The organism is Zhenhengia yiwuensis (assembly GCF_014384995.1).
Taxonomy (GTDB): Bacteria; Bacillota; Clostridia; order Lachnospirales; family Cellulosilyticaceae; genus Zhenhengia; species Zhenhengia yiwuensis.
This window is the reverse complement of record NZ_JACRSY010000014.1, coordinates 1-94231: the sequence shown is the minus strand read 5'-3', so window position 1 is coordinate 94231 and position 94231 is coordinate 1. Positions and strand designations below refer to the sequence as shown.

Genomic DNA, 94231 nt, shown 5'->3' with positions numbered 1-94231 from the left:
ACGGACCGCTGGTGCATCTGTTAGGCTGCCAAGCCTATAGCAGAGTAGCCAAGTCTGGAACTGATAAACGCTGAAGGCATCTAAGCGTGAAACAGACCTCAAGATAAGACTTCCCATCCGAAAGGAGTAAGACCCCTTGTAGACTACGAGGTAGATAGGTTGGAGGTGTAAGCATGGTAACATGTGTAGCTGACCAATACTAACGGTTCGAGGGTTTGACCTAAAAACAAGGTTAACTTGTTGCAGTATTTGTTTTTGAGAGTATAAGTATTATACTTTTAGGAATACTAATTAAATACTCAAATATTTTTGGTGACGATGCGCTTTAGGGAAACACCCGTTCCCATACCGAACACGTAGGTTAAGACTAAAGCGGCCGATGGTACTTGGCTGGAGACGGCCTGGGAGAGTAGGTGGTTGCCAAATTTATGGAGGGGTTCCCGAGTGGCCAAAGGGGGCAGACTGTAAATCTGTTGGCACCGCCTTCGAAGGTTCGAATCCTTCTCCCTCCACTACCAAAGTGCAAGATGTAATCTTGCACTTTTTTTGTATTTTAAAATAGTGTATCATAATAAAAAGAATTTCAGGACATTAGTAAAAGGAATGAGGATAGGATATGTATTTTGATGAAATGGGTGATAGAAAGAATCATACTATTATTATGCTACATGGGGCAGGTCTTCCATTAGGATTTTCAAGACAATATAGTTTAGCTACAGAGTATCATCTAGTATTACCACATTTATATGGTAATGGAGAAGAAGCTAGTAAAGATTATACATTAGATAAGTGTGTAGAAGGTGTGTTAGATATTATAAAGTCTCTTGGAAAAGACAAGATAACGATTGTTGGTTTCTCTATAGGAGCACAGCTTATTATTCCTATACTTTGTAAAGGAGAAGCTTATTTTGATAAGGCTATTTTAATAAGTCCATGGGTATGTAAAAGTGAAAAAGCACTTAAATCAGTCGTAGAGAGTATGAATCAAATGGGAAGTTTAATGCATATAAAGTGGGTTGCTAAGTTACAAGCTCAGATGGTAGGAATGAATCAGAATGATAAAGAGCGTTTTATTACTTATTGTAAAAATACAACAAAAGAGAATCTTATTGCTATGGTGAAGCAAGGTGTTAACATTGAAGATTACAATGAATATAGAGACTTAAAGATTCCTATGTTAGTTTTAGCAGGAAGCAAAGAGAATGAGGAGATACATGCTTCAGTTAAGCTGCTTCAAAAGCTTAATCCAGAGTATTGTAAGATTCAGATATTAGAAAAACATGGGCATGATATTCCCTATAATAAATCACAACTATTTAACACTATCCTATTAGACTTTTTAAATCATAAATAGACAAAGATAGTCGACAGGAAATAATTGTAAAAAATTTACAGCTATGCTATACTGATACAACCTAATTTTAGGAGGGACAGAGGATGAAAAAGTATGGGGTATACGTTGTAATCAGTATAGTAGGTTTAGGAAGTATACTAGGAGTAAGCATGCTTAGAGAGAGAGAACGTAAAATTGATATTCAAGCTTATATAGGAAAATCTTATGAAGAAGAACTTCCTAAAGAATTAGAACAAAAAGGTATAGAAGTAAAATACGGAGACAATAATGAAATTTTAGCCTTACTCATTAACCGTAAAAACTATGAAGTAGATTCAATTGAAGTGGGAGATTCCGTAGATAAGATCGAAGAGATTTATCCAAAAGAGTGGATTAATAAGGGTGAACACACAGTTAAGATTTCTTATGGTAGGGAAAGTCATTATGGTGTTGCAACAGATTTTATTATCTATGTAATAGGTAATAACAATAAAATACAAAGTATTATTATAGGAAAGACAGCCGAATTTATAGATTCACCACTACCAGATTCTAATAGGCAAGCTAAAGAATTACTTCAAGGTAAGTGGCGATCTCAAGATGAAAGAGTATTAAGTTTTGAAGAAGATTTATTTAATGATACCTACATGGATGTATTATGGGATCAACAAACTTATAAAGTAATAGCACCTAACAGACTCATGCTATCTAGGCAAAAAGAAGAGCAAAGTGAAAAACTAACTTTGAATTTTTGGTTAGATGAGAGTATACTATATCTCTTTACAATTAATGAAAAAGGCATGCCTATTGAGGAAAGTATAGAAGTATTTTCAAAGTTTTAAAAAGTAGTTTAATAAAAAAATACGAATAATAATTTCACTTAAATTGACTATATTTGAGTCAAATTGTACAAAAAAATGAAGACAAATTCCTTGATTATTTATTATACATGTGTTATCCTAATCATGTAAGTTAAAATATTGGAATTAAACGATGGTAGGCCGCATGTTCTATAAAACACTGGACCGAAAGCGTTTTGTAGTACAGTGTTTTAGCAGTAACTTTTTTTTAAAATAAGGAGGCCTAGCACATGGTAGGTAAAGTTAAATGGTTTAACGCAGAAAAAGGTTTTGGATTCATTGAAAGAGAAGATGGAGATGACGTATTCGTACATTTCACAGCTATCCAATCAGAAGGATTCAAAACATTAGAAGAAGGTCAAACAGTTGAATTCGATATCGTTGAAGGCAACAGAGGACCTCAAGCTGCTAACGTTATTCGTAAATAATGAAATAATAAGCCTATAAGCATATGCTTATAGGCTATTTTTATGTATAAATTAGGTATATTTTTTATTGCTTCTTAATAAGTTTAATAGGGATTAATAAAATTAAGGAGGAGATAGAATGTTTACAAGGGAAGAAGTTAAAGCCGCAAGTAAGGAGCAGTTAAAAGGACGTTGGGGAATAGTAGGAGGCCTTTTTCTTGTTATTACAATTTTGCTTATAGGAATACAGTTTATTCCCTATATTGGTTTTTTAGGTAATTACATAATAAGTGGAGCTTGTACTTTGAGTTATATTATTATATGTTTTAAAGTTATTCAAAGAGAACCTCTAGGAATAGAGGATGCTTTCAGTGGCTTTAAAAACTTTGGTAAATCAATAGGACTTTTCTTTTGGCAATTACTATGGGTTTTTTTATGGACACTGTTATTTATCATTCCTGGTATTATTAAATCTTATAGTTATTGTATGAGCTTCTATATTTTAGCTGATCATCCTGAAATAACTGTACGAGAAGCTATGAATGAAAGTAAACGTATGACTCAAGGGCATAAAATGGATCTTTTCATTTTGCAGCTATCATTTATAGGATGGGGAATATTAGCAACATTAACTTTTGGAATAGGGTACTTTTGGCTTATACCTTATATGCAAGTGACAATGGCTAATACTTATAAGAAGCTTGCTAATCAATAGGAATTAAAAATAGGATACCTTATATAGGTATCCTATCTTAGTTTAAAGTACATAATTAAAAACACACCAGTAGTGGCATGCACTGCCTAGCATAACAAAAATATGGAATAATTCATGAAAGCCAAATATTTTAGAGATATTTGGCTTTTTTAGACCATAGATAATACCACCAATAGTATACATGATACCGCCTAATGCTAACCATGTAAGACCACCTGTATTAAGGGCTTTAGAAAGTGGACTTAATGCAAGAACAGCAACCCAGCCCATGCCAATATAAAAACCTGTTGAAATCCATCTAGGCATATTAATCCAGAAAACTTTAAGGGTAATACCTATAATAGCAAGAGACCAGATTATGGTAATAATACTAATTTGCCATGCACCTGTAAGAGCAAGTAAGCAAAATGGTGTATAAGACCCTGCAATAAGTATAAAAATCATAGAATGATCTAATTTCTTAAGTTTAAGTAAAACAGCTTGATTAGCTCTAACTGCATGGTAAATGCCACTAGCTGTATAAAGTGCTACAAGGCTTAAACCAAAAATAGTAATAGACACGATAGCTGTTGTAGTAAGTGGCGAACCTTTGCCACCATATATAAGTAATAATATAGTACCGATAAAAGAAAGACCGGCACCTATAAGATGAGTATAAGCGTTAATAGGTTCTCTAATGTATTGATTCATTGAAACATCCCCTAACCTTGACAAGTAGTTTTAAATACTACTTAATATTATAACTAAAATATATCATAATATACATATTGTAGTCAATATAGTTTCTATAATAATTTGGCTTGATTTTATAAAAGGGATTAGGTATGATAAAATCAAGAAACACAAGGAGGCTACGGACATGGAGAGTAAATGGTTAGAAGAAGAAGTTGCTAAATTAGGCCTTGAAGAATATATAGGACTTGGAGATATTCCAGACCTTGATTTATATATGGATCAGCTTATTACATTGTTTGAAAGCAAGCTTAGTCATACAAAGCGTTATGAGGGGGACAAGCTTTTGACTAAAACAATGATTAACAATTACACAAAAGATAAGGTATTAATGCCTGCACATAAAAAGAAATATACTAAAGATCATATTATTCTTATGATTCTTCTTTACCATCTTAAAGGTATTATTAGCATTGGAGACATAAAAGATTTATTTTCATCCTTAAAAATAGATGAGAACTTAGATAGTCATAAATTAGCAAATTTTTATGAGGCATATTTAGCATGCCGAGATAAGGAGTTATCTTATTTCAATTTTGGAATTGAAAAGCGTATAGAAATGGTCAATGAAGAAATGGAAAAAATGCAAATACACGATGAAAAGGTAGGGGCTATGTTGTTAGTATGTACTTTAATAGAGCAAGCTACTTACCATAAAAGGTTAGCAGAGCACATTATAGATAAATGTATTAAGGGAGAGGAGTAGTCATTAGGCTACTCTTTATTTATTGGATAAACTAGTATAAAAGTTGATAATTTATTATTAATGTCTGAAATTTGTGTTGACAAATATTGTAACAAATTAGATAATTAGATTTGGGAAAGGATTTTATTTTGAAGATTATTCCTAAATAGGCGTACAATTATTTTTTATAAACGAAGGAGGATTTCATAATGGCAACAAAATCTAGATTTCCAAGAACAGAAATTGGTGCGAATAACCCTATCTTTGGACAAATTCGTACAACAATTGAAACAGCATTTTATGGTAATAATGTAACACCTGTAACTTCATTAAAGGAAGCTTACAAACTTGCAAAAAATGCTCCGGGAACAATCGTGACAGATATTCCTGTTTATAGACCAGATTTACTTGGTTTAGATGATGATACAAAAATTCTTCTCTTCAATGACGGTGCAGTAAGTGGGCGCGCAGCAGCAGCTCGTAAAATTATGGGAGAACCTGGTGTAAATCAAGGTGAATATGCTCTTAAAATTAGCGAAGCAATTTACAAAGCTCGTACTAAAAAACTGTATCATGCACAAGCAATCGTAGGCCTTGATAAAGACTTCTCAGTAAAAGCGCATCTTTGTATCCCAGAAACTCAAGAAAATATTATGTACTCTTGGTTATTGAATTTCCAAGCTATTAATGAAGAAGTAGCTAAAATGTATGCAGAATCTAAAGAGTATCCAGAAGGAGATCTTTATATATTCTCAGATCCAGACTGGTCACATCCAGATCATCCAATGGGTCTTACATTCTTTGATCCAGAACATAACTGTGCTGCTATCTTAGGTATGAGATACTTTGGAGAACATAAAAAAGGTACATTAACCCTTGCGTGGGCTATGGCGAACCGTCATGGATATGCTTCATGCCATGGTGGACAAAAACGTTATAACCTTGGTGAAGGTAAATCATTCGTTGCTGGTGTATTCGGACTTTCAGGTTCAGGTAAATCAACTCTTACACATGCTCGCCATGGTGGTAAATACGATATTACAGTACTTCATGATGATGCTTTTGTTATTTCAACAGAAAATGGCTCATCAGTAGCTCTTGAACCAGCATATTTTGATAAAACTCAAGATTATCCACTTACATGTGAAGATAATAAATACCTTGTTACAATGCAAAACTGTGGTGCTACAGTAGATGAAGATGGTAAGATTGTACCAGTCACAGAAGATGTTCGTAATGGTAATGGTCGTGCTGTTAAATCTATTCTTTGGTCACCAAATCGTGTAAATAAATTTGAAGAACCAGTTAATGCAATCTTCTGGATTATGAAGGACCCTACAATTCCACCAATCGTTAAATTAAGTGGAGCAGAACTTGCTTCTGTAATGGGTGCTACACTTGCTACAAAACGTTCAAGTGCAGAAAGACTTGCTCCAGGGGTTGACCCTAATGCGTTAGTTGTTGAGCCATATGCTAACCCATTTAGAACATACCCACTTGTAAATGACTACGAAAAGTTCAAAGCATTAGTTGCTGAAAGAAACGTAGATTGCTATATCGTAAATACAGGGGACTTTATGGGTAAAAAAGTAACACCAAAAGATACACTTGGTGCACTTGAAGCAGTAGTAGAAGGAAGAGCTACATTTAAGCCATGGGGACCATTCTCTGATATTGAAATTATGGAACTTGAAGGTTTCATACCAAACCTTGAAGATGAAAATTACGTTGAACAATTACAAAAACGTATGCAAGATCGCGTAGATTTCATCAAATCTCGTGATACAGAAAAAGGTGGCTTTGATAAACTTCCAGCTGATGCTTTAGAGGCATTACAGAAAGTTGTGGATGAAGCACACACTATTTAATTTCATACATAATAAGAGATAAAAAAGGTAGTACTAGCTTTTAAGGCTAGTTACTACCTTTTTAATTTTATTAATAAATATGACAGAAAAAGTATAATTACTTGCAAATGTAGGAGGCTAGTAATTTTTCAACTTCTAAAATATCTGTTCCTCTACTAAATTCAATAGAAAAATGTGTTCCTTTAGTGTATAATTTAATTTCGTTATCAAATTCGAAAACTCCACCTTTTTCGACCCCGAAATAGTAGATGGAATGGTAAGGAAGTGAAATGAGTTGTTTTTTTGTAGACAAAGCTTCTTTATCAATAAAGATGATACGTTTGTTAGTAAAACAAATTTCATCTAATACAAGACGATAAACAGCCTCAATAACCTCACCTTCTATAAGGTATCGCTCAAATTGAGATGTATTATCTGTCTTACTACCACCAAATAATCCCATGTGTATAACCTCCTAAAAATTAGATAAACTTTATGAAAAGTATAATCTAATTTTTAGAATTAGTCTATGCACTTAGTAACTTATATAATGAAAGGATTTACACATAATAGGGATAAAAGTTTATTTTAGCAACTTAAGGAGACATCATGAAAAACAAAACACATTTAAAGCGTGAACTGGGTCTTGCCGCTGCAACGTCCATTGTTGTAGGAAACATGATTGGTTCAGGAATTTTCACATCGCCGCAGAGTCTCGCTCAAGTGGCAAATCCAATAGTTACTGTCTTAGCATGGGTAATTACCGGCCTAGGATCTATTTTATTAGCCCTATCTTTTGCTAACCTTGGGACAAAATATCCTGCAACAGGGGGGCCTATTGTTTATACCCATAAAGCTTTCGGTGAGTTTATGGCATTTCTTGTATCATGGACATTCTGGTTAGGATCTTGGATCGGAAATGCAGCTATTATTACAGCAGTTATACGCTATCTGACTACATTCTTCCCAGCACTTGGGACAAACGGTATTTTAGCTTTCGCTGTTTCTTCCTTATTATTATGGATATTTACTTATATTAATTATAAAGGTGTAAAAAATGCAGGCTATGTAAGCATTATTACAACAGTAATTAAAATAGGTGTTATTTTAGTTTTTATGGTTATTGCATGCATTGGATTTGATGCAGCAAATCTTACAACCTCTGTATCTGAAGAGGCAAACAGCTTAGGGGCACTTCCAGCAGCTATTGCTATTACACTATGGTCATTTGTAGGACTTGAAAGTGCGACTATATCAGGGGGAGAAATTAAAAATCCAGAGAAAAATATTAAAAGAAGTACAGTTATTGGAACGGGGTTAGCTGTACTCATTTATATTTTCTTATCTGTTCTTGCAATGGGAAGTATGCCACAGAATATGTTAGCAACTACACAAGCACCTCTAGCGGATATTATGAATTATGTAACAGGTGCTACATGGGGTGGTTACTTTATTTCTGGTGGTATTGTTATTGCCGCTGCAGGTGCATTAAGTGGATGGGTACTCACAACTGCAAGACTTGCTTATGCAGCAGGTGAAGATGGGCTTTTCCCTAAATTCTTTGCAAAAGTACATCCAAAATACAATACACCAGTTGTAGCATTAGTCATCACAAGTTTATGTACAAATGCATTATTACTTTTAAACTATGTATCTAACCTAACAGAAGCTTTTGACTTTATGATTAACTTAGCAACATTATCCTTCATTCCAGCTTATGCCTTAACAGCATGTGCAGAGATCATACTTACATTTAGAAAGGAACACAAATTAACCTTATTAAGTTTCCTTAAGCATGGGTTCCTTTCATTAATTGCTTTTGGTTATGCAATTTACATCATCTATGGTGCAGGCTCAGAAAGTGCTATGTGGATATTTATTCTTATGTTAGTAGGAATTCCTTTCTATGTTTATAAGAAGTTACAAGGTGAAGTAGGGCATTCTATAAAATAAAGCATGAAAAAACACCTTAAAGTAGGTTTGAAGTCTACTTTAAGGTGTTTTTCTATATTAAAGAAAAATATTAAGCAGTAAAGGTACGTTTAATATTTTCAAGTAATGCACTATCAGTTAATACCTTAAGCCCTGTTAAAGCAAGTGTTTTAGCTCCAAGGCTGATAGAAGCATCTGCTTTAGGTGAGATACAAGCTGATGCAAATTCTACTGTATGAGCAGGAATTGGCGTATCTGAAATACTAAGAGTAGGGTGAATAGTTGGTATAGCATGGCTAACATTGCCTGCATCTGTAGAACCCATTGCGCGGTCTACAGTAGAAACTGTTTCACCTAATTCTTCAAGCGTAGTTGCAAAAATATCATCTAATATAGCATTTGGAGAAAGGTTATCTAATACGTGTTGAATATGGGTGTATTTAGTAGTACAGCCTGTAGAAAGTGCGCTACCTTCTGCAATACTTTTAACCTTTCTAATAACTTCTTGTAAACCTTCACTTGTAGCAGCTCTAAGATAAAAACGTGCTCTAGTATAGTCAGGAATAATATTAGCTGCCTGACCGCCATCTAAAATAACCCCATGAATACGTACATCAGATGTAAGTTGTTGTCTTAAAGCAGCAATACCATTGTAAAAGAGCAGTAAAGCGTCTAAAGCATTAATACCATCTTCAGGGCAGCTAGCCGCATGGGCAGGCTTACCAAAGAATTCAAAGTCCATAGGTGCAATAGCAAGAGAAGATGGTGTTTTTTGATTGTGAGAACCTGGATGGATCATCATAGCTACATCTGTTCCTTCAAATAAGCCAGCTTTTACATAGCTTGCTTTAGCACTTCCATTTACGCCACCTTCTTCAGCAGGTGTGCCAAATACTTTAATAGTACCTCCAATATCATCAATAACTTTACTTAGTGCAATAGCGGCCCCAATGCTTGTTACACCAATAATGTTATGACCACATGCATGCCCAAGGCCAGGGAGTGCATCATATTCGGCTAGAAATCCAATAGTAGCCCCCGCTTTACTACTAGATTTGGTAGCGATAAATCCCGTTCTATGACCAGCAATATCTGTTATTACATCAAACCCATGTGATTGTAATTCTTTAGAGAGTATTTCACACGCAAACTCTTCTTCATTACTTATTTCAGGTCTAGCATGAATAGCATGGCTAATCTCTACTAAACGCTCATTAATTGCAGCAACTGTATCTAAAATTATTTCCCTAGCAATCATTTTCGTTACCTCCGTAAGTATTTTATTCATTTATATTTATAAAGACAAATTATTCCCTAACAAGTTATATACACACTCTGTATACCCATACAAGTATTTTAAAATACTGGAAGCATTGCTCCATCATAAACTTCATCAATAAGTGCTTTTACTTCGTCTGTTTGATAAATCTCTACTAAACGTTTAAGTGCTGCATTATCTTTATCACTTGTTCTAACAGCAAAGATATTATAGTAGTTGAAAGCGTTTTCTGATTCAGGATCTTCTATATAAATAGAGTCTTCAAGTGGTTTAAATCCAGCGTCAACAGCTACCCCATTGTTGATGAGCGCTAAATCTAAATCTGGAAGTGAACGTGGAATTTGGTTAGCAGCCATATCTTGAATTTTAAGATTCTTTGGATTGGCTGTTACATCTTTTAATGTAGGGATGAGACCAGCTGCATCATCTACTTCAATAAGACCAGCTTCTTCGAGGAGAAGAAGTGCACGGCCACCATTTGTAAGGTCGTTTGGAATAGCTACAAGCCCACCTTCTGCAATGTCAGTCGCATTTTCAAGTTTGTCAGAATAGATGCCCATTGGTGCAAATACAGTGTTGCCGAGTGCTGTAAGGTCTAATTTATGTTCTTCTTTGAACTGTTCAAAGTAGATGTTAGTTTGGAAAGAGTTAATGTCAATTTCACCTTGGTCTAAAGCCATATTTGGCTGAATGTAATCAGCAAAGCTAATCACTTCGAGTTCAATATTTTCTTTAGCAAGTTCTTCTTGGATATAATCCCAGATTCTAAAGTCTGTACCATTTACACCGAGTTTTATTTTAGTAGTATCTGAAGAGACATCTTCACTAGAACCACATCCTGTAAAAATAGAAGTTGCAGCCACAAGGCTTAAAGTTAAAAGAGCTAATTTTTTAAATTTCATTGTTCATCATCCTTTCAATCTATAAATAATCTAATTTAATTTAATTTAATGTGTAAGCTTCCTTGAGATGTAATCTCCAATGCTTTGCACAAGGGTAACGATAATAAGTAAGAGGATAACAGTCACAACCATAATGTCTGTTTTGAAGTATTGATAACCATATTGGATAGCGAAGTTTCCAAGACCACCACCACCAACGCTACCAGCCATTGCAGAGAAGCCAATAAGACTGATAAGTGAAATAGTTACAGCATGCACGATGTTGGGAAGGCCTTCAGGAATAATAACTTTAAAGATAATCTCTAAAGGACTACTCCCCATAGCTTTTGCAGCTTCAAGTACACCTTTATCTACTTTTTGAAGTGCTACTTCAACCTGTCTTGCAATAAAAGGTGTAACCCCTACAATAAGAGGAACAAGTGCCCCTTTGACACCGATAGTTGTGCCGACTACAAAGCGTGTAAAAGGTACGATAGCAGCAATCAAAATAACAAAAGGAATGGATCTAAAGACATTAATCACTTTAGAAAGTATGCTGTATACTACTTTGTTCTCCAAAATATGTTTAGGACTTGTAATGAGAAGGATAAGTCCTAAAGGAATACCGATAAGAGAAGCGATAAGACCAGAGATCCCCACAGTAACAAAAGTTTCGTTGAGGGCTTTAATCATTTCCGGGAAATACTCTATAACATTAGGCACTAGTTCTTGTAATAATGCGTTCATCATCTATAACCTCCACTTCAATATGTTGTCTAATATAATCAAGCGCTTTTTGTACTTCTTCTTCACTACCATGTAAATCAATAACGAGGTTCCCAACTAAGATATCTTGCAGTTTCTCAATATTACCGAAGGTAATATTAGCAGTTACTTTAAAGTGTTGAGATAAAGCAGAGATTAAAGGTGAACCTGTAGAACCTCCTATATATTTTAAGTGAAGCATCTTAGCTATTTCACCTTCATGAGGTAGGCTTAAACGTTCAAAGTGCATATCTTTTGCCAGAAAATCTTGAGTGATTTGACTTTGTGGTTGGGTATACACATCAATAAGCTGGCCAACTTCCAGAACACAGCCATGTTCCATAACGGCAATTTTGTTACAGATTTCTTTAATCACTTCCATCTGGTGTGTAATAAGTACAATAGTAATACCTAACTCTTTATTGATTTTTTTAAGTAGAGCTAGGATAGACTGTGTAGTCTGTGGGTCGAGTGCAGAAGTAGCCTCATCACAGAGTAGAATTTCTGGGTTAGTAGCTAAGGCACGGGCGATAGCTACTCTTTGCTTTTGACCACCACTTAGTTGTGAAGGATAGCTATTTACTTTATCTTCTAGGTCTACAAGCCTAAGGAGGTCTTTAACTCTATTGACTATAGTTGATTTACCAAGCTTTTGACTTTTAAGTGGATACGCAATGTTTTCAAAAACTGTTTTGCTATGCATTAAGTTAAAGTGTTGAAAAATCATGCCAATTTTTTTACGTATATGGCGAAGTTCTTTTTCTTTAAGCTGTGTAATGTCCTGGCCCAGGAGAAGTACTTCACCAGAAGTTGGCACTTCAAGTCCATTAATACAGCGGAGCAGTGTACTCTTGCCAGCACCGCTATAACCGATAATACCGAAGATATCACCTTTATCTATTGTAAGTGTTACATTTTTTAATGCATCTACATGAGCTTCTTTACTTTTGAATGTTTTACTAACGTTTTTAATTTCAATCATTTTCTAGGCCTCCCTATAAGTTTTTTAAGGCAATCAAAAAACCCCGTCTCTATAGCTTTTTAATGCTATAGAGACGGGGTATATATACACCGTGGTACCACTCTAATTCATCTATTCCTCACGAAATAGATCTCTTCAAGTACGTCACCTAATAAGATGAGTATACTCTATCGCTATAACAGGCGAATCCTGTTGCAGCCTAAACCCTATAAGGGCAGTCGGTGCACCACTCCAAGGCCATATTCAGTTTATTATTCTCTGCTTCTTTTCAGCTACCGAAGCTCTCTGGTAAGAGACATCCTAAACTTACTCTCCTTTTCAAGGCGTTTGTACGTTCATTTGATTAATGTGAAGTTTAGCATAAGACAAAAACCAATTGCAATATATTTTTTGAAAATAGGATAAGAATTGTGAATAATAACTATAAAATAAATTATACAATGGTGCAAAAATATTCTATTTTACCTATAAGAAAAATATTTTATAGGCCTGAAGAAGCTGTGGTACAATAAAAAGAAAATGGCACTTAGGAGTAAAAACATGGAAAAGTGGATGCAAGAAATAAGACAGTACAAGCCTTATAATGAACAAGAAGAAAAAGATAAAGCTTTAATTTTAACTTGTATGGATGCATATGATAATTTGCTTACAAGAGAAAATCCAGTAGCACATTTTTCAAGTTCAGGATTTATTGTTAATAAAACAAGAGACAAAGTACTAATGATTCATCATAATATTTACAATGCATGGTCATGGACTGGTGGTCATACAGATGGAGAAACAGATTTTTTAGGTGTAGCCATCAGAGAAGCGAAGGAAGAGACTGGCGTTCAAGAGGTAAAAGTTCTATCAGAAGGGATACTTTCTTTAGATGTACTACCTGTACCAGCGCATATTAAAAAAGGTGTGTATGTATCAGCTCATTTACACTTATCTATTGCATACCTTGTAGAGGTAGATGAAGAAGAATTACTTAGAGTTAAACCAGATGAAAATAGTGGTGTTAAATGGATTGCTATAGAGGAATTAGATAAGTATGTAGACAATGAGCCAGACATGCTTATTCTTTATAAAAAGTTTCTTGAAAAAATGAAAGTCTATAATTTATAGTTAGAAGTATGAAACCTGAAAAATTTAGTCACACTATAGTAAATGTAGGTAATATTTTCTGTAGTGGTGTTGTAAACAGATACAATTGTATCTATAATACTATAAGAGATAATGAAAACAAAACAAAGGAGGCGGGTAAGTAATGAGCAAACCAACTTTTTATATTACAACCCCTATTTACTATCCAAGTAATAAGCTTCACATCGGACATTCGTATACAACTGTGGCAGCAGATGCCATGTCAAGATATAAAAGACTTCGTGGATATGATGTAATGTTCCTTACAGGAACAGATGAACATGGTCAAAAGATTGAACGCCGTGCGGCAGAAGAAGGTGTAACACCTCAAGCATTCGTAGATGGCATTGTAGATTGGATCAAAGACCTTTGGAAAACAATGGACATTAGCTATGATAAATTTATCCGTACAACAGATCAAGACCATAAAGCTACTGTACAAAAAATCTTTAAGGCACTTTATGATAAAGGTGATATCTATAAGAGTGAATATGAAGGTATGTACTGTACACCATGTGAGACATTCTTCACAGAACATCAACTTGTAGATGGCAAATGCCCAGACTGTGGTAGACCAGTTGAGAAAGTAAAAGAAGAATCTTATTTCTTCAAGCTTTCAAAATACCAAGATCGTATTATTAAGCACATTGAAGATCACCCAGAATTTATCCAACCACAAACAAGACAAAACGAAATGCTGAATAACTTCCTTCGTCCAGGTCTTGAAGATCTTTGTGTATCTCGTACATCATTTAAATGGGGTATTCCAGTAGAGTTTGACACAGATCACGTAGTATATGTATGGCTTGATGCTTTATCAAACTACATCTCAGCACTTGGTTATGGTAGTGACAATGATGAGCTTTACAATAAGTTCTGGCCAGCAGATGTGCACCTTGTAGGTAAAGAGATTATCCGTTTCCATACAATCATTTGGCCAGCTATCCTTATGGCGCTTGACCTTCCACTTCCAAAACAAGTATTTGGTCACGGATGGCTTGTAATCGATGGTGGTAAAATGAGTAAATCTAAAGGTAACGTAGTAGATCCTAGTGCACTTGTAAGTCGCTATGGTAGTGATGCAATCCGTTACTTCCTTCTTCGTGAAATTGCATTCGGACAAGACGGTAACTTTACAAATGAAGCACTTATTTCACGTATCAACTCAGACCTTGCTAATGATCTTGGTAACCTTACATCACGTACAGTTGCTATGATTGAAAAATACTTTGAAGGAGGCGTACTTCCAGAAGTACATGAAGGTAATGAGTTTGATGCAGATGTACAAGAAGTTGTCCGTATTCAAACACAAAAAATGGAAGAAAATATGGAAAAACTCTTCTTTAACAATGCCCTTGAAGATATCTGGGTAATGATTAGAAGATTCAACAAATACATTGATGAAACAATGCCATGGGTACTTGCAAAAGATGAAGCAAACAAACCAAAACTTGCAGGTGTACTTTATACATTAGCAGAAGGATTACGTATTGTAAGTATTATGATTGAACCATTTATGCCTCGTACACCAGAGCTTATCTGGGAACAAATTGGCTTAAGTCGTGGGGAACTTACAGCTTGGGAGACAATCCATACATGGGGTACAATGCCAAATTCTGTTCATGCTAAAAAAGGCACAAATATGTTCCCTCGTATTGATAAAGATAAAGAGTTAGCAGAACTTGAAACAGCTATGGAAGCAGCAAAAGCTGCAGTAGCTCCAAAAGTAGAAGAAAAACCTGCTAAACCAGCTAAAGAAGAAATTACAATTGATGACTTTGCAAAAGTTGAACTTAAAATTGGTGAAGTAATTGAATGTGAACGCGTACCAAAAGCAGATAAATTACTTGTTTCTAAAATTAGAATTGGTGATGAAGTAAGACAAATCGTATCAGGTATTGCTAAATACTATGCTCCAGAAGAATTTGTAGGTAAAAAGGTAGTTGTAGTAACTAACCTTAAACCAGTTAAACTTCGTGGTATTCTTTCAGAAGGTATGGTACTTTGTGCATCAGATGATGAGGGTAACTTAGTAGCAGTGGGACCACTTGGTGAAATGGTTCATGGTGCAGATGTTAAATAATTTATAAATAAAAAGGTTGATGTAAATAATGTTTACATCAACCTTTTTTATATCATGATCTTTTAAAATGTTCAAATTCAGATACAAGTTTACTAACGCTATTTTTGTTTCAGAAGCTGCATGGCTACTTTATTGAATAATGTTTTCAATAGATATAGCTTCTTTCTTAACCTAAATATTCTTGTGCAAGGATTTCTTCTAATGTTCTTGGGTCATTAATAGCAAGATACATATCATTAGCTAATATATTTGCCTGGTCCATATTGGTTTGCCATGTAAAAAGGCCACCTAAACAATTATCAGCAACATATTGGCCTTTGAAGTAAATAGAAAGGCCGTTATCAAAGGCAAGGAAGAAGTTTCCGAATTGGTCAACGATATAAGGAGCTTTAGCAACATTATCCCATCTTACAGTATAACCATTTGTGTTAAGGTAAGACCTACGGATTTCATCGAAGGTCCTTGTAATTGTGGCACCATTTCTGCCGTAAAGAGGAAGACCAAGTAGAAGCTGTTCTGGAGGCATACCAGCATTAATAAGATTTTGAACATATAAATCAGCACTTATATTGTTAAAGGCAAGGTCTGATGGAAAAAGATTAGAATGATGTCTTGCACCTTGGGCGCCTGTTACACCAGCTGTAAAGTCATAGGCCATAATATTGAAATAGTTAATAATAGGGGCAATACCTGCAATATCTACATTACGAATATAAGATGCATCCCCAGTGCCAGCTACACTAATCCAGGCATCGGAACCTAATACATCACGTAATGCTTGGAGTAAGAGTGTAAAGTTTTCTCTATCTTGAGGTCTTGAAGTAATACCAGCGGCACTACTACCAGGATACTCCCAGTCAATATCTACCCCATCTAAGTCATATTCATCTACCCAGCTTCTAACTTCTCTAGCAAAATTGTAGCGAGACTGTGGTGTAAGAGCGGCGTCAGAGAAGCCATCATTACCCCAGCCACCAATACCTAATATAACTTTAAGATTAGGGTCTGAAAATCTAAGGTTAGCAAGTTCCTGAAGATATCTTCTAGAATATACATCTAGCGACCCATCAGGCTGAATAAGTGCAAAAGCATAAATAACAAAGTCTAAAAGAAATGGGTCTACATTTTGAGGGTCGCCAAGAACATATTCACCTACTACTTTTTGGATATTAGGACAGGCTGGGTTAGTAGGTTGGTTGGAAACACTTTGAATTTCAGGCCTATAACCTTTTTTAAGAGAATCTACAATAGTCACAACGTGGGAAGCAGTTAATGGAGAAGAGATATCATCATGAATGATAGCTCTGAGAATTTCACTAGGATCTATAATATAAAGAGTAGTATCTGTGGTTCGACTAGGGAGCTGTACGATTTGAATATCATTTTGATGAAGGATTTCATCCGGGCCCCTTAATAAACTAGTATGTTTAAGATAGGATGTAGGGGCATTACAAACAACTGTCCACTTATTATTACTACTCATTCCACGAAGTTGAGGAAATTTATAACCTATTTGAGGAATACGTGGCATGAATAAACAACTCCTTTTTTATGGTATATATTAATAATATTTCAAGATGTTTCCAATGTTGCTTGTTCAAAGCCAAAATAATTAAGTTTTGCAAAAAAAATAAGGAACAAGTAAAATAAAATGAAGAGAGAGAAAGTATTTTAAGGTAAAAGGAGCAAAAAAATGAGATTAGTAGAGCTAAATAAAGAAAAGGAGTTATATGAAAAACGTTTTATAGACTTAATGTGTTATTGCTTCAAAATGTGCACAGAAGAAGATTTTAGATTAGATTGGCTTCTATCAACTCCAGATAGAGAGACTATTCTTGGATTATTAGATGAAGAAGTATTAGCAAGTTGCATTACTATACCATATAAGACTATTTATATAGAAGGAAAACCAGTTTCTATGGCAGGTGTTGGAGGTGTAACAACAGCCAGTACGTATAGAAGTGGGGGCGTATGTAGTAGGCTCATTCAAGAAGGCCTTAAAGTCATGTATGAAAAAGGTGCCGTTTTTTCAATGCTTGCTCCATTTTCATATGAATTTTATCAGAAGTTAGGGTGGAAATGGTGTTATAATAACATGCAATATGTCTTCGAGGTTGACAGATTAAAACGTTTTAAAAATGAAGGACATATTTCTTATGTAACAGCAAAGAATGAGCAAGAGCTTAAAGATTTTTATGAAGCTTACATTAAGCAACTAAATGGTTCTTGTATACGTGATGATGTGCAATGGGGTAAGCGTACAAGTAAAAAATTAGACCATTACACTGTTCTTTATAGAAATGACCAAGGCCAAGTAGAAGGCTATATGATTTATAAAATTGTTCATGAAAAACTTCAATTGGAAGTTGTAGAGATGCAGTATACGAGTATGAAAGCTTTAAGAAGCTTCTTTAACTACATTTATGTTCATAATGCGCAGGTTACTACAGTGAGTATAGAAGCTAAAGAACATGATCTAATTTTAGATGTCTTACCTAATCCAAGATGTGAAGCAAAGCTTATAAGCTATATGATGGGGAGAATTGTTAATGTAGTTAAGGCCCTAGAATGCTACAATTTTATAAAAGAAGGTACTTTTATAATACAGGTAGAAGATGATATTTGTGAATGGAACAATGGCTATTTCAAGGTAACTATTAAGGCAAATCAGGTAGAGGTGCAGCAAGTACAGGAAAAGCCTGATTTTAAAATAGATGTAAGAGAATTAATGCAACTTATAATTGGATTTAAGACACTTAAAGACATAGATAAAGTAGAGGCAGTGGAATGGTATCAGAATAAAGAACATATTATGGAGTTATTTAAAGCAACTAGAAGTGAGGTAGCCTTATATGACTACTTCTAGATAAGGAGTGTGACATGGAGAAGGACATTAAAGAAGAACTTAAACTTATTAAACAAGAGCTTAAAGTACAAAGAGCATTACTGAACACGCTAGATATTCAGTTTAAAAATTCTCCTTATAATCAAAATCCAGAGTCTATTAAACGTAAGAAACAAGCTATTATGGACAGAATAGAAAAGTTAGAGCGATTAAGGAACGAAAAGGCTGGTTTTTAATAAAATAATAGTACCATACATTTTCAAATGACATAAAAGAGTAGACCGATATAAGAAAGAAGGTGAGGATTTTGCAAGCAAGAAAACCTATCTTGTTAGTAGATCAAGATGATGTGTTAGCAGAATATATTAAGGGAGTTATAGTAGAATTTAATAAAGAATATGATACAGATTTTACTATAGAAGATTGTGTAGACTGGGATTTAGTATCTATTTTTGGTGAGCAGATCCTAGATGTTATGCATAGGCCAAAGCTGTTTAGGGAATTAGAGCCTGTAGCCAATGCCATTGAAGTCTTTGAGAGACTATATAAAAGTAATCTATTTGAGATGTATATTGTAACAGCAGCACATCCTTCATCTGTGGAGCCAAAACATGAATGGATTAAGGAGTATATGCCATTTTTCCCACTTAATCATGTTATTGTATGTTCTAAAAAGCAAATGATTAAAGGGGATTACTTATTAGATGACGGTTTGCATAATATTAAGGATTTTGCAGAAGTAGGGGGAACACCTATTATATTTGATAGACCGCATAATAGAAAAGAAGGCATAGACTATACGCGTATTGGTAATTGGTTAGAGTTTGAAGAGTGGATTATGAATGAATGCTATCCAGGGCAGTATACACATTATTTTGAGAAAGAAGAAACTGCAATTTAAATTAAGAAAGGGCTGTGATGCAACGTATTTATGGGTTGTATCACAGCCCTTTTGTATAATTTCAAGCAAAACACCCATAATACTTATAAAGAGTGTCTCGAAAGGTATGTGCTTTTTGAAAGAGTCTAACAGCTTTAGCAAGCGCAGGTGTAGGCATTGCTATAGATTCTGAAAATATTGTACTTATGCATAGTGACCTTATGGATGTACCGTGAGCTATAGATTTAAGTAAGAAAATAATTAGGAATATTAAACAAAATTTATTCTAAACATTTGGGTATAATACGCTAGGGGTTCCTGTAACTATGGGCGTACTGCACATATTTGGAAGTCTTTTTTTGAACCCGATGTTTGCAGTAACAGCTATGAGTTTAAGTTCAGTTTCTGTAATGCTTAATGCATTAAATAAATAATCAAATATATAAGGAGGTATAAAGAGTGAAAGTTAATATTGATGGAATGAGTTGTGCACATTGTGTAGGACATATTGAGGAAGCGTTAGAAGGTTTAAGTGGTGTGACTAATATTGAGGTGAAGTTAGATGAAAAAGCTGCTTATGTAGAAGGAACGGTTTCTGATGAGTCTGTAAGAGTGGCTATTGAAGAAGCAGGTTATAATGTACTAAGTATTGAAGATTAGAAAACGGGCTACCATTATGGATAGCCTTTTATTTATAGAAGTGGTTTATTTTTGAGAGAATGTTGCTATAATACAAATTAGTGAGAATGAAACATTAAAAGGAGATTACTATGTATTTTGATTCACATGCACATTATAATGATGAACGTTTTGATGAAGATAGAGACGCACTTTTAAAAGATATACATGAAAAAGGTGTGGGTTATATTATAAATGTAGGGGCAGATATGCCTTCTTCTAGAGAAAGCATTGTATTAGCAGAAGAGTATCCATTTATCTATGCTGTAGTAGGAGTTCATCCTCATGAAGTAGATGAAATGACTCTAACGGACCTTGAAGAGTTAGAAGAAATGACTATGCATCCTAAAGTTGTAGGTATTGGAGAGATTGGTCTTGATTTTTACTATAATCATTCTACAGAAGAAAATCAGCTTAAATGGTTTAAAATGCAATTAGAATTAGCTAAGAAGTTAGACCTGCCAGTAAGTATACATAGCAGAGATGCTTGTCAGCTGACTTTTGATACCATTGTAGCAAGTGGAGTTAAAGAAGGTGTAATCCATTGCTTTTCAGGCAGCCATGAATTAGCTAAAGAATATGTAAAACGTGGATTTTACATTGGAATAGGTGGATCTCTTACTTTTAAAAATGCTAGAAAAGCAGTAGAAGTAGTAGAACATATTCCATTAGATAAAATTTTAATTGAAACAGACTGCCCTTATTTGACACCAGTTCCTCATAGAGGTAAACGTAATGATTCTTCCTACTTATCTTATGTCATTCAAAAAATAGCAGAAATTAAAGGTATTACAGAGGAAGAAGTAGCTAAAGTAACAATGGAAAATACAAAGAGGCTATTTAGAATAGAAAAATAGTCAGGCTGTAGAATATAGATAATATCAAGGATGGAGACAAAAGAGTCTCCATTTTTTTATGGGTAAAAATTAAGAGGAAGATAAAATTAAAAAAGTTAAAGAAAGTATAGTATAACTAAACTTAGTGTATATTTATATAAAGATGCAAAAATAGATAACAGGTGTATTAATTGTATAATTTTGGTAAATAATTTGGTTAGAGAGCTAAATTTTTAAATTTTAGTAATAGATTTTAAAAACGTGCATATAAATGTTATTAAGTAAATGTTACAAAGTTGTTAAATTGGAAAAAAGGAAAAAATTTTAAACTCTGACTAGAACCATTGAAAAATAAAGCATCCAGGGAAATGGAAAATGGCAAAAAACGTGCTGGTTAAGAGCAAGTATTACAAAAAGCTTGATTTAAAAGCCAATTTATATTACAATTTATATTGTAGCTTGTAAAAAATGAGCTATATTTTATTTCCAGTAAAGCGCCGATTAGCACGATTGAAGAAATGAGAGGGTGAAACCTTACTGCTTTGATAAATAAAAATAATACTAAACTTTAATATCAAAGTAGCAACCGAATTCAAGGAGGTAATCATGAAAAATCGAAGTAGGATAGCTTTATTGATTGTAGCGCTGTTTATGCTTGGAACAGGCACAATCACAGCGTATCAATCCCTATCGAAAACAGTTGCTATTGTAGAAGATGGGAAAGTAACACAATATGAGACATTAAACAATACTGTAGAAGATATATTAAAAGCACAAGAAATTGTATTAGGTGAAAAAGATGTGGTAGAACCTAGCCTAGACACAACAATAGAGGATGGTATGAAAATTGTTGTTGAGAGATGGAGACCTACAGTAAATGTAGACGTAAATGGTACTACAAGCACATTAAAGACAACAGCCTTAACAGTTGGTGAATTAATTGAGGATAGACATATTAAAATTGATGAACATAGTACTATAACACCAGCGTTAGATACACCTGTTGAAGATGGCCTTAATGTAGAAGTAAAGACAAGAGAAGTTTCAATTGAAATCGTTCAAGAAGAAATTCCTTTTGAAGTGAAAGTAGAAGAAACAGCAAATCTTGCACCGGGTGAACAAAAAGTCATCACAGAAGGCGTAAACGGCCTTGCAGAAAAAACAGTTGAAATCGTGCGTTTTGGTGGTGAAGTACAATCTGAAACCATCAAACAAGAAATTACTTTAACAGAGCCACAAACAAAAGTGGTTAAAGAAGGCAAAAAGAACGTTATTAAAGACTCTGCTACTGGAAAAACTTATGAGTATACAAAAGCACTTACTTTAGAAGCGACAGCTTATACAGACATTGATGGCGATAAATGGGCTGGTATTACAGCAAGTGGAAGACCTACATTTGTAGGAATGGTTGCTGTAGACCCTAAGGTTATCCCTCTTGGAACGATTCTATATGTAGAAGACTATGGCATCGCAATAGCAGGTGACACAGGCGGAGCGATTAAGGGTCATGATATTGACTTATTTATGAATACACGTAGTGAAGCAAGAAGCTTTGGAAGACGTGATAAGCAAGTTTATGTCTTAAAAGACCAGAATATTGACGTTCAGGCGGAACGTAAAAACTATTAAAATTAAATAATGGATATAATAAGGATGAGCGAAGGTTCATCCTTTTTTTCGCTTTAAAAAGACTAGGCTATGCAGAACTTTAAAATATATGATATGATAGAAAAAATAAAGGAGGAAGTATTATGACCCGAATAGCAACACCAGAAGGTACTAAGGCTGTACTTAATAGATATCCTTTTGTGTTTCAAAAGAAGTTTGGTCAGAACTTTTTAATTGATCCACACGTTTTAGATAAAATCATAAATGCTGCTGAAATTACTAAAGAGGATTGTGTAATTGAAATTGGACCTGGGATTGGGAGTGTAACACAAGCTTTAATTGATAATGCAGGTAAAGTTATTTCGATTGAAATTGATGATCAGCTTATCCCTATCCTTACAGAACAGTTTGGGGGATGTGAGAACTTTAGATTAATCCATAAGGATGTCTTAAAAGTAGACCTTCATAAACTTATTGCAGAAGAATCTCCAAATAGACGTATTAAGGTAGTAGCAAACTTACCTTATTACATTACAACTCCAATTATTATGATGCTCCTTGAACATAACTTACCAATTGAAAGTATTACAGTTATGGTTCAAAAAGAAGTAGCAGATCGTATGGCATCAGGTCCAGGAAGTAAACAATATGGTGCTATTACAGTGGCTATGAAATATTATTGTGATACTTATCTTGTAGCCAATGTACCACAAAATTGCTTTATGCCAAGACCAAATGTAGATTCAGCAGTTATTAAACTTACACTTCATCAAGAATCTATTGTAGACATCAATGATGAAGAACAACTACTTAAAATTATAAAAGCAGCGTTTTCGCAAAGACGTAAAACTCTTCTTAACACCCTTGCTTCAAATGGTAATTTAGGTCTTAGCAAAGAAGAAATTAAAAATATTTTAGATGAAAGTGGGATAGGTGCGAGCACTAGAGGAGAAACACTTTCATTAGATGATTACGCAATGCTCTCGAATTATATAGACAATTATAGAAAAAACTTAATTGACAAATAAAAAACAAGAGCATATAATAAACCTTAATTTAAATTAATGGAGGAAAAGAAATGAATTGTATAGCAATGTTTATTACAGCAAAATTTTATACATTCTTTTTTAGCTGGGGCTACTTTTATTTTAGCGCTGGTACTTTTTGCTGTGAAAAAAATAAACGTTCGCTATATACTGTATTAGGGTGATATCATTTCATATCCCGTTTCCTTAGATTATTCTAAGCTCTATGCATATAGCGTGCATGGAGCTTTTTTTATATATAAAATTAAACTAAAAGGGGCAATTCAGATGATTATTGTATTAAAAAGAGGCGTTAGGCAAAAAGATGTAACCAACTTAATAAGTGAACTTGTAGACAGTTATGAGGTACAGATTCATCCTATAGAGGGTAGTGAATGTACAGTTTTGGGTTTGGTTGGAGACACATCTAAGATTACACTAGAGGACATAGGTACAGATGAGCGTATTCATAAGGTAATGCGTGTAAAAGAACCTTTCAAAAAAGCAAATCGTGCATTCCATCCTGAAAATAGCATTATTAGAGTAGGTGAGAGTAGTATTGGTGGGGATGAATTTGCTATTATTGCAGGTCCTTGTTCGGTAGAAAGTGAAGATCAGATTACAGAAATAGCTAAGAGTGTACAAAGTGTAGGAGCAACTTTCCTTAGAGGTGGTGCTTATAAACCACGTACTTCTCCTTATGCATTCCAAGGTCTTGAAGAAGATGGTTTAGAGCTCCTTAAAAAAGCAAGAGCAGTTACAGGGCTTCCAATTGTAACAGAGATCATGTACCCTGAAACAATTGAAAAATTTGTGAAGGATGTAGATGTTATCCAAGTAGGAGCAAGAAACATGCAAAACTTTGCACTCCTTAAAGAGCTTGGTAAAACAGATAAACCAATCTTATTAAAGAGGGGGCTTTCTGCTACGATTGAAGAATGGTTAATGGCAGCTGAATACATTATGGCAGGGGGGAATGAAAATGTTATTCTCTGTGAAAGAGGGATTCGTACATTTGAAACTTATACAAGAAATACTTTAGACTTATCAGCAGTTCAAGCTGTAAAGAAAATGAGTCACCTTCCAGTTATTGTTGACCCAAGTCATGCAACTGGTCTTAATTATATGATTGAGCCAATGTGTATGGCAGCTATTGCAGCCGGAGCAGATGGTGTTATCATTGAAGTGCATAATAACCCGGCGAAAGCTTTATGTGATGGGCCACAATCTATCACACCAGATCGCTTTGCTAAAGCTGTAGATAAAATGAGAAAATATGTGGAGATAGAAGGTCGTACAATTAGAAGGGGACAATAATATGGAAGATGTAAATTATAAGGGGATAAAAAAACAGCTAGAAATATCTATAGAGAAACTTTATATAGACGACTTAGGTCTATTAGCAGGAATCGAAAAGGGACTAAATACGCAGAAGGTAGAAAAGCCTAAAGTAGGTTATCAAGGAGTAAGGGGATCTTTTAGTGAGGAAGCTGCTGAAAGTTATTTCAAGGAAAGTGAAGCATCATATAGCAGATATGACGAATTTGAAGATGTAATGGAGGCGCTTACAAAGGGAGACATAGATTATGGTGTATTGCCTATAGAAAATTCCTATACAGGAGAGGTAATAGATGTTTATGATCTTATTAGGAAGTATAACCTCTATATTATAGGTGAAGAGATAGTAAAGGTGACGCATCATCTAGTAGGGATAGAAGGTTCTACTCTAGATGATATTGGGGAAGTTTATACCCACCCACAGGCCCTAGGGCAGTGTCAAAAGTACCTAAAAAACCATCCAAAAATTATGCAGATTCCTTATGCTAACACAGCTATGGCAGCGAAGTATATAAGTGAACTTAATGATGTTTCTAAGGCGGCTATTTGTAGCCAGCGTGCGGCTAAACTTTATAATTTACACATTTTACAAGAAGAAATTAACACGAAATCTAATAATTTTACTAGATTCATTATTTTATCAAAAACCATGCAAATCACTCCTGAATGTGATAAAGTAAGTATAGTATTTACTACTAAACATACAAGTGGGGCGCTTTATAATATTTTGTCCCATTTTGCTTATAACGGACTCAACTTGCTTAAAATACAATCAAGGCCACTTAGAGAGAAGTCGTGGCATTACTTCTTCTTTGTAGACTTAGAAGGGCATCTTGAAGATGCAAACATGCTTATTGCACTTGGAAAAGTTAGCAAAGAAAGCGAGTATTTCAGCATATTGGGTAGTTACAAGCAGTATGCTAAATTATAGAAATCAATTTAGGAGGTAACTTTAAATGACTAAAAAAATCGTATCAACAGATAAAGCACCAAAAGCAATCGGACCATACTCACAAGCTGTAGTAGTAGGTGAAATGGTGTATACATCAGGTCAAATTGGCTTAAATCCAGAAACAATGGAAATGAGAGAAACACTTGAAGAGCAAGCTCATCAGGTATGTAAAAACCTTATGGCTGTATTAGAAGCAGCAGATTCATCTATTAATAATGTTATTAAAACAACAGTATTTTTAGATGACATCAATGATTTCGTAGCAGTAAATGAAATCTATGCACAGTACTTTACAGAACCTTTCCCAGCAAGAAGTGCTGTAGAAGTAGGCAAACTTCCTAAAAATGCGAAAGTAGAAATTGAAGTTATTGCACATACAAACAACTAATTAAAATGCATGTCCTAAAAGGTAGTATTAAAACACCTTTTAGGACATTTTTTTGTTCTAGGCAAAAAAATGTTCTAAGTATGTATTTTTATTCATATATATAGTATTAAGTTTGGACAAGAAAAGAGGGAGTACTATGTATTTGAATACTTTAATTTGTTTGGAGGAAAATGTAACAGGATACGGCAAGAATGGGGCGAGAGCAACAGGACATATTACTATTACATCACCTGGTATTGTAAAATGTTATGTTCAGAACCTACGCCAATTACCAAAAGAATACACAGTATACTTAATTAGTAAAGACCAAAATAAGGCAGTGCGCCTTGGATGCATTAATGTTTGTGATGGAAATAAGCAAGTAACTTGGAAAGTGGATTTAAACAATATTAAAGGAACAGGTTTAAAGGGGAAAGATATTGATAGTGCGGCAGTAATCGTAGAAGGTGATTCTATAGGGAATACCGATACAATACTTATAGGCTATACACAAGGAAAATACTTAATTACAAGTATGCTTGAAAGTGCATTGCCTAAAAAATCAGCACCAGCAACTAGTGAAACTGAAAAATGTGCACCCATACCTAAACCTATGCCAAAAGTAGAACATAAGAAAGAAGTTAAAGTAGAACCAAAGGTGGAGCCTAAGGAAGAAATTAAAGTAGAACCAAAGGTAGAGTATAAGAAAGAAATTAAAGTAGAACCAAAGGTGGAGCCTAAGGAAGAAATTAAAGTAGAACCAAAAGTAGAGCCTATAACAGAGATTGTTATGCCAGAAGGTGGACCAGGACCTGTGATTATGCCAGAACCAGAAGATGGACCAGGACCTGTAATTATACCAGAGCCAGAAGGTGGACCAGGACCTGTGATTATACCAGAACCAGAAGGTGGACCAGGGCCTGTGATTATACCAGAGCCAGAAGGTGGACTAGGACCTGCAATTATGCCAGAACCAGATCCCGTTATTATCCCACCCAAAAAGGAATGTAAATGTTATGTAATTACACCTATGAAGGATGAAGAGGGACCAGGACCTGTGACTATGCCTGAGCCAGAAAAATGCGAACCAAAACCTGCATGTGAAGCGAAACAAAAAGAAAAAGAGTGCCATGTGATGACGCCTATGAAAGAAGAGAGTAAGCCAGAATCTACTGTTACTTCTGATGAATGTGAGTGCAAAACTTATGTGCCAATTTCTGAAGATGGGGATGTAACAGAAATTGAGATTTTAAGGGGCTTACAAGAGGCATTTGCACGTGCAGCTAATAAAGAAGATCTGGCAAAAAAAGTAGAAAGTATTATTAATGAAAGTGTGAGTCCTATATATGTAGCACCTCAAATGAGACCTACTAATAATAGAGTAGATAAAGAAGAAGAAGAGTACCTTAGCCAGATAGAAAGTGTTCTTAAAAATATCCAAAATAATATAGGGGAAGAATTAAAGGAAAAAAAAACTCCATTAGAAAATGAAACAAGTGCGTATAAATGTGATATTGCGCGAGTAAGAGATATTTTTAATGATTCTTCGCCTATAGAGCCTTTTGAAGAAAAAGATTCGCATATAGAGTGGGTAAGAATTTCTATGGCAGAACTGATTTCTATGCCACAGTTTTCATATGAGTGGTGTACAAATCCTGTCATTACTTATTGCTACCATAAGTTTGGTTTCCTTATATTAGGTAGAGATAAAGATATTGAGCAATACTATATAGGCATTCCGGATATGTATGATACAAAGAGGAATTTTATCCTTTCTATAGATAAAATAGAAGCTTTCAGAGGGCGAACAGGGGATAATTTAAAACCTGGAGATTATGGCTATTGGATTGTAAGAATTTAGGTGGAAAGGAGGAGAGAGGAATACTCCTCCTTTTTGATTAAATAAAAATAAATTATAAAAAGATAGCGTAAAACTATAAAATACAAGGATAGAAAAAGGCTATAAATAATGGTATAATCTACAAGAAGATTTTTTCATAGAAAAAATATAAATATCTTATACTAAATAAAAAGAATAGGTGAGGTGGCATAATGAATTTAGCAGGCTATATTGATCATACAATTTTAAAACCAGAAGCAAAAAAAGAAGATGTACTTAGATTGTGTGAAGAAGCAAAACAATATCATTTTGCATCGGTATGTGTTAATGCATATTATACAAAATTAGTTGCAGATGCTCTTTCTGGTACAGATGTTAAAACATGTGTAGTAGTAGGCTTCCCATTAGGTGCAACTTTTAGCGAGATTAAAGCTAGAGAAACAGAAATTGCTATCCAAAATGGTGCACAAGAAGTAGATATGGTAATCAACATTGGTGCACTTAAAGATGGAGACTATGATATTGTAGAACAAGATATTAAAGCTGTAGTAGATGCTGCTAACGATAAAGCAATCGTTAAAGTAATTATCGAAACATGCCTTCTTACAGATGAAGAAAAAGTTAAAGCTTGTGAGCTTTCTGTAAAAGCTGGCGCAGACTTTGTAAAAACTTCAACAGGTTTTAGCACAGGTGGTGCTACAGCAGCTGACGTAGCACTTATGAGAAAAACAGTTGGAGACAAAGCTTTAGTTAAAGCATCAGGTGGTGTAAGAGATTTCAAAGGTGCAAAAGAAATGGTAGAAGCCGGTGCTGATAGAATTGGTGCTAGCTCTAGTATCAAAATTGTTATGCATCAAGATGAAGAAGCAGCTCCAGGTAGTATGTACTAAAAGAAAGCCAGGAGGGGATAAATATGCGTCTTAGAAGAGACCCAAGAGCAACTGAATACTTAGCACAAGATGAAAGAGTTGTTCAAGAGCCAACTGCTTATAAAGGCAAATGGCACACACTTTTTGGTAATGATAATCCAATCCATGTAGAATTTGGATGTGGAAAAGGGGGATTCATTACTGAACTTGCAAGAAGGAATCCAGATATTAACTATGTAGCAGCAGAAAGAGCTGAAACAGTTGTTTATAAAGCTTGTAAAAAAGCAAATCGTGAGGAAACGCCAGACAACTTAGTGTTTGTATTTGAAGATATGGCAAAGTGCTTAGATATATTTGAAGCAGGAGAAATTGATAGATTATATCTTAACTTCTCTGATCCGTGGCCTAAGAAAAGACATGCTAAAAAGCGTCTTACTTATAGAGACTTCCTTAAAAAATATGCCATTATTTTAGGTGAACAAGGTGAAATTCACTTTAAAACAGATAATAAAGGTTTATTTGCATCTTCTATAGAAGAGTTTTCACTTGAAGGTTGGTTAATGAAAAATGTAACTCTTGATCTTCATAATAGTGATATGGAGGATAATATCATGACAGAGTATGAGAAAAAATTCTCTGAAATGGGCTTTACAATTAATAGATTAGAGGCAGTGCCTCCTAAAAAATAATATCTACATTATAAACCTCATATACTGTAATGAATGGGTAAATGAGGTGGTAGGATGCGCTTTTTTGAAGAACTTCAATATAAAGCAAGAACCTTACTCTATGAAAAAGATAGGCAGCGGGCTATTAAAAAGCAAAAGCAGACATATAAGAGGCCGGATAAAGGACATAGCTTTAAGGAAAACAGTAAAGTCAAAGATCTCATGGATTCTTTAGATGAAATGGATGCCTATCTAGAAGAAAAAGTAGATGAATGGAATTTTAAAATTAAGAAATAATAATAAAGAAAACATTGCAAAATCAAAAACGCTATATTATGATATTTAAATATAGTCCCTACAGAGGAGGAATTAAAAATGTCATTTAAGTTTACAGATGCAAACTTCCAAGAGGAAGCATTAGAATCAAACATTCCTGTTATCGTAGATTTCTACGCAGATTGGTGTGGACCATGTAAAATGATGGCTCCAATTATTGACCAATTAGCTACAGAATACGAAGGAAAAGTTAAAATTGGTAAAGTAAATACTGATGAAAATCGTGCTATTGCTTCTAAATACAATATCATGAGTATTCCTACTATCATCTTCATCAAAGACGGTGAGGTAGTAGAAACAACAGTAGGTGCACTTCCAAAACAAGTATTAGAGCAAAAAATTGCAACTTTATTTTAAATATGAATGAGAAAGGCATCCTTTAACGAGGATGCCTTTTTTGTGTAATAAATTAAAAATGATTATTCCCCGGGATTATTGAAATGAGGTGGTGTGTGAGGAACGATTTCATCTGGAGAAAGCTTTGGTAGGTCGATACGCTTGGTGTTTAGGCGTTTATCAATCCATCTGTTTGTAATGGAGAGAATAACAGCTAATATTGGTGAAGCGAAGAACATACCTAATGGACCTGCTATAGCACCACCTACTGTGATAGCTGAGATAATCCAAAATGGTGTAATTCCGATAGATTCTCCTAATATTTTTGGTCCAAGATATAGGCCATCAAATTGTTGAAGGAGGAAGATGAAAATTGCTACACCGATAGCGGCCGGGATACCTTCAAATAGTGTTAAAATGACAGCTGGTACTGCTCCAATAAATGGTCCAAAATATGGGATCATATTAAAGAGACCCACGATAAAGGAGAGCAGTAGCGCATACGGATTTTTCATGATAGAAAGAACAATGAAACAAATGATTCCTATAATTAAAGAATCTAATGACTTACCTACAAAGAATCTAATAATAGTCGTATGTGACTCTGATGCGATACTAATAATTTTATTCGCTGTATTTTGTCTAAATAGTGCATAGATTAAACGTTTTGAACCGTTTGTGAATGTTTCTTTTTGCATAACAGCATAAGAAGCAATCATAATACCGATGATAAGGTTAAGAATAGTTCCGGTAAGATTCATAGTTCCTGAAATAACATGATCAAAGGCCTTAGAAAGTGAGGCGAAATCAACAAGATGGCTTACTTTACTTGGATTAATAATTTCGTTAACGAACTGCGTTACATCAGGGTAAGAAATATTTTGGTTAATTGTGTGTTGGAGCTGTGCAATTATATCTTTAAGTTCATCTAGATATGTTGGTAAGTTATTAAAGAGGACTTTAATATTATCTAAAATTTGAGGTACAAGGAAACGAATTGTTAAAAAAAGTGTACCAAATATACAGATATAAACAATGATAATAGATAAAAGACGAAGTCTCTTAAAATCTTTAAATGTAGTCGAATGTGTCCACTTAATTAGGTAGCGCTCAAAGAAGGCTACTGCAGGGTTAAGTAAGTAGGCAATGAGTAGGCCGTACAGAATAGGGGTAAATATAGCAATAATAGATTTAATATAAGCATACACATGTGGGATAATATTATCTGTATTAGAAGAAATACGATAAACTAAAATGGCAGCTACAATGACAAAAAGGGTATAAAGGGCAATTTTAACATAATAAGTGTCCCATATTTTCTTCAATGGTATTAACCTCCTAAAACAAGTTAACTTTATTTTATCATATATAATTAAAGAATAATAATTAAATTTCCCTTAAAAAAGCTTAATTTTATATAAGAAATAGAGATAAATATTTTTAAAAATAAAATTGAAATAAGTAGTTGACAAACGTCCTATTCTTAGATATAATTAATCATGTCTTCAAAAGGAATACGCGATTGTGGCGGAATTGGCATACGCGCTAGACTAAGGATCTAGTGCCTGTAACGGGCTTGGGGGTTCGAGTCCCCCCAATCGCATACTTAAGGTCTTACAGCAGTTGAGCTGTAAGACCTTTTTTGTATCGGTATGTGATTGAATATTTATAAAATAAAATAAATATATTTGTTAAAAATTATACTAGCTTACAAGAAGTGTAAGCTGTATAATATAGTCAGAAAGAAGACTTTTAAGTCGGTAAATAGAGAAAAATATTCAATAAAACGGTTTCGTTAACAATTAGTTTACAAATAGGTCGAATTATGTTCAAAAATGGCTGTTATTATATAAAACGAACGGACAAGTAATATAAAATATTACTTCGGGAGTAATTTTTTGTTGCTTTTATTCCCCTAAACCCTTGATTAGATAAATGTAAAGATTCCGTATTTGCATCATTTCTAAACTCCCCTAAACATATAATTACACATAAAAGTAACAAAGTTATATCCCGTAAATAGCAAACCCTTACAAAACTCTATTTTAAGGCACCATATTTCCCCAATATGGTGTCTCTTTTTTTATACTCATAAATAGTTAGATTTTTCTAAGTAGCTTGACAGTGAGAGATGCAAGTTATAGCATAAAGTTATAGTGTTATTTAAATAAGGAAGCAGGTGTTGCTTGTTGTTATTAGAGCGCATAGAAAAATGGTATGACCGAGTCGGTAAGAAGCTCATGAAAGCTATTTATATTTTACTTGGAGTGGTTGGAGTATATTTTTTCTTTAAATATATTTTTGAACTAGTTCTTCCCTTTATTATTGCTTGGATCTTAGCAAGTTTATTAAATCCAGTTGTAACATTTTTATCGAAACACTTTAAAATTCCTCGGGGAATTGGAACTTTGGTTTCTATGGTAACAGTACTAAGTGCTGTTTTTGGGATGATTGCTTTCCTTGTTAAGCAGCTATGGGATCAAATTGTAGGTTTTACCATAGCATTTCCGAACTATAAATTAGAAATGATGCTTGTACTAGATGATATTCAAGTTCAATTCCAAGGCATTATGGATAAGTTACCTTTGCCTGAGGCATTCCAATCTCTTGATGATGTAATCAATACAGTTTTAAATAATATCGGTGGTTTCTTAACTGGCCTGGTGGAAGGGACTTATAATGTAGTCATTAAAGTACCTAATGGATTATTTTTTGTTATTGTAGTGCTGATTGCAGTCTTTTTTATGACAAAAGATTATAGGATGATAGGACAATTTGTAAAAGCGCAGATTCCAGAGAAAGTAGTCAGTAAAGCTATTCTAATGAAGGATGGGCTTAAGGCGGCGTTAGGAGGATATGTAAAGACACAGCTTATTCTTATGTGTTTTACCTTTACTATCTGCCTTGTGGGATTATTTGTGTTGCAAAGACAGTATGCACTTCTTGTAGCTATAGGGATTGCTCTTTTTGATGCCTTGCCTATGTTTGGAAGTGGAGCTGTACTTATTCCTTGGGCTATTTTTCATTTGGTTTCAGGGAATATCGTTGTAGCTGTAGGATTATTAGCTATATATGGACTGATTGTGGTTGTAAGGCAGGTACTAGAACCTAAAGTGCTCTCAAGTCAGATAGGAGTATATGCTTTAGTAACACTTATGTCCATGTATATAGGATTTAAGTTAATTGGTGTGATTGGACTTATACTAGGTCCTGTTACAGTGGTGATGTTAAAGACACTTCAAGCTATTGGGCTGATTTCACCATTCAAAAAAGTAGAAGATTTTTATAATAAAGAAGAGATTAAGTAAGGAGGACAACATGAAGACAATACATGTAAACCAGATTGTAGAGATAGTTAGACAGATGTGTATAGATGCCAATTGTAACTTACCAAACGATATGCTAAAGGCTTTAGAACATAGTAGAACTGTAGAGGGGAATGCATTAGGGAAAGAAATTCTTAATGATATTTGTGAGAATGCATACCTTGCAAAGGATGAACAAATTCCAATTTGTCAAGATACAGGTACAGCTGTTGTGTTTGTAAGCTTAGGACAAGATGTTCGTATTGAAGGTGGCCTTTTGACAGATGCTATTAATGAAGGGGTAAGGCAAGGGTATAAAGATGGATACCTTAGAAAATCTATAGTAGAAAATCCTCTTTATCGTAAAAATACAGGAGATAATACACCTGCTGTTATTCATTATGATTTAGTAGAAGGAGATTCTCTAGAGATTACGCTTGCACCTAAAGGGGGCGGCAGTGAGAATATGAGTAAAGTTTACATGCTCACACCGTCACAGGGGATTCAAGGTGTAGAAAATGCTGTAATTGAAGCCGTTAAAATTGCAGGGCCTAATGCTTGTCTACCTATGGTAGTAGGGATTGGAATAGGTGGTAACTTTGAAAAGTGTACAGAGCTTGCAAAGAGGGCTCTTGTAAGAGAAGTAGGTTCGTCTAATGAAGATATACGTATGAAAGAGTTAGAGCATTCATTGCTTAAAAAAATCAATGAGTTAGGTATAGGACCACAAGGGTTAGGCGGAGATATTTCAGCTCTTGCGGTACATATTGAAACTTATCCATGTCACATTGCATCTATGCCGCTTGCGATTAATATTGGGTGCCATGTAAATAGACATATAAGTGCTTGTTTATAAGGGGGGAATAAAGGATGACGAAACATATTCATTTACCAATAACTCAGCAAGAAGCTAGGAATCTAAGGGCAGGAGAGCGTATTTTGCTTACTGGAACTATGTATACAGCAAGGGATGCAGCACATAAACGTTTACTAGAAGAAGCAAAAGAGGGTAAAGCTTTACCTGTGGATTTAAAACATATAGCTATTTACTATGCAGGCCCTGCACCTGCAAAACCTGGACAAGTTATAGGAAGTTGCGGTCCTACAACAAGTGGGCGTATGGATGCCTATGCGCCATGGATGATGCAACAAGGACAAACTGTTATGATAGGTAAAGGGCTTCGTAATGCTAATGTTATAGAAGCTATGAAAACTTATGGAAGTGTTTATTTAACCGCGATAGGTGGAGCTGGTGCTCTTTTATCCAAGTGTGTAACACAAATGGAATGTGTAGCATATGAGGAATTTGGTGCTGAAGCCATTTATAAATTAGAAGTAAAAGATTTTCCGGCAATTGTAACAATCGACAGCGAGGGACATAATTTATACATCAGAGAAGAAGCTTAAATTAATCATAAGATAAGGGGATAAGATGATGAAAAAAGCTAAAAAAATATTTGCTGTACTAAGTTTGATGAGTGCTGTGTTACTTGGAGGATGTGCGACTAAACCAGTAGAACCGCTAGAAGTAGCGGCTTTAAATGGGCCAACAGGAATTGGGATGGTTCAAATGCTTGAGGAGATGGAAGGTGCAGAAAATCCTAAATATAATATTGCACTTTATCAAAGTCCTGATGAAATCGTAGGTAAGGTTGTGAGTGGTGAATTAGATATTGCATGTGTACCTTCTAATTTAGGGGCTGTTTTATATAACAAGACAGAAGGTGGCATTAAACTTTTAGGTATGAATACATTAGGTGTTTTGTATATAGTCGAAAATGGACAAACTGTACAAAATATAGAGGATTTAAAGGGGAAAACAATTCTTTCAAGTGGTAAAGATAGTACGCCAGAATTTGTATTAAACTACATTTTAAATGAAGCAGGCCTAGTACCTGGTGAAGATGTAACAGTGGAGTTTATGGGTAATCACTCTGATATTGCTTCAAAGCTTATGGCGGAAGAAGGTACTATTGCTCTATTACCTCAGCCATTTGTAACAACAGTGCTTGCTAAGAATGAAAATATCCGCATGGCAATCGATGTTAATGAAGCTTGGAATAACCTTAATCAAATGGATTTGCCAATGGGGATTATCATTGCAAATGCTAATGTTGTCAAAGATAATGCCAAAGGAATAGAAGCTTTCCTTAAAGATTATGAGGCTTCTGTAAAATTTATAGATGAAAATTTAGAGGATGCAGCAGCGCTTGTAGAGAAATTTGGTATTGTGCCCAATGCAGCTCTTGCAAAAGTAGCTATTCCAAAGTGTAATATTGTTTATAGAGATAGCAGTGCTTCTAAAGATTCTTTAAATAAATTCTATGAAATTTTAGAGCAGGCTAATCCAAAAGCTGTAGGAGGCAAGTTGCCAGATGAAGCTTTCTACACACTGCAATAAAAAAATAATAACGAAATGCTGGGTCATTTTCTTTTGGATTATGACCTGGCAAGTTGTACATTACATAGTAGGGAAGGACATTTTAGTGCCTTCCTTTTATGCTACTATGGGGAAGGTTTTTGAGCTTTTGGGGCAAGCAAACTTTTATTATGATATAGGTATGACCTTTTATAGAGTTTTTATGGGAGTAGTGATCTCTTTTGTTTTAGGAAGTTTGAGTGCACTGATGGCTTATTTTTTACCTATTATAAAGGAACTTTTTACACCTTTTGTAACTACTTTGAAAAGTACGCCTGTAATGGCAGTAATTATATTGGCACTTTTATGGTTTACCAAAAATAATGTCCCTATCTTTGTTTGCTTTTTAATGTGTTACCCTGTTGTTTATACAAGTATTTTAAAGGGTCTTCAAGAGGTGAATAAAGATCTACTTGAAATGGCATATATCTTTAAGGTAAAGCAAAGATATATTTTAAAAGACCTTTACCTGCCGCAAGTTAGGCCTTATATAGAGTCTGCCTTGGGTATGATTATAGGTTTGTCTTGGAAGGTAGTCATCGCTGCAGAAGTATTAGCAGTACCCAAGTATTCTATGGGATATAATCTTTTGAGTGCTAAGTCTTATTTGGAGACAGAAACTTTATTTGCTTGGGTGGTTATCATTGTAATACTAAGTAGTTTGTGCGAGATGCTAGTAGCAAAACTTATAGGAAGGGGAGGGAATAAAATATGATAGAAATTAAAAATCTCTCCAAAATATATAAAGATGAATTTTTGTATAGAAACTTTAATTGTGCTTTTGAAGAAAATAAGGTGAATGTCATTCTTGGTAGTTCTGGGAGTGGTAAAACTACTTTGTTTCGCATGATGCTGGGGCTAGAAAAATATGAAGCAGGTCAAATTTTAGGGTTTAATCATAAAAAAATAGCTGTAGTATTTCAAGAAGATCGTCTTGTGGAATGGATGAATGTATATGACAATGTTGCTTTTGTTTTAAAATCATCTGTAGAAAAGCAAGAAATGGATAAGCTAATTAATAAAGCATTGGAACTTGTGGAATTAATAGATTATGTGAATTATTCTGTTAAAGATTTAAGTGGTGGGATGCAAAGGCGTGTGGTATTAGCTCGAGCTATTGTATGTAGGGATAGTATTCTTTTTATGGATGAGCCTTTTAAAGGATTAGATGATGAACTTAGATTGCGCATTATAACAAGGCTTAAGGTACATTGGAGGGAGAATAGGACAACGGTATTTCTTATTACGCATAGCCAACAAGAGGGGATGTTATTAGGTGATATTATCTACAAGCTTGCCGAAAAGCCTGTAAAATTTTACAAAATTTAAATATTATACAGATGAATGAAATCTCTTTAAGAGTATGATAAAATAGCATAATCATAAAGAAAAGGAAGACGAAAAAATGACTCGATTAAATGAACCTTATATACTTGTATTTGGGATGTCCATTTGTGATATTTTTGGATTCACCCATTCAAACTATAGAGCTTACGACTCCAATCCTGGCTCAGTAAAGATGTCTTATGGTGGAGTGTGCCGAAATATTGCTGAAAATATGGCTAGAGTAGGTGTAAATACAAAATTTATTTCTGTTCTAGGTGATGACGAAAGAGGCAAAGGCCTTAGAGAACATGCGAATAAACAAAATTTTGATATGAGTGATTCATTAATTGTAGAGGGTGCATCTACACCAACTTATATCGCGATTTTAGATGATAATGGTGAGATGGTTTCGGCTGTGGTAGATATTAGTATTGCGGATCTATTCACAGAGGAATTTGTAGATTCTAAAGCGGAGCTTATTAAAAATGCAGAGTATGTTATCTTAGATGCGGATAATCCAAAAATTGCAGAGTACATTGTAAAGAATTTTGCGCAGTATACTAATATTATTTTAGACCCTGTATCTGCTGCAAAAGCGGAAACAGTAAAACACCTTATTCCACATCTTCATACATTTAAGCCAAATCGTTATGAGGCAGAAATCTTATGTGGCTTCCCGCTTGATAATGAAGAATCTATAAGAGAAGCAGGAAGATACTTTATTGCACAAGGGCTTAAAAAGGTTTTTATTAGCCTTGATAGTGATGGGATTTATTATTTTGATGGTGAAAAAGAAGGTACTGTTAGAGTAATTAATCCAAAGGTTGTTAATGTAACAGGTGCTGGAGATGCCTTTGTTGCAGGAATTGGTTATGGATATATGAATGGCAAGAGTATGAAAGATACTGTTAAATTTGCTAATACTATGTCTGTCTTAACCATTGCACATGAAGAAACAATTGCCCCGGAAATGAGTGAGGAAGCTGTACTTCATCATAGAGAGCAGCTTGTATGGGTAGAAAAAAGCTATTAGAAAGGATCAATAGATGCTAGAAAAGTTAAAGGCTTATAAAAAGTATTTTTTGGTAGGGCTTACATCGGTTGTCATAGGAAGTATTTTGATTGTCATTTTTAAGACAGTAGATAATGCACCTAATTTAATCATGACAATTTGGGAAGCTATTAAGAATTTCTTTGGTGTTATTTCTCCGGTTATAAATGCTTTTGTAGCTGCATATTTACTGTATTATCCTGTTGTATATATTGAGAATTGGATAAATAAAGGACTTGATAAACTTGTACCTAAAAGAGATAGAGAAAAACGTAAAGCGAGTATTAGACTTATAAGTGTAACGCTTATTTTTCTAGCTGTAATAGGACTTATTGCAATGATTATCAACTTTATCATCCCACCATTGTTTGACAATATTAAAATTCTAATTCGTTCTATTCCTAAGTATGAAGCACAGTTTAATATATGGATGAAAGAAATAGGAAAAGTTTTAAATACCTTAAATGTGGATATAACCAATATTAATATCTTTAATTATGTTAAAGGCTTCCTTGTTGATGGAGGGCAGTTACTGATTAATAGTTTGGGTGGGCTGATTTCTTCTTTTAGTTCTTTTGTAATAGATTTAGTTGTATCGGTGATTTTAACGTTCTATTTCCTTAAAGATAAGGAAAAACTTTTTGCTATGATTAGTAAATTTGGAACTATTGTATGTACACCAAAGGTAAAAGATAATATAATTGATTTTGTCAAAACGTTAGATGATGTGGTTGGAAAGTATTTATTGGGTACAATACTGGATTCCTTTATTGTAGGGGTTGTATCGGTACTACTTATGATACTTATTAAACATCCATTTGCTATTTTAATAGGAGTTGCAGCGGGATTTACAAATGTTATTCCATATGTAGGACCTATTGTAGGTTCGGGACTTGCGTTTGTACTCGGAGCTTTTACAAATTTTGGATTAGGTATAACAGGAGCTGTACTTCTTTTACTTTATCAACAAATTGATGGTAATATTGTTCAACCTAAAATAGTAGGGGACAAGGTAGGACTTCTACCAGTGTGGATCTTAATAGCTGTTTTAATTGGAGGGAGTTATTTTGGAGGTATAGGAATGATAGCTTCCGTACCAACAGCTGCACTGATAGGTGTCTATATAGATCGTTTATATAAATGCAAAATAGGTAAAAAGTAAACAAGACAGTACTGCATCGCAGTAGGGGCGAGATATTTTAGTGGTTTAAAATATCTCGCCCCTAACTGTGCGGGTTGAAGCTGTTTTTGTATATATAATAATGAATGCTGACATCATGAAAACAAAAGTGGACGGCATGAATGAGGAGAGACAAAATGAAAAAAGAATCAATAGGGCAAAAGATTTATCGCAATTTGATGGATGGCATCACACATATGCTTCCGTTTGTCATTGGCGGGGGACTTCTGATTGCATTAGCATTTTTATTTGATGACTATGCAATAGATCCGTCTAACTTTGGTTCAAATACACCGTTATCTGCTTTTCTTAAGCAAATCGGGGATTTAACCTTTGGATTTATGCTACCTGTTTTTGCAGCTTACATTGCAGTAAGTATAGCAGGTCAACCAGGTATGGTAGTTGGTTTTATTGGCGGAGTATTGGCTCAGCAAAGTGGGGCAGGCTTCCTTGGAGCTTTACTTGCAGGTTTCATAGCAGGATACATAGTGGTTTTACTTGAAAAAGTGCTTTGCTTTATTCCTAAGTCTTTAGAGGGCTTAAAACCTATGTTGCTTTATCCTTTATTAGGACTTATATTAGTAGGTGCAGTTATGACGTTTGTGGTTAACCCGCCTGTTACAATGCTTAATACTATGATTACTGAAACTTTAACGGGTATGGGGGCATCAAGTCAGATTTTACTTGGTATCGTACTAGCAGCTATGATGGCAGTAGATATGGGAGGACCTTTAAATAAAGGGGCTTACATGTTTGCAGTTATCTGTTTTGATGCAGGCAACTATGCGGCTATGGCGGCAGTTATTATTGGTGGTATGGTGCCAGCTACAAGTATTGCACTTGCAACTACATTATTCAAAAATAAATTTACTAAAAAAGATAGAGAAGCAGGACTTACAAACTATATATTAGGTCTTTCATTTATTACAGAAGGAGCTATTTCCTTTGCGGCAGCAGATCCGTTTCGTGTATTACCTTCAGTAACGGTGGGTTCAGCAGTAGCAGGGGGACTTGCTATGTTCTTTGGATGTGCATCCAGAGCACCGCATGGTGGTATTTTTATCCTTCCAGTTATTGAAAATCCTATAGGATTTGTGATTGCTTTTTTAAGTGGTGTAGTGGTTGCAGCACTCATGATTGGATTCCTTAAAAAAACTGTAGTAGAGGAAGAAGTACAATAGATAAGAAATTTAAGATCAAGAAGTTAAAGGAATAAAAAGTAAGAAAGAAATTAGAGTAGAGGGGGGTTAGAAATGGGTAAATTACAAAAAGCGATTTTTGCAGGTGGATGTTTTTGGTGTATGATTAAGCCTTTTGATAAGTATGAAGGTGTAAAAAGTGTATTATCAGGTTATACGGGAGGATATGTAGAAAATCCTACTTATGAGCAAATTAAAACTCAGACTACAGGACATAGAGAAGCAGTAGAAATTACTTTTGATGAAGACAAGATAAGTTTTGAAATGCTAGTAGATATTTTCTTTAAGGTTATCGATCCGACAGATGAGGCAGGACAGTTTATTGATAGAGGTGAAAGTTATACAACAGCAGTATTCTATCAAGACGAAAACCAAAGAGACATTGTAGAGAGATACATTAAAGAGCTAGATGCGAGTGGTAAGTTTAGCAAACCTGTTGTCACAAAAGTACTACCTGCTATGCCTTTCTATTTAGCAGAAGAATATCATCAGGATTATTATAAAAAGAATCCTGATGCTTATCAAAAAGAATATATAGAATCTGGACGAGCTGATTTTATTAAACAAACTTGGACAGATTAAAATCTAAGAGCTTCGGCTCTTATTTTTTTATTCATAAATAAATAAAACAATATTGCGTAATTATATTGACAACGAAACAATGTTTCTTTGGTATTATTTTAGAATTCAAACAATTGAATCATATGAAGGGGGAGGATTAAATGAAAGAACTTTTACTTAATAAAAAGAAGCAGTTTGCAATTTATATCATTGCCTGTTTCTTACCAGTAGTAGATAGCCTTATACGTATGGGGCTATTTGGAATGATGTTTGAGGTTCTAGATAAAAAAGATATTATACTTTTTAGATGGATTGTCATCTTGGCTATAGGGGCATCTGTTTTAGCAGGTGGGTTACACATTGCAAGTAGATTAATTTTAATGGATTAGAGATTTTAAAGCTTAATAATATAGAAGATAAGTTCTTAGATAAGAGTTTAGAAGCTATTAATAAAGTTGAAAAGAGAAAAGTTGCTTTTAATATTTACAGTGAACAGCAACGTAGTTTAATGATGTTTGCAAGTTACATTATATTAGTAGGTGTTGTTGTTTATGTAGGTATTAAGATGGCTAATGGAGGGAACTTAGGGATACAAATGATAACCGTACAGCTTTGTAGCAGTTTGATATTCCCTCTTGTAGAGATACTACCACGTTTTAATGTAATTAAGTCTTCTAAGCGTATCTTTGATAAGATTACACGGAAGGAAGGCTGCTCTGTAAATGAAAATAAAGAAGGGTTAACATTTGACTTTAATCAGGTTATAGAAGTAAAGGATTTAAGCTTTAGTTATGAGGCAGGCAAAATTTTAGAGGAGGCACAGTTTACCATAGAAGCGGGTAAGAAGTATCTCATTAAAGGGGTAAGTGGTGCGGGCAAATCTACTTTGATGAAGCTATTATCTATGATTTATGATGACTATGAGGGAAGTATTGTGGTAGATGGAAAAGATTATAAGGCTATTGGGGAAAGTGATTTTAACAATCAGGTAGCCTTTGTGTACCAAGATGTATTTCTCTTTGAAGATACTATTCATAACAATATTAGCCTTTATAAAGATATACCTACCCAGAAGGTATTAGAAGCAGCCCATAAAGCGGGGCTTGATGACTTACTTGAAGGGAAGGATGGTCTTGAAACCATGCTTTTAGAAAATGGTAAGAATCTTTCAGGTGGACAAAGACAAAGAATTTCTATAGCAAGGGCCTTAGCGAAAAATGCAAAAATTCTTTTTGTAGATGAAGGAACTTCAGCTCTCAATGAAGAGATGGGGAGAAAAATTGAGCAGGAACTTCTTGGTTTAGATTGTACTGTAGTAGCCATTAGCCATCGCTACTATGAAGGGATAACACAAGAGTATGACTATGTATTAGAGCTTAAGAATCGAAAAGTTCATACGTACAGTGCAAAAGACTACTTTGGGGAGGTGGTTGTATGTTAAAGCAATTGTTTAAGGCACTGCCTATATTATGTATAGCACTAGTGAGTGCAGGAGTACTTGCCATAGTAGACTCTTATACTTTTATTAAAATGAAAGAGCTTATGGATATTGCGTTAAGTGGTGATATGACCCATTTTAAAGAAACAGCTGGCGTGTTGATTTTGATGGCTGTATGTCTTGTACCTTTATGTATTTTAACAGCAGTTACAAGAGCTTTATATAAGAGACGGGCGAACCTTAATATGAAGCGCTACTATGTAAAAGGTGTTTTCGGTAAAAATATTAGTGAATTTCATAAAGAGAATAACGCTAAATATATTTCTAGCTTAACAAATGACTTTAACCTGTTAGAGGTCAATCTAACTGATAGTATCTATGAAATTGGAGTATGTCTACTTAACTTTTTTGCAGGTATTTGGATGATTGCTACAGTTACACCTTGGGTGATTTTATTAGCATTAGGTGTTATGTGTTTAAGTATTATTTTCTCTATGGCGACTTCTAAACCTGTTTCTGGGCATATGAAGGAGCGCAGTAATTTATTCGAGGGTTATACTTCTTATACTAAAGAAGTGTTATCAGCTTTTCATATTATTAAGAGTAACAACTTACGTGAACGTGTACAAAATAGTTTTAATGAAAAGAGCGAAGAGGTTCAGCAAAAAGGATATGTTATAGATAAGATTCTTTCTTACATCCAAGCTTCAGAAAATGCTTTAATGAACTTAATGATGTATACAGTATGTGCCGTATGCGGATTTATGGCTATTAAAGGAACCATTACTATAGGTGGTGTATTCCTTGTCGTGCAAGGATTTCAAAAGGTTATGTGGCCTGTTATGAATATAACTGAGCAGTTGCCAAAGATTTTTACAGTTAAAGACTTAATGAAAAAGATTGAAGAAACCCTTAAAAATGAAGATAACTATAAAGAGACTGTAGCCTTTAAGGATTTTAAAGAAGGTATCATCCTTGAAAATGTAGACTTTGGTTATGAGGAGTCTGATAAGATACTTGAGAATGTACAGCTAGAACTTAAAAAAGGTGGGAAATATCTCATTGTAGGGCCAAGTGGAGGTGGGAAGTCTACACTACTTAAACTTCTTAGAAAGTACTTTAACCCTACAAAGGGTGAAATTCTAATTGATGGGCATAGCCTAAAGGATATTAAAAAACAAGACTTCTTTTCACAGGTAGCCAATGTAGAACAACAGGTATTCATCTTTGAAGATACCTTGAGAAATAACATTACCCTTTATAAGGATTATAGTGAAAAAGAGATTGAGGAGGCCCTTAAGAAGGCGGGGCTTACAGACTTTGTAGCAAGTTTGCCTGATGGATTAGATACTATGATTTATGATAATGGTAAGAACATATCAGGAGGGGAAAGAAGCAGAGTGGTTATTGCAAGAGGGCTTCTAGCACATGCAAGTATTATCTTCCTAGATGAAGCCTTTGCAGCACTTGATATGGAAAGGGCAAAGGAAATAGAACAAAGTATACTAGCCTTAGAAGGCGTAACAGTTATTAATGTAAGTCATGTACTTTTTAAAGATACGAAGCATCGCTATGATAAGGTGCTTAAAGTCAATCATCAACAAGTAGTGAGTATGTAGAAATATGAACTACCTAGGAGATTAGTTGTTTTAGTAAATGATATAGCACCTCTAAGCGTTAAGAGGTGCTATATGTATAGTTATATCTTAATTTATAATACATATGTCTTAGGTGGATTTCCTGAAAAATCAGCTATCACAGCATTTGCTTCATCAAGGTAGAAAATCTCGAAAATAGGATTTTCTGCTGTTTGATAGAGAGATTTTACAAGTGGGCTTGCTTCAATGATCGCTTTCTTAATTTCTAAATCATTAGAGAATGTTACCTTCCCACTTAATCGCATCCAAGCAAAAGTTGAGCTTGATGTTACTATTTCTACATAAGGAGTATTTTGCATTTCTTTATAAACTTCTTTTGTATTATTTGTGCAGAAGTATAGTTTGCCACCTTGCTCAAGCATAAATTGAAAAGGTCTTACTTTTGGTTTACCATCTAAACCTACTGTAGCAAAATATTGTACTGGATTTTCATTTAAGAATTGTATCACTTCATTCATTGTTAATACCTTCCTATTCATTTTATTGCCACCGGTTGCTTATGAATTTATAATAATATTAAAAGTATCGTTTGGAAAGTAAGCACTTTAAAGTGCTATAGGTACCTAAAAGAAACTATTGGAGGATGAGTGATGCAACGACTTTTACCACCTTGCCCTATTGAAACAACGCTATATCTTATTGGTGATAAATGGAAAGTTTTAATTTTAAGAGACTTACTTTCAGGAACTAAACGTTTTGGAGAGTTAAAAAGCTCCATAGGAAATATTAGTCAAAAGGTATTAACGCAGAATTTACGTGCTATGGAAGCTGATGGACTTGTGATACGCCAAGTTTACCCTGAGGTACCACCTAGAGTAGAATATTCATTAACTGAGTTAGGCTATAGCTTACAACCTGTTATGGATGCACTATGGAAATGGGGAGAACATTATCAGAGCATGTATAAGGATTAAAATCTGGGTCTTAAAAAGAGCCCCCTTCTATCGAAGGAGGCTCTTTTTAATGTTGAAATTTATGTGCAATAAATAGATCTATTTATATTTGAAGTTAAGAAGTAGTATGTATAAAATAATATATCTAAGATAATAGCTTAATTATTTTTGAATTGTATAAAGTCCAGGGACTAGTTCAAGTGTACGGTTCCACTCTGGAATGTGGAGCGTAACAGGTGTTTCTAAGCGAATAATGACTTCGTTTACAAGTGCTTCAGAAGGCATAATCGTAAGGTGGTTATCTGTAAGGGATATCTTACAGTTATAGTGAAGCAATTCGTCTTCTTCTTGGTGAATGTAGGATTTGGTGAGCGCAACTTCTTCAAGGCACTTAAAGTGCTCGTGGACATCATTATCACAGGCACCGCCTTGGTAGATACCATCTGTCATGTTTCTATCTGGGTAGGCGTAGCCCATGCTAACTATGGCTGGATCTGTATGCCACCAATCCGATACCATATCAATATATTGTTCACCTATAACTTGTTTAACCATTTTGCCTTTGCCAGGGCGCATTTCATCTGGAACGAATACGTCAGCTTCTATGTAAGGGTCTGTGGCAAAGGCCCATCTTAATTTACCTGTCTGATGGTCGATAACTTGCATGCAGGCACCAAGTGTATCCATAAGGTCAGTGAGGTAACATTTTTCACCTGTTAAGCGATATAAGTAGTAAGTTGCGTAGTTTTTCCAAGAAGTCCAGCCATGTGGGCTTGTCATTAGGCCTTGTAAAATCATAACGTCATACATGCTCTCCCAAAATCTAAGGGTAGCACCGCGCATACGGCAGTCAGGGATTTGGGTAAGTTCTAAGCAGCGGTGTTTATCTAACATATAGCGTGCAGCTTGGATATAAGGTGTAGGGTCTACGTGGTCATCTGGGACTTGCTCTTGCTGGATAAGAGCAAACATGCCAAGCTGCAGGCTACTACAAGAAATCATACCATCTTCAAAGGTCATCTCTCCTTCAGTTTGTATGTTATCTTTGAACTTCTCTAAATCATCTATAGCACATTTAGCACTTTCGTAGTGAATAAGAGCGCGTTCCTTATAAACAGGCTCCGCTCTAGAAATTTCTGCTAGATAAAGTTCAAGCATAGCCTTAGCAATGTAAATGACACAAGTATAATGTACACCGTAGCCACAGCGGTAAGCACCATCGTCACTTTGGTGTTTCATAACATGGCTTGCAAGTTTGTCCGCTCTATCTAGATAAAGAAGGTTACCGGTAGCTTCATAGGCATCTACAAGGAGCCCAATCATCTGGGCCCAGTTTTGGATGCGACCTGGAAGGGCAGCTTCGACAGGGATATCCTCATGGAGCATAACTTGATAAACCTCTTCAAATTTTTGCTCTAGAGCTTCATCAAGCTCAGGCTGTGGATGATACTTCCTAGCTAAGAAGGCAGAGAAAAAGCCATACCAGGATTCTGTATGCGTAGTAGCTTTCTGCTTATAAGTAAGGGCAGCTTTACGTGCCTCATCTAGATAATAAGACCAAGGCTGGCGTACATAAATCAGTGCCTCATTTATCTTATCTTGGTGAGAGGAAAGGACTTGCCATATACCGTATTCATCTAGTGTAACGCAAGTTGTATCTGTATAAACCTTTCCACTTGGGGCCTTAAAGGTGAGAGCGCCAAAGGAAGTTGCTGTAGCTTGTTCACCTAGTTCATAAGTGTATTTATCCATTTTAATGCTAGCCATACCTATGTAATGCTCTAAAGTAGGAAGTAATTCTTCCTCTGTTTCTACATGTGCAAGTAATATACGAAAGATTTTAGATTCTCTAGCAGGTATACAACTAAGAGATTGAGGGTGACGTATGGGGAGAGGTCCTTCATTTAGTAAATCCAAACTCGTTGTGTAAATACGATGCCCCGTATCACTGTATACTGGGTCATAGTAAGCACGCGAGTAACTATGATGCCAAGAAGCTATAGGGTCTTTGGATGCAAGAGCTAGTAGGCTTCCTTTTGGTGAACGCATGTATCCCCAAGCATGTGTGCTTTCACAACGTATCATAGTAGGGAAGAAGCGGTTATCCCAGTCAGGGAACTTTTCCATATAAGTATCAATACCTAACCTGAGTTCGAGCCTTTTAGGAGTAAAATCATGATCAGAGTGATTTTGCACAAATAATGTAAGTTCTAGTTGGTAGTTGCTTTCTTCATAATGCATATCAAAGAGTAGATTATTGTAGGTGCCTTTCAAACTTCCAATAGCTGGATGAAACTTAACTTTAATAGGCTCACTATCTTCTTTGGTCCATATAAAAACACTTGGGCCGCTGTACTCATCTTGCCTAAATTTAATTTCTAAATCATTTTCCCAAATTAATTTGTTGATGCTTCCATCTAAATTATAGGTAATCATCGGTTATAAATCCTCTCATAAGTGTTTAAATATAATAAATTTTAACATAAAATTATTAAATAAACAAAAAAATAACACCGAATAACAGTATACTTCTTAACAAAATATAAGAATTCTTAAAGAAAGCTTAAGAAAAATATACGGTCTTTTATAAGAACTGGCTTTTATAATAAGAGGTAAGAGATGTTATTTTTAATGAAAAGTAGGTGATAAAATGCCAAAAGGAACTTGGCTAAGCACTAAACTAGAAAAAGCTTACCAGAAACATAGCGTGAAAAAAGAGCAGCAATTTTATCAGAATATGTTACGTGGAAATGACTATAGAGGAACAGATATTATTTTTAATCAGAATACACTTGCATGGCTTGTAGTAATTGTAACAGTATTTTTACAGCTTATATCACTGGCCACTACTTATGAAGGGAGTAAAGTTTACTTTGGTGGGGTCAACTTACCATTTAAATTAAGTGCACCTCTTCTATTTGCATTAGCTATTCAGCTGATTGTATTTTGTATGAGTCATACGATTAGAAAGTACTTTAAGATATGGTTCATTATGATTTTGGTCATGGCCACAGCGTGTTCAACCTATTTTTCATACATAGGTATTTATAACCACATTAATTCACCAGTGGATTATTTAGAGGAACGTTACAAACAGATTTATGGCAATATGTCACAGAAGTATCAGCTTGTGAAAGACCAGTCAGAAAATGAAATGAAAGGCTATATATTTGATTTAGTAGGTGAAATTAATAAGTCGTACAGTAGCCTATCTAAACAAGTAGAAGAAAATAAGGTACTGGAAGAGAAGATTAATGGTATTAAGGTAAGTGGAGGGAAGATTAATGCTCAGACTAATGCCATTAAAAAGCCTAATATTAACAATTATGGAGATAATCTAGATAAGTATTATGAAGATATGGCTAAGTATAATGCTGCTGTAGGAACTATGATTACAGACACTACTAAGCAAGATGCTGATCTTAAAAATGAGCTTTATGAAAATGAGGTTAAGGCTATCTTAGGTGGGCAAAGCAAAGAGGAGTTCATTAATAAGAGTATAGAAGCAGAGACGAATAAAGAGCAGATTCAAAAGATTGTAGCATCCATGTATAAGCTTGTAGAACCTGAGGGAACAGAGACAGCCTTTGATAAACAGATGGATGCTATTCAAGATTATGCTCTTGGTTTCATGATGAGAGGAGAAGGGGATAGAAGTATTTTTTCTACATTATTAACCAATCTTTATACGGGTGTAAGTGGATTAGATGCAGAGGAATCTGCCAAGTTTAAAGAGAACCTTAATCATTTCTTAGCATTAAGAGCTGCAGATGAGGTGATTATGCAGCCTCTTGAAGTAGTTCAAAAGCAAGTTATGCCAGATGGTATTATAAGAGAAGAAGATGCTATGACACTCTATACCCAGATGCAGTCGGAGATTAAAAATGCAGCTTATCTCCTTAATCAAACAGGAAATTTAAAAGAGCAAATTAACTTAACAGATTCTGAATATGTTATGCATAACCTATATGTACTGCCTGTTAAGAACTTATTGGAGCCAGGTAGTTCAAAAGCAATGGCGTGGTTCTGTATTGCTTTTGCCGTACTTATTGATGGGCTTACTCTGCTCTTTGCACTGATGCAAGGGAGGGAGAAGACACCTCTTTTTGCTAAGAAGAATAGAGACATTGTAGGTAGGTCGAAAGAGGCTATAGAAGAGCTCCTTATTGCTACCATTATGGCAGGAGATACACAATGTAAGGAAGATGAGCGCCTAGGGCATACGCTTTTGGCGATTGAGAGCTTCCTTAAGCACTTTGAGATTATTCCAGAAGGCATTGAAAGTGGTTACTCCATGTGGTGTCCACTTGAAAAATTAGACAAGTATAATGCTTTTGTGGCTGTATTATGCCAATTTAACTTAGCAAGCATCCTTTCAGGTCAGGAGATGTATCTGACGGGAGAAGGGAATTATGATACAGATGAAAAGTATCTTCTCATTAAAACGAAGTTTATCATTTGGGCAAATCAAAAAATGTCGGATCTTGCTTTAAGACTTGAATACATTAAGAACCTTCATGAAATAGATCAAAACTATAGCGTAGAGGGGGATGTATCATGATTCTATTTGTAGAATTACTAGCGCTTTGCATGGGGCTTACTGTTTTTACGATGCAGCACAAATTCAGGCAGAAAATTAGCCTAGTAGGAAGTAAGGTAGTTTACTGGTGTACATTACTTTTTGTAAGTATCATCTTTAACAGTATCCTTTTTGCCATGTACCCAGAAAGTTATAACATTGCAAGTTACCTTAATTTTAGTACGCTTTTAGCACTATTAGGCACTACTGTAGGATGCTTGATGGTGCAAATAATTGCACCATCTAAACCTTTTAAAAGATGGATGAAGAAGTTTAATAAACAAAAAGGGAATGAGGAATCTACAGAAGAGGTCATTAAAATTAAGGAACAAAGTAACTATCTTAAGGAGCTTCATTTTGAAACCTTTTTAGAAACACTTTGTTGGCTAGCTATTGTTTTTACAGTAGCTTTAGAAATTTTTATGAACCTACTTAGAATGGTATTTCAGACTGAAGCTATTGATATAAGTCTTAGTAAAATGGTATGCCTCATGATGATGATGACAGTGCCTGTCATTGTAAGACAGATTGTATTTTATCTTTACTCCATAAGAGGCATGAAAGAAGAACAGGACTTATCAGAAGTAGAGGTTAAGTTTTATCATAAATTAAAGAAGAATAATAGCAAACTCTAGATTAAATTATCATAGAAAATTCTAGGCTAATAAATGCAATATACACATAATTAAAAATTAAAAAGGTTAATTTGAGAGAAAGAAACCATAATAAAAAAGAGAATGCTAGAAAGGAGGAGAGAAAATGGTTGTTATTGTGAGAAAACCTAGCCCAGAAGAAGAACAGGAAATGAAAAACTGTCCGACTTGGAGCTGTGAAGTTTCAGAATTTGAATGGGATTTTGAAGAAGAAGAGGTTTGTCTTATTTTAGAAGGTGAAGCAACGGTTACTTATAATGGTGAAGCTTATCAATTTGGAGCTGGAGATTATGTGATTTTCCCTAAAGGAATGAAATGTCATTGGAGTGTAACAAAACCTATTAAAAAACATTACAAACATAATGATTAAAAGAGAAAAAGGGTTCTAGAAAAAATCTAGAACCCTTTTTATTTGGAGGTTGACACTTGAGATTAGAAATAGATTTGTATAAGACTGAATGTAGTATATGGAGATAATCAAAATATTATGTAGGAGAGGGATTACTTTTATAATAACTTAAATATATATTTATAATAGAAGCAGACTGCGTTATAATTCGAATAAGAATATTATGAAAATTTTAATTAGGGGGGGATAATATGAAGCAGATAGGTTTGGTGATTATCAGTGCACTTCTTCTAACTCAAACATTACAAGCTTGCTGGATTTATAGTACACCACAGGAGAGAGTAAATAGGGCAGATATGATTGCTATTGTAGAGTTGGTGGGCCAGAGCGGTACTGTAGATAAAGGAGAGTACTTTGTAGGGCGTGACCAATCAAAGACATATATGAGAAAAGATACAGTATGGGAAGTAAAAGTGGATCAAGTCATTAAGGGATTTCATATAGGAGAATCATTACATATACTTACGGATGGTATGAGAGATAACAAGGTGAAGATGAGTACTGATTTTTATTTAGATGAAGAGATGGATCAGTATGCGATTGTATATTTAAACAGCCGTAAAGAAGGCTATTATGTAGAAGAACCTGCAGATGTGGTACCTCTTAAACAAATTATAGATGGTGACCTTGAGGCCACTTTGCAGCAAGAGAATTTATTAGATAAACCTCTTAGAAGTGAACAGACTCAAGAAGATTGGGTAACCTATCAGCAACTTCTGTTAGAACTTGAAGAAGAGAGACAAGGATTATTTTCCATTAAGATAAGAGAAGGGATAGACAACCTCTATCATTTCCTAGAACAGATTGGCTAATGCCTGTTATGTGGGAAGACAAAATTTTAGAAGTGTACTATAATTAATTTTAAAATTAAAAGTTAAGAGGGGAACTATACATGAATCTTAAGAAGCTTTTACAAGCCTCTTTTCTTATCAATCTCATTCAAATTATTTTAATTCTTATCATTATTTTTTTTATGACTTATACACCGAGTAAGGAGATGTATGTACTCCTTTATACAACGGGGATATTGACAGTATTTAATAGTACCTTATCTGTACTTGGTTATTACTTTATTTTGTATAAAAAGGAAAAGGAAGATGTATCAGAAACGATTAAAAATTTAGAGCGTTTTAATTCGACTTTAAGGGAGCAAAGGCATGACTACTTGAATCATATTCAGGTCATCTATGGACTTATGGAACTCGAAGAATATGAGGAAGCTAAAAAGTATATGGAACCTGTATATAAGGATATTCTAAAGGTCAGCAAAGCACTTAGAACAGCTCAGCCGGCAGTAAATGCCCTACTTCAGGCAAAGCTTCAAATGGCGGAAAAAGATGCTATAGATATGTATTTAGAGATTAAGTCAGACCTAAAATACATTCCGATGGAGGGGTGGGAGTTATGTAAGGTGCTTTCTAACTTAATTGATAATGGTATGACTGCGCTCAAACAGCTAGACTATGGACGTAATTTGTATATTGATATTACAGAAGATGAACTGTATTATACCTTTTACATTTATAATAATGGACCTGTTATAGAAGAAGAGGCTATACCTAAGATTTTCATAGAAGGCTACTCTACAAAGAAAGAAGAAGGGCATGGGATGGGTCTTTATATTACAAAGCGCATTGTAGAAGCGGTAAAAGGGACTATTCAAGTCGAGTCTAGAGAGGGAAAAACTTGTTTTAGCGTGAAGTTACCAAAGGATAGAGAGGAAAAACTGACAGTTTAGAGCTAAAAGTGTATAAATGGCAGCTTTCATATAGGCAGTAGGCCTTAAAAAACATAAGATAGAAGTATAAAATATAAAGGAGGAGGATAAGATGCTAATAAGTTTATTAGATGGACTTACACTTTTTAGTATTATTCTACTTATTGTAGGATTTGTTCTAATAGGCATCGAGCTGACGGCTCCAGGTATATCTGTACCAGGTGTAGCAGGTACTATTTGTCTTGGTATAAGTGTCATTTTAACAGCAGATACCATAGAAGAAGGTGTCATTATGACCCTGTGTATTTTAGCTGTTCTGGGACTTATGCTGGGTATTATGCTCTGGTTACTTGCAAAGGGCAAGCTTGTAAAACCTATTATTCTAACAGATGAACAGAAGAAGACAGAAGGTTATATTAGCTCATCAGACTTAGAGTACTTATTAGGGAAGGAAGGTATTGCACTAACTGACCTAAGGCCTTCTGGTGTAGGAAGTTTTGACGGTGTGAACTTTGATATTATATCTGAAGGACAATATGTACTAAAAGGTACTGAAATTGTAATTTGTAAAGTAGAAGGCTCAAAACTCGTTGTAAAAGTAAAATAATAAGATAAAGGGGAGAGATAAATGGATAGTGTTATTAGAAGTGTTATTATCATTGGTATTGTAGGTTTATTAATTATAGGTTTCTTCGTATTTGTACCAGTAGGGCTTTGGATTTCCTCACTGGCAGCGAATGTTAAAGTAAGTATTTTCAACTTAATTGGTATGAGACTTAGAAGAGTTATACCAAACCGTATCGTATTACCACTTATTAAATCTACTAAAGCAGGTATTGGTCTTAGCGTTAATCAGCTAGAAGCGCACTACTTAGCTGGTGGTAATGTAGACAGAGTGGTAGATGCACTGATTGCCGCAGAACGTGCTGGTATTGAGCTTCCTTTTGAAAAGGCAGCAGCTATTGACCTTGCGGGACGTGATGTACTTGAAGCTGTAAAAATGAGTGTTAACCCAAAAGTTATTGAAACACCAAATGTATCAGCAGTAGCTAAAGACGGTATTGAACTTCTTGTTAAAGCAAGGGTAACAGTAAGAGCTAACCTTGAAAGATTAGTAGGTGGTGCTGGTGAAGCAACAGTACTTGCTAGAATCGGTGAAGGTATTGTAACAACAGTAGGTTCTTCTGTATCACATAAAGAAGTATTAGAAAATCCAGATGGTATTTCAAAAATGGTATTAGGAAAAGGTTTAGATGCAGGAACAGCCTTTGAAATTCTTTCAATTGATATTGCAGATATTGATGTAGGTAGAAATATTGGTGCACACCTTCAAACTCTTCAAGCAGAAGCTGATAAAAATATTGCACAGGCTAAAGCAGAAGAAAGAAGAGCTATGGCTGTAGCTAAAGAGCAAGAAATGCGTGCTTACGTTGTAGAAGCAGAAGCTGAAGTACCAAAAGCATTAGCTTATGCTTTAAGAGAAGGTAAAATGGGTGTTATGGACTACTATGACCTCCAAAACATTAGTGCAGATACACAAATGCGTCAAACAATCTCAACAACGGGAACTGGAAAGATGCCACTAGGAGGTGGTAAGGATGGCCAAAAACAATCTTAATTTCAGTGCTATGAGTAACCTCGTCACGGGGGGAGAAATACAATTGATGGAGATGAATCAAAAACTATTAACAGGTATGAACAACATGCCTGTTAAATTCTCTAAAAAATCATCTGCTAAAAAGAAAAAGAAACATAAAAAGCAAGGGGCACATGATATTTATCATGGAGGGGAAGAAGAGTCTAAAAAAGCACAGCCTGTAGAGAAGCGTCCAAGACCAGCCTATGAAGAGCTCCCTAGAAATACTGCACAGGAGCCAGTAGAAGTTGAAAGAACTTATTGGCAGGAAGCTATGGTGTTATCTGAACTACTTGGAACCCCAGTATGTAAGAGAAGAAATAGAAGGAGATCAAGCTATAGATAATGAGTATAAAAGTCTTATTAATAGAAGATGAGGTTGGGATAAGAACACTGGTAAGAAAGATTATAGAAAAAAATGAAGGGTTCAGCATAGTAGGAGAGTGTGACAATAGTACAGAAGGTATTAAACTATTTAATAAGCTTAAACCTGATGTAGTCTTCTTAGATGTTCAGCTTAGAGAAGGTGATGGGTTAAGCTGTGCTAGCATTATGGCGGACATCAATCCTAAGGCAAAACTTATTTTTGCTACAGCTCATAGTGAGTATATGCCAGAAGCCTTTTTAGTATATGCTTTTGATTACCTTATTAAACCTTTCAATGTAGAACGTGTCAACCATACATTAGAGCGTATCAAAGACCTTCAAAAGCCAGATGAAAAACCGACTATGGATAAGATCGTCAGATATGAAAAAGGACTTGAAAAGCTTCTTGTAAAGAGTAAAGAGAGTATGAGCTTTGTTACGATCAATGATATCATACTCATTCAAAGAGAGGACAATAGTACAGTTATCTATACTCAAAAAGACAGTTTTACTACCTCAGCTAGCTTATCTGATATAGAAGAAAAGCTAGATAAAGATCAATTTATCAGAAGCCATAAATCTTATATTATTAACCTATCACAGATTACAAAAATCCTGCCTTACGGCAGATGGACTTATATTGTGAAGTTTAAAGATATCGACAAAGATGCACTCATTACAAGTGAAAAGTATGAGGAGATTAAAAAGATGTTTTCATAGGGGGAGTGTATGAAGCAGATGATTAAAGCATTGTTAGGGATTTTATTAAAGGGATTATTACTTGCATTAATAATAGGTATTGTTATTGGTATCGCCAGTTTCTTTATGACATTTAGTGTAACTACAGTACTTTTAGGGGCAGGGCTTATTGTCATGTGTATTGGCTTGTCAAGTCTGAGAGGCAATGTTTCAGGTAGGACAGATATGCGTTATCTCCATGCTAGAAGTTCTGGTAGTACCAGAGGCTATGAATATGCTAAAGAGAACTTAGAACGCTTTGAGGAAGGATCTAACTTTGCAGTGATTATGGGTATTGCAGGTATAGCACTTATTCTCGTAAGTGTCTTTCTAAGCTAGGTAGGTTAATTGACTTTAAAAGTTTAATTGTTTATAATGAAAATAGTTACTTCATGAGGGAGTAGTTTGCTTATTGATATAAGTGGCAAGTCAACATAATGATTACGTAGTAATCTGGCTTGTCTTAAAGAACAAGACTCATGTATGGTTTATTTGCCATACATGGGTCTTTTATTTTTTGTCTAAAATAAGCATAAATCTGTGGTAAAAAGGAGAGGAAAGAATGGGATTTATCGAAATTATTTTAATCGGACTTGGTCTTAGTATGGATGCTGTAGCAGTATCTATGGCGAATGGTATGGCTTATAAGAATACCACTAAAGCAAAAACACTAGCAATGCCAATTCTCTTTGGGGTGTTCCAGGGGCTTATGCCACTTATCGGTTACTTTGCAGGGGGATTATTTGCGGATGTGATTAGTAAGTATGCGAATATATTAGTCTTTGTGATTTTAGGTTTTATCGGAGGGAAAATGCTTAAGGATAATCTAGGACATAAAGATGAGGAAGAGGCAGAAACAGAAAAAGATGTAGAATCAGAAGGGAAAGTACTTACTTATAAAACGTTATTTATTCAAGCTATAGCAACAAGTATTGATGCTTTTGCAGTTGGTATAGGCTTTAGTGCTATGCAGGTGAGCATCATTCCAGCAGTAAGCATTATTATGCTAACAACAGCCATATGCTGTCTTATAGCTATTTTGGCAGGTAAAAAGGTAAGTAGTTTACTAGGTGGAAAGGCAGAGATACTAGGCGGTCTTATTTTAGTAATCATTGCAGTTAAAGCGTTATTTTAATAATAAAAGCCAAGCTAAATACAGTCTCCCCCTTAAAATAGACTGTATTTAGCTTGGCTTTTTGTGTGGCATAAGTTAGCCTGTAACGGATTAAGTAGAGAGGCTTAAGACCAGGAAGTGGAGGGCTTTTCTATAGGCTAGTCATAGGTCGTAGGTGGGTATTGTCCGTAACTATCGTTTATAGGGATGCCTATGCATGTATAAAGGTGAGTTAGGAGGTAGCACGTAGAACGTATGAGGTTGCTGGAAGATAGGCTGATAGCTTCTTAATCTGCTGCCAGATACTTAGTGTAGTTACTTAGCGTAGGTTCAACCATAAGCTTGCTGCCACAATTCATGCCTATGGTATGGTGTAAGCAGTAGTAGCTAGAGCTAGAAGGGGGGACTAGCATTAGAACTATCTTGCTTACAATGTGTAAGATGTATCTACTACCTAGGATGTGTTTGCATTTTACATATACTATATAGTCCTATGTACTAGAAATTCTTCGATTTTTTTATAATTTTTTAATGAGATTACTTAATACACAAACAGCTGTATCTGAAAAAATGATTACTTTAGAGCGTTATTTTAATTTTAGAGTCTATGCCAATAGCTCCATAGGGCTTGTAAATAAAATAGTTTTAAGTAAATAAGAGATAGAGTGAGTAAAGCTGAGCTAAAGGAAAGCAAGACTGAGTTTTATTCTGTTAATTATAGTGTTTTTATAACATTCTTACTATGTTATACTAAGTGCATTAAAAATATAGAGTAGAGAGGATGAAGCATATGGAATTAGATGAAAAAGTAATCAAGTATACTTATGGGCAGCCTATTGAAACAGATGCAGTTGTATTAGGTAATATAAAAGTAGGAGAGAATCTATCATATTTAGCTTTAGAAGGCAAAAGTTTTAAATATAAACTGAAAAAGGACATACCTGTATATGGTTTAGGAGAAAGCGTAAGGGGCATTAATAAAAGAGGATGGATTTATGAAAGTTTTTGCTCCGATGATGATATGCATACAGAGACTAAAAGGTCTTTATATGCTGCACATAACTTTATTATCATAGCAGAAGAGAAGCCTTTTGGACTCTTTATAGATTACCCTGGTAGGTTAACTTTTGATATAGGGTACAGTCAGTTAGATGAATTAGTGATTATACCAGAAACCATGGATTTAGACCTATATATTTTAGAAGGAGATACCCTTCTTGATATAGTGAAGACTTTTAGGCAGCTTACAGGAGTAAGTTACATACCGCCTAGATGGGCATTTGGTTATCAGCAAAGTAGATGGAGTTATAAAACGAATGAGGAAGTAAGGGCTGTAGCAAAAGGCTTTAGAGATAATGGTATTCCGTTAGATAGCATTTATTTAGATATTGATTACATGGAGAGGCTTAAGGATTTTACTATAGATCGTGAGAAATTTCCTGATTTTGAAGAGCTTGTAGCGGAGCTAAAAAGGGATGGTATTAGACTCATTCCTATTATTGATGCTGGGGTAAAAGTAGAAGAAGGCTACAATATTTATGAAGAAGGGGTAGAAGGGGACTTCTTTGTAAGAGATGAAAAAGGGAATATCTTTGAAGGTGCAGTATGGCCTGGGAAGGTGCATTTCCCTGACTTTTTAAATAGTAAGGCAAGAGCATGGTTTGGCCAGCATTATGCATGCCTTATGGATAAAGGAATTGATGGCTTTTGGAATGATATGAATGAACCAGCTATTTTCTATACACCAAGAGCTATGGCACAGGCTATGCAGAAGGTAGAGGAAAGTAAGGATAAGAATATTGATCTCGGCACATTCTTCGGTATTAAAGATAGCTTTAGTCAAATCATGAATAAAGAGGAATACTTTAAAGAAATGCATCACGACATGGATGGCAAATGCGTCAGACACTATGATGTTCATAACTTATATGGGTACAATATGACAAGGGCAGCAGGAGAGGCTTTTGAAAAGCTTAGACCTTCAGAAAGGGTACTACTCTTTTCAAGGGCATCTTATGTAGGTATGCATCGTTATGGAGGGATATGGACTGGGGATAACCGTTCATGGTGGAGCCATTTACTGCTTAATATTAAGATGATGCCTTCTCTTAATATGTACGGGTTCCTATATAGTGGAGCAGATGTAGGTGGATTTAGTGATAATACAACAGAAGACCTTCTAACAAGATGGATTCAGTTTGGTATCTTTATGCCACTTTTACGTAATCATACAGCGGCATGGACAAGACAACAGGAGCCTTATGCTTTTGAGCATACAGAAAGGCTTAAAAAATGGATTAAATTGCGTTATGCACTAATTCCACACTTATATAGCGAGTATATGAAAGCTGCGTTAGAAGATGGCATGTACTTTAAACCGCTTGCCTTTGAATATGAAGATGAGTATGTAAGAGAAGTGGAAGACCAGCTTTTAGTAGGAGAAAGTCTTATGATTGCACCTGTATATGAGCAGAATAAGACTGGTCGTTATGTGTATTTACCAGAAGATATGTTGCTTGTTACGTTTGAGGATGAGAAAACTTACACACTAACTAAGATGACTAAAGGGCACCACTATGTAGCCTGTGATATGGACCAGCTCATTCTCTTTGTAAGACCGGGGCGTATGCTTTTATTAGGAGCGGCAGCAGATAGTACAAAAGATTTAGATATGACGAGCCTAACAGGAATTGCTTACTGCAAAGAAGTATGTCATCATACTTACTATGAAGATAATGGGATGGATAGACAGGTACATTTAGAGGGGCATGTAACAGAAGTTGAAATTAAAAAAGAAAATAATCATTTTAATATTAAATTGAAGAACGCACCTTGTTCTGTCCTTGAAAAATTAGCTTTAACACTTTTTGATAATGAAACAGAAACAATTACAGGTATACAATACGACATCTAGCGAATAATAAACAGGTATATTAGTTATAAGGAGCAAACTATAATGAACATACCTATGAAAAAAATCGCAATCATCTTACTTAGTTTGATGGTCGTTAGTACAGTAAGTTATGCTAAAGACCGACCTAAAGAAAATTATGAAGCTTATACAAAAACATATGGAAAAATACTAAAGACCATGCATAAGGAGCTAAAAAAAGCTCCTAAAACAGGAGATGTCACCATAGATTTTCTCTATGAGCTAAGTAGTCACCACAAAGGGACCTTGGCCATGGTAGAAAATGAGTTAACTAATGGAGATAATCCTGTTATTTGGCAGTTTGCTAGAGGTATTAAACGTACACATTATAAACGAAAAGATCAGATGGAGCTCCTTATTAAACAACTTAAGAAAGAAAAGCTAGTGGATAAGGAGAAAGAAGCACAGTATCTAGCTCAATATGAGGGTATTATAAGTGAAATGCTTAAAGAAATGGAAGAAGCAGATTGCACAGAAAATGTAGATAAAGCTTATCTGCTTCAGATGATAGCAAGTCATAAGGCAACCAACAAACTAGCTGAGCAGTTTGTGCAGTATAGTTCTAATATTACTGTACAGGAAATTGCCACTAAAATGATAGAGCGTCAGACGAAAGAATTGAAACAAATGGAGAAGTTTGTAAGAGAGATAAGGTAGATAGGAAGAAGAAAAAAGAGATATACCAAAACGAGTTCATGAACTGGCTTGGTATATCTCTTTCTTTATATGCTGCAATAGAAGATTCTTTTAGATAAAATGAAAAGAGCAAAAATAAAAGCGTACTGCTAATACAAATGCAGTACGCTTTTATTTTAAGTGAAATATACGACTAAGTTCCTTACGGGCGTGGGAGATGGAGACGGGTAAGCCTTCGATAGGAAAGCCATCCTTAGTCTTAAGGAGTTCCATAAGGTGCCCGATACGAGGTAGCCTTAAATGGATTTGGCGAAGTAGAGAAGGCTTGTTAAAAATTTCGTCAGGAGAGCCACATCCTACTATCTCACCTTGATTAAGTAAATAAATATAATCACAGTACATAGGTACAAGATCCATATCATGGGTAGCGATAAGGATTGCAATCCCTAAATCTTGTTGAAGCTCGCGAATAAGTTGCATGATTTCACTAACGCCTTGAGGGTCAAGCCCAGCTGTAGGTTCATCTAAAATGAGGACTTCAGGTTCCATAGCAATAATGCCTGCTAGGGCAACGCGTTTTTTCTGACCGTAGCTTAAGCTATGGGTGGGTTTTTGACGGAGCTCATAGGTACCTGTGCGTTTTAGAGCATTTTCTGTTCTAAGATGTGCCTCGCTTTCAGGAATACCTAGATTGACTACTCCGAAGGAGACATCTTGGTACACACTGGCTGAGAAAAGTTGGGTGTCAGGATCTTGGAATACAATACCTACAGACTGTCTAAGCTGGTTAAGAGACTTAGAGGAGTAGGAGATAGGTAGATTTTTATGATAGACCTGACCAGAAGTAGGTCTTAAGATACCATTTAAATTAAGAAATAAAGTAGATTTACCCGCTCCATTTCCACCAAGGATACCAGTTGTTTTTCCTTTTTGGATTTGTATAGATAGGTCCTTTAAAACAGGGGTACCATCAGGATAGTTGAAGCAAAGTTGTTTAGTCTCCATAATAATGTTTGCTGACATAGTGCTACCTCCCAAGTAAGAAATTTTCAAGTGCAATAAGTCCTAGGAGGATAGCCTCAAGTATAACAAAATAAAAATAGTTAATCCTTTTATAAGCATCTTCATTAAGGACTTTTAAAGAGCCTGCATACCCTCGGCATTCAAGCGCAGTATAGAGATTATTATTTATCTTAAGCGTGCGGATAAGAATAGTGCTTAGAAGCATGCCAAGTGACTTAATACCCAATCGAAAGCTTTTATAACCAAGTCTTGAAGCTTGCGCAGTGTGCATTGTAAAAGCTGTATCAATAAGAACAAAGATAAAGCGATAAATTAGGCTCATCATTTCTATAAGAAAGGTTGGACATTTAAATTTTTCAAATACCCGTAGAATATCTGTCATAGGGGTAGATAAGCATAAAAAATATAAGCAGCTTACGCTTGCAAATACCTTAAAGAACAGTATGCATACTGTTTGTAAGCTAGAACTTGTAATGCCCACATAAAAGTTACCTATAGGAAGTGATACTAAGTAAACAGAGGCATCACTGGAAAACTCAAATAATAAAGTAAGGATACTTAGTAGTAAAAAGGTAAGGGGGATCGTCATAAGTTTAAGGTATAAACTCATGACGATATGCCCTTTATAAATAGTAATCCAACCCATTAAGCCGATGACAAAGCAAAACATTACAATAGAGCTTGAACAAAGGCAGGTTATAAGGAGCAGAAAAGTGAGAAGAACTTTCTGAGTAGGATCAAGAGGTCTTAAGGCGGACATATAGGCATATTTATCAATATCTTTCATCGCTTAATCTTCTTTGGCTTTGCTGTGACCTTTAAGATAACCAAATCCGTAAGCTAGGATGCTTGCGCCAAAGGCTGCCTGAAGGGCAAAGAGTAAGCTTTCAATTTCACCACTAGCAGGTTCGATAAGCGGTTCGAACCAAGGTTCATAGTCTGTAGCGATTTGCGTGATAGCTGTTTCAGCCTCACCATCGGCTCCACCAAACTCCGCATTTTTTACAAGAAATAAAGGAGCAAAGCTAATAATTACAACAAGTACAATAAGTAAGACATTCATTTTTTTCTCAGACATCATTAATCCTCCTTTGAAAGTCTGCCTAAACTGATAAGACCTTCTTGGCTATATTTTTTAAGAGCGTTAATTACAACAACAGTTAAAAGGCCTTCGCTGATAGCTAGTGGTATTTGAGTCATAGCAAAAATTCCGAGGAACTTCAGAAGTGATTCCATAAAGCCACCAGTTTGGGCTGGAAAGGCGAGGGCGAGCTGAATAGATGTCATAACATATGTAAGAAGATCTCCTAACATAGCAGCTAAAAAGATAGCAAACCACTCAGGCATTTTAGTTTTACGAAGTAATTTATAGATAAAATAAGCTGCAAAAGGGCCTACGATTGCCATAGAAAATACATTAGCACCTAATGTAGTAATACCACCATGGGCCAAAAGTAGCGCTTGAAACAATAAGACAATACCACCAATAACTACCATTACAGTAGGCCCAAACAGAATAGCACCGAGGCCTACACCTGTAGCGTGGGAACAGCTTCCTGTTACAGAAGGAACTTTTAGTGCTGACAGTACAAAGGCAAAGGCACCAGCCATAGCAAGCACGAGTTTAGTTTTAGAGTCTTCTTGAAGTGTTTTTTTCATAGAAATAATACCTGCTATGAAAAATGGTAGGCATAAAATCCCCCAGCCAATACTCCAGCCTACAGGAAGGAAACCTTCCATAATATGCATAGCCTGTGTATTCATGGTGACTAATCCTGCTACAAAGCAAAATACTCCAAAAATCGGTAACTTTCTTTTCATGATTACATCTCCCTTTTATGATACATTTTAAAATGAATTAATGCAGTCTAAGGCATGATTTACAAAGAGTTTTTGAATTTCTTTATTTTCACCAAGTCCTTGTAACAAGATTTTAGACTGAATTCCATGGTTTGATAGGATAACCTTCCAAGAATCTTCTTCGTCTCCAGCCATATCGTTGATGGCATGGTCACCTGCCACAAGCATAAAAGGTGCGAGGTAAACCTGAGTTATACTGTCTTTTTGAAGTTTATAAAGTACTTCATCAAGTGTAGGATAGCCTTCCACAGTGCCTACATAAATAGGCGCGCCTAAATGATGGAACATATATTCCAGAGCGCAGTAGGCGGAAAAGGACTCATGGTAAGTACCATGCCCCATAAAGACTACACCTTCATGTTCTTTAAGTTTAGGCAAGCTGTTTAAAGTAGCAGAAACAGCGGCTTTGTAATCATCAATAGTCGTTAAAAGAGGTCTACCAAAATGGAGTTTTTTAAACTTCGCCTTAAAAGGTTCAATCTGCCTTTTAAGTTTGTCATACTCTTCTCCACAAATAATATGTAGAGATTGAATCAGCACCTCATCATAACCAGCTTCATAGATTTTCTGTAGGGCCTGGGAAGCATTATCAATATATAAACCGTCCCTAGAAGCAAGCTTGCGAATAATCATTTGTGAGGTGTAGGCCCTAAAGAAATCATAATCTTTAAAGGTTTTATGGAGTAGATTTTCGCAAGGTTCGATTGTTTTTTTTCGTGTGTCTTCATAGCTCGTGCCGAAGCTCACAACAAGTAAAGCTTTTTTTGACATAATCAGTCTCCTTCTTTGTTGAGTTTTAAATCGCAAGAAGGAAGGCAATAAAAAAAGCTCCCCCGAAGGAGAGCTTATGTATATTTGTGCATAACAAAAAAAGCACAAAATACATATTACCTCCTTTCCCACCGAAAGGGTAATTCTCATTTTAGGTAGGTCTCCTGGCTGACGTATCATCCCTCTTATTCACCTTCCCATACAAAAAGTACAGTGGTTAAGGCAAGCCTTACGAATAAGAAGTCCTCGTCTACAGTAGCGGGGGCTGCAGTGTATCACACGTTTCCTTATTAAGCTAAAGTAGCGCCTAAAATGTCTTTGCTTAAATATATGATGTTATTCGATTGAATATGTCCAGTATAGCGAAAAAAATGTTGAAAAACTAGTCCTAATTATTCGAGAATCATTTTATCCTTAATTTTAATGTCCCAAGTTCCAACGCTTCCAGAAGTCATAAGAGAACCAAGTCTAAAATCATCATTTAATTTATCCCCTTTTTCTACATCATCGTAGAATTGTTTATCAACAGGGATAGCAATCTCCACTTTATTCATAGAATCTTTAATATGGTCATTAATATCAAGGCTTAAGTGAGACTGTTTTACTTCAATAACAACAACGTAGCGAGGACCATTGTCAGTATTATAAAGTCTAGAGATTCCACGGTCAGAAAGGGATTTGCCACAGCCAACTAAAGTAAAGAGAGAAAAGAGGCTGATAGAGGCAATAAGAAAAGCTTTTTTCATATGAGTAGCTCCTATCTTAATTAGTTTAGATAACTCTATTATAGCATATTGACTAGGTGCCTATAAAACTCTATAATGAATCAAATATTAAAAATATTTTAGCATACAAATAAAAGGAGTACATGTTCGTGACGTATCATATAACAGAAATGAAAGAGACAGATTGGTTAGGTGTGGCAGATATTTATAAGCAAGGTATTGATACAAAAATCTCTACTTTCCAAACAGAAGTCCCTACTTATAAAGTGTGGGATGAAGGACATATTCAAAGCTGCAGATTTGTAGCCAAGGAAGAAGATAAAGTAGTGGGATTTGTAGCTATAAGCCAATCCTTTGAGCGCTATGTCTATAGAGGAGTAGTAGAACTTAGTATTTATATTCATAAGGACTACAAAGGTAAGGGCATAGCTTCTGCTTTACTTGAAAAACTTATTATGGAATCCGAGAAAGAAGGATTTTGGACACTTGAATCTCTGATTATTAGAGAAAATGAAGCAAGTATAGCCTTACATAAGAAATGCGGCTTTAGAGAAGTAGGTTACAGAGAAAGATTCGGACAGATGGATAACGGCAAATGGCATGATGTAGTGATTATGGAAAGAAGAATTGCAAATTAAAGAATAGATTTAGGGAGAGGGAAAAATGGAGAAGAAGGTACAGGGTACAATTTACTATGTAGATAGTCACAAGGGAAGTGACAACAATCAGGGTACAAGTGTAGATAGGCCGTGGCAGACATTAGAACCTATCAATGCACAATCCTTTAAGCCGGGAGATAAAATTTTATTTGAAGCACATGGCACATGGTGCGGTGGACTGAAGGTGCGAGGTAGTGGACAAGTAGGGGCACCTATTGTAATAGATAACTATACTTATGAAGGGGGTAAATTACAGGTAGGTGTGCCGCAGGTAAGACCACTGATAAAAGGAGCGGGTAAGGTCCTTTATACTCTATGGCTTCATAATGTAAGCTTTTGGGAAGTGAATCATTTAGAAATCACTAACAAGGGAGAAGAGCCTTTAGCGGGGCGAACTGGCGTTATGGTAAGCGGAGATGATGATTTTGATCAAGCAGACGGAAATGCTTTGGAGCACCTTTATCTTAATCATCTCTATGTACATGATGTAAATGGTGATGCAACGACTAAAGATGGACATAACGGAGGTATCTACTATAATATTTTTGCTACAGATCAGGATAGGCCTATTAAGTTTAAAGACGTACGCGTTCAAAATTGCTATGTTAAAGATGTAGCCAGAACAGGAATATCTGTAGGCTCTACAAGGTGCCTAGGACTAAGTAGTAATTTAAGTCATCACACACCAGAAGAATTGAAGCAATATATGCATGAAGAAGTACTCATTAGAAATAACTATGTAGAGCGTTCAGGTGGGGATGCTATTGTTCCTCAATATTGTTATGAACCACTTATTGAGCACAATGTATCTCAAGAAGCAAGTATTGGAACACAGTCAGATCCTAATCTTATGTATAATGCAGCTATATGGCCATGGCAGTGCTATAGAGCTTTATTCCAGTATAATGAAGCTTTTGGCACCTATCTTAATGGAGATGGCCAGGCTTATGACTGTGACTTCTCATGGGGAACCACTTATCAGTACAATTATAGCCATGACAATGAAGGCGGCTTTATGCTTGTATGCCAAGACAATACCATTGATTCAGTGGTGAGGTATAATATTAGCCAAAATGATAGACGTTGTTTATTTATGACTTCCAATAAAGAACCTGCCTATATTTATAACAATACATTTTACATAGGAGAACACTTAGATACAAAGATTTTCTCCAATGACCATGGACCTATGGTATGTTGGAATAATATTTTCTATAAAGAAGGAAAAGCGCAGTTATTAGATTGGCATGAAGAAGATGTAACCTATGATACCAACTTGTATTATGGCTTTAGCAATATACCAGAAGATGCTCATTCAATAGTAGAGGATCCATTATTTATATCAGCAGGGGTAGGCCAGACAGGTAATCTAGCAGAAGGACCTGCACTTGATACCTTACAAGGATATAGTTTACAAACTCATTCATCTGCTCTTTATAAAGGAAAGGTAATCGAGCAGCATATGCTACCAGCTACAAGTAGATTCATAGAGGAAGATTTTTATGGTCAGCTTATAAAAGATAGACCTACATTGGGAGCTATTGAATATGGCCTTTCTACCTATACGCCTGAAACTGCTAAAGCCTACACAGATTACCAGAAACAGTTAAAGCATTATAAGACAATTATTAGAAATGGTGTTTTATCAGAAGAAGCTATTTGGCAGTATTATGAAGCACATAAAGACCAGTTTTATAAGCAAGTGCCTATTTATGTGGTGGAATGTATAGAAGAAGGCACTACTATAGAGATTAACGAAGAAAATAGAAGAAGGTATATGAAAGACTATCCAAAACTTATGGAAGAATTAGCACAAAGAAGTGAGGGGGAAGTCTTTAGCCTTACTTATCTAGATCAGTCAGTATGCGAAATGAAGTGTATAAAGAAAATCGATAGAGGCTATAAGGCCTTAAAAGAAGTGAAAACACATATAGAATTACAACTTGCCAAAGCACATAGCAACTAGGGCGGTAAATAGGTATCTAAAACTTATACCATTAGCTGAGACTAGGATTCCGGTAACTATTGCTAGGATGAGACGTCCGGATCAGATGATGAAGTATTTTTTAAAATATAAGAGGCTGTGAAATAATGAAGAGTCCATTATTTCACAGCCTTTTATATTAGACTTTAGCAGCTTATAGGTTATGAAGATGTTGATTACGGTAGTCAATAGGAGATAGGGTTGTAAACCTTTTAAAGACAGTAGAAAAGTACTGACTAGAGGAAAAACCTAACTGATAGCTAATTTGAGTGATACTAAGACTCTCTTCTTTAAGAAGTCGTTTGGCACATTTTATTTTTTGTCTCAAAATATACTCGCGAGGGGGAAGGCCTGTGTAGAGTCTAAAATTTGTTTTAAAGCGACCTTCAGAAAGGTGAGCCATATGAGCTAGGTGCGTTAGAGGCAGTTCATCGTAAATATGAGTCTTGATATAGGTCAGAACCTCTTCCATAGGATTCTCAGTAGGAGGAAGCTGGCTTTTTTCATCCTCAATCACCGTCATAAGTAACTCAGAAAGGAGGTTGCGAATACGTGTTTTATGAAAAGGTTTAGGATCTTGTCCACATTCTAAAAGTGATTCGAAAAGTTCAGTAAGTCTAGGGCTTACCTTAAAAACTCTTTTGGAAATAGTTAGTAGGCTCTTTAAAAGTTGCTGACTTTCTTCTTTGCTAAATAAAAGGTTTTGGAGCAGCTGTGTGCTAATAATTAAATAATAAAAATGTGATTTATCTTTAGGATGACTCCCAGAGCTATGATATTCATTAGGAAGAGTAATAAACATTTCACCACTATTAATGGTATAACTTATATCTTCTATGGTGTACACCTGCTCACCTTTAGTAAAGTAACTTAGTTCGATAGCCTCAGGGTGTATATGTTCTTCTAAAGGGGGACGGGCTGTAAGATGGCAGACCTTACCTAATTTAAAATTAAAAAAAGGATCTATAGATGTATAATCAATAATAGTTCGTTTACTGGTGGGGAAAGTAGTCATAAGAAAAACTCCTGATAAATGTAGATAATTTATAATATTGTAACACAGTATAAAATAGAAAGAAATATGTGTAAGCCTCTGATATAGTAAACTTAAATTCTAGAATAAAGGAGCAAGGGTAATGAAACGAAAACAGCCTAATATTCTTTTTATTATGACGGATGACCATGCAGCTCATGCTATGAGTTGTTATGGTAGCAAAGTGAATGAAACGCCTCAGATGGATCGCCTAGCTAATATGGGAGCTCGATTTGACAACTGCTTCTGTACTAATTCAATCTGTGCACCAAGCCGTGGTGTTATTTTAACAGGTAAGAATAGCCATCTAAATGGGGTAAAAACATTGGAAGATGGTTTCGATGGCCGCCAGCAAACATTACCTAAACTTTTACAAGCTGGTGGATACCAAACAAGTATTATTGGGAAATGGCATCTAGGCCATGGAGGCAACTATGACCCAACAGGGTTTGACTACTGGAATATATTCCCTGGACAAGGGCAGTATATTAATCCTCAAATGTACGACATGGGTGAATTAAAACAATATACAGGTTATGCTACAGATATCGTAACAGACCTTACAATAGACTGGATTAAAAACCGTAACAAAGATAAGCCTTTCTTTATGATGTGTCACCATAAAGCACCTCACCGTCACTGGGTACCAGATGAAAAGCATAAGGATATGTATGAAGATATAGATATTCCGTTACCAGACACTTTCAATGACTCACATGAAGGACGTAGTGATGCTGTTAAATACAATCTAATGGGCATTGAAGAGCTTACAGAGTTTGATCTTAAGCAACCTTTTCCAGAAGGGCTTACAGATGCTGAGCTTAAATACTGGAAATATCAACGTTATATGAAGGACTATCTAAGATGTGTTGCATCTGTAGATGACAATATTGGTAGACTTCTTGATTTCCTTGAAGAAGAAGGCCTAAAAGAAGATACGATTGTAGTTTATACATCAGATCAAGGCTTCTTCTTAGGGGATCATGGTTGGTTCGATAAGCGCTATATGCTAGAAGAATCACTTAGAATGCCATTCTTAATGAGCTATCCAGGCGTGATTAAAGAGGGTAGTGTTATTACTGACCTTGTAGCTAACCTAGACTTTGCAGAGACATTCCTAGACTATGCAGGTTTAGAAATTCCAGAAGATATGCAAGGACGTAGCTTTAAACCAATTTTAGAAGGCAATAAGCCTAAAGATTGGTTAGATGCACTTTACTATAGATACTGGGTATATGAAGGTGAACATGGGGTATCACCACACTATGGTATTCGTACATTAGATTACAAATTAATTTGTTACCTGAAAGAAGCGAGAGACTTTAGTGGTAACTGTCTTAAAGAAGTAGAGGATAAAGAGTGGCCACAATGGGAACTCTTTGATCTTCGAACAGACTCAGAAGAACTTGATAATGTATATGATGATGTCCGTTATCAAGATGTAGTGAAAGAGTTAAAGAGAAGACTCTTTGAACTTAAAGAGCGCTATCAAGATTACGAAGACTAATCAGTAGCTTAGGAACTATTGGTTAGGAAGAGAAAATTCTAGAGAGAGTATATAAAAATACATATAGTCTGGGGTAGAGACTAGAGAAGGTAAATTAATGTAGCCGGGGTAATGGCTAGAGAAGATAAAGTAACATACGCGGGAAAAATGAACTTAAGAAAAAGTGAAAATAAAAGCAAGACTTAACTGAATGAACGGATATAAAAATACTGCTATGTTAGACGTAGCAGTATTTTTTTGTAAGTTTTATTGTATACAAAAAATAAAAGTGATAATGTGATAGCATAAATTTTACCTTAGTAATGACTTCACAAAGCTTAGGGAAACCTTTACAATACCATTAAAATAATGGATAAAGTCTATTGACTCTTACGTTACGTCATATCCTATTATTTAACTTACAAGAGGAAAGGAGGCGCTTAGTGTGTTAAAAGAAGACTTAAAAACGGTTAATGAAGTTAGTAAGCTTACAGGCATTAGTGTACGTACTTTGCATTATTATGATGAGATTGGGTTACTATTACCGGCAGAGCTTACAGAGTCAGGTTACAGACTGTATGACAAGGGGAATCTCCTTAAACTAGAGCAAATCTTGTTTTTAAAAGAGATGGGATTTGAACTTAAACAGATTAAAGTCATACTTGAAGATCCTCATTATGATATGCAGAAAGCACTTCGTAAACAACGTGAGATTCTAAGACTTAAGAGTGAGCGTCTTCATGCTATTATGGCCCTTATTGATGAAAAGTTAGAAGGTGATGAGTATATGAATTTTAAAGCTTTTGATATGAAGGAAATTGAACGTGCACAAGAGGAATTTAAAGAAGAAGTAGAAGAAAGATGGGGGCAAACTGATGCTTATAAAGAAAGTGCACATCGCACAAGTAGGTATAAGAAGGAGGACTGGCAAAACATCATGGAAAGTATGAATGATATCTTTAAGGCCCTTGCTTGTCACATAGGAGAAGATGTAAGCTGCAAAGAAGTACAAGATCTTATTGAAGCATGGCGTGCACATATTACAAAATATTTTTATGAATGTACACCAGAGATTTTAAGTGGACTTGGCGATATGTATGTAATGGATGAAAGGTTCACAAATAACATTAACCAGTATGGGGAAGGCCTTGCACAATTTATGGATGATGCTATTAAATATTACTGCTTAAATAGGCTATAATAAAGGTAGATTATAGAAGTGAGGTATAGCAATGGAAAGACAAATCGAAGTAAGAAGACCGTATAGACACTTTAAAGGAAATCTTTATTATGTACATGATCTTGTACTTCATACAGAAACCAATGAAATGATGGTATCTTACCAAGCACTTTATCCTCCTTACACTATGTGTGTAAGGCCACTTCAGATGTTTCTTGAGGAAGTGGAAGAAGGTAGAACGGATAATGTAACAGGGCAAAAATATCGATTTGAACTTTATACAGGTAAGTAAAGGAGAAAGCTAGTGTATCTTGGAAGAGATGCACGAGCTTTTTTATTTTATTTAAAAATATGAAAGGTTTCCTAGGTTATAATTGTCTATAAGAGTAGAAGTAAAAAGGAGGGGAAAGGGTGACTGAAAGAGAATTTGAAAAAATAATAGATCGTTACACAGCTTATGTGGTTGCAGTGATTTCAAAAGTTGCCAAAGAGCGGTTAAACCGAGAAGATATAGAAGAATTAGCTTCGGATGTTTTTGCAAAGCTATGGGAGAGAAAAAATGAGCTGAATATACAGGAGGGGAAGGAAAAAGCATACATAGGAGCAAGTGCAAGAAATCATACTTTAAATTTACTCAAAAAAAGAGGATTACTATCAACCATACCATTAGAAGAAGATGTAATAAGCGATAATGCTACTCCTGAGAAAGTGTTACTAGAGGAAGAAGAAGCTACCACAATTCGTCAAGTCATAGAAAGTTTGCCAGAACCGGATGATGAGATCTTTAATAGAAGGCGTTATCTTTCTTTTAAAATAAAGAGATAAATTTTTAAAATAAATTTCCAACTTCTTAAATGTCGTATCGTATATAGTAGTGTAAAGCAAATGAAAGGGGGATAGCCGTGGAGATTGAACAGATGATTTATGAGCATAAAGATCAGCTTTATAGACTATGTCTTTATCTCGAGAAGGACAAAGAAAGAGCTGATGATTTATTTCAAGACACTTGGGTCAAAGTATTAGAAAAACTTCATACTTATGATGCATCTCGGGCATTTTATCCATGGCTTACCCAGATTGCAGTCAATACCTATAGAGATAAGTTAAGGCGCTTTAGACTAGAACTTAAGAGAAGATGCTATGAAGAATCACAGTTAGAACAGCTTGGTGATAAAGAAGAAAGTATAGAAAATACTTTTATTTATAAGGAAGAATTAGGGATGATACTAGAAGGGATTAAGGCACTTCCAGATAAGTATAAGCTGCCTCTTCTACTCGTATTTAATGAGAAGCTTTCCTATAAGGAAGCAGGAGAAATACTAGGAATCCCTGAAAGGTTAGTTAAGTCCCGGATTTATGATGGAAGACAGAAGCTTAAGAAATTATTAGGAAAGGAGGAATTGCAATGGATGATAAACAATTAGATAGATTGCTACAAGAACTTTCGGATGTGACCGTTTCACCAAGTAATAGGCTTATTTATGAGGCGAGGGAGAAAGCAAGTAGGCAAGCTTTAAGATGTGAGAAGAAGAGAGAGTGGGCACCTTTTGTCATTGTAATCCTTCTCAATATCCTTTTAGTTGTAGGGGAAACAATCTTTATGGTATGCCTCTCCACGAGTATGCAGCAAATATCTATCATTGTAGGCATAGGCGTTTTTAGTATGCAGCTTCCTATAGCAGCCTACCTACTAGGTAAGATTTATTATAAAGATAAAGAATTAGAGAGACGTTAAAGGAGGAGTAAAGATGGAATTAGGAATGATAGGGTTTTCAGCTTTCATGTTAGCTATATTAGCAGTACCTATTTTATTAATGCTTGTAATAGGGGTAGTTGTTTATAAAGATGCAAAGGCACATGACCTTAATCCTTGGTTATGGATGGTGGTAGCGGTTTTTACACCTAATTTAATAGGGGTCATTATTTATCTTGTCGTAAGGAGTAATCAGGAAAAGAAGTATACTTGTTCTAACTGCAATGCAGAAGTAAAATTTGATTATAATGTGTGTCCAAACTGTCAGGCTATCTTTGAAAACACTTGTGAGATATGCAAACATGCTGTAGGTAGTCAAATGGCCTATTGTCCGTACTGCGGTGCTAAGGTAGAAGAGAATATTGTGCACCAGACAGCAACTAAGGTGACTAAGAAAACTAATCTGGTAAAACCACTTGCTATTATTGGAGGAATTTGTATTGCAGCGTTTATCGCAATCTTTGGTTTGATGTTTGTTATGGGTGCTACAGGTGGGGAAATGTTTAACTCCTCCGTATCTATTATGTCTGTTGAAACAAGTATGGGTAATCACCTAAAGGCAAGTTTCTACTATCAAACGGGCAGAGACAGTATTAAGGTGAAGAAACAGGTAGGAGACACTTTAGTATTACGGGGAGATATTAAAGTGGAAGAAGGAGTCATTACCTTAACGGTTAAGGACCCGCATGGAGAAGTGGTTTATAATGAGGTTTATACAGGAAGTCAAGAATTGGAGCAAAAGATACCTGTTTATTCAGAAGGTAAATATACAGTAGGACTTAAGATGGATGGGGCCAAAGGTGGCTATGATTTAAGAGCTGAATAAAAGATATAGGAAGTGAGGCGTAATCCGTTAAGGGAGGCCTCGCTTTTTTGTGTTCTAAGAAAGGTTCACTTTTGCAGAGTAGAGGTCTGCTATGTATACAGTTTATACAACATAGGTTAGAAAATGAATAGACGATCTTAAGGATTGAAAGGAACGAAGAGGTACTAGTTTGGAGTTAATAAGAATAGGCTAAAATAGGGATGAACTTAGAGGGGAGATTCAGTGATGAAACAAATGGTAAGAAATTTATTAGGTCTATGTGCAGGTATCTTAATGTTAGTACAGACGTGGGGAATAAGAGCAGCAGAAAATGGGGCACCTATTCAAACTATTAAACTTGTAGCGGTAGGTGACATTATGATGCATAAGGAGGAAATTGAAGGGGGGAAAGTGCCAGGAACAAATACATATAACTTTGACTACATGTTTAAACATATTAAGCCATACATAGAAAATGCAGATTTAGCTATAGGAAATTTAGAGACACCTTTAGCAGGGAAAGAAAGAGGGTATACAGGTTATCCAGCTTTTAATGCCCCCGAACAGCTTGCAATAGCTCTTAAAAATACAGGCTTTGATGTGCTAACTACAGCTAACAATCATAGTTTAGATAGGCATTATCAGGGGGTAGCCCACACTCTTAAAGTTTTAGATGAAGTGGGGCTGGCTCATACAGGTACGGCTAGAACTAAGGAAGAGCAGGATAAGGTACTCATTCAAGAGGTGAAAGGAATCAAAATAGCTTTTATGGCTTACACGTATGGGACTAATGGGATTAGACCAGATAAAGATAAAGAATACTGTGTAAACTATTTAAATAAGGAGAAGATGCTAAGGGATATTGACTTAGCTAAGCAGCAAGGAGTAGATATTATTTGTGTGAGTCTCCACTTTGGAAATGAATATGAAAGACAGCAGAATAAAGCGCAGGAAGAATGGGTGAAATTCCTTTTTGATAATGGGGTAGATATTGTACTAGGTAGCCATCCTCATGTTTTGCAACCTATGGAACTTCAAAATGGAAAGTTTGTAATTTATTCTTTAGGTAATTTCGTTTCTGCTCAAAGAACCCGTTACCGTGACAGTAGTATTTTATTAAATTTAACGCTTACAAAGAACTTTGAGACAGGAGAAACCTTTATTGATTATGCAGAGTATGTACCTATATGGACAGATTTATCACGCATAGATGGTAGGCCTCATTTTAGAGTGTTGCCTGCTGAAGAAGCATTAAGTAATTATAGAAGTGGGCAGGACTCCTATTTAAGTACGCAAGATTATAATAAGCTTATGACAAGCTTAGCAGATACGAAAAGTATGTATAAACATACACCGTTAATATCAAAGGCAATTAAGATAGATGGGTATATAGACCAGTATTTATCTTTGGAAGAAGGCGGAATAACATTAGTAGAGGCAAGGAAGTTGGGGCAGGCACTAGGAATGGAAGTAAAGTGGGATGCACATACTATGCAAATGCTTCTTATAAAAGATGGGCGAGAATTAACTGTTTTGCCGGGAAGTAGATATATATATGAGGGAGATAAGTTCATTTGCCTTGAAGCGGCCACACGTATAATAGAAGGAAAAGTGTTTATACCACTACTTGGATTAAGTGAATATATAGGTAAGAAAGTGGAGTATACTACCACTAAGCCATGGATTAGTATTTATTAAAATAATACTAAGTATACAATTTTATGAATAAAAATTAAAAAATATCTTGCGGTCTAATCTTATCTGTGATACTATGTATAAAGTAACTTATTAATTAATAAAAATTCATATATAGGGATTATGGAGGGATAGAGATGAGTAAGAAAAATAATTTACTTAAAGGGCTTATGGTTATGCTTTTAAGCTTATCAACAAGTGTAAATGTCTTTGCATGTACAGGTGTAGTAGTAGGGAAAGATGCTACAGAAGATGGTAGTATTATCATTGGTAGAACAGAAGATATTGGGGCTGCTTATAATAAAAACTTTGTAGTTGTGCCAGCTGCAACATACAAAAAAGGGGAAATGTTTGAAGACCTTAATGGCTTTAAGATTGAACAACCTACAAAGGCTTATAAATATACAATGTTGCCAGACGTAGCAGAGCATGAAGATGGTATTTATGCAGCAGCAGGAATTAATGAACAAGGTGTAGCTATGACAGCAACTGTTTCAGCTTACTTAAATGAAGCAATTCAAAAAGTTGACCCACTTGTAGAAAGTGGACTTCGTGAAGCGGCTATTCCATCAGTTGTATTACCACGTATTAAAACAGCTAAAGAAGGCGTGCAAGTACTTGGTGAAATCGTAGAAAAACATGGTTCAGCAGAAGGTAATATCATTTTATTTGCAGACCAAAACGAAGCATGGTACATGGAAATTTTAAGTGGTCATCAATGGGCAGCTGTAAAAGTACCAGATGATATGTATGCAGTTATTCCAAATGCATTTATGCTTGGGTACATTGATTTAAATGATCAAGAAAATGTCATGGCTTCAAAAGATATCATCAACATGCCAGCTAAAAATGGTCTTCTTAAAAATCATGAAGGCAAATTCCATTTAGCGCTCACATATGGAGAAACAATGACAGAAGGCAATAGACTACGTGCATGGGGAGGTCAACATTTCTTCTCACCATCACAAAACATTGCGCTTGATACACCAGTATTTGATTTATTTATGAAAGCAGATGACAAAATCTCTGTTGATGAAGTAATGGATCTTCAAAGATACCGTTATGAAGGTACAGCAAATGATGTAAACCTTCCTGAAAATAAAGGTAAACGTGCAATTGGTACAGAGAATCAGGCAGAATGTCATATTATCCAAATGAAAGAAGAATACCCTAAAGAAGTAGGTGGACTTATGTGGATGGCAATGGGGAATGCTGAACACTCAGTTTACTTACCAACATTCGGAGGTATTACAGATACACATGAAGCTTATAAAGTACCTGGTGTAAACTATAATCCATTATCTGCTTACTGGACATTTAGAGGCCTTTCTACACTTGCAGAACTTGACCGTGTGAACTACGGTCAAGGTGTAAGAAGTTATTGGAAACAATATGAGTTAGAGCTTATTAAAGCACAAGAAGAAGTAGATAAAAAAGTAGTAGAACTTGCTAAGAAAGATACAAAAGCGGCAGCTATGTATATGACTGAAACAGGTATTGCTACAGCAGAAGATGCAATAGGTAAAGCAAATGAAATCCATAGTCAACTTTATACTTTCATTGCAAAACATGGTGGTAGAGCAATTAAAAATCCATTTGTACCAGTAGTAGAATAAGAGCAAGTTAAAAGTAATTATTTTGAATAAAAAAGCACGATATAAAGGGTTTAGCCTCTATTTCGTGCTTTTTATATTCTAAAATGCTATAAAAAGTTTGAAAATTTAGTGTAGTAGGTTAAAATAGAAAGTGAATATTTTAATAAACCAATCTAGGGGGAAGAAGATGTCTATTCAACAAATGAAACCTATTATGACATTTAATGTAATATTAGATTTACATGTTACAGGATGGGAAAATAAGTTTAATAAGCATTTTGAAGAAGCATTAAAGGACTTAAATGAAGTAAACCCAGAAGCTAAGGTGCTATGTATTGTAGGGGATATGACAGAATCAGGAAGAGATGAGAACTACGAACGCTTTCAATCTATTTTAGATGCGTGCCCACATCCAGAAACTTATATGGTACTGGGCAATCATGATGTAAGATGGCTTGAGGGAGGCTATGAAGAAGCTTATAACTGTTTTATGAAGCATACACAAATGCCACATGCTTATTATGATAAGTGGATTTGTGGCTACCACTTTATTTTTCTATCTACAGAAGAAGCACTGAAAGATGAGGGGAGAATTACCAAAGAGCAATTAACTTGGCTTAAGGATAAATTAGATGAGGGGGCAGACTCTAAGCCTGTTTTTGTTTTCTTGCATCAATCTTTAGTAGAGACATCAGCAGGTTCTTATGAGGTAGATGGTTATGCTCATTCAGGGCATCCTGATGGTATATTAGAAGATAGGGAATTAAGGAATATCCTAGCAGAATATCCTAGAGTGCTTTTCTTCACGGGACATACTCATGCTGTAGTAGATCATCCTCAAACAGTTATAAAGAAAGAGGGTATTTATTATATTAATACAGCTAGTGTAGCGTATACTCTGCAGTCAGACGGTTATGGAGAAGATAATGGAAGTCAGGGATTATGCATAGATGTTTATGAAGATGAGGTCATAATTAAAGGAAGAGACTTTATGAAAAAAACATGGCCGATGACCTGGGGCATCGACCTAAATGAAGGGATAGTTCTTCTAAGGTAACATTATCTAATCTTTTAATATTTTTCATTAGATAAAACGTCTTCTACAATTTTATCAGTAGTTATGGCGTAAATGTCTTCTCCATAGAGAGCTACATAATAACTGTCATACATTGTACCCCAATAATAGCTAAAATCCAATGACTGAATAGGTAAATACTGAATAAGTTCAGGCTCATTTACAAGGAGGTCGCGGATGGTGATACAGGTAGTAGCAAAAGTATAAGGACATACACGCTCACCAAACCATTCGATAGTAATAGAGCTAGAGTTCGGAGATGTTTCAATAATAACATCTTCAATAGGAAGATTCATTTCGTGAAGTTTAGTAATTAGAGTATTAGAGAGCAGCTCGTTTTTATAGAGGTTATCCTTTACGGAGGCATCCTTTTGGGAAGCGTCAGTAATATCATTAAGCTTACCGTAGTCTATAAAGCTCTCTAATACACTTATATCTTGGATAGGTTGATAGATTTCATCTTCGTCTAAAACAAGAGAGAGGCGATTGACCATAGAGTAAGGGTCACTGTCTAGAGTAAGAGAGTTAATATTATAGTCTTGTATTGTAATAAGATTACGTATAGCTTCACACCATTTGCTAAAGTCTTCATAAGAGTCCTTAGTATCTGTTAGTAAAGTAATAGATAAACTAAGCGGTTCTTTGATAGTAGTTTTATCAAAAGATATATCATTATAAGTATTTTGAGGAACACGCAAACTCACACTGACTTCACTAAAAGGAATAGCATGCTGATTAAGTAAAGCTTTAATTTGTGAAGCAGCCTCACGTCCTAGACGTCTTGAGGTTTCTATATCTTCTAAGTAGCGATCAAAATAGTCATCCCATACTCGTCCATTCTTATAGGAAATAGTAAAAGGCCTAGGATTTTTATAACCGTGTATATAGGCATTAGCGTCATACAGTGCAAACTTTGCATTATATGTAGGCTCATGTACAGAGAAATCTTCGCCTTCATAAGTGTGTGCTAAATAATCTTCCATTTGCTTTTTCGCATATAAAGCTGTGAAAGGATTTCCATTAGACTCATTATAAGCAAGTAGGATAACAAGGCATAAAAGGGCAAGTCCTAAATAAGTGAAGAAAATTCCTGTTTTAGACCACGTAGAACGTGTTTTGAAGTAATGTGTAAGTCGTATAACAAGATAGCCTGCACCAGATCCTACGAGTGTTAAGATACAGTAAATAAAAGCTAGGAGACTAATCATAGTAATCATATCTAGACTAAAACCTTCTTTAAGCCATGAACTGATACTGAGGATAAATGTAGTAAGTAAAGGAACAGGCAATAACTTCTTAGTAAATAAGTAGCCTAAAAGTCCTATAAGAGGCAATAATGCTAGATTCTGAAACATGTTTTGTGAAAGAGTGAATAAAACGCAGATGAGTATGCCACAAAACAGAAAACTAGACTGTGTCCATAGAAGTCTACGTTCAAGCTTTTTAATAAAGGCTTGATCGGTGTCAGTCTTTTCCTTAACAATAGGAGTAGGTAGATCTTCTTGAATAGTTTCTAAATAAGCCTTACATACTTCACATTCTAGAAGATGTTTCTCAAGAAGCCTAGTAGAAGGTTCTGAAAGGGCATGATCAATATAAAGATGTATAAAGTCTTGATAGGATTCACAAGGTAAGTACATTTTAAATCCTCCTTTTCTAATAATTTTTTTAGCTTTTGGCGGCTACGGCAGTAAATGACTCGGCAGTTATTAGGGGTAAGGGAGAGAATCTCACCGATACTTATAAAGTCGAGTTCTACATAACTACGAAGTAATACCACTTGTCTTTCTGTTTCTTCTAAGTCGTGAATAGCGCGAGTAAGATGAATGTAGTCATCTTTAAGGAGCACCTGCTCTTCTACACTTGAAGTATGTGAGGCGAAGGGGAGGGAGAGCTCCTTATTTTTACTTTTTCTATAATAGGTATGTAGGGTATGGTGAGCAATACCAAATATCCATGTTTTAAGAGAAGAGTGTCCTTTAAAAGATGTATAGCTAGAGCATGCCCTAAAAAGTGTTTCTTGTGTGAGCTCTTCAGCAATATGATAATTTGCAACTTGTGATAAAAAATATTTTAAAAGACTAGGATAAAGCTGATTACAGAGCTCTTCTAACATTTGCAAGTGCATACCTCCTTTGTAAATAATCTCTTCTTATTAGTAGTCTGACATAATAAAATGTTACAAGTAAACGAAAAAAATATAAAAAAATTTTAATGGACTAGAAAGCTGAAAATTTGGTAAACTATTAAAATGGATTAATTAGAAAATAACAAAAAGTGGAAGTATAGCTAAACTAATAATAGAGTAATAGTAAAGTAAAAGGTTGTCATATGTCAAAAAGTATGCTATTTTTTGTATGTCGTAAGATAAAATACATATTTTTGATGGGAGTTGACAAGTAAATTGAAAAAGAGATTAACAGCAACACTACTAGGATTAACAGGTTTATTAAGTATGGGAACAGTAACTTATGGACAAGGTGTAAATGTTATACCATTTCCTGAGGGTTATGACACAACGACTACAGGTGCTTCATCTTATGATGGAATGGGCAATGTAAAGAATTCGGCTTATTTTCCTGTATTTGATTTCTACAATATGAAAAGTACAGATACACTTACACTTTTACCTAAGTTTAAGACGTATCAACAAACAACAGAGTCTACATGTGGTCCTGTAGCAGCACTTATGGTACTTAATCATTTTGGAGAAACAGCTTATGAGGAATTAGAGATTGCAGAAGTTATGAATTGCAATAAAGACTTAAACTACTCTAATAAGCAAAATCCTGGTTTAGCAGATGAACAAGGTGAATATGGTACTTCGACTTCAGGGATGGTGCACTTCTTTGAAGAAATTGGATGGGATGTAAAGTCATCTCTTACAGAAGCGGATGAGGCGGGGTATACTTTCTATGATCCAGAAGACTTTAAAAACTTTGTTTTAGAAAACCTTAAGAATAATACACCGATTATGGTTGAAAATATAGATTTTGGTGGCCATTGGAGAGTAATTATTGGTTACGATACAATGGGTACAGATGATGTATTTAGTGATGATGTCATTATTATGGCAGACTCCTATGATACATCAGATCACCTTCAAGATGGTTATAATTATACAAATGCAGAAAGATTTTTCTATATGTGGTTTGATTCACATATCTTACCAGAAAATCAAAAACAACAACAATGGCTTATTGCTACGCCAAATAAATAATGAGAAAGGCATTACAAAAGGATTTGTAATGCCTTTTTTATTTGAGTGACTATAAAAACTTTATATTTTAAATTTTATAAATTAAATATAATTATTTAGATTGTTTTGTTGCGTATAAAAATTAATAATGATAAAATTTTAAAATATAATATGCAAGGTAGGGGGATTTGTATGAGGTATTGGCAAGAGGAAGAGGTTTATGATATTGAGCAAAAAAGGCAGGTGCAATCAGAAAGACTGATTAAAACCGTTAATCGTGTATATAATAATGTACCTTTTTACTGTGATAAGATGAAAGCTTTAGGTTTAGAACCTGGAGATATTAAAAGTATAGATGATCTTAGTAAGTTACCTTTTACAACAAAGCAAGATTTAAGAGATAATTATCCTTACGGGCTTTTTGCAGCGCCTATGGAAGAAGTGGTACGTATCCATGCTTCTTCTGGTACTACAGGACACCCAACAGTAGTAGGCTATACTCAAAATGATATTAAGATGTGGAGTAATGTGATTGCACGTAGCTTTACAGCTATGGGGGTAACTAAAAAAGATATTATTCAGGTAGCATTTGGTTATGGGCTTTTTACAGGAGGCTTAGGTGTACATTATGGAGCTGAACATCTAGGAGCAGCTGTTGTACCAATATCAGGAGGCAATACAAAGAAGCAAATTCAGCTTATTCAGGAATTTGGTAGTACAGTTATTGCATGCACACCTTCTTATGCACTTTACATCGGAGAAACCATGAAGAATATGGGTATTGACCCAAGAAGTACAAACTTACATACAGGTATTTTTGGGGCGGAGCCTTGGACAGAAGAGATGAGAGAGCAAATTGAAAGTATGTTTGGCATTAACGCTATGGATATTTATGGTTTAAGTGAAGTGTTAGGACCGGGGGTTGCTTTTGAATGTCAAGCTAGAAGTGGTATGCATATTAATGATGACCACTTTGTACCTGAAATTATTGATGTCAATACCCTTGAAGTTTTACCTGAAGGGAGTGAAGGGGAACTTGTATTTACTATGGTTACAAAAGAGGCACTTCCTCTTTTGAGATATCGAACAAGAGATATTACAAGATTACATACAGAAACATGTAAATGCGGAAGAACTCTAACACGTATGGATAAGGTAACGGGACGCAGTGATGATATGCTTATTATTCGTGGTGTTAATGTATTCCCATCACAAATTGAAAGTGTACTCCTTAAAGTGGCAGAGACAGCGCCACACTATGTGTTAATTGTAGATCGTATTAATAATCTAGATACACTTGAAGTATGGGTTGAAGTAAAACCTGAATTCTTTACAGATGCCATAAAATCATTGGAAAAAATAGAAAAACATATTACAGCAGAACTATTTAGCTTATTAGGACTTCATGTAAAAGTTAAACTTGTTGAACCACGTAGCATTGAACGTAGTGAGGGAAAAGCAAAACGTATTATTGACCGTAGAAAATAATGGAGAGTGATAAGGGTGATATGGCAGAAAGAAGAAAGTTTATCAAGGGATGAAATGCGCTTACTTCAAGGTGAAAGACTTCGAAAGACAGTGGCGCATGCGTATGAAAATATACCGTTTTATAAAAAGAAGATGGATGATATGGGTATTGAAGTTGGGGACATTAAAGGAATAGAAGACCTTAATAAATTACCTTTTACAACAAAGCAAGATCTAAGGGATAACTATCCTTATGGATTTTTTGCAGTACCTATGAAAAAGGTAGTACGTGTGCATGCCTCCTCTGGCACAACAGGGCAACCTACAGTAGTTGGATACACTAAAAATGACTTAGATACATGGGCAAATTGCATGGCTAGAGCATTAGTAGGAATGGGTGCTACAGAAGATGATGTGGTGCAGAATTCACTAGGTTATGGATTTTTTACAGGAGGGCTTGGCTTTCATTATGGAACAGAAAAGTTAGGGGCCACTATTGTACCTATCTCCTCTGGTAATACTAAGAAACAGATTCAAATTATGCGTGAGTTTGGTAGTACTATGCTGGTGACTACACCTTCTTATGCTTTATACTTAGCAGAAAGTATTAGAAGTATGGGGATTGACCCAGCTACTGACCTTAAACTTAGAATAGGAGCACTTGGTGCAGAACCTTGGAGTTATGAGATGCGGAATCAGATTGAAGAACTTTTAGGAATAAAGGCTTATGACAGTTATGGACTAAGTGAAGTAATAGGGCCTGGAGTAGGATTTGAGTGTACACATAAAAATCATATTCATATTAATGAGGATCACTTTATCCCTGAAATTATAAATCCACTAACGCTTAAGAGCTTACCAGTAGGTGAACCTGGAGAGCTTGTCTTTACGACAGTAACCAAAGAGGCTATGCCACTTTTGCGATATCGTACAAGAGATATTACAAGTCTGATTCCTGGAGAGTGTGGCTGCGGACGAACAACTATCCGTATGATCAAGTGTACAGGAAGAAGCGATGATATGCTCATTATACGAGGGGTTAATGTATTTCCATCTCAAATCGAAAGTGTGCTACTTAACCTGGGTGAAATTGCTCCACATTATATGCTTATTGTAGATAGAGTGAATAACTTAGATACACTTGAAGTATGGGTTGAAGGTAAAGAAGGGATTACATTCGTAGATGGTATGCGATATATGAAAGAGATTGAAAAGCGTATTACAGAAGAGATTCAATCTGTATTAGGCATTCAAGTAAAAGTTAAACTAGTTGAGCCTAAGAGTATAGCTAGAAGCGAAGGAAAGGCTAAGCGAATTATTGATAAAAGACAGTTATAATAAAACAAACACAATAAAGGGAGGAAGAAGATATGATTATACAGCAACTTTCAGTTTTTGTAGAGAATAAATCAGGTAGACTTTTTGAAGTAATGCAAATACTAGGAGATGCCAATATCAATGTATCAGCACTTTCAATTGCAGATACATCTGACTATGGTATTGTAAGACTTATTGTAAGTAACCCAGATGAGGCTTTAAGACTTCTTAAAGACCAACAATTTTCTGTACAGAAGACACCTGTCATCGGATGCAAAGTACCTAATACACCAGGTGGACTTAAAACACTCCTTACTTATCTTGCGGAGGATAATATTAGTATTGAATATATGTATGCCTTTTCTATAGGGGATGATGCATCTATTATTTTACGAACAGAAAACTGTGAGAAAACAATAGATGCATTATCTAGACATGAAATGGAATTAGTAAAAGCTAGCGATATTTATCAAATATAAGAAGGGTTATTTGAATATATAGAATATGCCACCAAGTAATTGGATAACACTTCTATTTATTTAAAAAGAAAAAGGGCTAGGCAAAGTTGCCCTATATAGTAAATAAGTAAGTTAAGTAATGGAAGAAAGCGATGCTTTTCACCGTATAAGAAGGCTACGCCTAAAATAATATCAGAGACAACAAAGCAAAGAGCACCTATTATAAGGAGAGACATATTTGTATTTAATGCGGTAAGGACCATGGTAATAATAATAAAACTATATAAAACAAGAGGTAAGCGTAGATTACCTGTATCTATAAGTTTAGGGTATGTAAGGAGTATAAATAGAGTAGCTACCCCAAGAGGAATGAAAAGAAGTAAATACTGAGTAAAAGGCTGAATGATATTAAAGCCAATAATAAAGGCTATATGGGCAAGTGAAAAGGCAATGATGCCATCTCGAAGCATAATATTATCTTTATAAGAAGCGTTATGTGTAAAACCTAATAATAAATCTCCTAGTGCACTAAATACTAATCCTGCAAATATGAAATAAGCATAATTAAATGAGAAAGCAAGAGGCCTAAATCCTAAGAAGGCAATGCCTACAAATAATAGACTTGTAAATACCTTCAGGCTAATACGTAGGCCTGATCTTCTGTTTCTATATGTAACAATAAGGAGTATAAATAAAGAAATAAAGTAGGTGTAAATGAGTTCCTTTACCATGTCAAAATACCTCCCAAAAGGATTGCTTATAACTAGTGTATGCCCTGTTTTTGAAAACATAACAAAAGACCGAGCCTTAGAAAAGGATTCTAAGGACTCGGTCTTTGTGATTTAAGCTACTTCTTTTTCTAAAGCAGTTGTAGTTGTTATTTCTTCTTGTTTAAGGTGATTAAAGTAAGCTTTAGTTTCTTTAACAACTACACCTGATAAGGCAAGAAGTGCAATAAGGTTAGGGAAGGCCATAAGGGCATTTACAATATCAGCAATAGTCCAGACAAGCTGAATTTGCAAAAAACCACCCAGTGCAACCATAAGTATAAATACTAATCTATAAGGTTTTATACCTTTAACACCAAATAAAAATTCGATGCAACGTTCACCATAATAATTCCAACCAAGAATGGTTGTAAAAGCAAAGAGTACAAGGCAGATTGATAAAGTAGCACTACCAAGAGAACCGAACACTGTACTAAAAGCACCTTGTGTCATAAGAGCAGCACTTGTATCTGTAGTCCATATACCTGTGATAACAAGAGTAAGGCCTGTTAGTGTACAAATAAGAATACTATCGATAAAAGTACCTGTCATAGAGATAAGCCCTTGTTCAGCTGGCCAATGTGTTTTTGCAGCGGCGGCAGCGATTGGAGCACTACCAAGGCCGGACTCGTTAGAGAATACACCACGTGCTACCCCTTTGCTAATAGCATCTTTCATAACAGCTCCTGTAAAACCACCCATAGCAGCGTGGCCTGTAAAGGCAGAAGAAATAATAGTCATAAAAGCGTTGGGAATAGCTTCGAAGTTAACAGCTAAAATAACACCACAAGCAATAAGGTAAAGAATGGCCATAATAGGTACAATTTTTGAAGAAACTTTAGAAATATTTTTAATACCACCAATAACAATCAGTCCTACAAGGGCAGCTACTATGATAGAAATAATTTTAGGTGAGAGACCTGTTAGGCTGTTGATGCTGCTGGTAATAGAGTTTACTTGTGAGAAAGTACCAATACCAAGAAGTGCTACAAGAACACCGCTAAAGGCAAAGAATACTGCAAGTGGTTTAAACTTTTTGCCCATACCATTTAAGATATAGTACATAGGTCCACCAGACATTTGTCCATTAGCATCTACTGTGCGGTATTTAATAGCCAATACACCTTCTGCGTATTTGGTAGCCATACCTATAAAGGCAGCTAGCCACATCCAGAATAAGGCACCAGGTCCACCAGCTGCGATAGCTGTTGCTACACCTACAATATTTCCAGTTCCTACTGTTGCTGCAAGCGCAGTACATAATGCACCGAAGCTATTGATGTCACCATCTCCGTGATTTTTTGCTGTGAAAATAAGTTTTAATGCTTTAGGTAATTTAACGATTTGAATAAGACCGAGTCTTACTGTAAGAAGTAGTCCTGTTCCTAATAGAAGAACAAGAAGGGGCCAACCCCATGCAAAGTCATTGACTTTTCCTAAAAATAAAGTGATTTGTTCCATTTTGATATCTCCTTTTAATGTTAGATTTTACTCTGCATAAAAAGGGATAGGGAGAATATGTAATTATTCAATTAGATAAAAGAATCCCTGTCCTTTTGCCTGAGAGTTTGAGCATGTATACCATGCCTTGCACCTTCGGCGCTTGCATATCGCAAGTCTCTCCAGAGTTCCGTCGGCTAAGCAGTCCCACTTATAATAAGTACCTGAGAGCGTTACTCCTTCGGTATGTCGTAAGACATTCTTCTACTAAGCTTCTACCGGATATGCCTCATTATAGCAGACGGACAAAGGAAAATACAATACAATTGTTTTAAAAACACAAACATTGTATAATTAGGACAGAATACGACACAAAGGAGAGAGTATGAATTTCAAAGAAAAACTTGTACACATTAAAGAAGTGTCTTTGCAGTGGATTGATGAAAATAAAAAAGTAGTTATACCTACTGGTAGTGTAGTAATAATAGGTTTAGTGCTGATTATGAATATGAATTTAATTCAAATTTCTTATTTTAAGATAAAAGAAATGCCGGCTCAGGTTGTCAATATTCTTACTAAGGCGAAGCCTCGAGAATATACACATTTTTATTTCAAGCAAGGGCTTGAATACTTAGTAACAGATTTATCTGAAGTGAGTCAAGAATTTCTAGAAAAGTATTTCGTAAACTTTGATGAAGCTACGAAAGAGAGAATACTTATAAAGTATAATAAAGAAGGCCTATTATTTAAGGACCAAAAGGCTTTGTTTGATGAAGTCATAAGTAAAACGCCATCAAATAATTTAAAAGAATATATGAAGCGCTTAGACATAGTCACTTTTGAAAGAGCGCTTGAGGCTTATTTTGGTAGCGAAGCAAAACTTACACAGGACAAAGTGGAAAGTCTTTATAAATTGCTTTCATTAAAAGGTGAGAAACTTCCACTAGAGCAGTTTGAAATTAATGTTTATGAGCTTTTATCCTTCCCCCATAAAGGTGATATAGAAAGCACATCTATTAAACTCTTAGATTATATAGAAGCAACGCGTGCTAAAGAAGTTCTTTTTACAGAACTTAAAACAAAGGAGATTGAACTTGAGACGTTAGGCTTATGGGTGGATATTTTAAATAAGAAACGTATCATTACGACATCAGAATATGTAGCATTTACAAATTACAATGGTATGATTAAACGTTTACAGGAAGAACTTAAGCAAATAGAACTTCAAGAAGTTGACTTAATGAATATGAAGCAAAGTGTTGATGTACAGACGGAAATGATAGTGAATGAAGTTCAAAAGGTTACTAAAGAGATTGCAGATTTAAATAACCAAATTGCATCTTATACTCAAGAAGTAAGTGAACTAAAAACCTATAAAGAAGTAGACCTTTATATATTAGATCGCTATGAAAATGGAGAGTATGAGGCTGCAATACCAGAAAAAAGTTGGCTTTTTGGAACTTATAAACCAGGTAGTCAGAAAGTAAGACTCAAATTAACTAGATCTAATGTAGTAGATGTAGGGGTACAGTCTTTTAAGGCATACAATAAAGGAAAACTAGATGATGGTTCCATCTATTATATAGAAGTTTCTAATGAACAGCTTACACATATTAAAGAAGTTGAAGATAAAATACAGACAGATAATCAGTCTATATCTGCTAAGCAGAATGAAGTGAATAAACTTAATCAAGATATTGCACAAATACGTAAGACTAATAATTATGATTCTACCCTTAGTTTACTAGAGGAATTAGAACTTAAAAAATCTAATATTGCATTAGATATTGAAAAGAATAGACTTGCTATCCAACAATTGTTTGGAATAGGAAATATCTTGGTATAAATCTATTGCCCTAGGAAATAATAACAGAAGACTATTTCCATTTAAGGAGGCATCAAGATGAAAGCAAGCGTAGATAAAGATACATGTATTGGATGTGGACTTTGTCCAGCTACATGCCCAGAAGTATTTTCTTTAGAAGATGATGGTTTAGCTGTGGCTATTGAAGGTGAGATTCCAGAAAATGTACAAGGTGATGCAGAAGCAGCTAGAGATGGCTGTCCTGTAAGTGCTATTGATATTGAAGATTAATGGTGATAAAAAGCGCCCTATTATAGGGCGCTTTCTTTTTTATGCTTCTTCTAATATAGCAAAACCGACTACGTTAGGACCTGTATGGACACCCATAGATGGACCTACCGTCTCCAGTGAAATGAAATTAAGATTAGGATGACTTTTTAATTCTTCTAAAAGAGCGTAGCCGTCTTTAAGTGCATTTCCTTGAAGTATCCATAAACTACATTTTCCTTTATCTAAGTAGCTAAGGATAATTTGTTTTACTTTAGATAGAGCTTGTTTCCTTCCTCGCGCTTTACAATATGTAAAGAGTAAACCCTCATCGTTAGAAGAAATAATAGGTTTAAGGCTAATAAGTTCCCCTAGTGTTGCTGTTGTTTTACCAAGGCGTCCGCCGCGTTTTAAGTATTCTAAAGTATCAAGGGCAATATAGCCATGTGTACGTTTTCTTACATCTTCAAGTTTAGTTAAAATACTTTCTACGTTTTCACCAGCTATAGCTAATTTTCCTGCTTCTATTGCAATAACACCTTGAGGATAACCTAAAGTAAGAGAATCAAAGAAATGGAAGTTAACATCTGTATGATGTTCACCTAAGATTTTTAAAGCATTAAGTGTTCCAGAGAGGTTAGAAGAAACAGTGATGATAATAAAATCAGTGAAGCCTTCAGCTTTAAGTTTAGCAACTTGCTTTTCGCAATAAGCTAAGTCAGGGAGAGAAGTAGAAGGGATTTCTTTTTGAAGATTTGCATACATTTCTTCAGAGGTAATTTCTATCTTATCAAGAAATTCTCTTTCTTTATAGATAATACGTATAGGGAACATAGTAATGTGATACTGATTAAGTGTTTCAAAGGTTAAATCTGAACAGCTGTCTGTAATAATAGCGATTTTCTGCAATGTAAGTCTCCTTTTAAGTGGGTAATTTATAATTTAAGAATAACTTATAAATATGAACAGAAAATGATTATATAAAAACCAATAGATGGTAAAAGTAGGTTGACAAAACAATTGTTTGGATATATCATAATATAAAAAATATATTAAATAATAATTATTGTTATATATATAATGAAAGGGTGTGTAAGTATGGATCAGACAGCTTTATTTACAATGAGTTATGGTGTATATGTATTAGGAACAAAGTTAGAGAATAAGTTAAATGCTTGTATCATTAATACAGGTATGCAAGTAACTTCTATACCTGAACAAATTAGTATTACAGTAGCAAAGACAAATTTGACACACGATATGGTGAAGGCATCAGGCCAATTTAGTTTAACAACTTTGTCAGAAGTAAGTGCATTAGAAAATGTAAAAAGATTTGGTATGCAGTCAGGCCGTGATGTTAATAAGTTTGAGGGGATTGATTATAAGGTAGATGTATTAGGTAACCCTTATATAGAAGATGGCGCTGTTGCAGTACTAACCGGAAAGGTAACACAAACTGTAGATGTAGGAACACACACTATTTTTATTGCAAGCGTAATAGATGCTAAAGACTTTAAAGAAAATAAACCTATGACTTATGCAGCGTATAGAGAGTTAAAAGCTCAATCTATGCCGCCAACTACTAAAAATGAAAAAATATATGAATGTACAGTTTGTCACTATGAATATAATGGAGAGATTCCTTTTGAAGAGCTTCCAGATGACTATGTATGTCCGATTTGTAAGCAACCAAAAAGTGTTTTTAAACTTAAATAAAAAAATTTAAAATGTAGTTGACAAGAGAAATTAACTTAGATATAATATGTATATAATAATTATTCTTAGTTACAAACAATTTAAAATAAATAATTTAAACAGTGGAGGGATTAGATTATGAAAAAATATGTATGTACAGTATGTGGTTATGTTTTCGAAGGAGATGCAGCTCCAGCTGAATGTCCAATCTGTCATGTAGGTGCAGATAAATTCACAGAACAATCAACAGAAGGTCTTGTATGGGCTGATGAACATGTTGTAGGTGTAGCACAAGGTGTAGATGAAAGAATCATTGAAGGTTTAAGAGCTAACTTTGAAGGTGAATGTTCAGAAGTAGGTATGTACTTAGCTATGGCTAGAGTTGCTCATAGAGAAGGTTACCCAGAAATTGGTTTATACTGGGAAAAAGCTGCTTATGAAGAAGCAGAACATGCTGCAAAATTTGCTGAATTATTAGGAGAAGTTCTTACAGCTTCAACAGAGAAAAACTTAGAAATGCGTGTAGCTGCTGAAAATGGCGCAACAGCTGGTAAAAAAGAATTAGCAACATTAGCTAAACAATTAGGTTTAGATGCAATTCATGACACAGTACATGAAATGGCTAAAGATGAAGCTCGTCACGGTAAAGCTTTCGAAGGTCTTTTAAACAGATACTTCGGTAAATAATAAATAATTAGAATAAAGACTCCTAGTATCTACTGATACTAGGAGTCTTTTATAGTTATCAGAAAATAGCCTTAGGTTGTAAAATGTTACTATGAAATAGAAGTGAGGGAGATAAGGATGGGGACTATAAATTTGTTGTATAATCAGGCCACAAAAAAGACAAGCAATCTGTCAATACTAGATATAGAAGCGCATTTATTAAAAATATGTATAGACATCATGAAAAACTCATAGAACAACTAGTATCTGATTTAAGTAGTAAATAAAAAACTCATTTGAAGATACTGGTATGGTGGAACTTCAAAGATTATGCTGTAAGATTCTTGTACAACATCCAGAAAAGATTACTAAACTTATTCCAGGTATTTCTTATCCTTCTAATAGAAAGGAAGTAGAAATAAGCAAGTTAGAGAGAGTTTTATAAAGATTGTGGAAGAAAAGCAAGTAGAATGGATTACTTATAAGTTCGTATATGGAATTTGAGAGAACAATTAAAGAAGATAAAGTCACTATAAGTATCTTATTAAGTGTGGAGAAAAAGAAAGCTTTTATATGTATCTAAAGAAGTCATAATAAAGCTTTGTATATGGTCAATAGGTAAGTGGAATAAAGTAGAACAAAGAAAAATAAAAATAAAAAATAAAAAAATGTAAAAAACCAGTTGACATCTGTCGTGTTATGCGGTATTATAATAAACGTTCCAAGCGATGTGGCGGAACACAAACAATATAGGCTCGTAGCTCAGGTGGTTAGAGCGCACGCCTGATAAGCGTGAGGTCGGTGGTTCGAGTCCACTCGGGCCTATACTTTTTAAAAATATTCCTCGATAGCTCAGCGGCAGAGCATTCGGCTGTTAACCGAAGGGTCGTAGGTTCGAACCCTACTCGGGGAGTTTCATATTTGCCGACGTGGCTCAATTGGCAGAGCAGCTGACTTGTAATCAGCAGGTTATCGGTTCGAGTCCGATCGTCGGCTTAATAAAAAAGACACCCTTTATCTGGATAGATGGCGGGTGTCTTTTTTGCATATCAAGATTTTGTTGGATCTACGAATAATTCTAATTGATTAGGTGGATTTAAGGTGAACATGATAAAAGCAGATATAGTAAGTAGAATGATGATAAGGCCTATCCATTGTGTAATAATAGGAAGTGGAGCAAGTGTGGTAAGTTTGTAAAAGATAAAAAAAGCCATGATAACTGATAGTATATAAATAGTAATGTCAAGCCAAAAAATACTCTTATCTGTAAAGTGTGTATAAGTGTAATAAAGCAGTCCGATAACAAGATTTAATATAATAGAAGAAATTCCTAAAGCAAATAAGTAATTATTTGCTTTATTTTTTATAAAAGGATATGCAATTAATGCATAAAGTATAAGGGAATAGAAACCTAGTTTAAAATGTTCCCACAAACTTTCATTAATAGGACTGAAGAGTGCAACAAAAGCATTACCATTACTTAATTCATACGTAAAATGTAAAAGACTACCTATAAGAAGAACAAATAAAGTGCCTATAATAGAAAATTTCTTCAACCTAAAGCCTCCTTCTTGTAAAATGCATAGGATAAGTTTATTGTTAGTAGTATATGCAGAAGGTTTTAATAAAAAACTTTAAAAGGAGATGTTATAATGAATAATTTTTATTATTCTATTCCTACTAAAATTCTATTTGGTAAGGGACAAATTGAGAATCTTGGACAGACAGTCAAGCAATATGGGAAAAGGGTTTTACTTATATACGGAGGAGGAAGTATCAAAAAAATAGGGCTCTATAATAAAGTTATGCAGCAACTAGCTGATAATGGAGTGGAGGTAGTAGAACTTAGTGGGGTAGAACCTAACCCAAGGATTACAACTGTTAATAAAGGTGCACAAGTTTGTAAAGAAGAAGGAGTAGATGTTGTACTTGCGGTAGGTGGAGGAAGTACGCTGGATTGTGCTAAGGTAGTTGCAGCTGCAGCAAATTATGAAGGAGATGCATGGGACTTAGTAAAGGATGCATCTAAGGTGAAGAAAGTGCTTCCGATTATTACGGTACTGACACTAGCAGCAACAGGTTCGGAGATGGATGCTTATGCAGTTATTTCTAATATGGAGACAAATGAAAAGTTAGGAACAGGTCATGAAGAGATGAAACCTAAAGTTTCTATACTAGACCCTGAGTATACTTATAGTGTATCTAAATACCAGACAGCTGCGGGTACAGCAGATATTATGAGTCATGTTTTTGAAGAATATTTCGAAAGGAGTGAAGGGGCTTTCTTACAAAATCGTATGGCTGAAGCTATACTTAAAACATGTATTAAATACGGTAAAATTGCAGTAGAGAGTCCTGAAGATTATGAAGCAAGGGCTAACCTCATGTGGGCATCGAGTCTTGCGTTAAATGGACTTATGCATTATGGCAAAGCAGGTAGCTGGAGCGTACATCCTATGGAGCATGAGTTAAGTGCATTTTATGATATTACGCATGGGGTAGGCCTAGCTATTTTAACACCACATTGGATGAAGTATGTATTAGATGAAACAAGTGTAGATAAGTTTGTAGAATATGGTGTAAATGTATGGGATATTGATAAGAACCAGGATAAATATGTAATAGCTAAGCAAGCTATTCAAAAGACTAGAGAATATTTCTTATCTCTAGAAATTCCTATGTCTTTAAGAGAAGTAGGGATTGAGGAAGAGAAATTAGAAGTAATGGCAAGACAAGCAACACGTTTTGGTGACATTAAAGGGTATAAAACATTAAGTGCAGAAGCGGTACTTGAGATTTTTAAAGCGGCTTATTAAAGGCGAATAAGCAAGTATAATAGCGTAAAATGCTTTTTAGAGCATTTTACGCTAAAAATTTTTTGTAGGCTGTATCCCTTATAAAATACAGCATTAAGTGATAAAATAGCAAAGGAAGTAGAAATAAGAAAAATAAAAAGTAAAAAAGGTGTTGACTTATAGCAAGGCATGACGTATACTAATACAAGTCAGCAGGGCACAGCGCCACTGACACACAGGGCTGAGGCCTTGATAAATAAGAAGAAATGAACTTTGAAAATAAAATAGTAACCATTAAACCAGTCGATTCATAAGTCACTTTAAGTGACAAGTCAGTACTACTTAACAGTACAAAATGTCAAGAGACAAACTTTTATATTGAGAGTTTGATCCTGGCTCAGGATGAACGCTGGCGGCGTGCTTAACACATGCAAGTCGAACGGACGGATTGGAGCTTGCTCCATGAAGTTAGTGGCGGACGGGTGAGTAACGCGTGGGTAACCTGCCCTATGCAGGGGGATAACGTTTGGAAACGAACGCTAATACCGCATAACCTAGTTGGTTCGCATGAACCGGCTAGCAAAGATTTTATCGGCATAGGATGGACCCGCGTTGGATTAGCTAGTTGGTGAGATAACAGCCCACCAAGGCAACGATCCATAGCCGGCCTGAGAGGGTGAACGGCCACACTGGGA

General features: G+C 35.2%; 96 protein-coding genes, 5 tRNA genes, 3 rRNA genes, 2 riboswitches and 1 other annotated feature. Of the genes, 81 read left to right on the top strand and 23 right to left on the bottom strand.

Annotation, left to right across the window (positions count from 1 at the left end; translation table 11 throughout):
* The 7 genes from H8718_RS10265 to H8718_RS10235 all read left to right on the top strand — a co-directional run.
* A 23S ribosomal RNA gene (locus H8718_RS10265) occupies window positions 1-223 on the top strand; the annotation flags it as partial.
* 85 nt (window positions 224-308) lie between these two features.
* Window positions 309-426 (top strand): 5S ribosomal RNA (rrf, locus tag H8718_RS10260).
* A gap of 4 nt (window positions 427-430) precedes the next feature.
* Window positions 431-512 (top strand) — tRNA-Tyr (locus tag H8718_RS10255).
* Between the two features lie 104 nt (window positions 513-616).
* Window positions 617-1354 carry an alpha/beta fold hydrolase gene (locus H8718_RS10250; RefSeq protein WP_177671693.1) on the top strand — a complete coding sequence of 246 codons (738 nt, stop codon included), beginning with the start codon at window positions 617-619 and terminating at the stop codon, window positions 1352-1354.
* Window positions 1355-1437: 83 nt separating this feature from the next.
* Entirely contained in the window at window positions 1438-2175 is a 738-nt protein-coding gene (locus H8718_RS10245) for a hypothetical protein (RefSeq protein ID WP_249332798.1), read from the top strand.
* Window positions 2176-2423: 248 nt separating this feature from the next.
* Window positions 2424-2621 (top strand): cold shock domain-containing protein, encoded by a 198-nt coding sequence (locus H8718_RS10240; RefSeq protein ID WP_177671695.1) that lies wholly within the window; start codon window positions 2424-2426, stop codon window positions 2619-2621.
* 118 nt (window positions 2622-2739) lie between these two features.
* Complete coding sequence (locus H8718_RS10235) at window positions 2740-3315, top strand: DUF975 family protein (RefSeq protein ID WP_177671696.1); 576 nt, start codon at window positions 2740-2742, stop codon at window positions 3313-3315.
* A 42-nt stretch (window positions 3316-3357) separates the two neighbouring features.
* On the opposite strand, the gene trhA is transcribed toward H8718_RS10235, so the two are convergent.
* A complete protein-coding gene (gene trhA / locus H8718_RS10230) occupies window positions 3358-4005 on the bottom strand; it encodes a PAQR family membrane homeostasis protein TrhA (RefSeq protein WP_249332797.1) in 648 nt (215 codons plus the stop codon).
* A gap of 169 nt (window positions 4006-4174) precedes the next feature.
* Between trhA and H8718_RS10225 the strand changes: the two genes are divergently transcribed.
* Complete coding sequence (locus H8718_RS10225; RefSeq protein ID WP_177671698.1) at window positions 4175-4753, top strand: DUF1836 domain-containing protein; 579 nt, start codon at window positions 4175-4177, stop codon at window positions 4751-4753.
* A gap of 188 nt (window positions 4754-4941) precedes the next feature.
* Window positions 4942-6600: a phosphoenolpyruvate carboxykinase (ATP) gene (locus H8718_RS10220; protein WP_177671699.1), complete on the top strand. Its 1659-nt coding sequence runs from the start codon at window positions 4942-4944 to the stop codon at window positions 6598-6600.
* Window positions 6601-6697: 97 nt separating this feature from the next.
* Here the strand turns inward: H8718_RS10220 and H8718_RS10215 are convergent, their stop codons facing one another.
* A complete protein-coding gene (locus H8718_RS10215; RefSeq protein WP_249332796.1) occupies window positions 6698-7042 on the bottom strand; it encodes a PH domain-containing protein in 345 nt (114 codons plus the stop codon).
* Window positions 7043-7188: 146 nt separating this feature from the next.
* On the opposite strand from H8718_RS10215, the gene H8718_RS10210 reads away from it, so the two are divergent.
* Entirely contained in the window at window positions 7189-8532 is a 1344-nt protein-coding gene (locus H8718_RS10210; protein ID WP_177671701.1) for an amino acid permease, read from the top strand.
* Between the two features lie 70 nt (window positions 8533-8602).
* On the opposite strand, the gene H8718_RS10205 is transcribed toward H8718_RS10210, so the two are convergent.
* The 4 genes from H8718_RS10205 to H8718_RS10190 all read right to left on the bottom strand — a co-directional run bounded on the left by H8718_RS10205 (window position 8603) and on the right by H8718_RS10190 (window position 12418).
* Window positions 8603-9769: a M20 family metallopeptidase gene (locus H8718_RS10205; RefSeq protein ID WP_177671702.1), complete on the bottom strand. Its 1167-nt coding sequence runs from the start codon at window positions 9767-9769 to the stop codon at window positions 8603-8605.
* Between the two features lie 98 nt (window positions 9770-9867).
* Window positions 9868-10692, bottom strand: a complete 825-nt coding sequence (locus H8718_RS10200) for a MetQ/NlpA family ABC transporter substrate-binding protein (protein WP_249332795.1) — start codon at window positions 10690-10692, stop codon at window positions 9868-9870.
* A 45-nt stretch (window positions 10693-10737) separates the two neighbouring features.
* Window positions 10738-11421, bottom strand: a complete 684-nt coding sequence (locus H8718_RS10195; RefSeq protein WP_330597641.1) for a methionine ABC transporter permease — start codon at window positions 11419-11421, stop codon at window positions 10738-10740.
* Complete coding sequence (locus tag H8718_RS10190; RefSeq protein WP_249332794.1) at window positions 11387-12418, bottom strand: methionine ABC transporter ATP-binding protein; 1032 nt, start codon at window positions 12416-12418, stop codon at window positions 11387-11389. Before H8718_RS10190 ends, H8718_RS10195 begins: the two co-directional genes overlap by 35 nt.
* A 66-nt stretch (window positions 12419-12484) precedes the next feature.
* Window positions 12485-12749, bottom strand: a binding site (T-box leader).
* 209 nt (window positions 12750-12958) lie between these two features.
* Here H8718_RS10190 and H8718_RS10185 point away from each other — a divergent pair.
* Together H8718_RS10185 and metG are read left to right on the top strand one after the other, a co-directional pair.
* Window positions 12959-13528 carry an NUDIX hydrolase gene (locus H8718_RS10185; RefSeq protein WP_249332793.1) on the top strand — a complete coding sequence of 190 codons (570 nt, stop codon included), beginning with the start codon at window positions 12959-12961 and terminating at the stop codon, window positions 13526-13528.
* A 142-nt stretch (window positions 13529-13670) separates the two neighbouring features.
* Window positions 13671-15629 (top strand): methionine--tRNA ligase, encoded by a 1959-nt coding sequence (gene metG, locus H8718_RS10180; protein WP_249332792.1) that lies wholly within the window; start codon window positions 13671-13673, stop codon window positions 15627-15629.
* Window positions 15630-15795: 166 nt separating this feature from the next.
* On the opposite strand, the gene H8718_RS10175 is transcribed toward metG, so the two are convergent.
* Entirely contained in the window at window positions 15796-17160 is a 1365-nt protein-coding gene (locus H8718_RS10175; RefSeq protein WP_249332791.1) for a glycoside hydrolase family 18 protein, read from the bottom strand.
* Window positions 17161-17322: 162 nt separating this feature from the next.
* On the opposite strand from H8718_RS10175, the gene H8718_RS10170 reads away from it, so the two are divergent.
* The 15 genes from H8718_RS10170 (at window position 17323) to trxA (ending at window position 30228) form a co-directional block, all read left to right on the top strand.
* Window positions 17323-18495, top strand: a complete 1173-nt coding sequence (locus tag H8718_RS10170; protein WP_177671708.1) for a GNAT family N-acetyltransferase — start codon at window positions 17323-17325, stop codon at window positions 18493-18495.
* Window positions 18496-18509: 14 nt separating this feature from the next.
* Window positions 18510-18710, top strand: a complete 201-nt coding sequence (locus H8718_RS10165; RefSeq protein ID WP_177671709.1) for a hypothetical protein — start codon at window positions 18510-18512, stop codon at window positions 18708-18710.
* Between the two features lie 71 nt (window positions 18711-18781).
* Window positions 18782-19375 (top strand): 5' nucleotidase, NT5C type, encoded by a 594-nt coding sequence (locus H8718_RS10160; RefSeq protein ID WP_177671710.1) that lies wholly within the window; start codon window positions 18782-18784, stop codon window positions 19373-19375.
* Between the two features lie 438 nt (window positions 19376-19813).
* Window positions 19814-20014, top strand: coding sequence for a heavy-metal-associated domain-containing protein (locus H8718_RS10150; protein WP_249332790.1), 201 nt, complete (start codon window positions 19814-19816; stop codon window positions 20012-20014).
* A gap of 110 nt (window positions 20015-20124) precedes the next feature.
* Window positions 20125-20889: a TatD family hydrolase gene (locus H8718_RS10145; RefSeq protein WP_177671711.1), complete on the top strand. Its 765-nt coding sequence runs from the start codon at window positions 20125-20127 to the stop codon at window positions 20887-20889.
* A 585-nt stretch (window positions 20890-21474) separates the two neighbouring features.
* A complete protein-coding gene (locus H8718_RS10140; protein ID WP_249332789.1) occupies window positions 21475-22497 on the top strand; it encodes a 3D domain-containing protein in 1023 nt (340 codons plus the stop codon).
* Between the two features lie 122 nt (window positions 22498-22619).
* Window positions 22620-23504 (top strand): 16S rRNA (adenine(1518)-N(6)/adenine(1519)-N(6))-dimethyltransferase RsmA, encoded by an 885-nt coding sequence (rsmA, locus tag H8718_RS10135; protein ID WP_249332788.1) that lies wholly within the window; start codon window positions 22620-22622, stop codon window positions 23502-23504.
* Between the two features lie 285 nt (window positions 23505-23789).
* Window positions 23790-24818 carry a 3-deoxy-7-phosphoheptulonate synthase gene (gene aroF, locus H8718_RS10130; protein WP_177671714.1) on the top strand — a complete coding sequence of 343 codons (1029 nt, stop codon included), beginning with the start codon at window positions 23790-23792 and terminating at the stop codon, window positions 24816-24818.
* A gap of 1 nt (window position 24819) precedes the next feature.
* On the top strand, window positions 24820-25770 hold the full coding sequence (gene pheA / locus H8718_RS10125) for a prephenate dehydratase (RefSeq protein WP_249332787.1): 951 nt from the start codon (window positions 24820-24822) through the stop codon (window positions 25768-25770).
* 25 nt (window positions 25771-25795) lie between these two features.
* The gene (locus H8718_RS10120; RefSeq protein WP_177671716.1) at window positions 25796-26179 is read left to right on the top strand and encodes a RidA family protein; all 384 of its coding nucleotides are present in this window, start codon (window positions 25796-25798) and stop codon (window positions 26177-26179) included.
* A 136-nt stretch (window positions 26180-26315) separates the two neighbouring features.
* Window positions 26316-28019 carry a DUF7922 domain-containing protein gene (locus tag H8718_RS10115; RefSeq protein ID WP_249332786.1) on the top strand — a complete coding sequence of 568 codons (1704 nt, stop codon included), beginning with the start codon at window positions 26316-26318 and terminating at the stop codon, window positions 28017-28019.
* Window positions 28020-28210: 191 nt separating this feature from the next.
* Window positions 28211-28888 (top strand): deoxyribose-phosphate aldolase, encoded by a 678-nt coding sequence (gene deoC / locus H8718_RS10110; RefSeq protein WP_249332785.1) that lies wholly within the window; start codon window positions 28211-28213, stop codon window positions 28886-28888.
* 23 nt (window positions 28889-28911) lie between these two features.
* On the top strand, window positions 28912-29556 hold the full coding sequence (gene trmB, locus H8718_RS10105) for a tRNA (guanosine(46)-N7)-methyltransferase TrmB (RefSeq protein ID WP_249332784.1): 645 nt from the start codon (window positions 28912-28914) through the stop codon (window positions 29554-29556).
* Window positions 29557-29610: 54 nt separating this feature from the next.
* Entirely contained in the window at window positions 29611-29832 is a 222-nt protein-coding gene (locus H8718_RS10100; protein WP_249332783.1) for a hypothetical protein, read from the top strand.
* Window positions 29833-29910: 78 nt separating this feature from the next.
* Window positions 29911-30228, top strand: coding sequence for a thioredoxin (gene trxA, locus H8718_RS10095; protein WP_249332782.1), 318 nt, complete (start codon window positions 29911-29913; stop codon window positions 30226-30228).
* Window positions 30229-30290: 62 nt separating this feature from the next.
* On the opposite strand, the gene H8718_RS10090 is transcribed toward trxA, so the two are convergent.
* Window positions 30291-31532 (bottom strand): AI-2E family transporter, encoded by a 1242-nt coding sequence (locus tag H8718_RS10090; protein ID WP_249332781.1) that lies wholly within the window; start codon window positions 31530-31532, stop codon window positions 30291-30293.
* A gap of 193 nt (window positions 31533-31725) precedes the next feature.
* On the opposite strand from H8718_RS10090, the gene H8718_RS10085 reads away from it, so the two are divergent.
* The 14 genes from H8718_RS10085 (at window position 31726) to H8718_RS10020 (ending at window position 44305) form a co-directional block, all read left to right on the top strand.
* Window positions 31726-31810 (top strand) — tRNA-Leu (locus H8718_RS10085).
* Between the two features lie 583 nt (window positions 31811-32393).
* Entirely contained in the window at window positions 32394-33515 is a 1122-nt protein-coding gene (gene ytvI / locus H8718_RS10080) for a sporulation integral membrane protein YtvI (protein ID WP_249332780.1), read from the top strand.
* 10 nt (window positions 33516-33525) lie between these two features.
* Window positions 33526-34368 (top strand): fumarate hydratase, encoded by an 843-nt coding sequence (locus tag H8718_RS10075; RefSeq protein ID WP_249332779.1) that lies wholly within the window; start codon window positions 33526-33528, stop codon window positions 34366-34368.
* A 14-nt stretch (window positions 34369-34382) separates the two neighbouring features.
* Window positions 34383-34919 (top strand): Fe-S-containing hydro-lyase, encoded by a 537-nt coding sequence (locus H8718_RS10070; RefSeq protein ID WP_177671725.1) that lies wholly within the window; start codon window positions 34383-34385, stop codon window positions 34917-34919.
* Window positions 34920-34947: 28 nt separating this feature from the next.
* Window positions 34948-35913, top strand: coding sequence for an ABC transporter substrate-binding protein (locus tag H8718_RS10065; protein WP_249332778.1), 966 nt, complete (start codon window positions 34948-34950; stop codon window positions 35911-35913).
* Window positions 35888-36646 carry an ABC transporter permease gene (locus tag H8718_RS10060; protein ID WP_249332777.1) on the top strand — a complete coding sequence of 253 codons (759 nt, stop codon included), beginning with the start codon at window positions 35888-35890 and terminating at the stop codon, window positions 36644-36646. The genes H8718_RS10065 and H8718_RS10060 overlap by 26 nt, the downstream gene beginning before the upstream one ends.
* Entirely contained in the window at window positions 36643-37260 is a 618-nt protein-coding gene (locus H8718_RS10055) for an ATP-binding cassette domain-containing protein (RefSeq protein ID WP_249332776.1), read from the top strand. Before H8718_RS10060 ends, H8718_RS10055 begins: the two co-directional genes overlap by 4 nt.
* Before the next feature lie 76 nt (window positions 37261-37336).
* Window positions 37337-38290, top strand: a complete 954-nt coding sequence (locus H8718_RS10050) for a carbohydrate kinase family protein (protein ID WP_249332775.1) — start codon at window positions 37337-37339, stop codon at window positions 38288-38290.
* 13 nt (window positions 38291-38303) lie between these two features.
* A complete protein-coding gene (locus H8718_RS10045; protein WP_249332774.1) occupies window positions 38304-39470 on the top strand; it encodes an AI-2E family transporter in 1167 nt (388 codons plus the stop codon).
* 155 nt (window positions 39471-39625) lie between these two features.
* Window positions 39626-40669 carry a PTS fructose transporter subunit IIC gene (locus H8718_RS10040; RefSeq protein WP_330597640.1) on the top strand — a complete coding sequence of 348 codons (1044 nt, stop codon included), beginning with the start codon at window positions 39626-39628 and terminating at the stop codon, window positions 40667-40669.
* Between the two features lie 72 nt (window positions 40670-40741).
* Entirely contained in the window at window positions 40742-41269 is a 528-nt protein-coding gene (gene msrA, locus H8718_RS10035) for a peptide-methionine (S)-S-oxide reductase MsrA (RefSeq protein WP_249332773.1), read from the top strand.
* Between the two features lie 140 nt (window positions 41270-41409).
* Window positions 41410-41637 (top strand): hypothetical protein, encoded by a 228-nt coding sequence (locus H8718_RS10030; protein ID WP_249332772.1) that lies wholly within the window; start codon window positions 41410-41412, stop codon window positions 41635-41637.
* Between the two features lie 122 nt (window positions 41638-41759).
* On the top strand, window positions 41760-42689 hold the full coding sequence (locus tag H8718_RS10025) for an ATP-binding cassette domain-containing protein (RefSeq protein WP_249332771.1): 930 nt from the start codon (window positions 41760-41762) through the stop codon (window positions 42687-42689).
* On the top strand, window positions 42683-44305 hold the full coding sequence (locus H8718_RS10020; protein ID WP_249332770.1) for an ABC transporter ATP-binding protein: 1623 nt from the start codon (window positions 42683-42685) through the stop codon (window positions 44303-44305). The genes H8718_RS10025 and H8718_RS10020 overlap by 7 nt, the downstream gene beginning before the upstream one ends.
* A gap of 92 nt (window positions 44306-44397) precedes the next feature.
* Here the strand turns inward: H8718_RS10020 and H8718_RS10015 are convergent, their stop codons facing one another.
* Window positions 44398-44802: a pyridoxamine 5'-phosphate oxidase family protein gene (locus tag H8718_RS10015; protein WP_249332801.1), complete on the bottom strand. Its 405-nt coding sequence runs from the start codon at window positions 44800-44802 to the stop codon at window positions 44398-44400.
* 132 nt (window positions 44803-44934) lie between these two features.
* On the opposite strand from H8718_RS10015, the gene H8718_RS10010 reads away from it, so the two are divergent.
* Window positions 44935-45258, top strand: coding sequence for a winged helix-turn-helix transcriptional regulator (locus tag H8718_RS10010; protein ID WP_249332769.1), 324 nt, complete (start codon window positions 44935-44937; stop codon window positions 45256-45258).
* A gap of 141 nt (window positions 45259-45399) precedes the next feature.
* On the opposite strand, the gene H8718_RS10005 is transcribed toward H8718_RS10010, so the two are convergent.
* Window positions 45400-47673 carry a hypothetical protein gene (locus H8718_RS10005; RefSeq protein WP_249332768.1) on the bottom strand — a complete coding sequence of 758 codons (2274 nt, stop codon included), beginning with the start codon at window positions 47671-47673 and terminating at the stop codon, window positions 45400-45402.
* Between the two features lie 214 nt (window positions 47674-47887).
* Here H8718_RS10005 and H8718_RS10000 point away from each other — a divergent pair, with 214 nt between their 5' ends.
* From H8718_RS10000 to H8718_RS09940, 13 genes are all read left to right on the top strand, one after another.
* Window positions 47888-49798 carry a hypothetical protein gene (locus H8718_RS10000; RefSeq protein ID WP_249332767.1) on the top strand — a complete coding sequence of 637 codons (1911 nt, stop codon included), beginning with the start codon at window positions 47888-47890 and terminating at the stop codon, window positions 49796-49798.
* Window positions 49795-50451, top strand: a complete 657-nt coding sequence (locus H8718_RS09995) for a hypothetical protein (protein WP_177671739.1) — start codon at window positions 49795-49797, stop codon at window positions 50449-50451. Before H8718_RS10000 ends, H8718_RS09995 begins: the two co-directional genes overlap by 4 nt.
* Window positions 50452-50575: 124 nt before the next feature.
* Window positions 50576-50839 carry a cupin domain-containing protein gene (locus H8718_RS09990; protein ID WP_249332766.1) on the top strand — a complete coding sequence of 88 codons (264 nt, stop codon included), beginning with the start codon at window positions 50576-50578 and terminating at the stop codon, window positions 50837-50839.
* Window positions 50840-51069: 230 nt separating this feature from the next.
* A complete protein-coding gene (locus H8718_RS09985; RefSeq protein WP_249332765.1) occupies window positions 51070-51690 on the top strand; it encodes a hypothetical protein in 621 nt (206 codons plus the stop codon).
* Window positions 51691-51770: 80 nt separating this feature from the next.
* Window positions 51771-52616, top strand: coding sequence for a sensor histidine kinase (locus H8718_RS09980; protein WP_249332764.1), 846 nt, complete (start codon window positions 51771-51773; stop codon window positions 52614-52616).
* 91 nt (window positions 52617-52707) lie between these two features.
* Window positions 52708-53202: an NfeD family protein gene (locus H8718_RS09975; RefSeq protein WP_177671743.1), complete on the top strand. Its 495-nt coding sequence runs from the start codon at window positions 52708-52710 to the stop codon at window positions 53200-53202.
* A gap of 21 nt (window positions 53203-53223) precedes the next feature.
* Window positions 53224-54213 carry a flotillin-like protein FloA gene (gene floA / locus H8718_RS09970; RefSeq protein WP_249332763.1) on the top strand — a complete coding sequence of 330 codons (990 nt, stop codon included), beginning with the start codon at window positions 53224-53226 and terminating at the stop codon, window positions 54211-54213.
* Window positions 54194-54577 carry a hypothetical protein gene (locus H8718_RS09965; RefSeq protein WP_249332762.1) on the top strand — a complete coding sequence of 128 codons (384 nt, stop codon included), beginning with the start codon at window positions 54194-54196 and terminating at the stop codon, window positions 54575-54577. The genes floA and H8718_RS09965 overlap by 20 nt, the downstream gene beginning before the upstream one ends.
* A complete protein-coding gene (locus H8718_RS09960; protein ID WP_177671746.1) occupies window positions 54577-55317 on the top strand; it encodes a LytR/AlgR family response regulator transcription factor in 741 nt (246 codons plus the stop codon). Before H8718_RS09965 ends, H8718_RS09960 begins: the two co-directional genes overlap by 1 nt.
* Window positions 55318-55326: 9 nt before the next feature.
* A complete protein-coding gene (locus H8718_RS09955; protein WP_249332761.1) occupies window positions 55327-55674 on the top strand; it encodes a hypothetical protein in 348 nt (115 codons plus the stop codon).
* Window positions 55675-55897: 223 nt separating this feature from the next.
* Window positions 55898-56470, top strand: coding sequence for a manganese efflux pump MntP (locus H8718_RS09950; protein ID WP_177671748.1), 573 nt, complete (start codon window positions 55898-55900; stop codon window positions 56468-56470).
* 769 nt (window positions 56471-57239) lie between these two features.
* Entirely contained in the window at window positions 57240-59363 is a 2124-nt protein-coding gene (locus H8718_RS09945) for a glycoside hydrolase family 31 protein (protein WP_249332760.1), read from the top strand.
* Window positions 59364-59405: 42 nt separating this feature from the next.
* Window positions 59406-60038 (top strand): DUF305 domain-containing protein, encoded by a 633-nt coding sequence (locus H8718_RS09940; protein WP_249332759.1) that lies wholly within the window; start codon window positions 59406-59408, stop codon window positions 60036-60038.
* 150 nt (window positions 60039-60188) lie between these two features.
* On the opposite strand, the gene H8718_RS09935 is transcribed toward H8718_RS09940, so the two are convergent.
* The 6 genes from H8718_RS09935 to H8718_RS09910 form a co-directional block, all read right to left on the bottom strand.
* Complete coding sequence (locus tag H8718_RS09935) at window positions 60189-61040, bottom strand: ATP-binding cassette domain-containing protein (RefSeq protein WP_249332758.1); 852 nt, start codon at window positions 61038-61040, stop codon at window positions 60189-60191.
* 4 nt (window positions 61041-61044) lie between these two features.
* The gene (gene cbiQ / locus H8718_RS09930) at window positions 61045-61827 is read right to left on the bottom strand and encodes a cobalt ECF transporter T component CbiQ (RefSeq protein WP_249332757.1); all 783 of its coding nucleotides are present in this window, start codon (window positions 61825-61827) and stop codon (window positions 61045-61047) included.
* A 3-nt stretch (window positions 61828-61830) separates the two neighbouring features.
* Window positions 61831-62118, bottom strand: coding sequence for an energy-coupling factor ABC transporter substrate-binding protein (locus tag H8718_RS09925; protein WP_249332756.1), 288 nt, complete (start codon window positions 62116-62118; stop codon window positions 61831-61833).
* A 2-nt stretch (window positions 62119-62120) separates the two neighbouring features.
* The gene (locus tag H8718_RS09920; protein WP_177671755.1) at window positions 62121-62861 is read right to left on the bottom strand and encodes an energy-coupling factor ABC transporter permease; all 741 of its coding nucleotides are present in this window, start codon (window positions 62859-62861) and stop codon (window positions 62121-62123) included.
* Window positions 62862-62888: 27 nt separating this feature from the next.
* Complete coding sequence (locus H8718_RS09915; RefSeq protein ID WP_249332755.1) at window positions 62889-63671, bottom strand: sirohydrochlorin cobaltochelatase; 783 nt, start codon at window positions 63669-63671, stop codon at window positions 62889-62891.
* 137 nt (window positions 63672-63808) lie between these two features.
* A riboswitch (cobalamin riboswitch) is annotated at window positions 63809-63997 on the bottom strand.
* A gap of 66 nt (window positions 63998-64063) precedes the next feature.
* Window positions 64064-64417 (bottom strand): hypothetical protein, encoded by a 354-nt coding sequence (locus H8718_RS09910; RefSeq protein WP_249332754.1) that lies wholly within the window; start codon window positions 64415-64417, stop codon window positions 64064-64066.
* A 128-nt stretch (window positions 64418-64545) separates the two neighbouring features.
* On the opposite strand from H8718_RS09910, the gene H8718_RS09905 reads away from it, so the two are divergent.
* Entirely contained in the window at window positions 64546-65034 is a 489-nt protein-coding gene (locus H8718_RS09905; RefSeq protein WP_177671758.1) for a GNAT family N-acetyltransferase, read from the top strand.
* A gap of 25 nt (window positions 65035-65059) precedes the next feature.
* Entirely contained in the window at window positions 65060-67021 is a 1962-nt protein-coding gene (locus H8718_RS09900; RefSeq protein ID WP_249332753.1) for a hypothetical protein, read from the top strand.
* A gap of 172 nt (window positions 67022-67193) precedes the next feature.
* Here the strand turns inward: H8718_RS09900 and H8718_RS09895 are convergent, their stop codons facing one another.
* The gene (locus tag H8718_RS09895; protein ID WP_249332752.1) at window positions 67194-68054 is read right to left on the bottom strand and encodes an AraC family transcriptional regulator; all 861 of its coding nucleotides are present in this window, start codon (window positions 68052-68054) and stop codon (window positions 67194-67196) included.
* Between the two features lie 121 nt (window positions 68055-68175).
* On the opposite strand from H8718_RS09895, the gene H8718_RS09890 reads away from it, so the two are divergent.
* From H8718_RS09890 to H8718_RS09845, 10 genes are all read left to right on the top strand, one after another.
* On the top strand, window positions 68176-69579 hold the full coding sequence (locus tag H8718_RS09890) for a sulfatase family protein (RefSeq protein WP_177671763.1): 1404 nt from the start codon (window positions 68176-68178) through the stop codon (window positions 69577-69579).
* Window positions 69580-70003: 424 nt separating this feature from the next.
* Window positions 70004-70759, top strand: coding sequence for a MerR family transcriptional regulator (locus tag H8718_RS20820; protein WP_249332751.1), 756 nt, complete (start codon window positions 70004-70006; stop codon window positions 70757-70759).
* 31 nt (window positions 70760-70790) lie between these two features.
* Window positions 70791-71030: a DUF1653 domain-containing protein gene (locus H8718_RS09880; RefSeq protein WP_177671765.1), complete on the top strand. Its 240-nt coding sequence runs from the start codon at window positions 70791-70793 to the stop codon at window positions 71028-71030.
* Window positions 71031-71149: 119 nt separating this feature from the next.
* Window positions 71150-71563: an RNA polymerase sigma factor gene (locus tag H8718_RS09875; protein ID WP_249332750.1), complete on the top strand. Its 414-nt coding sequence runs from the start codon at window positions 71150-71152 to the stop codon at window positions 71561-71563.
* Window positions 71564-71640: 77 nt separating this feature from the next.
* Window positions 71641-72162 (top strand): RNA polymerase sigma factor, encoded by a 522-nt coding sequence (locus H8718_RS09870; RefSeq protein ID WP_249332749.1) that lies wholly within the window; start codon window positions 71641-71643, stop codon window positions 72160-72162.
* A complete protein-coding gene (locus H8718_RS09865; protein WP_177671768.1) occupies window positions 72144-72473 on the top strand; it encodes a hypothetical protein in 330 nt (109 codons plus the stop codon). The genes H8718_RS09870 and H8718_RS09865 overlap by 19 nt, the downstream gene beginning before the upstream one ends.
* A 13-nt stretch (window positions 72474-72486) precedes the next feature.
* The gene (locus H8718_RS09860; protein WP_177671769.1) at window positions 72487-73317 is read left to right on the top strand and encodes a zinc ribbon domain-containing protein; all 831 of its coding nucleotides are present in this window, start codon (window positions 72487-72489) and stop codon (window positions 73315-73317) included.
* Window positions 73318-73542: 225 nt separating this feature from the next.
* Complete coding sequence (locus H8718_RS09855; RefSeq protein ID WP_249332748.1) at window positions 73543-74994, top strand: CapA family protein; 1452 nt, start codon at window positions 73543-73545, stop codon at window positions 74992-74994.
* A 134-nt stretch (window positions 74995-75128) separates the two neighbouring features.
* Window positions 75129-76607 carry a C69 family dipeptidase gene (locus tag H8718_RS09850; protein ID WP_249332747.1) on the top strand — a complete coding sequence of 493 codons (1479 nt, stop codon included), beginning with the start codon at window positions 75129-75131 and terminating at the stop codon, window positions 76605-76607.
* Window positions 76608-76773: 166 nt separating this feature from the next.
* Window positions 76774-77643, top strand: coding sequence for a metallophosphoesterase family protein (locus H8718_RS09845; protein WP_249332746.1), 870 nt, complete (start codon window positions 76774-76776; stop codon window positions 77641-77643).
* A gap of 14 nt (window positions 77644-77657) precedes the next feature.
* Here H8718_RS09845 and H8718_RS09840 read toward each other — a convergent pair whose 3' ends face one another.
* Window positions 77658-79301, bottom strand: a complete 1644-nt coding sequence (locus H8718_RS09840) for a zf-HC2 domain-containing protein (RefSeq protein WP_249332745.1) — start codon at window positions 79299-79301, stop codon at window positions 77658-77660.
* Window positions 79202-79777: an RNA polymerase sigma factor gene (locus H8718_RS09835; RefSeq protein ID WP_249332800.1), complete on the bottom strand. Its 576-nt coding sequence runs from the start codon at window positions 79775-79777 to the stop codon at window positions 79202-79204. The genes H8718_RS09840 and H8718_RS09835 overlap by 100 nt, the downstream gene beginning before the upstream one ends.
* A gap of 288 nt (window positions 79778-80065) precedes the next feature.
* On the opposite strand from H8718_RS09835, the gene H8718_RS09830 reads away from it, so the two are divergent.
* The 4 genes from H8718_RS09830 (at window position 80066) to H8718_RS09815 (ending at window position 84123) form a co-directional block, all read left to right on the top strand.
* Complete coding sequence (locus tag H8718_RS09830; protein WP_249332744.1) at window positions 80066-80881, top strand: C39 family peptidase; 816 nt, start codon at window positions 80066-80068, stop codon at window positions 80879-80881.
* 171 nt (window positions 80882-81052) lie between these two features.
* A complete protein-coding gene (locus H8718_RS09825; RefSeq protein WP_249332743.1) occupies window positions 81053-82348 on the top strand; it encodes a phenylacetate--CoA ligase family protein in 1296 nt (431 codons plus the stop codon).
* Window positions 82349-82363: 15 nt separating this feature from the next.
* A complete protein-coding gene (locus H8718_RS09820; protein ID WP_330597636.1) occupies window positions 82364-83665 on the top strand; it encodes a phenylacetate--CoA ligase family protein in 1302 nt (433 codons plus the stop codon).
* 32 nt (window positions 83666-83697) lie between these two features.
* Window positions 83698-84123 (top strand): ACT domain-containing protein, encoded by a 426-nt coding sequence (locus H8718_RS09815; protein ID WP_177671776.1) that lies wholly within the window; start codon window positions 83698-83700, stop codon window positions 84121-84123.
* A 56-nt stretch (window positions 84124-84179) separates the two neighbouring features.
* Here the strand turns inward: H8718_RS09815 and H8718_RS09810 are convergent, their stop codons facing one another.
* Together H8718_RS09810 and H8718_RS09805 are read right to left on the bottom strand one after the other, a co-directional pair.
* Window positions 84180-84833, bottom strand: coding sequence for a lysoplasmalogenase (locus H8718_RS09810; protein ID WP_249332742.1), 654 nt, complete (start codon window positions 84831-84833; stop codon window positions 84180-84182).
* Window positions 84834-84944: 111 nt separating this feature from the next.
* On the bottom strand, window positions 84945-86330 hold the full coding sequence (locus H8718_RS09805) for an alanine/glycine:cation symporter family protein (protein ID WP_249332741.1): 1386 nt from the start codon (window positions 86328-86330) through the stop codon (window positions 84945-84947).
* Between the two features lie 77 nt (window positions 86331-86407).
* Window positions 86408-86505: riboswitch (glycine riboswitch) on the bottom strand.
* A gap of 189 nt (window positions 86506-86694) precedes the next feature.
* On the opposite strand from H8718_RS09805, the gene H8718_RS09800 reads away from it, so the two are divergent.
* Entirely contained in the window at window positions 86695-88155 is a 1461-nt protein-coding gene (locus tag H8718_RS09800) for a hypothetical protein (RefSeq protein ID WP_249332740.1), read from the top strand.
* Between the two features lie 57 nt (window positions 88156-88212).
* A complete protein-coding gene (locus H8718_RS09795; protein ID WP_177671780.1) occupies window positions 88213-88404 on the top strand; it encodes a ferredoxin in 192 nt (63 codons plus the stop codon).
* A 39-nt stretch (window positions 88405-88443) separates the two neighbouring features.
* Here the strand turns inward: H8718_RS09795 and H8718_RS09790 are convergent, their stop codons facing one another.
* Window positions 88444-89289 carry a DegV family protein gene (locus tag H8718_RS09790; RefSeq protein ID WP_177671781.1) on the bottom strand — a complete coding sequence of 282 codons (846 nt, stop codon included), beginning with the start codon at window positions 89287-89289 and terminating at the stop codon, window positions 88444-88446.
* A gap of 189 nt (window positions 89290-89478) precedes the next feature.
* On the opposite strand from H8718_RS09790, the gene H8718_RS09785 reads away from it, so the two are divergent.
* The 6 genes from H8718_RS09785 to H8718_RS09765 all read left to right on the top strand — a co-directional run bounded on the left by H8718_RS09785 (window position 89479) and on the right by H8718_RS09765 (window position 91737).
* Entirely contained in the window at window positions 89479-90096 is a 618-nt protein-coding gene (locus H8718_RS09785) for a flavin reductase (RefSeq protein WP_177671782.1), read from the top strand.
* Window positions 90097-90213: 117 nt separating this feature from the next.
* Window positions 90214-90762, top strand: a complete 549-nt coding sequence (locus H8718_RS09780) for an NADH peroxidase (protein WP_177671783.1) — start codon at window positions 90214-90216, stop codon at window positions 90760-90762.
* 289 nt (window positions 90763-91051) lie between these two features.
* The gene (locus H8718_RS20560) at window positions 91052-91186 is read left to right on the top strand and encodes a hypothetical protein (RefSeq protein ID WP_283246193.1); all 135 of its coding nucleotides are present in this window, start codon (window positions 91052-91054) and stop codon (window positions 91184-91186) included.
* A 306-nt stretch (window positions 91187-91492) separates the two neighbouring features.
* Window positions 91493-91566, top strand: a tRNA-Ile gene (locus H8718_RS09775).
* A gap of 16 nt (window positions 91567-91582) precedes the next feature.
* Window positions 91583-91654, top strand: a tRNA-Asn gene (locus H8718_RS09770).
* 10 nt (window positions 91655-91664) lie between these two features.
* A tRNA-Thr gene (locus H8718_RS09765) sits at window positions 91665-91737 on the top strand.
* Between the two features lie 53 nt (window positions 91738-91790).
* Here H8718_RS09765 and H8718_RS09760 read toward each other — a convergent pair.
* Complete coding sequence (locus H8718_RS09760) at window positions 91791-92297, bottom strand: DUF6512 family protein (protein WP_177671784.1); 507 nt, start codon at window positions 92295-92297, stop codon at window positions 91791-91793.
* Window positions 92298-92393: 96 nt separating this feature from the next.
* Between H8718_RS09760 and H8718_RS09755 the strand changes: the two genes are divergently transcribed.
* Window positions 92394-93557 (top strand): iron-containing alcohol dehydrogenase, encoded by a 1164-nt coding sequence (locus tag H8718_RS09755; RefSeq protein WP_177671785.1) that lies wholly within the window; start codon window positions 92394-92396, stop codon window positions 93555-93557.
* A 353-nt stretch (window positions 93558-93910) separates the two neighbouring features.
* A 16S ribosomal RNA gene (locus H8718_RS09750) occupies window positions 93911-94231 on the top strand; the annotation flags it as partial.

Excerpts from the sequence above, each read along its gene's own strand:
- H8718_RS10250 (WP_177671693.1), top strand. The coding sequence starts at position 617 with ATGTATTTTGATGAAATGGGTGATAGAAAGAATCATACTATTATTATG.
- H8718_RS10245 (WP_249332798.1), top strand. The coding sequence starts at position 1,438 with ATGAAAAAGTATGGGGTATACGTTGTAATCAGTATAGTAGGTTTAGGA.
- H8718_RS10240 (WP_177671695.1), top strand. The coding sequence starts at position 2,424 with ATGGTAGGTAAAGTTAAATGGTTTAACGCAGAAAAAGGTTTTGGATTC.
- H8718_RS10235 (WP_177671696.1), top strand. The coding sequence starts at position 2,740 with ATGTTTACAAGGGAAGAAGTTAAAGCCGCAAGTAAGGAGCAGTTAAAA.
- trhA (WP_249332797.1), bottom strand. The coding sequence starts at position 4,005 with ATGAATCAATACATTAGAGAACCTATTAACGCTTATACTCATCTTATA.
- H8718_RS10225 (WP_177671698.1), top strand. The coding sequence starts at position 4,175 with ATGGAGAGTAAATGGTTAGAAGAAGAAGTTGCTAAATTAGGCCTTGAA.
- H8718_RS10220 (WP_177671699.1), top strand. The coding sequence starts at position 4,942 with ATGGCAACAAAATCTAGATTTCCAAGAACAGAAATTGGTGCGAATAAC.
- H8718_RS10215 (WP_249332796.1), bottom strand. The coding sequence starts at position 7,042 with ATGGGATTATTTGGTGGTAGTAAGACAGATAATACATCTCAATTTGAG.
- H8718_RS10210 (WP_177671701.1), top strand. The coding sequence starts at position 7,189 with ATGAAAAACAAAACACATTTAAAGCGTGAACTGGGTCTTGCCGCTGCA.
- H8718_RS10205 (WP_177671702.1), bottom strand. The coding sequence starts at position 9,769 with ATGATTGCTAGGGAAATAATTTTAGATACAGTTGCTGCAATTAATGAG.
- H8718_RS10200 (WP_249332795.1), bottom strand. The coding sequence starts at position 10,692 with ATGAAATTTAAAAAATTAGCTCTTTTAACTTTAAGCCTTGTGGCTGCA.
- H8718_RS10195 (WP_330597641.1), bottom strand. The coding sequence starts at position 11,421 with ATGATGAACGCATTATTACAAGAACTAGTGCCTAATGTTATAGAGTAT.
- H8718_RS10190 (WP_249332794.1), bottom strand. The coding sequence starts at position 12,418 with ATGATTGAAATTAAAAACGTTAGTAAAACATTCAAAAGTAAAGAAGCT.
- H8718_RS10185 (WP_249332793.1), top strand. The coding sequence starts at position 12,959 with ATGGAAAAGTGGATGCAAGAAATAAGACAGTACAAGCCTTATAATGAA.
- metG (WP_249332792.1), top strand. The coding sequence starts at position 13,671 with ATGAGCAAACCAACTTTTTATATTACAACCCCTATTTACTATCCAAGT.
- H8718_RS10175 (WP_249332791.1), bottom strand. The coding sequence starts at position 17,160 with ATGCCACGTATTCCTCAAATAGGTTATAAATTTCCTCAACTTCGTGGA.
- H8718_RS10170 (WP_177671708.1), top strand. The coding sequence starts at position 17,323 with ATGAGATTAGTAGAGCTAAATAAAGAAAAGGAGTTATATGAAAAACGT.
- H8718_RS10165 (WP_177671709.1), top strand. The coding sequence starts at position 18,510 with ATGGAGAAGGACATTAAAGAAGAACTTAAACTTATTAAACAAGAGCTT.
- H8718_RS10145 (WP_177671711.1), top strand. The coding sequence starts at position 20,125 with ATGTATTTTGATTCACATGCACATTATAATGATGAACGTTTTGATGAA.
- H8718_RS10140 (WP_249332789.1), top strand. The coding sequence starts at position 21,475 with ATGAAAAATCGAAGTAGGATAGCTTTATTGATTGTAGCGCTGTTTATG.
- rsmA (WP_249332788.1), top strand. The coding sequence starts at position 22,620 with ATGACCCGAATAGCAACACCAGAAGGTACTAAGGCTGTACTTAATAGA.
- aroF (WP_177671714.1), top strand. The coding sequence starts at position 23,790 with ATGATTATTGTATTAAAAAGAGGCGTTAGGCAAAAAGATGTAACCAAC.
- pheA (WP_249332787.1), top strand. The coding sequence starts at position 24,820 with ATGGAAGATGTAAATTATAAGGGGATAAAAAAACAGCTAGAAATATCT.
- H8718_RS10120 (WP_177671716.1), top strand. The coding sequence starts at position 25,796 with ATGACTAAAAAAATCGTATCAACAGATAAAGCACCAAAAGCAATCGGA.
- H8718_RS10115 (WP_249332786.1), top strand. The coding sequence starts at position 26,316 with ATGTATTTGAATACTTTAATTTGTTTGGAGGAAAATGTAACAGGATAC.
- deoC (WP_249332785.1), top strand. The coding sequence starts at position 28,211 with ATGAATTTAGCAGGCTATATTGATCATACAATTTTAAAACCAGAAGCA.
- trmB (WP_249332784.1), top strand. The coding sequence starts at position 28,912 with ATGCGTCTTAGAAGAGACCCAAGAGCAACTGAATACTTAGCACAAGAT.
- H8718_RS10100 (WP_249332783.1), top strand. The coding sequence starts at position 29,611 with ATGCGCTTTTTTGAAGAACTTCAATATAAAGCAAGAACCTTACTCTAT.
- trxA (WP_249332782.1), top strand. The coding sequence starts at position 29,911 with ATGTCATTTAAGTTTACAGATGCAAACTTCCAAGAGGAAGCATTAGAA.
- H8718_RS10075 (WP_249332779.1), top strand. The coding sequence starts at position 33,526 with ATGAAGACAATACATGTAAACCAGATTGTAGAGATAGTTAGACAGATG.
- H8718_RS10070 (WP_177671725.1), top strand. The coding sequence starts at position 34,383 with ATGACGAAACATATTCATTTACCAATAACTCAGCAAGAAGCTAGGAAT.
- H8718_RS10065 (WP_249332778.1), top strand. The coding sequence starts at position 34,948 with ATGAAAAAAGCTAAAAAAATATTTGCTGTACTAAGTTTGATGAGTGCT.
- H8718_RS10060 (WP_249332777.1), top strand. The coding sequence starts at position 35,888 with ATGAAGCTTTCTACACACTGCAATAAAAAAATAATAACGAAATGCTGG.
- H8718_RS10055 (WP_249332776.1), top strand. The coding sequence starts at position 36,643 with ATGATAGAAATTAAAAATCTCTCCAAAATATATAAAGATGAATTTTTG.
- H8718_RS10050 (WP_249332775.1), top strand. The coding sequence starts at position 37,337 with ATGACTCGATTAAATGAACCTTATATACTTGTATTTGGGATGTCCATT.
- H8718_RS10045 (WP_249332774.1), top strand. The coding sequence starts at position 38,304 with ATGCTAGAAAAGTTAAAGGCTTATAAAAAGTATTTTTTGGTAGGGCTT.
- H8718_RS10040 (WP_330597640.1), top strand. The coding sequence starts at position 39,626 with ATGAAAAAAGAATCAATAGGGCAAAAGATTTATCGCAATTTGATGGAT.
- msrA (WP_249332773.1), top strand. The coding sequence starts at position 40,742 with ATGGGTAAATTACAAAAAGCGATTTTTGCAGGTGGATGTTTTTGGTGT.
- H8718_RS10030 (WP_249332772.1), top strand. The coding sequence starts at position 41,410 with ATGAAAGAACTTTTACTTAATAAAAAGAAGCAGTTTGCAATTTATATC.
- H8718_RS10025 (WP_249332771.1), top strand. The coding sequence starts at position 41,760 with ATGTTTGCAAGTTACATTATATTAGTAGGTGTTGTTGTTTATGTAGGT.
- H8718_RS10020 (WP_249332770.1), top strand. The coding sequence starts at position 42,683 with ATGTTAAAGCAATTGTTTAAGGCACTGCCTATATTATGTATAGCACTA.
- H8718_RS10015 (WP_249332801.1), bottom strand. The coding sequence starts at position 44,802 with ATGAATGAAGTGATACAATTCTTAAATGAAAATCCAGTACAATATTTT.
- H8718_RS10010 (WP_249332769.1), top strand. The coding sequence starts at position 44,935 with ATGCAACGACTTTTACCACCTTGCCCTATTGAAACAACGCTATATCTT.
- H8718_RS10005 (WP_249332768.1), bottom strand. The coding sequence starts at position 47,673 with ATGATTACCTATAATTTAGATGGAAGCATCAACAAATTAATTTGGGAA.
- H8718_RS10000 (WP_249332767.1), top strand. The coding sequence starts at position 47,888 with ATGCCAAAAGGAACTTGGCTAAGCACTAAACTAGAAAAAGCTTACCAG.
- H8718_RS09995 (WP_177671739.1), top strand. The coding sequence starts at position 49,795 with ATGATTCTATTTGTAGAATTACTAGCGCTTTGCATGGGGCTTACTGTT.
- H8718_RS09990 (WP_249332766.1), top strand. The coding sequence starts at position 50,576 with ATGGTTGTTATTGTGAGAAAACCTAGCCCAGAAGAAGAACAGGAAATG.
- H8718_RS09985 (WP_249332765.1), top strand. The coding sequence starts at position 51,070 with ATGAAGCAGATAGGTTTGGTGATTATCAGTGCACTTCTTCTAACTCAA.
- H8718_RS09980 (WP_249332764.1), top strand. The coding sequence starts at position 51,771 with ATGAATCTTAAGAAGCTTTTACAAGCCTCTTTTCTTATCAATCTCATT.
- H8718_RS09975 (WP_177671743.1), top strand. The coding sequence starts at position 52,708 with ATGCTAATAAGTTTATTAGATGGACTTACACTTTTTAGTATTATTCTA.
- floA (WP_249332763.1), top strand. The coding sequence starts at position 53,224 with ATGGATAGTGTTATTAGAAGTGTTATTATCATTGGTATTGTAGGTTTA.
- H8718_RS09965 (WP_249332762.1), top strand. The coding sequence starts at position 54,194 with ATGGCCAAAAACAATCTTAATTTCAGTGCTATGAGTAACCTCGTCACG.
- H8718_RS09960 (WP_177671746.1), top strand. The coding sequence starts at position 54,577 with ATGAGTATAAAAGTCTTATTAATAGAAGATGAGGTTGGGATAAGAACA.
- H8718_RS09955 (WP_249332761.1), top strand. The coding sequence starts at position 55,327 with ATGAAGCAGATGATTAAAGCATTGTTAGGGATTTTATTAAAGGGATTA.
- H8718_RS09950 (WP_177671748.1), top strand. The coding sequence starts at position 55,898 with ATGGGATTTATCGAAATTATTTTAATCGGACTTGGTCTTAGTATGGAT.
- H8718_RS09945 (WP_249332760.1), top strand. The coding sequence starts at position 57,240 with ATGGAATTAGATGAAAAAGTAATCAAGTATACTTATGGGCAGCCTATT.
- H8718_RS09940 (WP_249332759.1), top strand. The coding sequence starts at position 59,406 with ATGAACATACCTATGAAAAAAATCGCAATCATCTTACTTAGTTTGATG.
- H8718_RS09935 (WP_249332758.1), bottom strand. The coding sequence starts at position 61,040 with ATGTCAGCAAACATTATTATGGAGACTAAACAACTTTGCTTCAACTAT.
- cbiQ (WP_249332757.1), bottom strand. The coding sequence starts at position 61,827 with ATGAAAGATATTGATAAATATGCCTATATGTCCGCCTTAAGACCTCTT.
- H8718_RS09925 (WP_249332756.1), bottom strand. The coding sequence starts at position 62,118 with ATGTCTGAGAAAAAAATGAATGTCTTACTTATTGTACTTGTTGTAATT.
- H8718_RS09920 (WP_177671755.1), bottom strand. The coding sequence starts at position 62,861 with ATGAAAAGAAAGTTACCGATTTTTGGAGTATTTTGCTTTGTAGCAGGA.
- H8718_RS09915 (WP_249332755.1), bottom strand. The coding sequence starts at position 63,671 with ATGTCAAAAAAAGCTTTACTTGTTGTGAGCTTCGGCACGAGCTATGAA.
- H8718_RS09910 (WP_249332754.1), bottom strand. The coding sequence starts at position 64,417 with ATGAAAAAAGCTTTTCTTATTGCCTCTATCAGCCTCTTTTCTCTCTTT.
- H8718_RS09900 (WP_249332753.1), top strand. The coding sequence starts at position 65,060 with ATGGAGAAGAAGGTACAGGGTACAATTTACTATGTAGATAGTCACAAG.
- H8718_RS09895 (WP_249332752.1), bottom strand. The coding sequence starts at position 68,054 with ATGACTACTTTCCCCACCAGTAAACGAACTATTATTGATTATACATCT.
- H8718_RS09890 (WP_177671763.1), top strand. The coding sequence starts at position 68,176 with ATGAAACGAAAACAGCCTAATATTCTTTTTATTATGACGGATGACCAT.
- H8718_RS09880 (WP_177671765.1), top strand. The coding sequence starts at position 70,791 with ATGGAAAGACAAATCGAAGTAAGAAGACCGTATAGACACTTTAAAGGA.
- H8718_RS09865 (WP_177671768.1), top strand. The coding sequence starts at position 72,144 with ATGGATGATAAACAATTAGATAGATTGCTACAAGAACTTTCGGATGTG.
- H8718_RS09860 (WP_177671769.1), top strand. The coding sequence starts at position 72,487 with ATGGAATTAGGAATGATAGGGTTTTCAGCTTTCATGTTAGCTATATTA.
- H8718_RS09855 (WP_249332748.1), top strand. The coding sequence starts at position 73,543 with ATGAAACAAATGGTAAGAAATTTATTAGGTCTATGTGCAGGTATCTTA.
- H8718_RS09850 (WP_249332747.1), top strand. The coding sequence starts at position 75,129 with ATGAGTAAGAAAAATAATTTACTTAAAGGGCTTATGGTTATGCTTTTA.
- H8718_RS09845 (WP_249332746.1), top strand. The coding sequence starts at position 76,774 with ATGTCTATTCAACAAATGAAACCTATTATGACATTTAATGTAATATTA.
- H8718_RS09840 (WP_249332745.1), bottom strand. The coding sequence starts at position 79,301 with ATGTACTTACCTTGTGAATCCTATCAAGACTTTATACATCTTTATATT.
- H8718_RS09835 (WP_249332800.1), bottom strand. The coding sequence starts at position 79,777 with ATGTTAGAAGAGCTCTGTAATCAGCTTTATCCTAGTCTTTTAAAATAT.
- H8718_RS09825 (WP_249332743.1), top strand. The coding sequence starts at position 81,053 with ATGAGGTATTGGCAAGAGGAAGAGGTTTATGATATTGAGCAAAAAAGG.
- H8718_RS09815 (WP_177671776.1), top strand. The coding sequence starts at position 83,698 with ATGATTATACAGCAACTTTCAGTTTTTGTAGAGAATAAATCAGGTAGA.
- H8718_RS09810 (WP_249332742.1), bottom strand. The coding sequence starts at position 84,833 with ATGGTAAAGGAACTCATTTACACCTACTTTATTTCTTTATTTATACTC.
- H8718_RS09805 (WP_249332741.1), bottom strand. The coding sequence starts at position 86,330 with ATGGAACAAATCACTTTATTTTTAGGAAAAGTCAATGACTTTGCATGG.
- H8718_RS09800 (WP_249332740.1), top strand. The coding sequence starts at position 86,695 with ATGAATTTCAAAGAAAAACTTGTACACATTAAAGAAGTGTCTTTGCAG.
- H8718_RS09795 (WP_177671780.1), top strand. The coding sequence starts at position 88,213 with ATGAAAGCAAGCGTAGATAAAGATACATGTATTGGATGTGGACTTTGT.
- H8718_RS09785 (WP_177671782.1), top strand. The coding sequence starts at position 89,479 with ATGGATCAGACAGCTTTATTTACAATGAGTTATGGTGTATATGTATTA.
- H8718_RS09780 (WP_177671783.1), top strand. The coding sequence starts at position 90,214 with ATGAAAAAATATGTATGTACAGTATGTGGTTATGTTTTCGAAGGAGAT.
- H8718_RS20560 (WP_283246193.1), top strand. The coding sequence starts at position 91,052 with ATGGTGGAACTTCAAAGATTATGCTGTAAGATTCTTGTACAACATCCA.
- H8718_RS09755 (WP_177671785.1), top strand. The coding sequence starts at position 92,394 with ATGAATAATTTTTATTATTCTATTCCTACTAAAATTCTATTTGGTAAG.